At 73.7% G+C, this 115,343-nt stretch carries 85 protein-coding genes (2 of these 85 cut by a window edge); 37 read left to right on the top strand and 48 right to left on the bottom strand.

Annotation, left to right across the window (positions count from 1 at the left end; all coding sequences use genetic code 11):
* Positions 1-1,383, top strand: the 3' portion of a protein-coding gene (locus ACH414_RS02260; protein WP_382534595.1) for a beta-galactosidase. 606 nt of this gene lie to the left of the window's left edge; only the last 1,383 of its 1,989 coding nucleotides appear in the window; its start codon lies beyond the left edge, outside the window; its stop codon occupies positions 1,381-1,383.
* 34 nt (positions 1,384-1,417) lie between these two features.
* Positions 1,418-2,935, top strand: coding sequence for a glycoside hydrolase family 43 protein (locus ACH414_RS02255; RefSeq protein ID WP_398940592.1), 1,518 nt, complete (start codon positions 1,418-1,420; stop codon positions 2,933-2,935).
* A gap of 92 nt (positions 2,936-3,027) precedes the next feature.
* Here ACH414_RS02255 and ACH414_RS02250 read toward each other — a convergent pair whose 3' ends face one another.
* The 6 genes from ACH414_RS02250 to ACH414_RS02225 form a co-directional block, all read right to left on the bottom strand.
* On the bottom strand, positions 3,028-3,744 hold the full coding sequence (locus ACH414_RS02250; RefSeq protein WP_382534592.1) for a hypothetical protein: 717 nt from the start codon (positions 3,742-3,744) through the stop codon (positions 3,028-3,030).
* 34 nt (positions 3,745-3,778) lie between these two features.
* Positions 3,779-5,983, bottom strand: coding sequence for a glycosyl hydrolase family 95 catalytic domain-containing protein (locus ACH414_RS02245; protein ID WP_386562092.1), 2,205 nt, complete (start codon positions 5,981-5,983; stop codon positions 3,779-3,781).
* Positions 5,984-6,242: 259 nt separating this feature from the next.
* Positions 6,243-7,094, bottom strand: coding sequence for a methyltransferase domain-containing protein (locus ACH414_RS02240; protein WP_382534588.1), 852 nt, complete (start codon positions 7,092-7,094; stop codon positions 6,243-6,245).
* A gap of 128 nt (positions 7,095-7,222) precedes the next feature.
* Positions 7,223-7,666 carry a hypothetical protein gene (locus ACH414_RS02235; RefSeq protein WP_386562088.1) on the bottom strand — a complete coding sequence of 148 codons (444 nt, stop codon included), beginning with the start codon at positions 7,664-7,666 and terminating at the stop codon, positions 7,223-7,225.
* Entirely contained in the window at positions 7,659-16,397 is an 8,739-nt protein-coding gene (locus ACH414_RS02230; protein WP_398940591.1) for a SpvB/TcaC N-terminal domain-containing protein, read from the bottom strand. Before ACH414_RS02230 ends, ACH414_RS02235 begins: the two co-directional genes overlap by 8 nt.
* 191 nt (positions 16,398-16,588) lie before the next feature.
* Positions 16,589-18,415 carry a SpoIIE family protein phosphatase gene (locus tag ACH414_RS02225; RefSeq protein ID WP_382534582.1) on the bottom strand — a complete coding sequence of 609 codons (1,827 nt, stop codon included), beginning with the start codon at positions 18,413-18,415 and terminating at the stop codon, positions 16,589-16,591.
* Positions 18,416-18,610: 195 nt separating this feature from the next.
* Here ACH414_RS02225 and ACH414_RS02220 point away from each other — a divergent pair, with 195 nt between their 5' ends.
* Positions 18,611-19,672 carry an NAD-dependent epimerase/dehydratase family protein gene (locus ACH414_RS02220; RefSeq protein WP_391768159.1) on the top strand — a complete coding sequence of 354 codons (1,062 nt, stop codon included), beginning with the start codon at positions 18,611-18,613 and terminating at the stop codon, positions 19,670-19,672.
* Positions 19,673-19,740: 68 nt separating this feature from the next.
* On the opposite strand, the gene ACH414_RS02215 is transcribed toward ACH414_RS02220, so the two are convergent.
* Together ACH414_RS02215 and ACH414_RS02210 are read right to left on the bottom strand one after the other, a co-directional pair.
* Positions 19,741-20,850 carry a sensor histidine kinase gene (locus tag ACH414_RS02215; protein ID WP_382534578.1) on the bottom strand — a complete coding sequence of 370 codons (1,110 nt, stop codon included), beginning with the start codon at positions 20,848-20,850 and terminating at the stop codon, positions 19,741-19,743.
* A 1-nt stretch (position 20,851) separates the two neighbouring features.
* Positions 20,852-21,574, bottom strand: a complete 723-nt coding sequence (locus tag ACH414_RS02210; protein ID WP_382534576.1) for a response regulator transcription factor — start codon at positions 21,572-21,574, stop codon at positions 20,852-20,854.
* Positions 21,575-21,707: 133 nt separating this feature from the next.
* Here ACH414_RS02210 and ACH414_RS02205 point away from each other — a divergent pair, with 133 nt between their 5' ends.
* From ACH414_RS02205 to ACH414_RS02195, 3 genes are read left to right on the top strand one after another with little or no spacing between them, the layout of a single operon-like run.
* On the top strand, positions 21,708-22,385 hold the full coding sequence (locus tag ACH414_RS02205) for a glycosyltransferase family 2 protein (protein WP_382535047.1): 678 nt from the start codon (positions 21,708-21,710) through the stop codon (positions 22,383-22,385).
* Positions 22,382-23,014, top strand: a complete 633-nt coding sequence (locus ACH414_RS02200; protein ID WP_386562080.1) for a DUF2064 domain-containing protein — start codon at positions 22,382-22,384, stop codon at positions 23,012-23,014. The genes ACH414_RS02205 and ACH414_RS02200 overlap by 4 nt, the downstream gene beginning before the upstream one ends.
* The gene (locus tag ACH414_RS02195) at positions 23,011-23,802 is read left to right on the top strand and encodes a class I SAM-dependent methyltransferase (protein WP_382534572.1); all 792 of its coding nucleotides are present in this window, start codon (positions 23,011-23,013) and stop codon (positions 23,800-23,802) included. Before ACH414_RS02200 ends, ACH414_RS02195 begins: the two co-directional genes overlap by 4 nt.
* Here the strand turns inward: ACH414_RS02195 and ACH414_RS02190 are convergent.
* Complete coding sequence (locus tag ACH414_RS02190; RefSeq protein WP_382534570.1) at positions 23,720-24,154, bottom strand: hypothetical protein; 435 nt, start codon at positions 24,152-24,154, stop codon at positions 23,720-23,722. The two genes, ACH414_RS02195 and ACH414_RS02190, sit on opposite strands and share 83 nt — an antisense overlap.
* The gene (locus ACH414_RS02185) at positions 24,151-25,326 is read right to left on the bottom strand and encodes a molybdopterin-dependent oxidoreductase (RefSeq protein WP_382534568.1); all 1,176 of its coding nucleotides are present in this window, start codon (positions 25,324-25,326) and stop codon (positions 24,151-24,153) included. Before ACH414_RS02185 ends, ACH414_RS02190 begins: the two co-directional genes overlap by 4 nt.
* A gap of 113 nt (positions 25,327-25,439) precedes the next feature.
* Here ACH414_RS02185 and ACH414_RS02180 point away from each other — a divergent pair, with 113 nt between their 5' ends.
* Together ACH414_RS02180 and ACH414_RS02175 are read left to right on the top strand one after the other, a co-directional pair.
* A complete protein-coding gene (locus ACH414_RS02180) occupies positions 25,440-26,873 on the top strand; it encodes a glycosyltransferase 87 family protein (protein WP_398940590.1) in 1,434 nt (477 codons plus the stop codon).
* An 83-nt stretch (positions 26,874-26,956) separates the two neighbouring features.
* Positions 26,957-28,468 (top strand): DUF4246 domain-containing protein, encoded by a 1,512-nt coding sequence (locus ACH414_RS02175; RefSeq protein WP_386562073.1) that lies wholly within the window; start codon positions 26,957-26,959, stop codon positions 28,466-28,468.
* A gap of 60 nt (positions 28,469-28,528) precedes the next feature.
* Here ACH414_RS02175 and ACH414_RS02170 read toward each other — a convergent pair whose 3' ends face one another.
* A complete protein-coding gene (locus tag ACH414_RS02170; protein ID WP_398940589.1) occupies positions 28,529-29,365 on the bottom strand; it encodes an alpha/beta fold hydrolase in 837 nt (278 codons plus the stop codon).
* A 250-nt stretch (positions 29,366-29,615) separates the two neighbouring features.
* Here ACH414_RS02170 and ACH414_RS02165 point away from each other — a divergent pair, with 250 nt between their 5' ends.
* The gene (locus tag ACH414_RS02165) at positions 29,616-30,587 is read left to right on the top strand and encodes a helix-turn-helix domain-containing protein (RefSeq protein ID WP_398940588.1); all 972 of its coding nucleotides are present in this window, start codon (positions 29,616-29,618) and stop codon (positions 30,585-30,587) included.
* A 97-nt stretch (positions 30,588-30,684) separates the two neighbouring features.
* On the top strand, positions 30,685-31,671 hold the full coding sequence (locus tag ACH414_RS02160) for an alpha/beta hydrolase (RefSeq protein WP_382534558.1): 987 nt from the start codon (positions 30,685-30,687) through the stop codon (positions 31,669-31,671).
* On the opposite strand, the gene ACH414_RS02155 is transcribed toward ACH414_RS02160, so the two are convergent.
* Both ACH414_RS02155 and ACH414_RS02150 read right to left on the bottom strand, forming a co-directional pair.
* Positions 31,588-33,948: an NB-ARC domain-containing protein gene (locus tag ACH414_RS02155; RefSeq protein WP_398940587.1), complete on the bottom strand. Its 2,361-nt coding sequence runs from the start codon at positions 33,946-33,948 to the stop codon at positions 31,588-31,590. The genes ACH414_RS02160 and ACH414_RS02155 overlap by 84 nt on opposite strands.
* Before the next feature lie 264 nt (positions 33,949-34,212).
* Positions 34,213-35,697: a DHA2 family efflux MFS transporter permease subunit gene (locus tag ACH414_RS02150; RefSeq protein ID WP_398940586.1), complete on the bottom strand. Its 1,485-nt coding sequence runs from the start codon at positions 35,695-35,697 to the stop codon at positions 34,213-34,215.
* Between the two features lie 260 nt (positions 35,698-35,957).
* On the opposite strand from ACH414_RS02150, the gene ACH414_RS02145 reads away from it, so the two are divergent.
* Positions 35,958-38,363 (top strand): polysaccharide lyase 8 family protein, encoded by a 2,406-nt coding sequence (locus ACH414_RS02145; RefSeq protein WP_398940585.1) that lies wholly within the window; start codon positions 35,958-35,960, stop codon positions 38,361-38,363.
* 189 nt (positions 38,364-38,552) lie between these two features.
* Here ACH414_RS02145 and ACH414_RS02140 read toward each other — a convergent pair whose 3' ends face one another.
* The 4 genes from ACH414_RS02140 to ACH414_RS02125 form a co-directional block, all read right to left on the bottom strand.
* The gene (locus tag ACH414_RS02140) at positions 38,553-39,977 is read right to left on the bottom strand and encodes a tetratricopeptide repeat protein (RefSeq protein ID WP_398940584.1); all 1,425 of its coding nucleotides are present in this window, start codon (positions 39,975-39,977) and stop codon (positions 38,553-38,555) included.
* Positions 39,978-40,120: 143 nt separating this feature from the next.
* On the bottom strand, positions 40,121-41,299 hold the full coding sequence (locus ACH414_RS02135) for a low temperature requirement protein A (RefSeq protein ID WP_382534549.1): 1,179 nt from the start codon (positions 41,297-41,299) through the stop codon (positions 40,121-40,123).
* 170 nt (positions 41,300-41,469) lie between these two features.
* Positions 41,470-41,967 carry a PaaI family thioesterase gene (locus ACH414_RS02130; protein WP_382534547.1) on the bottom strand — a complete coding sequence of 166 codons (498 nt, stop codon included), beginning with the start codon at positions 41,965-41,967 and terminating at the stop codon, positions 41,470-41,472.
* Between the two features lie 113 nt (positions 41,968-42,080).
* Positions 42,081-43,190 (bottom strand): GlxA family transcriptional regulator, encoded by a 1,110-nt coding sequence (locus ACH414_RS02125; RefSeq protein WP_398940583.1) that lies wholly within the window; start codon positions 43,188-43,190, stop codon positions 42,081-42,083.
* A 151-nt stretch (positions 43,191-43,341) separates the two neighbouring features.
* Here ACH414_RS02125 and ACH414_RS02120 point away from each other — a divergent pair, with 151 nt between their 5' ends.
* Positions 43,342-44,268, top strand: coding sequence for an NADP-dependent oxidoreductase (locus ACH414_RS02120; RefSeq protein ID WP_398940582.1), 927 nt, complete (start codon positions 43,342-43,344; stop codon positions 44,266-44,268).
* 107 nt (positions 44,269-44,375) lie between these two features.
* Here ACH414_RS02120 and ACH414_RS02115 read toward each other — a convergent pair whose 3' ends face one another.
* Complete coding sequence (locus ACH414_RS02115) at positions 44,376-44,876, bottom strand: carboxymuconolactone decarboxylase family protein (RefSeq protein WP_382534542.1); 501 nt, start codon at positions 44,874-44,876, stop codon at positions 44,376-44,378.
* Positions 44,877-44,972: 96 nt separating this feature from the next.
* Here ACH414_RS02115 and ACH414_RS02110 point away from each other — a divergent pair, with 96 nt between their 5' ends.
* From ACH414_RS02110 to ACH414_RS02100, 3 genes are all read left to right on the top strand, one after another.
* Positions 44,973-45,896 carry a pirin family protein gene (locus ACH414_RS02110; protein WP_382534540.1) on the top strand — a complete coding sequence of 308 codons (924 nt, stop codon included), beginning with the start codon at positions 44,973-44,975 and terminating at the stop codon, positions 45,894-45,896.
* Between the two features lie 26 nt (positions 45,897-45,922).
* Positions 45,923-46,264 (top strand): GNAT family N-acetyltransferase, encoded by a 342-nt coding sequence (locus ACH414_RS02105; protein WP_382534538.1) that lies wholly within the window; start codon positions 45,923-45,925, stop codon positions 46,262-46,264.
* A gap of 114 nt (positions 46,265-46,378) precedes the next feature.
* Positions 46,379-48,079 carry an alpha/beta hydrolase gene (locus tag ACH414_RS02100; protein ID WP_398940581.1) on the top strand — a complete coding sequence of 567 codons (1,701 nt, stop codon included), beginning with the start codon at positions 46,379-46,381 and terminating at the stop codon, positions 48,077-48,079.
* Positions 48,080-48,087: 8 nt separating this feature from the next.
* On the opposite strand, the gene ACH414_RS02095 is transcribed toward ACH414_RS02100, so the two are convergent.
* The gene (locus tag ACH414_RS02095) at positions 48,088-48,801 is read right to left on the bottom strand and encodes a lysostaphin resistance A-like protein (protein WP_398940580.1); all 714 of its coding nucleotides are present in this window, start codon (positions 48,799-48,801) and stop codon (positions 48,088-48,090) included.
* A gap of 112 nt (positions 48,802-48,913) precedes the next feature.
* Positions 48,914-51,133, bottom strand: a complete 2,220-nt coding sequence (locus ACH414_RS02090) for an RICIN domain-containing protein (RefSeq protein ID WP_398940579.1) — start codon at positions 51,131-51,133, stop codon at positions 48,914-48,916.
* Positions 51,134-51,270: 137 nt separating this feature from the next.
* Between ACH414_RS02090 and ACH414_RS02085 the strand changes: the two genes are divergently transcribed.
* Positions 51,271-52,302 carry a LacI family DNA-binding transcriptional regulator gene (locus ACH414_RS02085; RefSeq protein ID WP_382534530.1) on the top strand — a complete coding sequence of 344 codons (1,032 nt, stop codon included), beginning with the start codon at positions 51,271-51,273 and terminating at the stop codon, positions 52,300-52,302.
* A 93-nt stretch (positions 52,303-52,395) separates the two neighbouring features.
* On the opposite strand, the gene ACH414_RS02080 is transcribed toward ACH414_RS02085, so the two are convergent.
* Positions 52,396-54,006: a M4 family metallopeptidase gene (locus ACH414_RS02080; RefSeq protein ID WP_382534528.1), complete on the bottom strand. Its 1,611-nt coding sequence runs from the start codon at positions 54,004-54,006 to the stop codon at positions 52,396-52,398.
* 150 nt (positions 54,007-54,156) lie between these two features.
* Positions 54,157-55,137: a LysR family transcriptional regulator gene (locus ACH414_RS02075; RefSeq protein ID WP_382534526.1), complete on the bottom strand. Its 981-nt coding sequence runs from the start codon at positions 55,135-55,137 to the stop codon at positions 54,157-54,159.
* A gap of 167 nt (positions 55,138-55,304) precedes the next feature.
* On the opposite strand from ACH414_RS02075, the gene ACH414_RS02070 reads away from it, so the two are divergent.
* The 5 genes from ACH414_RS02070 (at position 55,305) to ACH414_RS02050 (ending at position 60,541) form a co-directional block, all read left to right on the top strand.
* Positions 55,305-55,817 (top strand): GNAT family N-acetyltransferase, encoded by a 513-nt coding sequence (locus ACH414_RS02070; protein ID WP_382534524.1) that lies wholly within the window; start codon positions 55,305-55,307, stop codon positions 55,815-55,817.
* Between the two features lie 57 nt (positions 55,818-55,874).
* Positions 55,875-56,972, top strand: a complete 1,098-nt coding sequence (locus ACH414_RS02065; protein ID WP_398940578.1) for an ABC transporter substrate-binding protein — start codon at positions 55,875-55,877, stop codon at positions 56,970-56,972.
* Positions 56,972-57,613: a TetR/AcrR family transcriptional regulator gene (locus tag ACH414_RS02060; RefSeq protein ID WP_382534520.1), complete on the top strand. Its 642-nt coding sequence runs from the start codon at positions 56,972-56,974 to the stop codon at positions 57,611-57,613. Before ACH414_RS02065 ends, ACH414_RS02060 begins: the two co-directional genes overlap by 1 nt.
* Before the next feature lie 100 nt (positions 57,614-57,713).
* Positions 57,714-59,087: a GH1 family beta-glucosidase gene (locus ACH414_RS02055; RefSeq protein WP_398940577.1), complete on the top strand. Its 1,374-nt coding sequence runs from the start codon at positions 57,714-57,716 to the stop codon at positions 59,085-59,087.
* A 14-nt stretch (positions 59,088-59,101) separates the two neighbouring features.
* Entirely contained in the window at positions 59,102-60,541 is a 1,440-nt protein-coding gene (locus ACH414_RS02050) for an MFS transporter (protein ID WP_391768141.1), read from the top strand.
* Positions 60,542-60,553: 12 nt separating this feature from the next.
* Here the strand turns inward: ACH414_RS02050 and ACH414_RS02045 are convergent, their stop codons facing one another.
* The 4 genes from ACH414_RS02045 to ctaD are packed head-to-tail and all read right to left on the bottom strand — an operon-like array spanning position 60,554 to position 63,941.
* Positions 60,554-61,468 carry an FAD-binding oxidoreductase gene (locus ACH414_RS02045; protein WP_398940576.1) on the bottom strand — a complete coding sequence of 305 codons (915 nt, stop codon included), beginning with the start codon at positions 61,466-61,468 and terminating at the stop codon, positions 60,554-60,556.
* Positions 61,465-61,848 (bottom strand): hypothetical protein, encoded by a 384-nt coding sequence (locus ACH414_RS02040; RefSeq protein WP_398940575.1) that lies wholly within the window; start codon positions 61,846-61,848, stop codon positions 61,465-61,467. The genes ACH414_RS02045 and ACH414_RS02040 overlap by 4 nt, the downstream gene beginning before the upstream one ends.
* A 60-nt stretch (positions 61,849-61,908) precedes the next feature.
* On the bottom strand, positions 61,909-62,325 hold the full coding sequence (locus ACH414_RS02035; protein WP_382534512.1) for a hypothetical protein: 417 nt from the start codon (positions 62,323-62,325) through the stop codon (positions 61,909-61,911).
* Complete coding sequence (gene ctaD / locus ACH414_RS02030; protein ID WP_382535044.1) at positions 62,322-63,941, bottom strand: cytochrome c oxidase subunit I; 1,620 nt, start codon at positions 63,939-63,941, stop codon at positions 62,322-62,324. The genes ACH414_RS02035 and ctaD overlap by 4 nt, the downstream gene beginning before the upstream one ends.
* Positions 63,942-64,336: 395 nt before the next feature.
* Between ctaD and ACH414_RS02025 the strand changes: the two genes are divergently transcribed.
* A complete protein-coding gene (locus tag ACH414_RS02025) occupies positions 64,337-65,959 on the top strand; it encodes a GAF domain-containing protein (RefSeq protein WP_382535041.1) in 1,623 nt (540 codons plus the stop codon).
* Between the two features lie 9 nt (positions 65,960-65,968).
* Here ACH414_RS02025 and ACH414_RS02020 read toward each other — a convergent pair whose 3' ends face one another.
* A complete protein-coding gene (locus tag ACH414_RS02020; protein WP_382534511.1) occupies positions 65,969-66,655 on the bottom strand; it encodes a response regulator in 687 nt (228 codons plus the stop codon).
* 507 nt (positions 66,656-67,162) lie between these two features.
* On the opposite strand from ACH414_RS02020, the gene ACH414_RS02015 reads away from it, so the two are divergent.
* Complete coding sequence (locus ACH414_RS02015) at positions 67,163-67,648, top strand: pyridoxamine 5'-phosphate oxidase family protein (protein ID WP_398940574.1); 486 nt, start codon at positions 67,163-67,165, stop codon at positions 67,646-67,648.
* 117 nt (positions 67,649-67,765) lie between these two features.
* Positions 67,766-68,566 (top strand): class I SAM-dependent methyltransferase, encoded by an 801-nt coding sequence (locus tag ACH414_RS02010; protein ID WP_386562038.1) that lies wholly within the window; start codon positions 67,766-67,768, stop codon positions 68,564-68,566.
* Here ACH414_RS02010 and ACH414_RS02005 read toward each other — a convergent pair whose 3' ends face one another.
* The gene (locus tag ACH414_RS02005) at positions 68,567-69,802 is read right to left on the bottom strand and encodes an MFS transporter (protein ID WP_382534506.1); all 1,236 of its coding nucleotides are present in this window, start codon (positions 69,800-69,802) and stop codon (positions 68,567-68,569) included.
* 195 nt (positions 69,803-69,997) lie between these two features.
* Between ACH414_RS02005 and ACH414_RS02000 the strand changes: the two genes are divergently transcribed.
* Entirely contained in the window at positions 69,998-71,017 is a 1,020-nt protein-coding gene (locus ACH414_RS02000; RefSeq protein ID WP_382534504.1) for a BTAD domain-containing putative transcriptional regulator, read from the top strand.
* Between the two features lie 135 nt (positions 71,018-71,152).
* Here the strand turns inward: ACH414_RS02000 and ACH414_RS01995 are convergent, their stop codons facing one another.
* Positions 71,153-72,166, bottom strand: coding sequence for an alpha/beta hydrolase (locus tag ACH414_RS01995; RefSeq protein WP_386562762.1), 1,014 nt, complete (start codon positions 72,164-72,166; stop codon positions 71,153-71,155).
* A 102-nt stretch (positions 72,167-72,268) separates the two neighbouring features.
* Positions 72,269-74,767 carry a penicillin acylase family protein gene (locus ACH414_RS01990; protein WP_398940573.1) on the bottom strand — a complete coding sequence of 833 codons (2,499 nt, stop codon included), beginning with the start codon at positions 74,765-74,767 and terminating at the stop codon, positions 72,269-72,271.
* A gap of 406 nt (positions 74,768-75,173) precedes the next feature.
* Between ACH414_RS01990 and ACH414_RS01985 the strand changes: the two genes are divergently transcribed.
* From ACH414_RS01985 to ACH414_RS01960, 6 genes are all read left to right on the top strand, one after another.
* Positions 75,174-75,710, top strand: a complete 537-nt coding sequence (locus tag ACH414_RS01985) for a hypothetical protein (protein WP_398940572.1) — start codon at positions 75,174-75,176, stop codon at positions 75,708-75,710.
* Between the two features lie 110 nt (positions 75,711-75,820).
* Positions 75,821-76,657, top strand: a complete 837-nt coding sequence (locus ACH414_RS01980; protein ID WP_382534499.1) for a DUF4097 domain-containing protein — start codon at positions 75,821-75,823, stop codon at positions 76,655-76,657.
* Between the two features lie 27 nt (positions 76,658-76,684).
* On the top strand, positions 76,685-77,671 hold the full coding sequence (locus ACH414_RS01975; protein ID WP_386562031.1) for an ATP-binding cassette domain-containing protein: 987 nt from the start codon (positions 76,685-76,687) through the stop codon (positions 77,669-77,671).
* Positions 77,668-78,456: an ABC transporter permease gene (locus ACH414_RS01970; protein ID WP_386562029.1), complete on the top strand. Its 789-nt coding sequence runs from the start codon at positions 77,668-77,670 to the stop codon at positions 78,454-78,456. Before ACH414_RS01975 ends, ACH414_RS01970 begins: the two co-directional genes overlap by 4 nt.
* 87 nt (positions 78,457-78,543) lie before the next feature.
* Positions 78,544-79,341, top strand: coding sequence for a VOC family protein (locus tag ACH414_RS01965; protein ID WP_398940571.1), 798 nt, complete (start codon positions 78,544-78,546; stop codon positions 79,339-79,341).
* A 93-nt stretch (positions 79,342-79,434) separates the two neighbouring features.
* Complete coding sequence (locus ACH414_RS01960; RefSeq protein WP_382534492.1) at positions 79,435-79,932, top strand: SRPBCC family protein; 498 nt, start codon at positions 79,435-79,437, stop codon at positions 79,930-79,932.
* A gap of 45 nt (positions 79,933-79,977) precedes the next feature.
* Here the strand turns inward: ACH414_RS01960 and recQ are convergent, their stop codons facing one another.
* Together recQ and ACH414_RS01950 are read right to left on the bottom strand one after the other, a co-directional pair.
* Positions 79,978-82,017 (bottom strand): DNA helicase RecQ, encoded by a 2,040-nt coding sequence (recQ, locus tag ACH414_RS01955; protein WP_398940570.1) that lies wholly within the window; start codon positions 82,015-82,017, stop codon positions 79,978-79,980.
* 131 nt (positions 82,018-82,148) lie between these two features.
* On the bottom strand, positions 82,149-82,631 hold the full coding sequence (locus ACH414_RS01950) for a PaaI family thioesterase (protein ID WP_382534488.1): 483 nt from the start codon (positions 82,629-82,631) through the stop codon (positions 82,149-82,151).
* A 138-nt stretch (positions 82,632-82,769) separates the two neighbouring features.
* Here ACH414_RS01950 and ACH414_RS01945 point away from each other — a divergent pair, with 138 nt between their 5' ends.
* On the top strand, positions 82,770-84,098 hold the full coding sequence (locus ACH414_RS01945) for a PLP-dependent aminotransferase family protein (RefSeq protein WP_398940569.1): 1,329 nt from the start codon (positions 82,770-82,772) through the stop codon (positions 84,096-84,098).
* Positions 84,099-84,248: 150 nt separating this feature from the next.
* Here ACH414_RS01945 and ACH414_RS01940 read toward each other — a convergent pair whose 3' ends face one another.
* Both ACH414_RS01940 and ACH414_RS01935 read right to left on the bottom strand, forming a co-directional pair.
* Positions 84,249-88,112, bottom strand: a complete 3,864-nt coding sequence (locus ACH414_RS01940; RefSeq protein WP_398940568.1) for a hypothetical protein — start codon at positions 88,110-88,112, stop codon at positions 84,249-84,251.
* A gap of 92 nt (positions 88,113-88,204) precedes the next feature.
* Positions 88,205-88,579, bottom strand: coding sequence for a hypothetical protein (locus tag ACH414_RS01935; RefSeq protein WP_382534482.1), 375 nt, complete (start codon positions 88,577-88,579; stop codon positions 88,205-88,207).
* A 175-nt stretch (positions 88,580-88,754) separates the two neighbouring features.
* On the opposite strand from ACH414_RS01935, the gene ACH414_RS01930 reads away from it, so the two are divergent.
* Positions 88,755-89,006, top strand: a complete 252-nt coding sequence (locus ACH414_RS01930) for an EF-hand domain-containing protein (RefSeq protein ID WP_382534480.1) — start codon at positions 88,755-88,757, stop codon at positions 89,004-89,006.
* 4 nt (positions 89,007-89,010) lie between these two features.
* Here the strand turns inward: ACH414_RS01930 and ACH414_RS01925 are convergent, their stop codons facing one another.
* The 12 genes from ACH414_RS01925 to ACH414_RS01870 all read right to left on the bottom strand — a co-directional run bounded on the left by ACH414_RS01925 (position 89,011) and on the right by ACH414_RS01870 (position 103,852).
* Positions 89,011-89,820, bottom strand: a complete 810-nt coding sequence (locus tag ACH414_RS01925; RefSeq protein ID WP_382534478.1) for a polysaccharide deacetylase family protein — start codon at positions 89,818-89,820, stop codon at positions 89,011-89,013.
* A 103-nt stretch (positions 89,821-89,923) separates the two neighbouring features.
* A complete protein-coding gene (locus ACH414_RS01920) occupies positions 89,924-91,339 on the bottom strand; it encodes a serine/threonine-protein kinase (RefSeq protein ID WP_382534477.1) in 1,416 nt (471 codons plus the stop codon).
* A 12-nt stretch (positions 91,340-91,351) separates the two neighbouring features.
* Complete coding sequence (locus ACH414_RS01915) at positions 91,352-92,149, bottom strand: serine/threonine protein kinase (protein ID WP_398940567.1); 798 nt, start codon at positions 92,147-92,149, stop codon at positions 91,352-91,354.
* Positions 92,150-92,303: 154 nt separating this feature from the next.
* Complete coding sequence (locus ACH414_RS01910; protein WP_398940566.1) at positions 92,304-94,331, bottom strand: family 43 glycosylhydrolase; 2,028 nt, start codon at positions 94,329-94,331, stop codon at positions 92,304-92,306.
* 96 nt (positions 94,332-94,427) lie between these two features.
* Positions 94,428-95,894 carry a hypothetical protein gene (locus ACH414_RS01905; protein ID WP_386562013.1) on the bottom strand — a complete coding sequence of 489 codons (1,467 nt, stop codon included), beginning with the start codon at positions 95,892-95,894 and terminating at the stop codon, positions 94,428-94,430.
* A gap of 11 nt (positions 95,895-95,905) precedes the next feature.
* On the bottom strand, positions 95,906-97,480 hold the full coding sequence (locus ACH414_RS01900) for a peptidoglycan DD-metalloendopeptidase family protein (protein ID WP_398940565.1): 1,575 nt from the start codon (positions 97,478-97,480) through the stop codon (positions 95,906-95,908).
* Between the two features lie 13 nt (positions 97,481-97,493).
* Positions 97,494-98,480 (bottom strand): alpha/beta hydrolase, encoded by a 987-nt coding sequence (locus ACH414_RS01895; RefSeq protein ID WP_398940564.1) that lies wholly within the window; start codon positions 98,478-98,480, stop codon positions 97,494-97,496.
* Positions 98,481-98,645: 165 nt separating this feature from the next.
* Entirely contained in the window at positions 98,646-99,467 is an 822-nt protein-coding gene (locus ACH414_RS01890; RefSeq protein ID WP_382534466.1) for a tetratricopeptide repeat protein, read from the bottom strand.
* A gap of 40 nt (positions 99,468-99,507) precedes the next feature.
* Positions 99,508-100,281 (bottom strand): YqjF family protein, encoded by a 774-nt coding sequence (locus tag ACH414_RS01885; RefSeq protein WP_398940563.1) that lies wholly within the window; start codon positions 100,279-100,281, stop codon positions 99,508-99,510.
* A gap of 280 nt (positions 100,282-100,561) precedes the next feature.
* Positions 100,562-101,095, bottom strand: coding sequence for a chloramphenicol phosphotransferase CPT (gene cpt / locus ACH414_RS01880; RefSeq protein ID WP_382534462.1), 534 nt, complete (start codon positions 101,093-101,095; stop codon positions 100,562-100,564).
* A gap of 66 nt (positions 101,096-101,161) precedes the next feature.
* Positions 101,162-102,496: a carboxylesterase family protein gene (locus ACH414_RS01875; RefSeq protein ID WP_398940562.1), complete on the bottom strand. Its 1,335-nt coding sequence runs from the start codon at positions 102,494-102,496 to the stop codon at positions 101,162-101,164.
* Between the two features lie 27 nt (positions 102,497-102,523).
* On the bottom strand, positions 102,524-103,852 hold the full coding sequence (locus ACH414_RS01870) for a D-arabinono-1,4-lactone oxidase (RefSeq protein WP_398940561.1): 1,329 nt from the start codon (positions 103,850-103,852) through the stop codon (positions 102,524-102,526).
* Between the two features lie 175 nt (positions 103,853-104,027).
* On the opposite strand from ACH414_RS01870, the gene ACH414_RS01865 reads away from it, so the two are divergent.
* From ACH414_RS01865 to ACH414_RS01855, 3 genes are read left to right on the top strand one after another with little or no spacing between them, the layout of a single operon-like run.
* A complete protein-coding gene (locus ACH414_RS01865; protein ID WP_382534456.1) occupies positions 104,028-105,260 on the top strand; it encodes an amino acid deaminase/aldolase in 1,233 nt (410 codons plus the stop codon).
* 52 nt (positions 105,261-105,312) lie between these two features.
* On the top strand, positions 105,313-105,939 hold the full coding sequence (locus tag ACH414_RS01860) for a TetR/AcrR family transcriptional regulator (protein WP_382534454.1): 627 nt from the start codon (positions 105,313-105,315) through the stop codon (positions 105,937-105,939).
* 54 nt (positions 105,940-105,993) lie between these two features.
* Entirely contained in the window at positions 105,994-106,938 is a 945-nt protein-coding gene (locus ACH414_RS01855) for a threonine/serine dehydratase (RefSeq protein ID WP_398940560.1), read from the top strand.
* A 12-nt stretch (positions 106,939-106,950) separates the two neighbouring features.
* Here ACH414_RS01855 and ACH414_RS01850 read toward each other — a convergent pair whose 3' ends face one another.
* Positions 106,951-107,571 carry an L-threonylcarbamoyladenylate synthase gene (locus ACH414_RS01850; protein WP_382534450.1) on the bottom strand — a complete coding sequence of 207 codons (621 nt, stop codon included), beginning with the start codon at positions 107,569-107,571 and terminating at the stop codon, positions 106,951-106,953.
* A gap of 91 nt (positions 107,572-107,662) precedes the next feature.
* Entirely contained in the window at positions 107,663-112,606 is a 4,944-nt protein-coding gene (locus tag ACH414_RS01845) for an FG-GAP-like repeat-containing protein (protein WP_382534449.1), read from the bottom strand.
* 490 nt (positions 112,607-113,096) lie between these two features.
* Between ACH414_RS01845 and ACH414_RS01840 the strand changes: the two genes are divergently transcribed.
* Positions 113,097-115,343: the 5' end (the start) of a restriction endonuclease fold toxin gene (locus ACH414_RS01840; RefSeq protein ID WP_398940559.1), read on the top strand. The gene runs 4,854 nt beyond the window's last position; the window shows 2,247 of its 7,101 coding nt (coding positions 1-2,247); it begins with the start codon at positions 113,097-113,099; its stop codon lies beyond the right edge, outside the window.

Below are 115,343 nucleotides of genomic sequence, written 5' to 3'. Positions count from 1 at the left end.
CCGCCCCGCGCCACCCAGTGGCACGGGAACCCGGGGCAGGCCCTGGACTTCCGCCGCTTCTGGTCCGACGAGACCCTCGCCGCCTACCGCGAGCAGCGCGACGCGATCCGCGCCCACAGCGACCGCCCGGTGACCACCAACCTCATGCTCCCCGGCTACCAGAACCTGGACCTGTGGGCCTTCGGCCGCGAGGTCGACCTGGTCGCCGTCGACCACTACCCGAGCGCGCCCGGCCTCGACGCCGCCGCCGACACCGCCTTCGGCGCCGACCGGGCCCGCTCCCTGGGCGGCGGTGCGCCCTGGCTGCTCATGGAGCAGGGCACCAACACCGTGTACGCGGGCGACCGGACCCTGGGCAAGGAGCCGGGCGAGATCCTGCGGCACTCGCTCGGGCACATCGCCCGGGGCTCGGAGGGCGCGCTGTTCTTCCAGTGGCGCCAGTCCCGGGCGGGCGCCGAGCAGTGGCACTCGGCGCTGGTCCCGCACGCCGGGCCGGACAGCCGCGTCTTCCGCGAGGCCGCGGCCACCGGCGAGGCCGTCGCCCGCCTCGGCGAGCTCGCCGGATCCGCCGTACGGGCCGACGTCGCCGTCCTGCACGACTCCGACGCCTGGTGGGCGCTGGACGTCGACGGCCTCCCGTCCGCCGCACTCGACTACCACTCCGCGCTGCGCCGCGCCCACCGGGCACTGTGGGACGCCGGGGTCACCGTCGACTTCGCCCACCCGGAGCACGACCTGGGCCGCTACCGGCTGCTCGTCGCCCCGGCCCTGTTCCTGCTCTCCGACGCGGGCGCGGAGAACCTGCGCCGGTACGTCGAAGGCGGTGGCACCCTCCTCGTCCAGCACGCCGCCGGCTGCGTCGACGAGCGCCTGCACGCCCGGCTCGGCGGCTACCCGGCCGCCCCCCTGCGCGCGGCGCTCGGCGTCCGCGTCGAGGAGCACCGTCCGCTGGGGCAGGACGAGGAGCTCGTCCTCTCGGACGGCTCGCGGGCCCGTGCCTGGAGCGAGTCGCTGCGGATCGAGGGCGCCGAGGCGGTCGCCGCGTACAGCCACGGCATGCTCGCGGGCGCGCCCGCCCTCACCCGCCACGCCTACGGGGCGGGCCACGGCTGGTACCTCTCCACCGAGTTGGACGCCGCGGGCTCCGCCGCCCTGATCGCCCGGCTGCTCGCGGAGGCCGGGGCGGCACCGGAGCCGCCCGGCCTGCCGCCGGGGGTCGAGACCGTCACCCGCCATGCCCCGGACGGACGCCGCTGGCGGCTGCACCTCAACCACACCACCGAGACCGTGCCGCTGCCGGAGCCGGGCCACGACCTGCTCACCGGCGGCGTCACGCACGAACTGCCGGCCGGAGGCTGCGCGGTGCTGCGCCTGCTGCCCTGACGCCGTTCCCTCGGCCCCGTACGGAAGGACTCCCGTGCCGCCCGTTCCCCCGCGTCCCCTCGACACCGTCGCGAACCCGGTCATCCCCGGCTTCCATCCCGACCCCAGCGTCTGCCGCGTCGGCGACGACTACTACCTGGTGTGCTCCAGCTTCGAGTACTTCCCCGGCATCCCCGTCTTCCACAGCCGCGACCTCGTCCACTGGACCCAGATCGGCAACGTCCTGGACCGACCGGAGCAGGTGCGCCTGCCGGCGGACATGCCGTCCTCCGGCGGGATCTACGCCCCCACCCTGCGCCACCACGACGGCCGCTTCTGGCTGATCGTCACCAACTGCAGCGAGGGCGGCGGCAACTTCCTCGTCACGGCCACCGGCCCCGCGGGACCGTGGTCGGACCCCGTGTGGGCCCCCGGTGTCCCCGGGATCGATCCCGATCTGGCCTGGGAGGAGGACGGCACCTGCTGGTGCACGGTCGCCGGGGTCTCGCAGGTCCGTATCGACCCGTCCACCGGGCGCACGTACGGGACACCGCACCGGCTCTGGTCCGGCGGGCCCGGCGCCAAGGCGCCGGAGGCCCCCCACCTGTACCGGATCGGCGGCTACTGGTACCTGCTCATCGCCGAGGGCGGCACGGAGCGCGGCCACGGCGTCTCGATCGCCCGCGGCAAGAGTCCCGCCGGCCCGTTCGAGCCGTGCCCGGCCAACCCGGTCCTCTCCCACCGCGGCACCGACCACCCCATCCAGAACACCGGGCACGCCGACCTCGTCCAAGGCCCCGACGGCTCCTGGTGGATGGTGTTCCTCGGCGTCCGGCCGGGCGGCGGCACCCCCGGCTGGCACGTGCTCGGCCGCGAGACCTTCCTCGCCCCGGTGACCTGGGTGGACGGCTGGCCGGTCGTCGGCGAGGTCGCCCTCGACCTGCCCGAGCTCCCGTGGCCGCTCTCCCCCGGCCCCGTCGAGGAGCGGCGGGACGACTTCGAGTCGGCCGCACTGCACCCCCGCTGGATCTCGCTGCGCGACCGCACCGCCGAGCACTGCACCACCAGGGAGCGCCCCGGCTGGCTGACCCTCCGCGCGCGGGGAGGCTCCCTGGACGAGCCGGACGCGGTGTTCACCGGCCGGCGCCAGCAACACCTCGCGTGCCGGGCGCGCACGCTGGTCGATCCCTCCGAGGGGACCGGCGGCCTCGCCGTCCGGCTCGACGAGCGGCACCACTACGCGATCGAGGCGTCGGGCACGACGGTACGGGTCATCGCGCGCGTCGGCTCCCTGCGCACGGTCGTCGCCGCGCGGTCCGTACCGGCCGGGCCGGTGGTCCTCTCCGTCACCGTCACGCGGCTGCCGCCCCCGCACGGGCCGCGCTCCGGACCCGACGTCGTCTCCCTCGGCTTCGAGCAGCCGGACGGCACGCACACCGCACTCGCGGCCCTCGACGGCCGCTATCTGTCGACCGAGGTCGCCGGCGGCTTCACGGGGCGGGTCATCGGCATGTACGCGGCGGCCGGCACCGTCCGCTTCGACTGGTTCGACTACGAGCCGCTCGACGCCTGAACGGCGGCGCCGCCGAAGGCCGGGCACACCTGGCCGAGGCCGGTCCGCGTCCCTGTCGTAGGGCGTGGGCCGGCCTCGTCCCCCTCGCCGGATCAGCCGCCGGTGACGGTCAGGTTGTTCGTACGGAAGTCGAGTCCGCCGGCGGACGAGGTGATCTCGTAGCCGAACTGGACGTCACCGATGGTCTCGCTGCCCGGCATCCAGCCCTTGGTGTGGGCGATCCAGTCGAGGATCGCCTTGATGTCCACGGTGCCGGAGGCGGAGTCGGAGGTCCGCAGGAACGAGAAGACCTGGTTCGACCCGTTGGTGCCCTTGTAGACGTTCCAGCTGTGCCCGCCGAGCGTGGCGCCGGCCTGCCAGGTGCCGATCGGTCCGACGGGTCCGTTGTCGTTGACCCAGAGCATGATCTCGTACCGGTGGTCGGTGTCCCAGATGTCGTACGAGGTGTTGTACGCACCGGACGACGGGACGCTGACGTTGTAGCTGCTGGTGAGCCGGGTGAGCGAGTCGATCGGCTTCCTGATCGCCTTCGTGGAGTTGGGGTAGGACTTGATGCCGCCGGTGTTGGGGTGGTCGGCCCAGACGCCCCAGTTCGTACCGGAGTTGGCCCAGATGCACTGGCTGCCCGCGCCGGAGCCCCAGATGTTGTTGTAGAGGGTGTGGCCGTCCAGGGAGGTGCTGCCCCACTGGCCGCAGGAGTTCCAGACCGCTGCCGAAGCGGGTGCGGCGGCGAGGCCGACGGCGGCACCCAGGGCCATCGCCGGTGCCAGTACCGCCATGGTGATCGTGCGGAGCGAGTTCGTGACCATGGTGTCCCTTCCATGGGTGGGGGGATCGTGGGGGCTACCACGCCTCCATTCCGAGGACGTGGTCCTCTCCGGCGACGAGCGCGATCGACCGCGCGTCACCGGAGGGAGTCCTGACTTCGACGCGGACCGTGCGCGTCGGCTTGAGCACCGCCCTCGCCCGGCCGCGCGCCCAGGCCAGTTCGACCTCGGCTCCGCACCGGGTGCGGACGCCCGTGATCCGGCCGGCCGGCAGCGCGGCCGGCAGGGCGGGCAGGAGGACGAGGCGACGGGGAGTCGACTGCACGAGCATCTCGATCAGCACGCCGGGCAGGGTGTGCGCGGCGTCGGCGTTGTAGACGTGGCGGTTCGGGTAGTGGGCGCTCATCAGGGAGGCGTGGAAGAAGTCGCCGTCCAGGACCTGGCCGAGGGCGTGGGCGACGCGTTCGCCGTCGCGGAGCCGGGCGGCGACCAGCGCGTGGTGGAGGTGCCCGTGGGCGGAGTCGTTCTCGGCTCCGCGCAGTTCGAGCGCGCGGTGGGCCGCCGCCGCGAGCTCGGGGGTGTCGTACGGGGTGATCTCGTCGAGCGGCCAGACCCCGTACAGATGGCTGAGGTGGCGGTGCGCGTAGGAGTCCTGAAGGCCGGGCCAGGCCCATTCGGCCAGGGCGCCGTCCTCGTTGATCCGGTGCGGCGGGATCCGGTCGGCGAGGGCGCGCCAGCGGTCGGCGTGCTCCGGGTGGTGGTCGGCGGCCGTGCGCAGCGCGTGCCGGGCCGCCGAGAGGTCCATGGCCGCGTTGATCGTGCCCGCGCTCGCGTTCGCCGGGCGGTTCTCGGGTGAGTACGAGGGGACGACGACCACCTGGCCGTCGTCATCGGTCCGGGTGAGGAAGTCCTCGTAGAAGAGGGCGACTTCGGCGAGGGCGGCGGCGGTGCGCGGGTCTCGGCTGCCGTGGGTCTCGTCGTGGTCGACGAGCGGCTTGAGCAGCCAGTCGGCGCCGGCGGTCCACAGGTGCAGGGGGTATGCGCGGTCGAAGTGGTACGAGTGTCCCGACTCGCCGTCGGTATGAGCGGGGGCGACCACGCCCCGGGCCCCGAAGATCACGCGGGCGTTGTCGCGCCAGTCGGGCAGCTGGCGCTGGACCAGCGCGGCGTGGGCGGCGGTGACCTCGGGGAGTGCGGCAGCCGCGGCCGAGGCGGTCTGGAGGTTGAGGTTGGCGTCGTTCGTGAACGCCCCCGACCAGGCCGTGTTCCACTCTCCGGTCCACAGCCCGGTGAGCCGGGGCGGAAAGAGCCCGCCGGAGGAGAGCAGATGGTAGCGGCCGGCCGCGAACAGGCGTTCCAGGAGGGCGGGGTCGCCGGGGCGCTTGAGCAGCTCGGAGCCGGGCAGGGCCCGTTCGGCCGGGGCGGCGGCGAGGTCGAGGACGACGCGCTCGTAGGCCGTGCGGTGGAGGGCGGCGTGGCGGTCGAGGAGCTCGTCGTACTCCGCCCCGGCCAGCTCGCGCAGGGCGCGGCCCTCCAGGGCCACGTCGAGCTCGCCGGTGTGCCGCCGGACCCGGGTGAGGAGCAGGACGGAGCGGGCGGCCTCGATGCGCGCGCCCGGCGGGGCGAGGGCCGTCGTACCGCCGCTGACGGCGATCAGGGTGACCCCGGTGAAGGCACGGTCGCCCTCGGGGTAGCGGGCGCGCAGGCTCAACAGGGCGCCCCCGCCGGTGAGGACGGCGCCGTGGCCGAGGCCGAGGCCGGCGGGAGCGCCGGACAGGCGCGGGTCGAGGGAGACGTCGAGGGCGGGGCCGGGCGCCGTCACCCGCTGGACGATGACGTCGTCCGCGCGGGAGACGAAGACCTCGCTGGTCCAGTCGGCGCACTCCGCCCGGACGACGCCGGTGGCGAAGTCGACGGACCGACGGTAGCCGCTCTCCTCGCCGGACGGCCGGCGCAGCCGGATCCGGAAGGCGGGGTGGAAGGGCCGCACCCACTGGAGCGGACGGCCGTCGGTGAAGCGCTCCGCGGCGGTGGGGTCCCCGGCCAGGAGGCGGTCCTGGAGAGCGGGGAGTTCGGCGGCGAGCGCCGGGGGCCGGGTGTCACTGCCGTTGTCTCGCACGAGGGTGTGGTGCGTGACGATGACGCGCTCGCTGTCCGGCCCTGCGAACACGAGGGCGCCGTGGTGCCCGTTGCCGCTGAGGAAGCCGTCCTCCCAGCGGGCGGCCGGCCGGGGTTCCCACGTTCCGTGGACCGGCGTTCGCGGAGAACTAGGCGTGCTCATGACATACCTCGGTTCGCGCACGGGAGGGAGCGCGTCGAAGCGCTTCGATGTCCTGCGAGGCTAGGTGACCACATACGAGCGCACAAGAGTCGCTGCCATGATTCTCCTGCGCGCTTCTCATGGAACGAGCTTGCGACTCCGCCTACTTCACGTGCCGAGAGAGCCCCAGACGTCCACCCATGCGATGCAAAGGCGAATCGAATCGCTTCGAATGCATCAGTGGTAAGCGCCCACGAGGGCGCCCCCGAGACCCGATTCCTCAGCCTCCCGGCCGGCGCCCCCAGGCCGAGATCAGCGGCGCGAGCGTCAGGTCGAGTTCGCCCGCGTCGACGGCGGCCAGGTGCGCGTCGATCTCCGCGTCGTCGGCCAGGCCCGCGGCGAGCAGTTCGCCGCGGACGTGCCGGATCGTCGCCGCCTCAAGCCGGTCGCTCGCCGTCCCGCCGACCGGGAAGGAGCCCGCAGCGGCGACATCGACCAGACCGGCCTCGCGCAACGCGCGCGGCAGTGTCCGGCCGTAGCCCAGGTCCGCTCCACGGCGCGCGAGCAGCTCCCTCACCGCGGCGCGCAGCCGGTTGGCCCGCCGCTGCGCGGCGCCGCTGTCGTCCAGGCAGGCCAGGGGTTGCAGAGCGGTGTCGGCGTCCTCGATCAGCAGCCGGCCGCCGGGCCGTAGTGCGCTCACCATGGTGGCCAACGCGCGCGCCCGGTCGGGTACGTGGACGAGCACGAGCCGCGCGTGCACCAGGTCGAACGTGCCCGGCTCCGGGGGCGGGTCGGCGGCGACGTCGTGCCGGCGCACCTCGTACCCGGCGCCCTCGTCCAGCCACGAGGGGTCGATGTCCGTGGCCAGCACGTGCCCGGTCGGACCGACGGCCGCCGCGAGCGCCTCGGGGATGCCGGGGCCGCCGGCCCCCACCTCCCAGCAGCGCCAGCCCGCCCTGAGCCCCAGTCGGTCGAAGTGCCCGCGCGTCACGTCGTCGAACAGCTCGGCCAGCCAGACGAACCGTTCGCCCGCCTCGGCGCGCGCGTTGTCCAGCAGGTACCCGCGCGCGGCGGTCCCGCCCGCAGGATCGGGTCGGCCGGCGGGGTGCGGCGGGCGGGGCGAGGAGGTCATGAGTCCATGCTCGCCCCTGTCCGGGCCCCGTCGCGACGACGACGCGGGAGGGATGCCTCACACGGACGGACCCGGCCTGGGACGCGGCACCCCGTCGACGACCGGCAGGCGGCCGCAGCCCTCATCCTTCAGCCCTGCTCCGCGCCGTACCGTGCCCGCAGCCTGCCCGCGAGACCGGCGAGCGCCTCGGCCTCGTCGCCGACGGTGACCTCCCACGCGCCGCTGTCGACGGCTTCGAGGACCAGGAGGCACGCGCCGAAATCGTCCACGGCCAGCCGCTCCGGCGACAGCCGCCCGCGGTCCTCGACCGCCACCAGCAGCAGGTCGAAGAACTGCCCCACCCCCGCGGCGAACCGGCGCACCTGATTCCACGACATCACGTGGCCGGCGGGCGAGGCGTGCACCGCGGACCTGAACTCCTGGAACTCGAAACCGTCGGGAACACCTCCGATCCCGTCGAAGTCCAGGATGCTCCACACCCAGTCGTTGTCGGGGACAAGGGCGAGCAGCTCGGCCAGTCCGACCACACCGCCCTTGCCGTCATGCATCGGGAATCGCACGAGTTCAGCCATCGTTCCTCAGGGGTTCCGCCTTGCCACGCGTACGCGTGCCTCCGCTCGGATTGTCGGTGTAGGGATGCTGGTGCGGGTTGTCGTGGTCCTTGGGCCGCCCGTGGTCGGTGAAGTCGATGTCCTTGACGGGTTTGCCGTTCTCGTCGAACTCGCGTGCCTGGGCGTAGCTTCCGTTCCGCCCGTTCTTGACACCCAATTGTGAGTGCCGATATCCCGCGGCGTCCGGATCGGGAGCCGGCTCCTGCGTCCGCGGGTCCCTCGGGAGTTCCCGGTCGGGGAACCCACGCGGCGTCGTCGTGCAGTTGTGCACCAGGACCGAGGTGTCCCCGACCGCCACGTGGTACGTGTGGATGCCCGCGACCGTCAGATTGTGCACCCGCCGGTGTTCCGTCCACGCCCTGACCGCCGTGATCTGCGCGTACGAGCCGCTGCCCGTCCGCAGCAGCGTCCCCGGGGTGAGGTCCGCCGCCCGGATCCACGCCCCGAGGGACGGGACCCAGAACGGGTGCCCGTCCGTCGCGACGACCTTCGCGGAGGTGGTGTCGCCGGTCGCGACGGTGATCTCGACCAGGTGCTTCTCGCCCTCGCCGACGATCAGCCGGGTGACCGGCCGCGCCCCCGCCTCGCCCGATTCCGGGTCCGCGGCCATGACCTCGTCGCCCAGTCGGACCTCGGAGATCGGTTTGTAGGTGCCGTCGGCCATCAGGACCGGGGTGTCCGGGGTGAAGCTGTTCGTGTTGCAGGAGGAGGGCGTGGGGACGGGGGCCTCGTCCGCGGCCTTGACCGACTTCGCCGCGTCCGTCGCGTTGCTCGCGTTTTTGGCGGCCTGGCCCATGTCCAGAGCCTTGTTGCCGTACTTCGCCGCGTTCGCCGCGTACCCCGCGCCCGGGATCGCCGAGGCCGCGGAGAGGCCCGCGTTGACGTAGTCGCCCTCGACCGCGTACCAGCCGGCGTTGGCCAGGTCCGCCGCCTCGCCGACGACCGGGACCATGCCGACCACGTCGAGCGTGGTGTGCCCGATGGTCTTCCAGGACGGCATCTTGGGCCATTTGCCGGTGGGGTCGGTGAGCTTCAGCGGGTTGTCGTGGGTGTACGTGTACGCCGCCAGGTTGCGGGGCTCGTCGAGGCCGCCCGCGATGTCCTTGTCGAGGTAGTCGGGCAGGGCGGGGTCGGGGCTCGCCCAGAGCTGGGTCCTGGGGTTGTAGTAGCGGGCACCGTAGTAGTAGAGGCCGGTCTCGGCGTCGAGTTCCTTGCCGGTGAAGCGGTACGGGGTGCCGGGTGCGTCCGGGGCCCCGGTGCGTTCCTCGACCCAGGTCTCCCCGAAGGGGAAGTACTCGAGGTGTTCGGTGACCGCGCCCTGCTTGTCCGTGACGTAGCCGGAGGAGCCGATGTGGTCCGCGTGGAAGAACCACTGGGCGTCCTCGGGCCCGTCGGCCGCGACCGCCTTCGTGGTCAGGCGGGTGTCGCCGACGAAGATGTGCTTGTAGCCGGTGGCGTCGCGTTCGCTGTACGTGCGGTTGGGATAGAGGGACAGCCCGTCGCCGCGCTTGACGACCCGGTCGCCCTTGTCGTCGTAGGTGTAGCCGACGGTCGCGCCGGCGCAGCCGCCCGGGTCCTGGGGGACGGTGGCCGTGGCGGTGTCCTGGTTGCAGGCCAGGCGGTTCTCCTCGTCCCACACGTACTGGCGCCGTTTGCCGCTGACGGCGGTGTTCTCGGTGCCGGTCAGGTTGCCGTTGGCGTCGTACGCGTGGGTGACCGGGCCGACCTTGCCGGGGGCGTGCGGCCGCGCGGTGTCGTAGGTGTACGTGTAGGCGTAGCTGGTCCGGTCCTGGACGTCGGCCGGGTTCGACGGGTCGTCGACCGGCTCGATAGGCCCGGCGGTCCCGGCGGTGACCGGGAACGCCGGGGTGCCGCCGGCGACCTCGTGGTGCTGGGTCTTGTGCGTGGTGTTGTGGATCGAGTCGTAGCCGAGGCTCAGCGTGTAGGTGTTGAGCCGGTTGTTCCTGTCGGTGTAGCGGCCGGACGCCGAGGTGAGCCGGTACTGGTCGTCGTAGCCGAAGGTCTGGCTGCTCGGGCCGCCGATCGGGCCGCCCTGCGGGGCGTTGTTCGCGAGACCGGTGAGGTTGCCGATGTCGTCGTAGGTGTAGCCGAGGTCCTGGAAGGGGGTCCCGCCCGCCGCGGTCGACTTCAGCCCGGCGAGCCTGCGGTCGGCGGCGTCGTAGCTGTAGGTCGTGCGGACGCCGTTGCCGGTCTGCTGGAGGACCTTCTGGCCGAACTTGTCGTAGTCGAGTCGGTCCAGATAGGTGTAGGTGGTGCCGTTCTTGGAGCCGGTGGCCCGGGTGACCTGGCCACCGGAGTCGTAGGCGTAGCTCAGCACCTCGCCGTCGGGGTAGGTCAGCTGGAGGACCCGGTTGAAGGCGTCGTAACGCCAGGCGGTGGTGTAGGTGCGCGGGGCGCCGCCGGTCGCGGTGATGGTGCGGGTCTCCTTGGTCACCTCACCCAGCGCGCCGTAGGACCGGGTCACGGTGCCCGCCGCGTCGTGGACCTCGGTGATCCGGGAGGCCGCGTTGTCGGGGGCGCCGGGGGCGCCGTAGGAGTAGCTGACGTCGTTGCCGGGGAAGGTCGGGTAGCGGATCGCCTTGAGGCGGGAGTAGTCGTACTCGTACGTGATGCTCCGGCTCGCGGCCCGCAGGTTCGGGGTGGTCTTGGCGGTGACGTTCCCGGCCAGGTCGTAGCGGGTCTCGGTGCGTCCCGCGTCGGGGCTGTCGAAGACGGTGCGGCGGCCGAGGCCGTCGTACGCGGCGCGGGTGACGTTGTTCTTGTCGTCGGTGATCGCCGTGACCTGCCGCAGGGGGTCGTTCGTGTAGGCGGTCCAGATCGCGGTCGAGCCGTCGAACTCCTGCACGGCCGTGGTCGCGCCGCGGACGTCGGTGTACGTGCGGCGCCGCTTGCCGTTGCCGTCGGTCACCGTGGTCTCGAACCGGGTGGTCCCGGCCCGGTCGGGGCCGAAGGCGTACCCGGTGCTGGTGGTGACGCCGTCCGGGTGCACGGTCTTCACGGACCGGTCGAGGACGTCGAAGGTCTCCCTGGTGGGGGCGACGGTGTCGAAGGCGGTGTTGAACGTGGTGTTGGTGGCGCCCTTGGGCTCGGTCACCGGGTAGTACTTCTCGACCGCGCGGCCGAGGGCGTCGAACACGAGCCGGCCGGAGACCGTCATCACCTGCGCCGGGGTGGCGCCCGGCGTGGCCGGGACCGAGGCGTCCTTCTTGGTCTGCAGGATGCGCTTGAGGCCGTCGCCGAAGGTGATGGTGTCGATGGTGTCGGTGCGGACGGCGTTCGCGGTGCGGTCCAGGTGCCTGCTGGTGGCGTACGGGACGGGTGCCTCGGGGTGGTACTCGAAGTCGATGGTGGCGGGGCCGCCGCCGGCCTCGTAGGGCCCGGTCACCGAGTCGAGGCGTCCGACGCTGTCGTACGCCATCCGCACCGACTGGTCGTTCTGGTCGGTGTTGCGGTCGGGCAGGCCGTACTTGAGGTTGTGGGTCGAGGTCGAGCGGTAGCCGAAGCTGTCGACGACGGACTCGACGTGGACGCCGACGACCGTGTCGTAGCCGTAGGTCAGGGTGTAGCGCTGCCCGGCGGCGTTGGCCGGTCCTGTGGTCGACCTGAGGTTGCCGTCCGGGTGGTAGGTGAGGTCGGAGACGGCGGCCGTGTCGTCGTCGAGGTACTCGCGGACCTGGCGGACCTCGGCGGTGGCGCAGTCGACGTCGGCTTCGCGGTGCCGCAGCACGGTGCCGGTCGCGGCGGCCTTCTGGCGGACCGAGTTCGCGATGCCGACGACGCCGCGGTCCCGGCAGGCCGGATCGGTGGCGCTGTAGCCGTAGGTGGTCTCCAGGTCGTCCTCGGTGCCCTCGTCGGCGGTGTCGAGGGTGCGGACGACGTTGCCGTGGGCGTCGTAGGAGAGGTCGGTGTATGTGCTCCGGCCCGCGGTGTCCGCGCCTTCGTAGTACTTCTCCTCGACCCGGACCAACTGCGGGAAGACGGCGGCGGCGGGGTCGTCGGGGGTGGCCTCGGCGCCGGTCGCGGTGTCGTGCAGGCGGTAGGTGTTGCGGGTCTCGCGGTACGGGTGGTTCGCGCCGTCCGCGGTCAGGGAGCGGGTGAGCAGGCCGCGGCCGACGTAGCCGTCGGTGCGGTACTCGTCGGTGACCGCGCGGCGGACGGCGTCGCCCGCGGCGGGGTCGCGGTGCTCGGTGACCACCCGGCCGAAGCCGAGGAACTCGCGCTCCCTGCGGTCGTAACGGCCCTGCTCGTAGCGGAAGGTGGTGAGGCGGGTGTCGACGCCGTCGCCGGCCACCCCGTCGTGGACGGTGGTGCGGGAGAGCGACCAGCGGCTCTCCGGGTTGGCGGGGGTGTTGCCGGTGCGGGTGTAGTCGAGGTCGATGCGGGCGCCCAGCGGGCGGTGCACGGAGCGCAGCAGGTTGGTGCGGCCGGTCTGGTTGACCGCGACGAGGAGTTCGTCGTCCCGGGTGGACTTGACGTGGTCGGCGAGGCCGTCGCCGTCGATGTCGCGCAGGCTGGTCTCGGCGCGGCTGATGCCGGTGGTCGCGTTGGCGCCGGGGTTGAAGACGAAGACGCCGACGGGGGTGGGCAGGCCGACGGTGAAGTAGACGCCTCCGCCCAGGCTGGCGTTCTTGTCGACCGCGATGTCGGAGAAGCTGCCGCGGAACGGGGTGGGCGCCGTGAAGCCGGTGCCGGTGTTGACCGCGACCTTGATCGGGTTGGCCCCGTCGGTGAAGACCCGGTCGACGAGTCCGTCGCCGTTGACGTCCGTCATGCTCGCGCTGGTGTAGGAGGTCCCCAGCTCGGCGGACAGGCCGCCGGCGAAGCCGTAGCGGTCGACGTTGAACCCGAGGTTGACGCCGACGTTGCGGGTGGAGGCGTCGTTGATCGGCCCGGCCGACCAGGGTTCGCGGGCGGCGAAGGAGTAGCCGAGGTTCAGCTGGGCGTCGCCGTTGGCGAAGACCTTGTCCGGCAGCCGGTCCCCGTTGATGTCGATCAGGTCGACGCGGACGTCGGACTCGCCGCCGCCGAGGCTGCCGCCGATGCCGAGCGACGGCTGGACCGCGCCGGTGCTGGCGGTGTTGGCGCTGGTGCCCGCGTCGGGGGCGGCCATGCCCTGCGCGCTGGCGAGGGTGGCGGTCTCGCTGCCCGCGGAGAGCGACACGTTGCCGGAGATGTTGTCCGCCTCCCGGACGTTGCCGCCGAGGGTGCCGCGGGTGGCGCCGAGGGCGCCGTTCATGTCGGAGAACTGGATCTCCTTGGCGCCGACGACATCGGGGTAGCCGTCGCCGTTGAGGTCCAGGTAGTCGACCGAACCCGCGGTGATCCCGCCGACCACGGTGCCGCCGAACGGGCCGGCCGCGAGGGTGGCAGACACCTGGCCGGTGACTCCGCGGCGCATCACCGCCCGGTCGCCCTTGACGTCGGCGTCGGTGACGATGTCGATGGTGTCCGCGCCCAGGCGGGAACTGGTCGCCATCGCGGCGGTGACCCACGAGGACTGGTCCTGGGCGGCCCAGCCGCCCTTGGCGGGAACGGGGGCGAACACCGCGAGGCGCGGCATGGTGAGCCGGGGGTTCGCGGCGAAGGGCGCGACGTCCTCTTCCTTGGGTTCCTTGGGGAGGGCGTCCTTGAAGCTCTGGTCCAGGGTGAGTTCGGCCTGCTTGATCGGTTGGGTGGCGCGTTCGCGGTTGCCCTGGTAGCCGATCACGCCCCACCCGCGGTAGGGCTGGGCGAAGGCGCCCTGCCCGACGGAGCCGTGCATGGCGCTGGGTGCCGGGGTGAGGACCGGCCAGCTCGACGTCACGTCGTAGGTGACCGAGGCGGACTGCTCGACGAGCAGGCCGAGCAGTCCGGTCTCCGCCGTGGAGTAGTCGATGTAGAGCTCGTCGCCGGCGGTGACCGGCACGGTCAGGTCCAGGTTCGGGCCGCCGAACGGGGAGGTGTCCTTGGCCTGGAAGATCCGCTTGCCGAGCAGCTGCCCGCCGCGCTTCTTCACCGTGAACGCGATCTTGGCGTCACCGAGGAGATTGAAGTTGAAGGACACCTTCGGCCGCACCTTCAACTGGCCGGTCCTGGTGGCCTTGTAGGTCTGCTGCGGCGCGGTGAGGGTGTCCGCGGGGAACATCGTCATGTCGTACGGCGGGGTGATCACCAGGGTGGGTTCGCCCTTGGCGTCGACGAGCGAGTCGACGCCCTGCGCGGCCGTGTAGTGCGCCTTCGGTGCCCAGCTCACCGCCGAGACGTCGATCGGGGAGTCGGTCTTCAGCCGCCACGACATCTTCTCGAACATGCTGACCGGGATGCTCAGGTCGATCGCGGTGGTGCCGGTCGACGCGGCGGGCAGCACCTTGCGGTACACCTCCGCGGGGGTGTGGACGCCGTTGCCCTTCTCGATCACGACGGTCACGTCGTCCGAGGTCGCCTTGGACTTGACCACGTCGCCGGTCAGCCGCAGCGTGCCGTTCACCGGTACGGTCACCAGGGACGGCCGGCCGCCGAAGGTGAAGTCGTCGGACGCGCGGAACACGGTGTTCGCCAGCCCGTTCGCGTCCGTACCGGCCGGCAGGTCGGTGTAGGTGACCTGGGGGTCCCACGCCACGGTGTCGTACTTGCCGTCCAGAACGGACTGGGTGCGGAAGTAGAGCGCGTCGCCCTTCTTCACCGGGACCGACGCCACGTTGCCCGGGGTGAACTCGGTGTGGTCGTCCGGTCCGATCCGCTGCGCCCAGAGTTCGGTGTCCTTGTGCTGGATGGTGACCCGCACGCCGTCGGCCTTGGTGTAGGCCGCGCGCTGCGGGGAGGGGTCATGGGTCAGCTGTACCCGGCCGTCGACGCGGACGGTGCCGTCGAACGGCGCGACCCAGCGGCGCACCGTGTCGAGCAGCGGCGAGTTGTCCACCTGCCGGTTGAACTGCGCGGTCTGGTCGCCGACGATCTCGCCGGTCACCGCGCCGCCCCCGACCGGCACCGGGGTGCGGCCGGAGTCCGCGCTGTAGGCGGGGTGCCCCTGGGCGTCCAGGTAGCCGAAGAGCACGCCGCCGTTGTTCACCAGGTCGGCCATGCCGTCGCCGTTGACGTCGCTGAAGAACCGGTCCGAGGTGGTCGTGGTGCCCACGAAGTCCAGCTGGGCCGAGGTCGTGAGGACGTACGACTCGATGCCGATGGTGCCGGACAGCGTGCGCTCGGTCGAGATCCCCGGCAGGCCGGTGAGCCTGACCGGCGTGTCACCGAACTTCTGCGCTCCACCCGGTCCGGCCAGGTTGGGCCGGTAGAAGACGTCGTTGTTCTTGCGGAACACCTTGTCCGGCAGGTTGTCGCCGTTCACGTCGGTCAGCGTCGCCAGGCCGTCGGACTGGCCCGCGCTGAAGCCGACCTTCAGGCCGACGGATCCCTCCTTGGTCGGCAGCCCCTGCACGTTGTAGCCCGCGAACAGGTGTGCGCCGAAGCCGGCCGAGGTGTTCGCCGAGATCGCGCTGGCCTCGCCCTCGCGGATGTTCACCCCGAGGTCGTCGTCCGGCACCGACCAGCCCGCCGCGGTGGCGAAGGCGTTGTAGCCGCCGGCCTGGTCCCGTACGTCGTCGAAGTAGTCGAACGTGTGGGTGTGGAAGAGCTTGTCGTCCTCGCCGAACTGGGACACCGACCTGAGCAGCGTCTTGGCGAACGCGCCGGTGCGGTAGTCGAGTTCGTAGGCGCGGATCAGCTGGTCGTCGAGCTTGACCTCGACCCGGCGCAGCAGGTCCGCGGTGACCCGCTTGAAGCCGTAGCGTCCGTCGACCTGGACGTCGCCGCGGCGCGGTTCGCCCCGGTCGCGGTCGCGGATGAAGGTCACGGAGTAGCGGCCCTCGGTGTCGCCGCGTCCGGTGTAGGTGATGCGCTGCGGGTACAGGGCGCGGCCCGGCAGGGTGGCCTTGGCGACACCGCCGTCCTCGACCCGGACGTGGTGGTAGCGCATCAGGTTGTCGTGCGCGTCGCGGACCTCGCGGGCGGCCCACACGGCGATGTTCCCGGCCCCGTCGGCGAGCGTGGCGTCCGCCGCGCCGCCGTACACGGTGCGGGTGCCCTGCTTGTCGGTGACCTCCCACCAGTAGGCCGACGGCTTGTCTCCGTGCCGCACGATGCGGTCGAAGCGGCCTTCGACGCGCGGGTGGAAGACCTTCTCGGCGGTGCGGGCACGGAGTTCGCCGCGGTGGGCGACCGGGGTGAGCTGTTCCCCGTCCAGCAGGTACGACTCGGTCTCCTTGGCCGCGTCGTACCGGGGCACGCCCCAGCGGGTGTCCACGGTGATCGACGGGGTGCTCACGTCCCAGCCGAGCCCGGTCCAGCCGTTGGTCCCGGCCGAGTTGTACGCGACGGCAAGCTCGGGTTGCAGTCCGCCGCGGCCCTTGGGCACTTCGAGGGGGTACGAGAGGCGGGCGTCGCCGGTGCTGTTCGCGGTCGGCGGTTCGATCAGGTTCACCCCGGCACCGGGGTCGGCCGCCTTGATGTCCTTGATCTGGTTGGGGTTGAACGAGGTCCCCTCCGGCCCCTCGGGGCCGGTGACCGCGGTCCCCGCGTCCGGCCCGGCGGCGACGCTGTGGAAGGGCCAGGGCGAGGTGAGCCCGGACATGAGCAGGGCGAGGAGCAGGACGAGCACCACCCCGGCCCGTCGCCGGAACACGCGCAGAACTGGCATCGCCTGGCCCCCACCCCGTAGGACTCCCCTGGAGCACGCGTCCTACGACGACCACGGCCCCCTTCCGCAGTACCGAACGGTAGGCCGCGAGCAGGGCAGTTCGTACGCCATTTCTCGCCAGGATCGGTCGATGGTGGTCACGATCCGACAACGGGCGGTCGCCAAGGGTGAGTTGTCGCGGCGGGCGCCCCTCAGGAGGGCAGGTCGTGCTCCGCCCAGACCACCTTGCCGGTCACGGTGCGGCTGGAGCCCCAGCGGCGGCACAGCATGTTGATGAGCTGGAGACCGCGGCCGCCTTCGTCGCCGAGGTCCGCGTGCTGGATCTGGGGCAGGTCGGGGCCGGTGTCGGAGACCTCCACGACGAGGCGCTCGCCGCGCAGCAGCCGGAGTCTGCCGGGGCCGTTTCCGTAGCGCAGGGCGTTGCCGACGAGTTCGGAGACGACGAGTTCGAAGACGTCGGCCAGCTCCTCCAGGTCCCAAGCGGCGAGCTGGTCCGTGACCAGGCCCCGGGCGACGGACGCCGCACGCCCTTCCCTCGGCAGCTGCCACTCGCGCAGGTCGGCCGGGCTCCCCGAGGCGGCTGTCGCGGTCGCCGTGTCCGCCGCGGTCGTCGCGACGAGGAGCACGACCTCGTCGAAGCGCGCGGCATCGGCGGGAGCGCAGTCGAACAGGCCGCCGCTCGCGAGGGCCTCGGGGGCCAGGCCGCGCGCCGCCGCACGCAGGCCGTCCAGCTGGTGGTCCACGTCCCGGTGCCGGGACTTGACGAGACCGTCCGTGTACATGACCAGATTGCCGCCGGCCGGGACTTCCAGACGGACCGGGTCGTACGGGATCACTCCCGCGCCGAGCGGGGCGCCGACGGGCACGTCCACGAACTCCGCGGAACCCCGTCCGTCGAGGAGGAGCGGTGGCAGGTGGCCGGCGCTGGCCAGCGTGTAGGTGGAGTCGGCCGGGTCGTACACGGCGCACAGGAAGGTGGCGACCTGCTCGTCCTCCAGGTCGCGGGTGGCCAGGTCCAGCCGGGCCAGGACCCGCTCCGGAGCCATGTCCAGGGTCATGAGGGTGCGGGCCACCGCCCGCAGACGCCCCATGGTCGCGGCGGCGGGCAGCCCGTGGCCCATGACGTCGCCCACCATGAGGGCCGTGCGTCCGCCGGGCAGCGCCATGACGTCGTACCAGTCCCCGCCCACCCCGTGGTGGCCCGTCGAGGGCGCGTACTCCGCCTGGACGCGCAGCCCGGGCGTCACCGGCGTCGAGCGCGGCAGCAGCGTCCGCTGCAGGGAGACGACGTGCTCGCGCTCGCGCCCGTACAGGCGCGCGTTGTCGATGGAGACGGCGGCCTGGGACGCCAGCTGCTCCGCCAGGGCGAGGTCGGTGGCGGAGAACGGTCGTGTCCCCCGGCCGCGGACGAAGTCCACGCTGCCGAGCAGCAGCCCGCGGGCGATCAGCGGCACCGCGAGGTAGCTGTGCACCCCGGCGGCCCGCATCTTCTCCGCGGCGCTCGCGTTCGGCGCCACCTTGACGAAGTCGTCGTACCGCATGCGGCTCACCAGCACCGGCCGGCCCTGGCGCAGGCAGTAGCGGTGGAGCAGCGTCTCGTGCGACTCCTCGGCGCGGTCGGAGGTCTCGCCCACCGGCGTGGGTTCGAGGGAGGACAGCGCCTCGACGGCGCTCACCGCCATGGCCCGCATGCGCGGAGCGCCCGATCCCGTCCACCGCGAGCCCTCCTCGCCCCGCAGGACGGTCTCCAGGATGTCGACGGCGGCTCCGTCGGCGAAGCCGGGCACGGTGAACTCGGCCAGCTCCTGGGCGGTGCGCTCCAGATCGAGACTGGTGCCGATCCTGGAGGCGGCCGAATTCAGCCAGGCGAGACGGCCGCGTGTGGTGAGCCGGTCGAGGGGAACCTCGCCGCCGGTCCCTCCCAGCCGCCGGCGGGCGACAGCCGAGCGGTGCGACACGGCACCCCTTCCGGCCGAGGCACGGACTGCCAGGCGTCGTCTCCCCATGCCGCCGTTCACTCTTCCGGCCTCCCGAACAGGAACTCCACCACTGTAGGTGCCCAGCATGCACCTGTTCCCGGCCATTCGGGTCGCTCCCCGCCCCGGCAGTCCACCGGAAGCGCGCCGGGGACGGCGCGGAACGGCCGTGACGGAAGTCTTACGGACCGGCGCGGGTGCCCGCTGAGCCCGGGTCCGGTCCGTAGCGTCGCTGCCATGCGTGTACTCGTCACAGGTGGAGCCGGATTCATCGGCTCGCACATCGTCACCGCCCTCACGAAGGCCGGGCACGAGCCGGTGGTCCTCGACGCCCTGCTGCCCAGCGCACACCGTGTGCCGCCGAGGACCCCGGCCGCGGAGTTCCTCCATGCGGACGTCCGGGACCCCCTGGCCGTCCAGGCCGCGCTGCGCGGTGTCGACGCGGTGTGCCACCAGGCCGCCATGGTCGGTCTCGGCAAGGACTTCGCGGACGCCCCGGCGTACGTGGGCTGCAACGACCTCGGCACCGCCGTCCTGCTCGCCGCCATGGCGGCGGCGGGGGTGCGGCGGCTGGTCCTCGCCGGCTCGATGGTCGTCTACGGGGAGGGGCGGTACGACTGCCCCGCGCACGGCGCCGTACGGCCCGGCGCCCGGCTGCCCCGGGACCTCGCCGCCGGCCGCTTCGAGCCGCGCTGCCCCGACTGCGGCGCCGAACTCGCCCCCGGCCTGGTCGCGGAGGACGCCCCCGTCGACCCCCGCAACGTGTACGCGACGACGAAGCTCGCCCAGGAGCACCTGTCGGCGGCGTGGGCACGGGCGGTGGGCGGCACGGCGGTCTCGCTGCGCTACCACAACGTGTACGGGCCCGGGATGCCCCGCGACACGCCGTACGCCGGTGTGGCCTCCCTCTTCCGCTCGGCCCTGGCCCGGGGCGAGGCGCCCCGCGTGTTCGAGGACGGGGGCCAGCGCCGGGACTTCGTGCACGTGCGGGACGTGGCGGCGGCGAACCTGACCGCCCTGGAGGCCTGCGACGCCCTGGCGGCCGGCGCGCTGCGGACGTACAACGCCGGCAGCGGCGAACCGCACACCGTGGGCGACATGGCCCGCGCGCTCGCCGAAGCCTGCGGGGGCCCTTCGCCCGTGGTCACGGGCGAGTACCGGCTGGGCGACGTCCGACACGTCACCGCCGACTCGTCGCTGCTGCGCGGGGAGCTGGGCTGGCGGCCCCTGGTCGGCTTCGCCGAGGGCATGGCGGAGTTCGCCCGGGCGGAACAACGGGCCTCGGCGGCCCTCGCCTGACCGCCCTCAGCCCGCCGCCGGCAGGGTGCGACCGCGCTCAGCCCGCCGCCGGCAGGGTGCGACCGCCCTCAGCCCGCCGCCGGCAGGGTGACCTCGAAGCGGCAGCCGCCGGGGACGTTGCGGACCTCGGCGCGGCCCGCGTGGGCCTCCACGATGCCGCGCACGATGGCGAGGCCGAGCCCGGCACCGGCCGGCGGCGTGCGGGCCTCGGTCCCGCGCCAGCCGGTGTCGAAGACGCGGGTGAGGTCCTTGTCGGGGATGCCGCCGCAGCCGTCGGTGACCGACAGCACCACGGCGTCCTCGCGGCGTTCGGCCGCGACCGCGACGGTCCCGTCGGCCGGCGTGTGGCGGATCGCGTTGACCAGCAGGTTCGCCAGGACCCGGGTCATCTCCTTGCCGTCCACCTCGACGGGCACGGCCGGGACCTGCTCTCCCACCAGCCGCACCCCGTGCTCGCGGGCGAGCGGGTCGGCGCCGCTCAGGGCGTCGCCGACCAGGTCGTACACCGACATGCGGCTCGGGCTGAGGGTCAGGGCCCCGGCGTGGATGCGGGAGAGTTCGAACAGGTCGGTGACCATGGTGGTCAGCCGCTCGACCTCGGTGCGGATCTGCCGGTGGTAGCGGGCCGGCTCGTCGGCCACGCCGTCCTCCAGGGCCTCCGCCATGGCCCGGAGCCCCGCCAGCGGGGTGCGCAGGTCGTGGGAGATCCAGGCGACGAGCTCGCGGCGCGACGCCTCCAGGGAACGCTCGCGCTTGCGGGACGCGTCGAGCTTGGCGCTGGTCGCCGCCAGTTCACGGCCGAGCGCGGCGAGTTCGGCGGTGGCGGCTCCGTCGGGCGCGGCGAAGCGGCCGCCGTCGCCGAAGTCGCGTGCGGCCCGGGCGAGGGCCCGGCTGCGGGCCACCACCCAGCGGCCCAGGACGAGGGCCGTGCCGAGCGAGACGAGGGCCGCCATCGCCACGACGACGGTCACCACCCACAGGTCGTGCGCGGAGAGGAACATCGCCTGGGCGACGGCGAGCGTCCCGGCGAGCATCGCCGTCACCGTGACGGCCGCGACCACCGTCAGCGACACCGCGACCGAACGGTGTCGTACGAGACGGAGGACGACCGCTCCGGCGAGACCGACGCAGACGGCTCCCGCCAGGGCGAAACCGGCGATCAGCAGGACGTCCTTCATGTCACTCCGCTCCCTTGCGCGGCTCGAAGCGGTATCCGACGCCCCACACGGTCTGGATGAGCCGCGGCCGCGCCGGATCCTCCTCGATCTTGGCGCGCAGCCGCCGCACATGGACGGTGATCGTGGACAGGTCGCCGAAGTCCCAGCCCCACACCCGGCGCATCAGCTCCTCCCTGGTGTGGGCGACGCCGGGCCGCTCCAGGAAGTACGCGAGGAGGTCGAACTCCCGCAGCGTGAGACCGAGTTCGCGGCCGGCTCGGGTGGCCCGGCGGGTCACCGGGTCGACGCTGAGGTCCGCGGCGCGCAGGACCGTCCCGGTGGCCGTCGGGCCGGCCCCGCGGCTGCGGCGCAGCACGGACTCGACGCGCAGCACGAGCTCGCGCGGGCTGAACGGCTTCGTGACGTAGTCGTCCGCGCCCACCTCCAGGCCCGTGATCCGGTCCTCCTCGTCGCCCCGCGCGGTCAGCATGATCACCGGCACCTGTCCGGTCTCCCGCAGCCGCCGACACACCTCCAGACCGTCCAGGCCGGGCAGCATCAGGTCGAGCACGACGAGGTCCGGCCGCCGCTCCCCGGCCCGCAGCAGGGCGTCGGGGCCGTCGGCCGCGTGTTCCACGGTGAACCCGGACCTGCCGAGGTAGCCGGTCACCACCTCGGCCACGGTCGGATCGTCGTCCACCACCAGGATCCGGGCCGGGAGCGGCGGGGCGCTGTGATCGCTCATGCAGCACAGCGTCGCATCCGCCCGCCGGCCGGTCACGGCCACCCGGGGGTACGAGCGTGGACGTTCGCGTTTCGTAAGGAGTGGAGCGGCCCCTGACCGCCCCGCGGTTCCTACGGTGAGGCCTGTGACCTCCATGACCGTAGATGTCGTCCTGCCCTGCCTCGACGAGGCGGCCGCCCTGCCGTGGGTCCTGGCCCGCGTTCCGGCCGGCTGGCGCGCGATCGTCGTCGACAACGGCTCCACCGACGGATCGGCGGCGGTCGCCGCCGCGCTCGGCGCCACCGTCGTGCACGAGCCCCGGCGCGGCTTCGGCGCCGCCTGCCATGCCGGACTGCTCGCCTCCGACGCCGAGTTCGTCTGCTTCTGCGACTGCGACGCCTCGCTGGACCCCGGCCTGCTGCCCGGCCTCGTCGGTGCCGTGGCCGACGGCTCCGCCGACCTGCTGCTGGGCCGCCGGCGGCCCACCGGGCGCGGCGCCTGGCCGGCGCACGCCAGGGCGGGGAACCTGGCCCTCTCCTGGCTGCTGCGTCGACGCACCGGTCTGCGACTGGGCGATCTCGGCCCGATGCGGGCGGCCCGCCGCGAGGCACTGCTCGGCCTCGCTCTCGACGACCGGCGCAGCGGCTACCCGCTGCAGATGGTCGTGCGGGCGGCGGACGCGGGCTGGCGGGTGCGCGAGGTCGACGTCCCGTACCTGCCCCGGACCGGCCGGTCGAAGGTCACCGGCACCTGGAAGGGCACCTGGCAGGCGGTCCACGACATGCGCAAGGTGCTGGACGAGCCGGTGGCGGCGGGCGGTGGATGTCGGTGACCACACTGCTCGTCATCGCCAAGGAGCCCCGGCCCGGCCGGGTGAAGACCCGGCTCACGCCCCCGTTCACCCCGCGGGAAGCCGCCGCGCTCGCCGAGGCATCGCTCGCCGACACGCTCTGCGCCGCCGCGCGCGTCCCCGCGGACCGGCACGTCCTCGTGCTCGACGGGCGGCCCGGCCCGTGGCTGCCCCCGGGGTTCGCGGTCGTCCCCCAGGCGAGGGGTGGACTCGACGTGCGCCTCGCCGCCGCGTTCGCGAGCTGCCGGGGGCCGGCCCTGCTCATCGGCATGGACACTCCGCAGGTCACCCCGGACCTGCTGGCCCCTGCGCTGCGCTGGGTCTCGTACGACGCCTGGTTCGGTCCCGCCGCCGACGGGGGCTTCTGGGCGCTCGGCCTCGCCCGTCCCGCCCCCTCGCTCCTCCTCGGCGTCCCCATGTCCGCTCCCGACACCGGCGCAGTCCAGTACGCCCGGCTGCGGGCGGCCGGACTGCGCGTCGGAGGGCTGCCCGTCCTGCGGGACGTGGACACCGCCCCGGACGCCCGGGAGGTGGCGGCCGCCGCTCCCGGGACCCGTTTCGCGGACCGGTACACCGAACTGACCGGCACGACCACAGGAGCGGGCCGTTGACCACGCCCACCGCCCCGACCACGTCGAGCGCCGCGGCCCCCACGACCGCCGCGACCACCGCCACGGCCGCGGCCTGGCGGGCCGACCCGTACGCCTGGGCCCTGCGCACCGGCAGGGGCCCGCTCTACCTGCGCCGGCACGACGGCTGGCTGCTGCCCCTGGAGATCGAGCGCTGGTGCACGGACCCCGACGGTGCCGACCGCTCCGTACTCGACCGCTGCCGGGGGGCCGTCCTCGACATCGGGTGCGGACCGGGCCGGCTCGTCGCGGCGCTGGCCGTCGAGGGCCGACGCGCCCTGGGGGTCGACGTCAGCCCCGAGGCGGTCGCCCGCACCCTGCGGCTCGGCGGGGCGGCGCTGTGCCGGTCGGTCTTCGAACCGCTGCCCGCCGAGGGGCGCTGGGACACGGCGCTGCTGATCGACGGCAACATGGGGATCGGCGGCGATCCGGCGGCCCTGCTGCGCCGGCTCCGCCAGGTCGTGGCGCCTTCCGGACGCCTCATCGCGGAGTGCGCGCCCGTGGACGTCGACGAGAGCTGCGAGGTACGGGTCGACGACGGCCGCGGCGGCCGCGGCGCGCCGTTCCGCTGGGCGCGGGTCGGCGCGCCCGCCCTGGCCGGGCATGCCCGACGGGCCGGCTGGGACGTCTGCGAACAGTGGACCCTGGAGGGGCGTACGTTCCTTTCGCTCGCCCCTGAGCCGTCCCTCAGCCGTCCGCCGTCGCCCGGCCCTGACGGTGCCCCCTCCCCCGCTCCCGGCCCCGCGCCACGGCGATCGACACGCCGGTGACCACGGCCACGGCCGCCAGGACGATCAGGAGGTTCCGCCCGTACGGCAGGGGCAGCGCCGAGGGGTTGGGCGGCGCTCCCGGCCGGACCAGGAGGGGGAGCGTCACCAGCACCACGCTCCCCGCGACCAGCAACGCCCCCCGCAGCAGGCCCCGTCGGCGGCGTCCGACGAGCAGCAGCCCCACGGCGAGCACGAGGGGGGCGAGGATCCCGTCGTGCAGGACGAGCGCACCCACCAGCCAGGCGAGCACCCCGAGCGGGTCGGGCTCGGCCGCCACCAGCCACGCGCCGAGCCCGACGAGGGCGACGCCCAGCGCTCCCAGTGCGTGGCGCAGCACGGTCACCGTCCTCACAGCACCTCCAGCCGGTGCACCCACTTGGTCTGCAGGACCCCTGGCCGGCCGGGGGCGATGATCCGCGCCGGAAAGCCGTGGTCGAGCGTGAGCGGCTGCCCGTTGAGGGTGAGGGCGAGGAGGGTGAGCGGATCGTCCGCGTACTCCGCGCCCATCTCCATCACCCGGTAGGCGCCGCTCGCCTCCAGCGACGTCACCCGCAGGCCGTCCCGGCCCGGCCGGCCGCCGGCCCGCGCCACCAGGTCCCGGAGGCGTACCCCGCCCCAGTCGGCGTCGACGCTCCAGCCCTCGACGCAGGCGATCGGCAGCCGGGCTCCGGCCTGGGGCAGTGCCCTCAGGGCGCCGAGGGTCAGGCCGTAGGGGCGGGGCCCGGCGACCTGCAGCCGCCAGCCCGCCAGGCCGCGCGCCGTCACGCCGGCCGCGGCGGCGGTCCGGTTCACGGGCAGTCCCTGGGGGCCGTGGTCGGGGTGCCGGGGCGCGAGCAGGTCGAGTGCCTTCAGGGGCGTGAAGGACTGGCCGACGGTCGTCAGGGTCACCACGCCGACGGCGCCGCCGGTGGCGAGGAGCAGCGAGCGGCGGTCGACCGCGTCCTGGGCCGGCAGGGCGCGGGTCCCCGCCGATCGGCGACTCCAATGGTCCCTGATCTCAGGGGTCTTGACGGCGATGTGCAGCAGGATCGAGCCGGTCGCCACCCAGGCGACGGCGAAGTGGACGGGGACGAAGGCGAAGGGCCACGGGTACCACTCGACGATGTTGAGCAGCCCCGTGAACACCTCGAAGACGGCCGAGGCCACGAGGACGGCGACGGACAGGCGCTCCAGGGCGTGACGCCCGGACCGCAGCGGAGGCCACACGAACAACCGCGGGTACACCGCCCACAGTTTGACGAGGAGCAGCACGATCGCCGCGAGGCCCGTGGCGACGTGGAGGCCCTGGGTGAACGCGTAGCCCCACACCGGCCGGACGGGCAGATGGTCGGCCAGCAGGTCCGGCGGGTGCTGGAGGTAGTGGCTGACGAGCCCGGTGACGAGGCAGACGGCGAAGGCCGCGCCGAGCCACCGGCCGACGGAGGTCGCGGTTCTTGCGTCGTGGAGGCGCCCGTCGAACGCCGGTGGCCGGACGGGCGGAGGCCGGAACGCGGGGCGCGGCAGCCGGGGGATGCGGAACGTCATGCCGTCCATGACACCGCCGCGGGCGGCGGCGTGGGCGGTCCGACACCTTACGAAACCCGAACGCCCCGCCGGGTCTCCTCCGCCGCCGCCGTGCCCGCTGCCAGTCTGCGCCCATGACCCGCGACCGCCGTCCCCCGCTCCCCGTCGTCGTCACCGCGCTCCTGCTGGCGCTCCTGGCCGCCTCGCTGACCCTCCTGCTCCGCGCGGCCGCGCCGGGGGCCGGCTTCCTGGCCGGGTACGCGGGGACGTGGGCGGTGTTCGCGGCGGCCGTGGTGGCGCTGCGTCACGTCCCGCGCCGGTTCGTCGTCCCGCTCGTCCTGGCCGGGGCGGTCGCGGTGACGGCGGCGGGCCTGGTGGCGGCCCCGCGGACGAGCACGGACTCGTACCGTTACGCGTGGGACGGCCGGGTCCAGGCGTCCGGCGTCTCCCCGTACGACCACGCGCCCGCGGACCCGGCGCTCGCCGGGCTGAGGGACGACTGGCTCTTCCCCCGCGCCGCGGTCTGCGAGCGGGACGGCACCGCCCTCGCGCCGCTCGGCGACGGCGGCTGCACCCGCATCAACAGGCCGGCCGTACACACGATCTACCCTCCGGTGGCCGAGGGCTGGTTCCTCCTCGTGCACGCCCTTTCCCCGGACGGCGTCCGCCACAAGGGGCTCCAGGCGGGCTCGGCCGTCCTCGCCCTGGCCGTCACGGGCCTCCTGCTCGGCGTGCTGCGCCGGCGAGGGGATCCGCGCCGGGCCGCCCTCTGGGCGTGGTGCCCCGCGGTCCCCGTCGAGGCGGTCGACAACGCCCACGTCGACGTCCTGGCCGTGCTCCTGTCGGTCGGCGCGCTCGCCCTGGTGGCGCGCCGCCGCCACGTCGCGGGCGGGGTGCTGCTCGGTCTGGCCGTCGCCGCGAAGCTGCTGCCCGCCGTGCTCCTGCCCGGCGCGCTGTCCGGGATCCGGCGCCCCCGTACGGTCGCGGCCGTCGCGCTGACGGCAGCGGGGACGGTGGCGCTGACGTACCTGCCGTACGTCCTGCTCTCCGACGGCTCGGTCCTGGGCTATCTGAGCGGGTACGCCCGGGAGGAGGGCTACGACGACGCGGCCGCGGGCGGCCGTTACGCCCTGCTGCGCCTCGTGCTGCCGGACGCGTGGGCGCCGCCAGTGGCGCTGCTCGCCCTCGCGGCGGTGTCGGCGGCGGTGTGGTGGCGCGGCGACCCCGAACGCCCCTGGCACGGCGCCCTGTCGACCACGGGCACGGCCTTCCTGCTGCTGACGCCCGGCTACTCCTGGTACGCGCTGCTGCTCATCGCGCTCGTCGCCCTGGACGGGCGCTGGGAGTGGCTCGGCGTGGCCCTGGCCGGCGCGGTGGCCTACCTCGCCGGCCCGGTCACCGGCACCGCCGGGGTGACCGCCGCGTACGGGGCGGCGGGGGGCCTGGTGTGCGCGACCTGGTGGGTGGTCGGACGCGGGCGGCACGTCGCGGGGACCGGTGCGTGGCCCGCGGCGCGGTGGTGCCGTCCCCCGGCGTGGGGCAGGCGGCGGCGCGGCTGCTCGGAGTGAGTGCGGGACCCTGCGCCGTCGGTGCTGTCAGTGGGCTCGCATATTCTTCCGGGCACCGACACCGACTGTGAGGACCAAGAGAATTGACCGGCCTGGCTGCTTTCCCGCTCCCCTTTCAATCGTCCCGTTCCCTCTCGTACGCGACGCCCCGGACGCTGCGGGAGCTGGAGATGATGGAGTGCAGCGCCCACATACGGGCGAAGCCGGGATGGTTCGACAAGATGCACGACACCGGGATCGTCGCCCGGTGGACCCAGGAGGCGCTCGCCCAGGGTCTCACCGAGGCGCAGGTGCGGTACGTCCTTGACGAACTCGCCCACTACGCCGCGCTGCGGGACGCCCGGACCGGCGTCGAGGTGTCCGCGGTCGACGGGGTGTGGCAGTCGGACACCCTCGTCGACGAGAAGCTGAGGACCCGGCTGCGCGAGGCGGTCCGGGTCCTGGAGGAGGTTCCCGACGAGGAGAAGGACTGGCACCCCGGTTCCGACGGGCAGGTCCTCGATCTGGTGCATCCCTCGCTGTTCTGCCTGGTGAGAGACGTCAGCGGAGCGCCCGAGAGCGCGTGGCGGAACCCGACGGACCGCTACTCGAAGCACGAGTTCTCGGAGAGGTTCCAGTGGCTGCCCACGGACGTCGAGATCGGTGAGGACGGCGAGGTCGCCCTCCGTTCGTACGTCAACAACGTGCATCCGGAGACCCATCACGAGCTGACCGCGGTCCTCCCTGACCTGATCGCCCGTATGCGCCCGCTCTGGGAGAACGTGCTCACCGATCTGCGCCATCCCCGGCCGCTGCGGATCGAGGCCGATCCCTTCGGGTGGTACGAGGCCACGGAGCCGCGGTATCCGGACAGGTCCGACTACAGCGACGACGCGGCCTTCCACGAGGCCCGCGACGCGTGGTCGGAGGCCCACGACGCCTGGTGGGAGAACCGCTCCCCGGTCGTCCCGGACGCCCCGGCCTTCACCCGGCCCGAGCTGCCCGACGCCGCCTCCCGCGTCGATCTGCGCGGTCGCCGCCTCCAGGTCATCGTGAAGCTGGCCACCATCCACCTCACCCCCGAGAAGCCCGAGTACGCCGGCGGTTCCTGGCATGTCGAGGGGATGGTGAACGAGCGGATCGTCTCGACCGGCATCTACTACTGGGACAGCGAGAACATCACCGAGAGCCGGCTGAGCTTCCGCACCGCCCTCGACGACCCGGAGTACGAGCAGAGCGACGACGACGGGATGCGCGAGGTCTACGGCCTGGAGAACGAGGACGCGCTGAACCAGGTGCTGGGATCGGCTTCGACCCCGGCGGGCCGCTGCCTGGCGTTTCCGAACATACTCCAGCACCGCGTCGGTTCGTTCCGCCTCGCGGACCCGACCCGGCCGGGCCATCGCAAGATCCTGGCGTTCTTCCTGGTCGACCCGTCGGAGCCCATCGTCTCGACCTCCGACGTGCCCCCGCAGCAGCCCTGGTCCGCGACCTCGACCATGACGCTCGACCAGGCCAAGGAGTACCGCGAGCAGCTCATGCAGGAGCGCAAGTTCTTCGTCGACGAGCACAACGAGCAGCTCTACGAGCGGGAGTTCTCCCTCTGCGAGCACTGACGCCCGCCGGAGGGCGAAGGACGGGCCGCCCCGCGCGCGGGGCGGCCCCTGCCCGGTGGGCTACTTCGCCAGGAAGGCGAGGAGGGCGGTGTTGACCTCCTCGGCGTGCGTCCACAGCAGGCCGTGCGGAGCGCCCTCGATCTCGACGTACTCGGCCGAGGGGAGCGCCTTGCGGAAGGGGCGCGCGGTGCCGTCGGCGGGCAGGATGCGGTCGGCGGTGCCGTGCAGGATCAGGGCGGGGACGTCGACGGCGGGGATGTCGGCACGGAAGTCGGTGTACCAGGTCGACGGCGCGGCGGACGCGGCGAAGGAGCCGCCGCGGGCGGCGGTGTTACAGCTGCTGCGGACCGCCTCCTCGCTGATCCGGCTGCCCAGGTTCTCGTCGAGGTTGTAGAAGTCGTTGAAGAAGGCGGTGTAGTAGGCGTAGCGGTCGGCCTTCACGTCGGCCACGATCCCGTCGAAGAACTCCTTGGGGGCGACGCCGTCCGGGTTGTCGTCGCTCTTGAGCAGGCACGGCTCCAGCGAGGCCAGGAAGGCCACCTTGGCGATGCGCTCGGAGCCGTACCGGGAGACGTAGCGGGCGACCTCGCCGGTGCCCATCGAGAAGCCGACGAGAACGGCGTCCCTCAGGTCCAGGGTCTCCAGGACCGTGTTCAGATCGGCCGCGAAGGTGTCGTAGTCATAGCCGGTCGTCGGCTGCGAGGACTGCCCGAAACCGCGGCGGTCGTACGTGACCACGCGGTAGCCCGCGTCGAGCAGCGCGGCGCTCTGACGCTCCCAGGAGTGCCCGTCGAGCGGGAAGCCGTGGATGAGGACGACCGGCTGCCCGGCCCCCTGGTCCTCGTAGTAGAGGTCGATGGCGGTGGTGTTCTCCTGGCCCACGGTGATGTACGGCACGGTGCTTCTCCTCGGTGCGAAGGGGCTGTCCCGGGCCTCGGTGCGGCGACGGAACACCGTCACGCTACGGCGGGGCCGCGGCCGTCTGTTGTCACGCCACGCACCACGCCTTGCCCCTCAGTGCAGTGTCCGGCGCCGGCCTCGGACCGCCGGCGCTGCTGCGTTCCTGCCTGTGGTTCTGCCTGGTGACCGGTGCCCCGCGCTGCTTGGCTTCTGGATGCGGAGCCACTTCCCCTGAGCGGAGAGCAGATTGAGCCTGGTGTTGACGACCGCCTCCGTTCCGGACCGGGACAAGGTCGCGTACTGGAACGACGCGGTGAGCAGGGCGCTGGTGCCGATGACGGTCGCCCCTCGGGAGGACGGGCCCTTCGACGGCCGGATCTCCAGCGCCCGCCTCGGATATCTCCAGGTCTCCACCGTCGAGGCCGACGCGGAGCGGGCCAGCCGCACACCGGCGCTGATCGCCAGGTCGTCCGAGCCGCTGGTGGCGGTCGGGGTCCAGGTGTCCGGCACGGCCACCTTCGTCCAGGAGGGCAGGCGGGCCGAGGTGGGTGCGGGCGACCTGGTGGTGTACGACACGAACCGGCCGTACACCTTCGACTATCCGCGGCGGTTCGCCACGCACGTCTTCCAGCTGCCGCGGCGCGCCCTGGGCGTGCCGGACGGCGACATCCGGCGGGTCGCCGGCGACGCCATCGGCACCGGCGACGGCTTCGGCGCGATGCTGTCGCCGTTCCTGACCGCGCTGGCCTCCTCGCCGACCGGCGCCTATCCGCCGGCCGTCGCGAACCGGCTGGCCGGCCATGTCGTCGACCTGCTCGCCACCCTGATCACGGAACGGGCCCACGCGGGCGGCACGGAGGCGGACGCGCGGAGCCATCTGATGCGGCGCGTGCTCGACCACATCAACCGGAACCTGGGCGACCCCGAGATGTCCCCGGAGGGCATCGCCCGGGAGCACCGGATCTCGGTCCGGTACCTCCACCGTCTGTTCGAGGGCGAGGGGACCACCGTCGGCAGGTTCATCCGGCAGCGGCGGCTGGAGGAGTGCGGCCGCGAGCTGGCCCGCCGGGGCCGCACCGCCCCCACGGTGTCCGCCGTGGCCCAGCGGTGGGGCTTCGTCAGTCCCGCCCACTTCAGCCGGACGTTCCGCGCGGCGTACGGCGTCTCTCCTCGGGAGTGGCGTGATCTGCGCACCTCGCAGGACGGGCCGAGGGGCTGACCCCCGGCCGTACCTCGGGTAAGGTCCCCGCTCGGCCGGGAATCCGGCGCACCGACCCGTTTTTCGCTTCAGGCCCTCTCCCGGCAGGAGACCGTGAGTGACCGACCTCGCTCCTTCGTCCGCCGGCCAGCCGGTCCTGGACCATCCCACCCGGGCTTTCGTGGCCCGGCACAGCTGCCCGCCCTCGGCTCAGGACCCGGATCTGCGACGCGCGCGACTGTCCCTCGCGCGGCTGCAGGGCGAGGACTCCGCCGACGAGGAGGCCACCACCACGGAGTGGTTGGCCCTTCCGGGCGGCCCGACCGGCCATGTGCGGGTGCAGGTGGTCAGGCCCGCCGACAGCGTCGGCGAGCTGCCCGTGGTGCTGTTCCTGCACGGTCTCGGCTGGGCGCTGGGCGACGCCGGAACCCATCGGCGCCTGGTGCGCGCCTTCGCCCTCGGCGCCGACGCCGCCGTGGTCTTCGTGGAGTACGAGCGGGCCCCCGAGGCCCGCTACCCGGTCGCCGTCGAGCAGTGCTACGCGGTCGCGCGGTGGATCTGCGAGCGGGGCTCCGACATCGGTCTGGACGGCAGCCGGATGGCCGCCGTGGGCGATTCGGCGGGCGGCAACCTGGTGGCGGCGCTGACCCTCCTCGCGAAGGAGCGCGGAGGGGTGCGGCTGCTGCAGCAGGTGCTGCTGTGCCCGGTCACCGACGCCGGCTGCGACACACCGTCCTACCGGGAGTTCGCCAGCGGCTACTTCCTCGACGGCGCGACCATGCGCTGGTTCTGGGACCAGTACCTGCCGGACGTACGGCAGCGGCGGCAGGCCACCGCGTCACCGCTGCGCGCCTCGCTGGCTCAGCTCGCCGGCCTCCCCCCGGCGCTGGTGGTGACGAGCGAGGCCGACGTGGTGCGCGACGAGGGCGAGGCGTACGCCACGAAGCTCCGGGCGGCCGGGGTGCCGGTGGTGTCCATGCGCTATCACGGCACCGTCCACGGCTTCATGGTGCTCGATCCGCTACGCGACACCGACTCCGCCCGCGCCGCGCTCGTCCAGGCCCTCGACACCGTGCACGTCGCCCTGCACCGGCACCGTGGCTGAGTCCTCCGCGGCCGGCGCCGCCCCCTTGGCGAGCGTGTCCAGGAGTTGCCGCGCGGTCTTCAGGTCCCTGTCGTCGGCCGCGTCGCCGAGGGCGAGGACCTGCTGAAGGCAGTAGCGGGCCTCCTCCGTCTCGCCCAGTTCGACGAGGGCCTCTCCCAGGTGCCGTAGCTGTTCGGCCTCCCGGTGGACGATGCCGATGCGGCTCGACCGGACCTGGGCGTCGCGGAAGTGGTCGGCGGCCTCGCGCCACCGGCCCAGGTCGGCGTAGGCGTGGCCGAGCCCCTGGATCGTGTGGGTGCGGAAGATGTCGGCGACGTGACCGCTCACCGGGCAGCCCGGCGAGTCGAGGAAGGCGATGACGCGCTGGTACTGGGTCAGGGCGTCGTCGGCGCGGCCGAGCATCCGCAGGGAGCTGCCGAAGAGGCGCATGGCCTGGGGCCAGACCTCGTAGTAGGCGGCGTCCTCGGACAGGTCGATGGCGGCCCGGGTCCGCTTCGCGACCTGCCGGGCGTCGCCGAGTTCCCAGTACGCGCTGGCTCCGAGCACCAGCGCCGAGACCTGCTGGTGGATGTCGCCCGCGCGACGGGCCTGTTCGAGGCCTTCGTCGGCCCGCACGACGGCCTCCTGGTGCCGTTTCTCGCAGTTGACCAGGGCCCAGGAGAGACAGTTGAGGTGGAACGCCCGGAGGTAGGGGTCGCCGAGCGCGGCGGCGGCCTCGGCCGCGAGCCCGAAGACCTCGGGCCAGTGCCCCCAGTGGACCGACAGGTCGCAGAACCATTCCATGGCGTGGGCGGTCTCCACGACCTGGGTGTGCTGCCCGCGCTGCGCGGCGCCGCGCAGCGCGGCGAGCCAGGAGGGGGCTTCGCTCTCGAGCCAGGCGCGTGCCTGGTCGGCGGTCTCCAGCGGGACCAGGCCCTTCCAGGAGGGCGGTGGCGCGCCGTACTTCGGCTGGTACCAGCGGCCGGCGACCCTGGCGGTCTCCAGCAGCCAGGCGCGCAGCCGCTCGTCGGCCGCCTCCCGCTCGGCGGGCTCCTCCTCCTCGAACAGCCGGGAGCGGGCGAACAGGCGGATGAGGTCGTGGAGTTGGTAGCGGCCGGTGAAGGTGGCCTGCAGGAGTCCGGCCTCGACGAGTTCCTTGACCACGTCCTCGGCGTCGAAGACTCCGGTGGCGGTGAGGGCGGCGCCGTAGGCGGCGGTCATGTCCGGTCCCGGGACCAGGCTCAGCAGCCGCAGCATCCGCGCGGCCTGGGTGGTGAGTTGGCGGTAGGACAGCTCGAAGGCCGCCTCGACCCGCACGTCGCCGGCGGTGAGCGCGCCGAGCCGGCGCTCCTCGTCGGCCAGCCGCCGGACCAGGTGCCCGACGCTCCACCCGGAGCGGACCGTCAGCCAGTTTCCCGCCACCCGCAGGGCCAGCGGCAGCCGTCCGCACAGCTCGGCGACCCGCGCCACGGCCTCGGCCTCCGCGTCCGCCCGTTCCTCGCCCAGGATCCGCCGCAGCAGATCGACCGCCTCGTCCTGTGCCATCGCGCAGAGCACCAGGCGGCTGACGTCCTCGAGACCGGTCAGGGGCCGGCGGCTGGTGACCAGCACCAGACTGCGCCCGCCCTCGGGCAGCAGCGTCCGGACCTGCCCCTCGTCGCGGGCGTTGTCCAGCACGACCAGGCACCGGCGCTCGGCGAGCAGCGCCCGCAGCAGACCCGCCCGGCCGGAGGCGTCCTCCTGCGCCAGCCTGCGGTCCGACACCCTGAGGGCCCTCAGCAGCTTGACCAGTGCGTCGCCGGTGTCCACGGGCCCGTCCACGCCGTGGAGGTCGACCACGAAGGACCCGTCGGGGAACTCCCCCGCCAGATCCGCCGCCGCCTTCAGCGCCAGCGTCGTCTTCCCGCACCCCGGCGGGCCCGAGACGACCCAGACCGGAGCCGCACCGCCGGCCGCGACCCCTTCGGCGGCCGCCCGCAGGAGCGTCAGTTCCCGTTCGCGGCCCGTGAAGTCGCCCACCGTACGCGGCGGGACGACCGTCCCCGCGACCGCGACCGCGCGCGTCGGACGCGCCGTCCCGGCCACGGCGAGCAGCGCCTCGCGCTCCGCGTCCCCGAGCCGGAGTCCCTCGGCCAGGGCCACCACCGTGCGCCGCTGCGGAACCCGGCTCCGTCCGCGCTCCATGTCGCCGATGGCCCGGACGCTCACCCCGGACGCCTCGGACAGCTCCTCCATCGTCAATCGGACGCGCCGGCGCAGACCACGCAGAACGACACCGAACGACTGCTCCCCGAACACAACCCCTCTTTCCTCCCCGCCCCAGGAAAGGATACGGCGTGCATGTCCCTGCAAAGTCGCTGGTGAGAAGCCTGATCGCCGTTTCGGGGAGGGCAGGCGGCGGGGTGGCGGGCGCCCTCGCCGCTCGCCGGAAAGGGCACCGACGGCATCACCGTGACCGGCGACCGCACGCTCCCGTCGCGGCTGCTCGCGGTGCTCGAACCCCTGGAGCCGGAGTTCCCGATCGTGACCCCGTGAGCACCGCCGGGCCGAGGTACCGGGGCGTCAGGAGGGTGCGTGGGCGGCCTCGTCCGTCGGGGCGCCCTCCTCGCCCTTCGCCTCCGGCGGAGCGGGCGGGGTGCGGACCAGCAGCGCGAGCCCGACGGCCAGGACGCCCAGCACGGCGCTGATCCCGAATCCCCATCGCACGCCGGTGGCCAGGGCCCCGGTGGCGTCGTGGCCCTCGGCAGCCGCCGTGGCCGCGCGGCCCGACATGACGCTGATGACCAGGGCGGTGCCGACGGCGGCCGAGACCTGCTGGAGCGAGCCGAGGATGGCGGAGCCGTGCGCGTAGAGGTGCGGCGGCAGTACGGACAGGCCCGAGGTGAAGACCGGAGTGAAGACGAAGGCCATGCCCGCGCTCAGCGCCACGTGGAGGGCGAGCACCAGCCACGGCGAGGTCTGTTCGCCGGCGAGGGCGAACAGCGCGAGGCAGAGCGCGGTGAGCACGGCTCCGGGCACGACCAGGCGCGGCGCGCCGAACCTGTCGTAGAGCTTGCCGACCTGCGGACCGAGCAGGCCCATGGTGAGGCCGCCGGGGATGAGGAGCAGGCCGGTCTGCAGGGAGCTCAGGCCGCACACCTCCTGCAGATAGATCGGCAGCAGGATGAAGGCGCCCATCAGGCCCATGAAGGACACGCACATCAGGCCCAGCGCCACGGCGAAGTGACGGAAGGTCAGGGCCCGCAGGTCGAGGAGCGGGGTGGAGGAACGCTGGAGCGCCAGCTGCCGCCAGACGAACAGGCCGACCAGGACGGCGCCGACCAGCGCCGTGGCCGCCGGGGGAACGGGCGCGTGGGAGGCCTTGCCCGCGCCGAGTTCGCTCAGGCCGTAGACCAGGGCGCCGAAGCCCGCCGCCGCCAGGGGAACGGAGAGCCAGTCGATCGGGCCGGCCACCGGCTCGCCGGTGTCGACCAGCTTGCGCCGGCCGAACAGGGCCATGGCCACGCCGATGGGCAGCACGGCCAGGAACAGCAGGCGCCACGTCCCCAGTTGCAGCAGCACGCCGGAGACCGCGGGGCCGAGGGCGGGTGCGACGGAGATGACGAGGGTGACGTTGCCCATGACCCGGCCGCGGTCCTGCGGGGGGACGAGCGTCATCAGGGTGGTCATGAGCAGCGGCATCATGACGGCCGTGCCGCCGGCCTGGATGACCCGGGCGGCCAGCAGGACGGGGAAGGCGGGCGCGGCCGCGGCCAGCGCCGTGCCGGCCAGGAACAGCGACATGGCCAGGCCGAAGGCGGTCCGTGTCGTCACGCGCTGGAGGAACCAGCCCGTCACCGGGATGACGACGGCCATGGTGAGCATGAAGGACGTGGACAGCCACCCGGCGGCTGCCGCGCTGACCTCGAACTCGCGCATCAGACGCGGGATCGCGTTGACCATGATCGTCTCGTTGAGGAGGACCACGAAGGTGGACAGCACGAGGATCCGCAGCACGACGGTGACGCGTGCGGGGGAAAGGGGCGGTGTTGCGTGGGGAGCGAGCATGGTGCCTTCCGTCAGGTGAGTGTCCTCCGCACGGGGGCGGGTCACTCTGACAGACCGCGGTGCCGGGAAGAACTCATCGGTTCGTCCGATCCTGCCGGTCCCGCCGCCCGGACTCAAACGATTTTGCGGATCGGGCGCACGCTTCTTGACGGGGTGTTTCCGGCCATGGGAGAAAGCGCTTGCTCCCCGGTCGTCCCCAGCGGTCCCTCTCCCCCGCTCCGCCCCGCACGCCGTCTTCCCCTCCCCTGAGAGGTGGTCACATGCCTTCAGTGTCCCGACGCGGTCTGCTGCGCGCGGCCGTCGCCGCCGCGGCCCTCACCCCCGTCGCCGCGGCGGGCACCGCGGCCGCCGCCGACGCCTACGGCACCCTGCGCCTCGCGTGGCGGGACCTGATCCTCGGCAGCGGCTTCTCCCCCACCGCCGAACCGTTCGCGAGCAAGCTCGCCGCCCTGGGCAGCTCCGCCGCGAACCTGCGCTCCACCATGTCACCGGCGGCCGGCTCCCTCTGGCCCGACCTGCCCTACGCCGACCCGGAGCCCGACACGGACGCCGAGTCGTACACGTACTCCGGCAATCTCCACAGCAGCTTCAACCGGCTGCGCACCCTGGCCGAGGCGTACAGTCAGCCCGGCACCGGACTGACCGGGAACCCGGCGCTGCGCGACGAGATCCTCGCCGGCCTCGACCACCTGCACGACCAGGCGTACAACCAGGCACAGGCCCGGTACGGCAACTGGTACAGCTGGCAGATAGGCGCTCCGCAGGCCCTGCTCGACATCGACGTGATGCTGTACGAGCACCTCGGCGCCGCCCGGATCGCCGACCACTGCGCCGCGGTCGACCATTTCGTGCCCGACAGCGCCGTCGCCGCGTACAGCGGCACGTCCACCGGCGCCAACCGCGTCGACCTGTGCCGCGTCCTCGCCCTGCGGGGTGCGCTGGGCGGGACCGCCGCGAAGCTGGCCCTCGCCCGTGACGCCCTCTCGCCCGTCTTCCCGTACGTGACCACCGGCGACGGGCTGTACCAGGACGGCGGCTTCGTCCAGCACCTCTACGTCCCCTACGCGGGGTCCTACGGCTCCGTCATGCTCGGCGGGCTCTCGTTGCTGTTCGCCCTGCTGAAGGGGAGCGCGTGGGAGGTCACCGACCCGGGCCGGCAGGTCGTCCTGGACTCCGTGGAGAAGGCGTACGCGCCGTTCGTCTTCAACGGCCTCGCCATGGACGCGGTGTCGGGGCGCGCGGTCAGCCGGGGCGTGCAGAAGAGCGACCCGGCCGGCATCCACCAGGACGCCCATCTGCGCGGACACGGGATCATCGCCTGCATCGCACTGCTCGGCGCCGGCGCGTCCACGGCGGAGAAGAGCCGCTGGGACCGGATGATCAAGGGCTGGATCACGCGGGACTACTACCGTCCCGTCCTGTCCGACAGCGCGCTCGGCGTCGCCCAACTGGCCCGGCTCAAGGCCGTCGACGACGCCGTCGCGACCGGCACGGCGGAGCCGACCGGGCACCGGCTCTTCCCCTCGATGGACCGGGCGGTGCACCGCGGGCCCGGCTGGGCGGCCTCCCTGGCCATGGCGTCCAACCGGATCACGTACTACGAGAACGGCAACGGCGAGAACCTCCGGGCCTGGCACAGCGGCTCCGGGATGCTCTACTGGTGGGGCGACACGTTCGCCAACGGGCAGTACTGCGACGACTTCTGGCCGACCGTCGACCCCTACCGGCTGCCCGGCACCACCGCCTCCCGCAAGCCCCTCGCGGACGGCGCGGGCGGAACGTGGGGCGCGGCCCGCCCGGACGTGCGCTGGGTAGGCGGGGCACACGACGGCACCTACGCGGCCGTCGGCCAGTACCTCAAGGGCCTCTCCTCGACCCTGCTGGCGAAGAAGTCCTGGTTCTTCCTGGACGACGCGGTGGTCTGTCTGGGCGCCGGCATCCACGGCCGGGACGGCACGGGCGTCGAGTCCGTCGTCGAGAACCGCAACCTGGGCGCGTCCGGCACGCACGCCTTCACCGTCGACGGCACCGCCCAGTCCACCGCGCTGGGCTGGAGCGCCACGCTGACCGGGGCGCGCTGGGCGCATCTGGCCGGTCACGCGGGGTACGTCTTCCCCGGCGGCGCCACCGTCAGGGCGTTGCGCGAGGCCCGTACCGGGACCTGGTCCGCCATCAACCTCTCGGCCGTCACGGATCCGGTCACCCGCCGCTATCTGACGCTGTGGTTCGACCACGGCACGGATCCGACCTGGGCGACCTACGCCTATGTCCTCATGCCCGGCGCGACGGCCCAGCAGACCTCGGCCCGGGCCGCCGACGCCTCCTGGCTCACGGTCCTGGCCAACAGCAACGAGCAGCAGGGCGTCCGGGTCCCCTCGCTCGGCCTCACCGCGGTCAACTTCTGGCTCGCCGGCACGGTGGGTCCGCTGACCGCCTCGCAGCCGGCGAGCGCCCTGGTCCGCGAGACGGGCGGGACCGCCACGGTCTGCGTCTCCGGCCCCCTGCGCACGGGCGACGCCATCGACCTCACCTGGGACCGTCCCGTGGCCGCGGTGACCTCCCACGACCCGTCCGTGGAGGTCGTCTCGACGGGCTCCGCACTGAGACTGCGGGTCACCCCGGGGACGCTGGGGGCGGTGCACAGGGCGACGGTGTCACTGGGCTGACGGGGGCGCCGCCGGGTCGCGGGGCGGGGGCTGGGGGCGGGTGACGGCCGGGGCCGGGGGCGAAACCCGTGGGCGAAACCCGGGGCTCGCGGGCGACGGCCGGGAGCCGGTATCCACAGGCCCTGGACCGCTGCGCATGCCGCAGGCCAGGAGCGGGGGCTCCTGGCCTGCGTAGCCGAGGGGCGGCCGTCAGAAGTGGTCGGTCGTCAAGTCCCCTGCTCTGCCCAGTCTGTGGGCTCGCGCGCGGGCGGTCGCGGCCCGGGTCGCGTCGCCCAGGGCGTCGGCCAGCCTGGCCCGGCTCAGCCAGTTGTACGGGCTGTCCGGGCGCAGCGCGGTGCGCTCGCTGAGCAGCAGGCGGGCCGTGTCGTGGCGGCCGGAGCGCAGGGCCGCTTCGAGCAGGGTCCGCTGGAGGGCGTCGCGCTGGGCGTGGCTGCCGCCGAACTCGTGCAGGCGCCGCCGCAGGGGCCAGAGCAGTTCCATGACGGTGTCGTGGTCCCCCGCCGCGTGCGCGACGAGCGCCTCGCACACGGGCAGGCCGATGGTCGCGGTCATCGCGTGGTTGCTGCCGGTGCCCGCGCCCGGCTCCGCAAGCCAGCGGCGGCGGTCGGCGATCAGGTCGCGCGCCTGTCCGACCCGGCCGGCGCCGACGTACGCCATGACGGCGTGCACGTCGTTGAAGGCGTAGAACGGCGGATCGGCCCGCGCCGCCCATGCGTCGGCCAGCGCCTCCCAGCGGCGGGTCTGGTCGGATCCCGCGAGATGCAGCCGCCACAACAGGGCTGCGGCGTCGAGGAGTTCCATCGCGAGGCCCCGCGACCCCGCGTGGTGCAGGACGGCGTCGTAGATGTCGAGGGCCGTGTCGGCGCGGCCCGCCTCCAGGGCGTAGAGGGCGTAGTGCCACCAGTTGTGGACCGTCAGGAAGTTGCCCGCCGACCAGTCGTCGGTGCGTGCGTCGAGATAGGCGAGGCCCTCGGCGAAGCGGCCCTGCATCTCGTAGGTGTGCACGACGGCGTGGATGGCCCACACGTCCCGGCCGTTCAGCTCGACGGCGGCCGCTCCGGTCTCGCGGGCGTGGGTGTAGTGCCCGCACTCCTCCAGGCCGAAGGCGTACATGCCGAGGAGCGGGCCGCGGTGGGGGTCGTCCTCCTCCCAGGCCGACAGGGCGCCGCCGATCCGGTCCCGCAGGCGCAGGGCGTCCCCGGTGAGGAAGTCGAGCTGGTGTCCCACGAAGAGCGCGAGCGCGTCCCGCGGATATCTCTCCGTCAGCTCTTCGAGGAGCGCGCTGCCGCCGCGCAGGTCGCCCGCGAGGAGCCTGGCGGCGGCGGCCGTGTGCAGGCGCTCCCTCGGCGGCAGGGCGGTCGTGTCGAGTCCGGCGGCGAAGGCGTCGAAGCGGCGACGCGCCGCCGCGGCGTCGGCGGGCTCCGTGCCCAGCACCCCGAGATAGGCGCCGAAGGCGTGCGCGACCGGTGCGGCGGGCGCGGCGGCGAGCAGTTCCTCGACCGCGTCGGCCACCGCGGGGCGGAAGAAGAGCAGGTCCTCGACGGCACGGTCCAGGTGCCCGGCCGCCTCCGTCGTGCCGTTGTGGAAGTCGTGACCGTACCGGTCGGTCGCCACCGCTCATCACCCCATCGCCGATGCCCTGCCCCGCCGCTCCCCATTGAGCCAGTCCCGGGCTCCGGGGCACAGTCCCCGAACAGGTGATCCGGCCGGGAGCCCGCGCCGCGATCCACCGCCAGGCGACCGGGGTTGACAGCCCGTCAGGAGGACGCCGCCGCACGGCGGGACAGCACGGCCTTGGCGTACAGCAGGTGGGCGATGGCCTCGGCCGCGAGGATCAGGACGACCAGCCAGGGCGCGAGGACCCGCGTGCCGAGGACGACCAGGAGCGGTACGGCGATGCCGGGCAGCGCCCAGACGGCCACCTGGGGCAGCGGGCGCCCGAAACGCAGCGCGATCAGCGCGTGCGCCGCGTGGTAGGCGGCCAGCCCGCCCGCGAGGGCCCAGACCGCGCCCCGGGCCAGGTGCGGGTCTCCTGACTGCTCGACGGCGGTGGCCAGGCCCGCGGCCATCGAGATGACGGCGGCGGTGACGAAGAAGTGCAGGAAGCCGCCGACGTCCCGGGCGAGGAGGTAGGCCTCGCGGGTGCCGGCGGCGCCGATGACGTGCTCGGCCGCCGTCGAGGCGAAGTCGAAGTACGACCACCACAACGCGGCCAGCAGGACGAATCCGAGCACCGCCACGACCCCGGCGCGGGCGGTCCAGGTGTGGTCGGTGGAGGTGATGAGGGCCAGCACCGACTCGCCGAGGACGATGATGACGAACAGCCCGACCCGTTCGACGAGATGGCCGGTGTGGACCCGTCCGGGGATGGCTCGCCCGCGTGCGGTCAGCAGCAGGGCCATCTCCGCCACGAGCAGGACGGCCCACACGCCGTAGCGCCAGGGAGACGGGACCGCGGCGGAGCCGGCCCAGAGCAGTCCGGAGAGCAGGCAGTAGGTCAACGGCCGCCAGCGGGGCACGGTGTGGGGCGCGGGCAGGCGGGTGGCGGGCCACCACAGGGCGAGCAGGACGAGGCGGGTGCCCGCGTAGCCGAGGGCGTAGGCGGGTGCCCGGTCGCCGTCGGCCTCGGGCACCGCGGCGGCCATCACGGCGAGGCACAGCATCGCGGCCAGCAGGGTGACGCGGCGACGGGCGCTGTCGTCCTGGAAGAGGTTGGCCGAGACGGTGAGGTTCGCCCACAGCCACCACGGCGGGAAGTAGAGGGCGAGGAAGACGCCGAACTCGTGCCGGCCGGGATCGCCCTGGAGCCCGTGCGAGAGCTGGGCGACGACGGCGACGAAGACCAGGTCGAAGAAGAGTTCCAGCCATCCGGCGTGCCGGGGCTCCGGCTCCGCCGTGGACAGCGCCGGGGGCGCCGGGGGGTGCGGGGTGCTCATCGGGCCATCCGAGGGGGATCACAGCGGCACGGTCTGCCTGCATCAGACCACGGATCGGGCCGCGGACCCGGATCCCGGGCGGGGACGCGCGGCCGCGCCGCGGGCCGCCGTCGGGCGTCGGGTGTCCGCGGGCACGGTCGCGCGCCCCTGGCGAGGGGCCGTCGGCGGGGTCAGCTCGCCGAGGCGCTGTGGGCGTTCTCGGCGAGCTTCGCGGTGTCGACGCGCACGAAGACGGAGTCCCCGGTGGCGACCAGCGTCTTTCCGGCGCGGACCTTGCAGATCACGCGGCTGCGGCGGCCGAGCTCGCCCTCGACGCGGGCGCTGAGGGTCAGCTCCGTGCCCATGGGCGTCGGGCGCAGGAACTTGATGCCCAGCTCTCCCGTCACGCACTCGATGCGCGGCAGACTGCCGGGCTCTCGGCCCTCGGCGCGGTAGTGGTACGCCATCGCCGTCCAGTTCGAGTGGCAGTCGACGAGCATCGCGAGGAAGCCGCCGTAGACCAGTCCCGGCCAGCCCGTGTACTGCGGGTCGGGCAGGTGGGTGCTGACCACGTGGACGCCGTCCGGGTCCCAGTGGCTGTGGATCCGCAGGCCGGTCGGGTGCGCGCTTCCGCACCCGAAGCACACGCCGTCGGGTGCTGCCAGGTCCTGCAGGGGTGTCGCGTCCAAGGTGCGGTTTCCCTCCCGGTTCGGGGTGCCGTGGTCGGGGCGGGCGAGCCCTGTCGGCACCGCGGACGATCACATCACGAAGGCCGGGAACGGCGCACCCCCGAACGGGGGGCCTATCGGGCCGGCTCCACCGCGCCCGCCACGCCGCCTGTGCCCGCCACGCCGCCTGTGCCCGCCGCGCCGGCCGCGCCCGCCAGGCCGGCCGTACCCGCGGTGTCGGAGGCGCCGAACGCGCGGCGGTAGGCGGCCGGCGAGACCCCGAAGGCGGTCCGCATGTGCGCGCGCAGGGAGTTGCCGGAGCCGATGCCGGCCCGGTGCGCCACGAGGTCGATGGGGAGGTCGGTGGTCTCCAGGAGCTGTTTGGCCAGATCGAGGCGCTGCGCGGTGAGCCACTGCCCCGGGGTCATGCCGACCTCGTCGCGGAAGCGCCGGGTGAACGACCGCAGGCTCATCCGGGCGTGCTCGGCGAGCCGGCCGAGGGTGAGCGGCTCGCCGAGGTGTTCGAGGGCCCAGGCCCGGGTCGCGGTGGTGCTGGCGAGGGTCGGCTCGGGCACGGGCCGGTCGATGAACTGGGCCTGCCCGCCGTCCCGCCACGGCGGTACGACGCACAGCCGGGCGGCCCGGTTGGCGACGGCCGCGCCGTGGTCGCGGCGGACGATGTGCAGGCAGAGGTCGACCCCGGCGGCCACCCCGGCCGAGGTGAGGACGTCGCCGTCGTCGACGAAGAGCACCTCGTCGTCGACCTTGACCTCGGGATACGCCTGCCGGAACTCCGGTGCGAGGTTCCAGTGGGTGGTGGCCGGCCGCCCGTCGAGCAGACCGGCTGCCGCGAGGACGTACGAGCCGGAGCAGATGGACACCAGGCGGGTGCCGGGCCGGATCCGGGCGATGGCCGCGGCGACCTCGGGCGGGAGCGGGCCGCCGTGGGCCAGTTCCGGCATGGCGTGCGTCGGCGGTACGACCACGGTGTCGGCCGCGTCGAGCGCCTCGGGCCCCGCCGCCGGCTGCACGACGAAGCCGGCGTCGGTCATGACGGCTGCGCCGTCGGCGGTGCAGACGGTGACCTCGTACAGCGGCCGGCCCCCGGCGTCCTCGGCGCTGCCGAAGACGCGCGGGGGGATGCCCAGTTCGAAGGGCGGGACCCCGGGCAGGGCCAGCACCGCGACGCGGTGGACCAGCGGAACGGGCGTTTCCCGGTGGGTCTCGTCCATGGCCAGGTTCATGGCCAAATCCTGACACATAGTGGCCGTACGGCCAATACCCGCGGGGGCCGACAGCCGGGATCGTGGACGTGTCGCCGCCGGAGGGGTTCCGGCGGACACCGGTCGGAGGAGACACCGGCCGGCCGAGCCGAGCAAGGAACGAGGCGGAAGCATGCGTGCGGTGGTCGTGGAGCGGTGGGGCGGTCCCGAGCAGCTCGTCGAGCGCGAGACGGAGCGTCCGGAGCCGGGCCTGAACGAGGTCCTGGTGCGGGTGCACGCCGCCGGGGTGAACCCGGTGGACTGGAAGACCCGGGCGACCGGCGTGGTCATCGAGTGGGGCGCGCCGCCGATCGTCGGCTGGGATGTGTCGGGCACGGTCGAGGCGGTCGGGCCCGGCGTCGGGATCTTCCGGCCGGGCGACGAGGTCTTCGGCATGCCCCTGTTCCCGCGCCAGGCGGGCGGATACGCGGAGTACGTGGTGGCGCCGGCCCGGCACCTCGCGCCGAAGCCTGCGTCCCTCAGCCACGTGGAGGCCGCGGCTCTGCCGCTCGCGGCCCTGACCGCCTGGCAGACCCTGGTGGACGCGGCGCGGGTACGGCCGGGCGAGCGGGTGCTGGTGCACGCCGCGGCCGGTGGCGTGGGCCACTTCGCCGTCCAGATCGCCAAGGCCCGCGGCGCGTACGTGATCGGGACCGCGAGCGCCGCCAAGCACGAGCTGGTCCGGGAACTCGGCGCGGACGAGGTGATCGACTACCGGGAGGTGCGCTTCGAGGACGCGGTCCTGGATGTCGACGTCGTGATCGACGCCCTCGGCGGGGAGACGGCGGAGCGTTCCCTGAAGGTGCTGCGCCCCGGCGGCAGGCTCATCACGCTGCCCAGCGGCGACGACGTGCCGGCCGTCGTTCCCGACGGCGTGCGGGCGTCGTTCGTCCTGGTCGAGCCCGACCACCTCGGTCTGCGCGAGATCACGGCCCTGGTCGAGAGCGGTGCGCTGCGCCCGGTCGTCGACACCGTCCTGCCGCTCTCCGAGGCCGCCAAGGCGCACGAGCTCGGCGAGCGGGGCCGGACGACCGGCAAGATCGTCCTGTCGGTGGTCTGAGCCGGGAGCCCGGCGGGCCGGGGCGGGTCACCGCCCCGGCGCGAAGGGCCCGAGGAGGGCGGCCGACCGCGGCAGCAGGACGGTCGTGCCGCCGGTGATGCGCCCGTTCAGCGGGCGGGCGCCTCGCGCACCGGGTGCTTGCTCAGGATCGAGACGCGGTTGAAGGCGTTGATGGTGATGGCCACCCAGATGACGGCGGACAGCTCGTCGTCGGTGAGCACCTCGCCCGCCTCCGCGTAGGCCCGCTCCTGGGCGAGGGCGTCGGCGGGGTGGGTGGTGGCCTCGGCGAGGCCGAGCGCGGCGCGCTCGCGGGCGGTGAAGAGTTCGGTGTCCCGCCAGGCGGCGAGCACGCCCAGGCGCCGGGTGGTCTCGCCGGCGCGCAGCGCGGCCCTGGTGTGCACGTCGAGGCAGGAGGCGCAGCCGTTGAGCTGGGACACGCGCAGGTTGACCAGTTCGACCAGGATCCGGTCGAGGCCCGCCTCGGCGGCGGTCGCGCGGACGGCGTCGGCGGTGCCGACCAGTGCCCGGTACGCGGCGGGGCTCTGCTTGTCGAGGTAGATCCGGCCGTTCGCCCTGCGGGCGGCCGCGGTGGGTACCGTCTCGCTCACCGTGTGCTCCTTCACCTTGTTGTCGCGGGTAGCCTTCACGACTATGATCACCCATAATTGTTGAAAGCGAAACTACCTGGGAAAGAGGGCCGCGCGATGGAGCAGACGAAGGTGGAGGTCCTCACCGCCCGGGACGTGCCGCTCGGCGGGCCGCGGGCGATGACCGTGCGGCGCACCCTGCCGCAGCGGGCCCGGACGCTCATCGGCGCCTGGTGCTTCGCCGACCACTACGGCCCCGACCGGGTCGCCGACTCCGGCGGCATGGACGTGGCCCCGCACCCCCACACCGGGCTGCAGACGGTCAGCTGGCTCTTCAGCGGCGAGATCGAGCACCGCGACAGCCTCGGCACCCACGCCCCCGTACGTCCCGGCGAGATCAACCTCATGACCGGCGGCCACGGCATCGCCCACACCGAGGTCTCCACCCCCGACACCACCGTCCTGCACGGCGTGCAGCTCTGGGTCGCCCTCCCGGACGCGCACCGGCACGCCCCGCGCGACTTCCAGCACCACGCGCCGCGGCCGTTGCGCGTCGACGGCGCCGAAGTCCGGGTGTTCCTCGGGACGCTGGCCGGCGACACCTCCCCCGTCCGCACCTTCACCCCGCTCCTCGGGGCCGAGATCCTGATCGACCCCGGAGCCACCGTCGTCCTCGACGTCGACCCGGACTTCGAGCACGGTCTGCTCGTCGACGACGGCGCCGTACGCTTCGAGGACACCCCGCTGGACCGCGCGGAACTCGGCTACGCCGCCCCCGGCCGCACCTCCCTCACCCTCGCCAACGCCTCCGCCCACCCGGCCCGCACGGTCCTCATCGGCGGCACGCCCTTCGACGAGGAGATCGTGATGTGGTGGAACTTCATCGGCCGCAGCCACCAGGACATCGTCGAGGCACGGGAGGACTGGGAGCGGGCCTCCGACCGCTTCGGCAGCGTCGAGGGCTACCCCGGCGCCCGACTCCCGGCCCCCGCCCTGCCGAACGCCGTCATCACGCCCCGCAAGAACCCCGCCCGCGCCTGAACCCCGAACCGACCCGAAGGACCCTCATGAGCGAGCAGACCACCACCCCCGTCGTCCGTCGCGTCGACGCCCGCCACCGCTACGAGATCCTCGTCGACGACCAGCGGGCCGGCCTGACGGCCTACCGCGACCGCGAGGACCGCCGGGTGTTCTTCCACACCGAGATCGACGACGCCTACGCGGGCCAGGGCCTCGCCTCGATCCTCGTCGAGCAGGCCCTGACCGACGTCCGCGCCGCCGGCCTGCGGATCGTGCCGGTCTGCCCGTACGTCGCCAAGTTCCTCAAGAAGCACGAGGAGTTCGCCGACATCACCGACCCCGTGACGCCGGAGGTCCTCACCTGGCTGGACGCACAGCTGAAGCGCTGACGCGGGCGCCGTGCCGGTGCGGCGCGGCGGCCGGCCGGCGGAGCGGGGGCGGCCCCGTCCCGTCCCGGTGGCAGGGGTGGCGCGCGCTTGCGACCATGGCGGCGGAGGACCGCCATGACTCCGGATCAGCCCGTTCCGCAGGCCGCCGCCCCCGCCGAGGAGGCGCCGGCGGACTCCCGCCCGCGCCGCCGTCGGTGGCCGCGCCTCACCCTGCCCGGCTCCTGGGGCGCGCTCCTGCTCGCCTGTCTGTCCTTCACCCCGTCGCTGCTCCCCCGCGGTGGCGTCCTGCAGGGTCTGATCTGCGGCATCAGCGCGGCCATCGGGTACGGACTCGGGGTGGTCGGGGCCGTGGTGTGGCGCGCCTTCGCCGACCGGGAGGCACGACCGGCCTCCCGCAGGTCGTGGCAGGTCCTGCTGGTCACCGCGGGCGTGCTGTTCGGCGTCTCGTTCGGGCTCGGACAGTACTGGCAGCACGAGATCCGCGCCCTGATGGACGTCACCGACTACAGCGTCCCCGGCGCCGTCGCCTGCCCGTTCATCGCGGTCCTCGTCTTCCTCCTGCTCCTGCTCACCGGGCGCGGCCTGCGCCGGCTCTACCACGGGGCCGCCCGGCTCCTCTCCCGCTGGATCGGCCGGCGGGCGGCCAAGGCGGTCGGCTGGATCGTGGTCGCCGGGCTCGCCTGGTCCGTGTTCAGCGGGGTGCTCCTGGGCGGCATCGTGAGCGCGGCGAACGAGGCCTTCTCGCTGCGGGACACGACGACGCCGGAAGGCGTCCACCAGCCCACCTCCGCCCTGCGCTCGGGCGGGCCCGGTTCGCTGGTGCCGTGGGACTCGCTGGGCTACCAGGGCCGGGCCTTCGCGGGCGGCGGGCCGACGGCCGCGCAGATCGGCGCGTTCACCCACCGCGCGGCGCAGGAGCCCGTACGGGCCTACGCGGGTCTGGCGACGGCCGACAGCGCGGAGGCGCGGGCCGGGCGCGCCGTCGCGGACCTGCGGCGGGCCGGCGGCTTCGACCGGGAGAACCTGCTGGTCGTGACCACCACCGGCAGCGGCTGGGTCGACCCCGCCGCCGTGGACTCCTTCGAGTACCTGGGGAACGGCGACACCGCCACCGTGGCGCTGCAGTACTCGTACCTGCCGTCGTGGCTGTCGTACCTCGTCGACCAGTCCAAGGCCCGCGAGGCCGGCCGGGAGCTCTTCGACGCGGTCTACGACGTCTGGTCCCAGCTGCCGCAGGACCGGCGCCCGCGGCTGTTCGTGGCGGGCGAGAGCCTGGGCTCGTTCGGCGGTGAGGCCGCCTTCAGCGGCGAGTACGACCTGCGCAACCGCACCGCGGGCACGCTGTTCGCCGGGCCGCCCGCCTTCAACACCCTCTTCCGGGAGTTCAGCGATCACCGCGAGCCGGGGAGCCCCGAGATCGAGCCCGTCTACAAGGACGGGCGGACCGTCCGGTTCACCGACGACCCGACCGCCGGGATCCCGCCGACGGACGCCCCGTGGAACGACACCAGGGTGCTGTACCTCATGCACCCCTCCGACCCGATCGTCTGGTGGAGCCCCGATCTGGTCCTCTCCGAACCCGACTGGATCGGCGAGGCGCCGGGGTCCGACGTGCTCGGCTCGATGGTCTGGATACCGTTCGTGACGTTCTGGCAGGTCACCGCCGATCTGCCGTTCTCCACGGGAGTGCCCGACGGCCACGGACACACCTACAAGGCCGCGTACGTCGACGGCTGGAACGCGGTCCTGCGGCCCACCGGATTCACACCCCGGGACCTGGACCGGCTCAGGGACGTCATCCATCCCGCGGGCTGAGCCGCCGCTCAGCGCAGCAGGAAGCCGAAGACGTAGCCGAGCGCGTTGACCGCCCAGTGCAGGCCCATCGGCGCGAGCAGGCTGCCGCTGCGCCGGCGCAGCTCGCAGAAGAGGGCGCCCGCGGCCGCCGTGAAGAGCACGGCGGCCGCCACCGCGAGGACGGCGCCGGGCGCCGAGTCGCCGAAGACCGTGGTCAGCGCCGGTTTCGCGGTCGAAAGGCCCAGCGAGGGCAGGACGTGCCACAGCCCGAACAGCAGGCTCGAGACGGCCGTCGCCCATCCGGTGCCCCGGGCCCGGGCCACCAGGCCGTAGAGCACCCCGCGGAAGGCGACCTCCTCCAGCAGGACGGTGCCGACGGGCACGAGCACCCACACCCGCAACGCCAGCTCGGCCCCGTCCATCCCCTCGTGACGCCGGTCCTCGAACAGCGTCCTGGTGACCGGCAGCAGCGCCCCGGCCAGGTAGACGACGCCGACCAGGCCGATCAGGGCCAGCGCCCAGCGGGCACCGCGGCGCAGGGTGCCGGGGGCCAGGCCCGCGTCCGCCCAGGTGCCGCCGGCCCACCGGAGCAGGCCGAGCAGCAGTCCGCAGACCACGCCGGACGTCACCAGGGCCGCCGCTCCGGACCAGCGGTGCAGGAGCAGGTTGGCGACGGCGAGCACGCCGACGGTGAGGCAGACGGCGGGCCAGGTGCGGGGGGTGTCGGTATCGCGGGAGGGCACCAGGGGAAGTCCGCCCTTCGATTGCGCCGACGGTTCGTCTCGTCCCTCCCCTGGCCGCCCACGCTACCGGCCGCCCCCGGGCCCCGCCGCCGCGGTCGGCCCGGGCGGGGTGTCAGCCGATCGACCAGCGCTGCAGGGCACCGCCCGTGTCCGGCTGCTGGGTCACCGCAGCGCCGTCGGTCGTGGACGCCGTGGTCATCAGCAGGCCGCCGGCGACGGACGCGACCGTGTACGAGCCGTCGGTCTGCCGGGTGACGGTCCAGCGCTGGTTCGGCCCGCCGTGGCAGGTCCACTGGATGATCCTGGCGCCGGCGCTGGTGGAGCCGCTCTCGACGTCGGCGCACTTGCCGGAGTGGACGTTCCTGAGCTCGTAACCGCCGTCCGCCTGCCGGCTGAAGGTCCACTTCTGGTTGTTGCCGGAGTTCGGCGTCCAGGTGATGAGCCGGGTGCCGTCCGCCGTGCTGCTGTCGGGGTCGTCGAGGGCCTTGCCGGAGGCGGTGAGGGTGTGGACGCCGTCGAGCGAGCCCGTGGAGCCGGTCGCGGTCAGGGTGAGGGTCTGCTCGCCGGCCGTGCGGGCGCCGCCGACCGGGTTCCCGGTGGTGTCGGTCCAGCTGCGGGCGGGTGTGGTCTCGGCGAGCCGGGCGGAGTCGCCGGAGAGGCCGATGACCAGGCCGCTGTAACGGTTGACCAGTTTGTAGCCGCCGGTCGGGGCGTTGTCGGCGGCGGACGCGCCGCGGATGACGAACCACTCCTGGCCGATGCCCCCGCCGGCCGCGGTGACCGTCGGCTTGGTGCCCCAGGCACGGGTGCCGGCGTTCGTGGAGGCGACGCCGAGGAGGCCCCCGGTGGCGGCGTTCGCGATCCGGTAGGAGCCGTCGCCCTTGGCGCTGAAGGTCCACGACTCCAGCGCCGAGCCGGTCGCGGCGGCGAGGGAGGTGGTGGCCTGACCGCCGGAGACCTGGGCGAGGACGCGGCCGCCCGCGCTGGTGATCCGGTACGCCTTCGTGGTGTCGACCGGCGCGGCCGGTGCGCTGGTGCCCACGGAGAGGTTGACGTACTCGCTGCTCGCGCCGCCGGAGCAGCCGAAGGAGCAGTACGCGCGGAAGTCCTTGCCCACGATGCCGGAGCCCGTCCGGTTGCCGCCGTCGAGGAACCAGCGGTACCAGGAGGCGGTGCGGTAGCTGCCGGTGTCGCCCAGCCTGAACCACTTCTGGGTGGTCAGGTCGTCGGTGGCGTACAGCTCCTGCGGGGCGTTGCCGCTCTGGTCGACGGCCTGCGGCTCGCCGATGTAGAGCCCGAGGTAGGCGTTGTACGTGACGTCCATGACGAACAGCGGGGAGGTCGGCGGGGCCAGTCCTGCCGCGACCTGCTGGCTCACCGTGCCGCTGTTGGCCGGGTCGTACTCCTTGCCGGTCGGCACGTAACCGGTCGTGCTCGTCGCGCCGACCGGGACCATGGTGCTCTCGCGGCCCCCGACGCCCGGCTGGGTCCAGGCACCGCCGTACCACTTCTGCCAGGAGCCGCGGGCCATCTTGGCGGAGATCGGCGCACGGGCGACATGCCCGTAGAAGGTGCGCCAGCTGCCGTTCTTGTCGACGATCCGGGATCCGTAGAAGACGTAGAAGTAGCCGGAGGCGGTGTCGACGAAGAGCCTCGGGTCGCCCGTGCCGTAGTGGTACGTCTGCTGCGGGAAGGCGCTCGTGTCGCCCCGCCGGGTGCTGTACGGCGAGGTGATGACGTGGTCCTTGACGGTCCAGGTCCTGCCCTGGTCCGTGGAGACGGCGTAGTCGATGCCGTCGTAGTGGATGCCGTCGCCGAAGGGCTGCGGGGTGAACTCGTTGTGCACCAGCCCGTACCAGTGGCCGGTGTCGGGGTCGACCCACATGCCGGTGAGGTCGCAGTAGTTGCGGTGGGCGTAGCCGCTGCCCGCGGGCGCCTGGGTGGACTCGACTCCGGTGGGGCTGTTGTTGCAGCGCCAGGTGGTGTCGTTGTTGCGGTCGAGGGAGTTCGCCGGGTTCACGGCGTCGCTGAGGGCGCCGGAGCGGGTGGCGGTGTCGAAGGTGGTCCCGCTGTAGAAGGTCCACTTGCGGGAGTCCGCGGCCCCGTACAGGGCGTGCGCCTGCTGGAAGTAGAAGGTTCCGTCCTTGTCGATGTACGGGCTGGCCGGGGTGTCGTCCGGCTGGCTCCAGGAGCCCTTCGCGCCGACGGTGACGGTGTACGTGGCGGTGGGGGACGCGGCCGAGGCGGGTGGGGCGGCGAGTGCGCCGCCGCCCGTGACGGCAAGGGCCGCGGCGGCGAGTGCGCCCGCGAGTCTGCTGCGCGGAGTGTTCACAGTACTCCTTGAATGCAGGGATGTTATCGATACCTTCGCGACGGTGGCCGAAACTATGGCAGAGAATGTTATCGATGCCAACGGGTCGGACGAGACCGTGACCGCGCTAGCATCGGCGAGGAGCGACAGGAGGCACGATGGGCAGGCGCAAGGCGGACGACGGGCCGCGCAGGGCGGGGATGGCGGATGTCGCCCGGGTCGCCGGGGTCTCGGCACAGACCGTCTCCCGCGCCCTGGCGGGGCACCCCAACGTGCAGGAGAAGACCCGGGCGAAGGTCCTGGCCGCCGTCGAGCAGCTCGGCTACCGGCGCAACAACGCCGCGCGCATGCTCTCCTCGGGCCGCAGCCGCACCCTCGGCGTCGTCACCCTGCAGACCAACTTCTACTCCAGGGCCGCCGTCATCACGGGCATCGAGAACGCGGCCCACGAGGCCGGATTCGCCGTCAGCACGGCCACCACCACCTCGCTCGACACCTCCGCCATCGAGCACGCGCTGTCACGGCTGGCCGAGCAGGGCGTCGAGGGGATCATCCTGTCGGTGCCGCTGATCCGCACCAGCCCCCGGATCGAACAGCTCACCCGCGCCACGCCCACCATCACCACCGACGGCTCGCGCACCGACGCCGCCGCCGTCGTCGCCCTCGACCAGGCACAGGCCGCCCGCATGGCCACCGAGCACCTCCTGGAGCTCGGGCACGAGACGGTCTGGCACATCGCGGGGCCGGCCGCGTGGCTGGAGGCGGGGCTGCGCCGCGACGGCTGGCGCTCGGCCCTGGAGGCCGCCGGAAGTTCCGTACCGCCTCCGCTCGAAGGCGACTGGACCCCCGCGTCCGGCTATCGCAACGGGCTCGTCCTCGCCCGGATCCCGGACGTCACGGCCGTCTTCGTGGCCAGCGACGAGATGGCCTTCGGAGTGATCAGGGCGCTCCACGAGGCCGGCCGGCGGGTGCCCGAGGACGTGTCCGTGATCGGCTTCGACGACATCGAGCTCGCCGAGTACTGCTCGCCGTCCCTGACCACCATCGCCCAGCCCTTCGAGCTGATCGGCGCCCAGGCGGTGGCCCGTCTGCTGCGCGGCCTGGCCGACCCGGACTCGCTGCCCCAGCCGCGCCCGATCGAGCCGCGTCTCGTCGTGCGGGCGAGCACGGGACCGGCGCCGGGACGCTGAGCCGCGCCGTCGACGGCCGGCGCCCGACCGGCAACCGGCTCGGGCCCCGCCGGTGCCGGCGGGGCCCGAGCCCTGTTCAGGTGTCTCTGCGCGTCAGCTGACGTTGACCCCGGTCCAGGCGGCCGCCACGGTCGCGTACTCGGGGCTGGTGGCGCCGTACAGGTCCTTCGCGGCGCTCAGGGTCGCGACGCGGGCGCCCTTGTAGTCCGTGGTGGAGGTCATGTAGACGGTCAGCGCCCGGTACCAGATGGCGGCGGCCTTCTGGTTGCCGATGCCGGTGACGGCGGCGCCGTTGTACGTCGGGCTGTTGTAGGTCACGCCGTTGATGGTCTTGCTGCCGCTGCCCTCGCTGGCGAGGTAGAACCAGTGGTTGCCGACGCCGGAGGAGTTGTGCACGTCGAGCCGGCCGACGGACTTCGACCAGTAGTCGGCCGAGCGGCCGTCGAGCGAGGGCTTGTCCATGCGGCGCAGCCACGGCGGGGTGGACTGGTCGCTGAAGAGGTAGTCGGGGGTGTCGACCGCGTTGTTGGCGTACCACTCGACCATCGTGCCGAAGATGTCGCTGGTGGCCTCGTTGAGGCCGCCGGACTCGCCGCTGTAGCGCAGGTTGGCGGTGGCCGAGGTGACGCCGTGGGTCATCTCGTGGCCCATGGTGTCGAGGTCGACCTGCTCGGGGTCGACGGTGCCGTTGCCGTCGCCGGTCATCATGCAGAAGCAGGCGTCCGACCACTGGGCGTTGTCCCAGTTGGTGCCGACGTGGACGAAGACGGTGGCGCCGCGGCCGTCGTTCTTGATGCCGTTGCGGCCGAAGGTCGCCTTGTAGTAGTCGAAGGTCTTCGCGGTGTTGGCGTGCGCGTCGACGGCGGCGGTGGCGCGGTCGGTGGAGAACTTCCGGCCGTCGCCCCAGACGTTGTCGGCGTCGGTGAACAGGGTGCCCGAGGAGCTGTTCAGGGACGAGGACGAGACGTTGCGCGCGTCCTTGGTGATGTGCTTGCGGACCGGGTCGATCAGGGCGAAGGTGCCGTCGGCCTGCTGGGTGGTGTCGAGGGTGATGTCACCGGTGTACTCGGAGTGGCCGGTGCCGGTCGCCTCGCGCTCGGTGTCGTAGTTCTCGATCGCGGCGCCGGTGGTGGCGTCGGTGACGAAGACCTCGCCGTGCGGCTGGCCCTTGTCGCCCAGGCCCTGCACGGTGGTGCGCCAGGCCAGCCGCGGGGTGCCGTCGGCGGCCCAGACGATCAGCTCGGGGGTGGACTTGGCGCCGCGCACCAGGCCGGCCGAGCGCTTCAGGGCGCCGGCCGCGGTGCCCTTGGCGCCGGTGACGGGGGTGACGCTCTTGAGGGCCACCTTGTGGGCCTTGGCGTGGGTGGATCCCTTGAGCGAGCCGTCGGCCTTCTGGTGGACGACGAAGTCGCCGCCGACGACGGGGAGGCCGTGGTAGGTCCGCTCGAAGCGGACGTGCTGGGTGCCGTCGGCGTCGATCACGACGTCCTTGACCTGGAGCGCCTGGCCCGCGCCGAAACCGAAGGTGTCGGCGTGCCGGGTCACGTTCGCCTCGGCCCGGGATATCGCCGTGTCACGCACGGAGGCGACGGAGGTGCCGTCCTGCGACGCGTGGGGCTGCGAGTAGGCCGGAACGGCCATCGCGCTCGTCGCGATGACGCCGGCGGCGACCATCGTGGAAAGGGCAAGAAGGTGACGGGGCATGACGCGGTGTTCCTTCGCTCGTCGTGGGGGGTGACGACGTCCTGGGACGTTGACGCGAAGTGTTCACCAGGTGACATGTTCCTGACGTGATCCCATATGGGATATAGCCCCGGAGCTATAGGGGCCGCCCCTGCGACCCGGACCGGCGGGTCAGCCGTCCGCGCCGAGGACGAACTCCTCGCCGCCCGCCTCCCACCACGCCAGGTACGCCGGCCGCCGGCGCACCAGGGACAGATAGGCGTCGACGAGTCGATCGCCCACGGCGGCGGCGAGCTCCGGGGCCACCGATTCGGCGTTCCACGCCAGCCGCAGCCGCCGGTGGAACGGGACGTCCACGAGCGGGCGCTGGACGGTGCCCCCGGCGGGGACGTCGGCGGTCGGCCAGACCCCGCACACGGCCCGCTTGCCGGACACCAGGATCCGCGCCACGGACAGGTCCGAGGTCACGTGCGCGATGCGCGGGGTGAACCCGGCCGACTGGCAGGTGAGATGCAGGTACGCGTGCACCCCGCTCTCGTCGGCCTCCGGCATCACCCACTCCTCGTCGCTCAGCTCGTGCAGGGCGACCGACTCCTGGCGCGCCAGCGGATGGTCCTCGGCCAGCAGGACGAAGACCGGCTCACGGGCCAGCGTGCGCGTCGCGACCGCCTCCCCCACGGGCAGCGGGAAGCCGGGGAACTCGCCGTACACCGCGATGTCGCACTTCCCCTGGGTCAGCGCCTTCGTCAGGGTGTGCACGGAACGCCGGGAATCGATGGTGAGCCGGCGTTCCGGGAGGAGCTCGAAGAGGGTGGAGATCAGCAGGGTGTTCAGGGGTCCCGCGACCCCGCCCGCCCGCAGGGGCGCGACCGTCTCCCGCTCCACCTGGGCGGCCGACCGCGCGTGCTCGCGCAGCCGGTCGAAGCCCACCACGAGATCCCGGGCACAGCGCAGAACGTATTGTCCGTTCTCGTTCGGTTTCACCCCGTCCGCGCCGCGGATGAAGAGCGGACCGCCCAACTCGTGCTCGATGCGCTTCAGCTGGGCGCTGGTGGCCGGCTGGGAGAGCTGGAGGCGTGCCGCCGCCTTGCGGATGCTGCCGGCCTCGGCGACGGTGAGCAGGACGCGGAGGTGCCGGAACTCGAGGTGCATAGAACTTTCCCCGCTCAGGGCGGAGGCGCCCTTGCACCCCCCGTGAACAGCAGTACCAGTCGCCCGAGGGCGTGGTGACCCACACTCCGACGACACCGCCGAAGCGGCAACCACAGGACGGCAAAATCTGCGCCGGATCCCGTCCCGACCTGCGTAAAGTCCCTGCCATGACCGAGCTGCACGGTGAATCCGTCACCCTTCGCACCGCCGTCGCCGAGGACGTGCCCGCCCTGGCCGCCATCCGGTCCACGCCGCAGGTGCGGGCGCGGTGGCGGGGCGGGGACGCGATGGCCGAGGAGGTCGCGTCCGATCTGTCCGATCCGGACACCCACTGCCTGACGGTCCTTCACGACGGGCGGATCGTCGGCATGATCCAGTGGTACGCCGAGGACGAGCCGGACTACCGGCACGCCGGGATCGACGTCTTCCTCGACCCGTCGGTGCACGGCATCGGCCTGGGCACCGACGCCGTCCGCACCCTGGCGCGCCATCTCGTCGACGCCCTCGGCTACCACCGGCTGGTCATCGATCCGGCGGCCGACAACGCGGCGGCGATCCGGGCCTACGCCAAGGTGGGGTTCCGGCCCGTGGGCGTGATGCGCCAGTACGAGCGCGGCGCGGACGGAACCTGGCACGACGGCCTGCTGATGGACCTGCTGGCGGCCGAGCTGGAGCGCTGACCTGCGAGGGCGCCGCATAGGATGCACGCGAACCGTCGGCCAGGGGAGAAGCCAGCGATGAACACGCCGTCACCCGTCCGCCTGGGCGCCCTCGTCCCGCTGACCCCGCCCGGCTGGGTCGAGGCGGGCCGGCACCTGCTCGCGGGGCTCGATCTGGCCGTACGCGAGGTCAACGCCGCCGGCGGGATCGACGGCAGACCCCTGGAGCTGCTCGTCCGGGACACCGCGGCGGACCCGGAGCGGGCCGCGGCCGCGGTGACGGAGCTGGCCGGTCTGGGCGTGGCCGCCGTGGTGGGCGAGTACCACAGCGTCGTCGCCCGCGCGGCCGCCGCGCGCGCCGACGCCCTCGGCGTGCCGTTCCTCTGCTCGTCCGCCGTGCTGGACGCGCTGACGGAGCGGCCGACCGAGTGGGTCGCCCGGCTGGCGCCGGCCCAGTCGCACGGCTGGCGGATCTACGCGGACTTCCTCCTCGCCGCGGGCCGGCGCAGGATCGCCGTGGCGACCCAGCCGAGCGTCTACTGGGCGTCCGGGACCCGGCTGCTGCGCGAGCACCTCGCCCCCCACGGCGGCACCGTCCTCGAACTCGACGCCGGCGCGCTCTCCCCCGACGCCGTGTGCGACACGCTCGTCGACCACGGCGCGCAGGCCCTCCTGCTGCTGGTCGGCCAGCCGGAGCCGGCGGTGGGGCTGGTGCGGGCCGTCCGCGGCGACCGACGGCTCGGCGACCTCCTGCTCGGCGCCCCGGCCGGACAGCCGGAGCTTCCCGCCTGGGTGGCCGGGCTCGGCGCGGACGGCGCCGGGATCCCGTTCCTGCGCTATCTGCCCGAGCGCCTCGGCCCGCTCGGCGAGCGGGTCGGGGAGGAGCTGCGTGAACGGCTGGGTGAGACGCCCTCCTTCGTCGCCTTCGAGGGCTGGGACACCGTCACCGTCCTCGCCGAGGCCCTGCGCTCCCGCGGCACGGACCGGGCGGCCGTCGCCGGTGCCTGGTCCCGGGTGGCGGTCGAGGGCACCCGGGGGCCGATCCGCTTCTCCCGGGTGCCGGGCATCGGCGTCCGGCAGTGGGCGTGGCCGCCGGTCCAGGTCGTCGACCGGGACCCGGCCGAGCCCCGGCGCTTCCGGGTCCTGCACACGGGCGAAGCGGGCGGGAGCGCGTAGTGGCGGCGGAGGCGTCCGGGGCGCCGCTGCGCAGGCAGCCGCGGCAGGCCCGCAGCCGGGCCCGGGTCGAGGCGATCCTCGCGGCGGCCGACCGGATCCTGACCGAGGAGGGGTACGAGGCCCTCACGATGCGGCGGATCGCCGAGGAGGCGGGGGCTCCGGTCGGCAGCATCTACCAGTTCTACGCCGACAAGGGCGCCGTCGTGGACGCGCTCGGGCGGGGGTATCTGGAGGCGTTCAAGACCGCGATCGACGAGCTGGTCGAGCGGGCGCTCGCGGGGGAACTGACCGACCTGGTGGGCACGATGGTCGACGTGTACGCCGAGGTCTTCCGCGCGCAGCCGGGCGGCCGGGCGCTCTGGGCGGGGCGCCATCTCAGCCCCGAGCTCGCCCGGGCCGACGAGGCGAGCAACGCGCTCGTCGCCGACGGGCTGCGGCGCATCGTCGAGCACCTGACCGGCGGCCCCGGCGGCGAGCCGGTGGAGCGCGCGGCACGGATGGTGGTGTGGGCGGCCAACGCCGTGCTGCACGAGGTGTTCAAGGGCGACGGCGAGCCGGATCCCGAGGCCGTGGACGAGCTCAAGCGGATGCTGCGCGCCTACTGGGAGGACCTGCGCGGACGGCTGACGCCCGGGCACTGAGCCTGGGGCGCCGGGCCACGGGAACCCGTCCCGTCCATAGAACATGAACATGGGTTCATGTTATGTTGCGGCCCGCCCGGCGACGACGCGACGAAGGCAGGTGCCCGTGACCACCCGCTCCACCGATCCCAGCCGACTCCCCCGGTTCCCGGCCGACTTCCGCTGGGGCGCGTCCACCGCCGCGTACCAGATCGAGGGCGCGGCCGACGAGGACGGGAAGGGCCCGTCGATCTGGGACACCTTCGTCCGGCGCCCCGGCGCCGTGCGCGACGGCCACACCGGCGACACGGCCTGCGACCACTACCACCGCTTCGAGGAGGACGTGGCGCTGATGCGCCGCCTCGGGCTCGACGCGTACCGCTTCTCGCTCTCCTGGCCGCGGATCGTCCCGACCGGCGCGGGGAAGGTCGAGCCGCGCGGTCTCGACTTCTACGACCGGCTGGTCGACGCACTGCTCGACGCCGGGATCGAGCCCACCCCGACCCTGTTCCACTGGGACCTGCCCCAGGCCCTGGAGGACGGGGGAGGCTGGCTCGACCGCGACACCGCGTACCGGTTCGGCGAGTACGCGGCCGTGGCCGCGGAGCGGCTCGGTGACCGGGTCAAGCGGTGGATCACCCTCAACGAGCCCTTCGTGCACATGTCCTTCGGCTACGGCTTCGGTGTGCACGCCCCCGGCCGCGCGCTCCTCCTCGACGCCCTGCCCGTCGCCCACCACCAGCTCCTCGGCCACGGCCTCGCGACGGCGGCGGTGCGGGCGGCGGTCCCGGACGCCCAGGTGCTGATCGCCAACAACTGCACCCCCGTCCGGCTGCGCTCCGACGCCCGCACGGACAAGGACATCGCGGCGGCGTCGGCGTACGACATCCTGCACAACCGGCTCTTCAACGACCCGCTCCTGCAGGGCCGTTACCCGGACCTTTCGGCCTACGGGATGAGCGACCCGAGCTGGGGCGGGGTGGTGCGCGACGGCGACCTCGCCACGATCGCCGCCCCGCTGGACGGTCTCGGCATCAACTACTACAACCCGACCTGGGTGACCGCACCGGCGGACCCCGCTGCGGGGCTCCCCTTCGACCTGGCCGAGCCCGAGGAGCCGTACGAGCGGACCGCCTTCGGCTGGCCGGTGGTCCCGGACGGCCTCACCGAGCTGCTCACCGGGCTCGAGGAGCGCTACGGCGCGGCCCTGCCGCCGGTGTGGATCACGGAGAACGGCTGCTCGCAGCCGGCCGGCCTCGACGACCCCGCCCGCATCGACTACCTGGCCGGACACCTCGGGGCGATCGCCGGTGCCATGGACCGCGGGGTCGACGTACGCGGCTACTTCACCTGGTCCCTGCTCGACAACTTCGAGTGGGCCGAGGGCTACCACCAGCGCTTCGGCCTGGTCGAGGTCGACTTCGCCACCGGGCTGCGCACGCCGCGCGCGAGCTTCGAGTGGTACCGCGACCTGATCGCCTCCCAGCGGTCCTGAACGAAGGAGCCGTCATGGCCCAGGCATCGGCGGGGGACGCGGGAGACGCGACGGGGGCGACAGGCACGACGGGGGCGACAGGCGCGGCGGGAGCCGCGGGCGCGGCGGCCGACACGACGTCCGCTGCGGCGGTGGGCACGGCGTCGGAGGCGGCGGTGGGCACGGCATCCGGGGTGGCGGGCGCGGTGACGGAGAGGGCCGGGGCGGCGGTCTCGGTGGACGGGGCCGCCGTCCTCGCCGAGCCCGCCCGGCCGGTCACCGCCGGCTGGACGGCGGGGCTCTCGCTGGCCACCCTCGCCGTCTTCATGGCCTTCATGACCCCCATCCAGATCCTGCTGCCGCTCCAGCTGGAGCGGATCGACCCGCATGACAAGAACACGGCGCTCTCCCTGGTCACCGGCCTCGGCGCACTCGTCGCGGTGCTCGCCAACCCGCTCGCCGGCGCCTGGTCGGACCGGACGACGAGCCGGTTCGGCCGGCGCCGCCCCTGGATCCTGGGCGGCGCCGTCGCCGGGGCGGCGGGCCTGGCGTTCACCGCCGCCCAGCACACCGTCGCCGGGGTGGCCGTCGGCTGGTGCCTCGCGCAGGCGGGCCTGAACGCGATGCTGGCCGGCGTCACCACCCCGATCGCCGACGACGTGCCGCTCGGGCAGCGCGCCCAGGTGTCCGGCTGGACCGGGCTCATGCAGTCCTTCGGCCTCGTGCTCGGCGCACTGATCACCACGTCGCTGGTCACCGGGGTCCGGTCCGGCTACGGAGTCCTCGCCGTGCTGACCGTGGCGCTCGCCGTCCCCTTCGTCTTGCGCCACCACGAGCGGCCCCTGCCCAGGGCGCTGCGGCCCGCCTTCGACGCGCGTGCCTTCGCGCGGACGCTCTGGGTCAGCCCCCGGCGCCATCCGGACTTCGGCTGGGCCTGGTTCACCCGGTTCCTGATCAACCTCGGGAACGCCCTCGGCACCCTCTATCTCTTCTACTTCCTCGCCGACGCGGTGCACCACGCGGACCCGGGCACCGGCGTGCTCGTCCTCACCGTGGTCTACACGCTCAGCGCCGCCGCCACGGCCATCCCCGTCGGCGTGCTGTCCGACCGGCTCGGACGCCGCAAGGTCTTCGTCGTCGTGTGCTCGGTGGTGATGGCGGGGGCGGCACTGCTGCTCGCCCTGCTCCACACCTGGCCGTCCGCCCTCGTCGCCGCCGCCGTGCTCGGCGCCGGCTACGGGATCTACCTCGCCGTCGACCAGGCCCTGGTCACCCAGGTGCTGCCCGAGGCGGCCGACCGCGCGAAGGACCTGGGCGTGATCAACATCGCCAACTCCGGCCCCCAGGTGCTCGCCCCGGCGCTCGCCTCGCCGGTCATCGCCCACCTCGGCGGCTACACCGGCCTGTACGCCGCCGCGGCCCTGGTCATCCTGGCCGGCGGCCTGCTCGTGGGCCGGATCCGCGGCGTGGCCTGAGGGCGGGCGCCGTCACCGCAGCCCGTGGCCCGGGTCGTACCGCACCCGGTCCGGGGGCAGGTTCGCCTCGGTCAGCCGCCGCACCACCGCGGCGACCATGCCCGGCGGACCGCTCACATAGGCGAGGTGCCGCGACCAGTCGCCGTACCGGGCCACCGCCGCGTCCACCGACCCCTCCTCGGAGGCCCCGCGGCCCGCGCCGATCACGGGCACGACGCGCAGCCAGGGGTGGTGCCGGTGCTCCAGGGCGGCGAGGGTGGCCGTGTCGTAGAGATCGGCCGTCGTACGGGCGCCGAGGAAGAGGTGCGTGGTGGGGCGCGGCGCCCGGCTCTGGGCCAGCCCGTCGATCAGGGCCTTCGCCGTGGCCCAGCCCGTACCGCCCGCCACGATCAGCAGGTCCCGGTCCCGGGCCTCGTCCAGGGTCGTCGAGCCCTGCGCGGGCCCGAGCCGCAGCACGTCGCCGACGCGGGTGTGCGCGACCAGGGCCTCGCTCACGCCGCCCGGCCCCGTCATGCGGACGTGGAACTCCAGCTCCCCGTCCGGCCGGGGCGCGCAGGCGACGGTGTACGGGCGCCAGGCACCCGGCAGCAGCGGGGACTGCACCCGGGCGAACTGTCCGGCCCGGTACGGGAAGGGCTCGGCGGTGCGCACCCGCAGGACGGCGACGTCGGGCCCCCGGACCTGGTGGTCGGTCACCGTCGCGTTCCAGTAGGCGGGCTCGGTGAGGGACCCGTTCGCCCCGTCCACCATCGCCGCGACGGCGAACCGCACCATCCGCAGCCAGGCCCGCTCCAGCGCCTCGACCCACCGCTCCCCCGCGCTGCGGCGCAGGGCCTCGGCGAGCGCCGCCTCGAACACCTCGAAGTGCACGGGCCGCACACCCAGTTTGCGGTGGTCGCGGCCGAGCCGGGAGCAGAAGGCGGTCACCTCCTCGGGGCGGTCCAGGTGCTCGATGAGATAGCGAAGGCCTGTCCCAGATGCGCTCGCTGGAAGTCCATCGACTCGGGGAACAGCCCGCGCAGATACGGGTGCTGTTCGAACATCGCCCGGTAGAGGTGGTCGATGAGCTCGTCGAAGGGGGTGACCAGGGGCAGCAGCCGCCGGATGGTCTCCTGGTCGGAGCTCCCGCCGTAGGAGCTGCCGTCGGGGGAGCTCACGTCGAGGGCGCGCCCGGCCGCCTTCGGGCCGGTGCCGGGGCCCGGGCCGGCGACCGCGGGGGTGAGCAGCCTCCGGCGCAGCCGCATGGCGTCCTGCCGTGCGAGGAGCGCGTGGTACTCGTCGTACGTACCGTTCGGGATGGTGCTCACGTTCCGGGCTCTCCCCTGCTGTGTCCACGGTCCTGACCCTGCCGCCCGCCTGAGGGCACGTCAGTTTCGCACCGCTCCCCCGCCGCCGTCCGGCCCCTGTCGGGGAGGGTCGGACGGCCCTGTCCGAGAGGGCCGTTCGGCCCTGGCGGCCGGGGGTGCGGTGCCTCCCAGGGCCGCCCAGCAGGCGGCGGCCTCCCGCGCCTCGCGTCGGCGCCGTACCGCGGCCACCGTCCACAGCGCCGCCACCGCCGCGGCGCCCGACACCGTGGCGGCGAGGAGGAGCAGGGCCGGGACCCCCGCCAGGAGCAGCGGCGCGGTCAGCCCCGCCGTGGCCCAGCCGGTGACGCAGGCCGCCGCCGCGAGGCGCCGGGAGGCGGGGCGGTCGGCGCCGGCGCGCAGGTCGAGGAGGGCGGGGACGTACCAGACGCAGCCGGAGGCGGTCACGGCGCCGACGCCCAGGGCGAGTACGGCCGTCATCGGGTCTCCACCGCCTCGTGGGGCCGGTTCTCCAGCCGGTCGAGGGCGGCGAGCTCCGGGTGGTGCAGGTCGAAGGCCGGGGACTCGGAGCGGATCCGCGGCAGGGTGCGGAAGTTGTGCCGCGGCGGCGGGCAGGACGTGGCCCACTCCAGGGAGCGGCCGTAGCCCCACGGGTCGTCGGTCTCGGCCTTCGTGCCGTGACGGGCGGTCTTCCAGACGTTGTAGAAGAACGGCAGGAACGACAGGCCGAGGAGGAAGGAGCCGATCGTGGAGAGGGTGTTGAGGGCCGTGAACCCGTCGGCGTCGAGGTAGTCGGCGTAGCGGCGCGGCATGCCCTCGGCCCCCAGCCAGTGCTGCACGAGGAAGGTGGTGTGGAAGCCGGCGGTGAGGGTCCAGAAGGTCATCTTGCCGAGCCGCTCGTCGAGCATCCGGCCGGTGAACTTCGGCCACCAGAAGTGGAAGCCGGCGAACATGGCGTACACGACCGTGCCGAACAGCGTGTAGTGGAAGTGCGCGACGACGAAGTACGAGTCGGAGACGTGGAAGTCCATCGGCGGCGAGGCCAGGATGACCCCGGTCAGACCGCCGAAGGTGAAGGTCATCAGGAAGCCGGTGGCCCAGAGCATCGGCGTCTCGAAGGACAGCGAGCCCTTCCACATCGTCCCGATCCAGTTGAAGAACTTCACGCCGGTCGGCACGGCGATGAGGAAGGTCATGAAGGAGAAGAACGGCAGGAGCACCCCGCCGGTCACGTACATGTGGTGGGCCCACACGGTCACGGACAGACCGGCGATCGCGATGGTCGCGGCCACCAGGCCGATGTAGCCGAACATCGGCTTGCGGCTGAAGACCGGGACGACCTCGGAGATGATCCCGAAGAACGGCAGCGCCAGGATGTACACCTCCGGATGGCCGAAGAACCAGAAGAGGTGTTGCCAGAGCAAGGCACCGCCGTTGGCCGCGTCGAAGACGTGCGAGCCGAACTTCCGGTCGCATTCGAGGGCGAAGAGCGCCGCCGCGAGGACCGGGAAGACGAGCAGCACCAGCAGGGACGTGAGCAGCACGTTCCAGGTGAAGATCGACATCCGGAACATGGTCATGCCGGGGGCCCGCATGCAGAGGATCGTGGTGATGAAGTTGACCGCGCCCGCGATCGATCCGAAGCCGGAGAGCGCGACCCCCATGATCCACAGGTCGGCTCCGAGGCCGGGCGAGTGGACGGCGTCGGAGAGCGGGGCGTAGAGGAACCAGCCGAAGTCCGCGGCCCCGCCCGGGGTGAGGAAGCCGCCCGCGGCGATCAGCGAACCGAAGAGGTAGAGCCAGTAGGCCAGCATGTTCAGGCGGGGGAAGGCGACGTCGGGCGCGCCGATCTGCAGCGGCATGATCCAGTTGGCGAAGCCGGTGAACAGCGGCATCGCGAAGAGCAGCAGCATGATCGAGCCGTGCATCGTGAAGGCCTGGTTGAACTGCTCGTTCGACATGATCTGCGTGCCGGGGCGGGCCAGTTCCGCCCGCATCACCAGCGCCATGACGCCGCCGACGCAGAAGAAGAACAGCGCCGAGACCAGGTACATCGTGCCGATGCGCTTGTGGTCGGTGGTGGTCAGCCAGTCCACCCATGCGGCGCGGGCCGGCCGTGTCCCGCGCCGGTCGTCCGCCGGGGCCGGGGCCTCCGGCTGCCGGGTCTGCCTCGTCGTGCTGCTTGCCTCGTCCACCGGACGACGACCTCCATGTCCGCATCGGTGCCCAGAGGCCGGGAGGTGTCCGCGTACGGGGGATGTTCCGCGGCACCTCCCGGCCGCGCCACATGCTCGTCGTCGCGCTCGTGCGCCCGACAGGGTCGAACAGTCCCTGCGCGCGGCCCGGCCCAGGGCCGAACGGCCCCTGCGGTCCTGCCGCGCCCGTGACATACGCTGCGAGCGGAAGAAACCCACGGCAGAGCAGGCGGGCAGTGTCCGGAACAGCAGATCCCACGGGCGCGCCCATGCCGCGGCTCGCCGTTCCCGAGCGGATGCACGCGCTCCTCGCCGCGGTCATGGACCTCGGCCGCGACCTCGAACTGCCCCAGGTACTGCGGGGCATCGTGGAGGCGGCCGTGACCCTCACCGACGCGGAGTACGGCGCGCTCGGGGTGATCGGCGACGGCGAGCGGCTGTCGCGCTTCCTGCCGGTGGGCATGGCCGACGAGCTGGTGGCACGGATCGGTCCCGCCCCCTGTGGGCACGGCATCCTCGGCGAACTCATCCGGAACCCGGAGCCCTTGCGCCTGGACGACCTCGGCCGGCACCCGAGCAGCTTCGGCTTCCCCCCGCACCATCCGCCGATGCGCACGTTCCTGGGGGCGCCGATCCGGGTCAGGGACGAGGTCTTCGGCAACATCTACCTGACCGAGAAGCGGGGTCCCGGCGGCTTCGACGCCGACGACGAGGCGGTCCTGACGACCCTGTCGACCGCGGCCGGCGTCGCCATCGACAACGCCCGTCTCTACCACGACAGCAGGCGCCGCGAGCACCGCGTCGAAGCCCTCGCGGAGATCACCCGCGCGCTGCTCGCCGGCACGGACCCGGACCGGGTGCTGCGGCTCATCGCACGGCGGGCGCGGGAGGTGGCCGACGCCGATCTCGCGGCCATCCTGCTGCCCACCGGCCGCGGTGGCGACCTCGCGGTCCAGGTCGCCGACGGGGACACGGCCGACGCGGTGCTCGGCGCGCGCCTGCCGGCGGGCGGCTCGCTGGCGGGCCTCGCCGCGTGCACCCGCCGTCCCGCCGTCACCGTGGACGTCCGCACCGACGCCCGGGCGCGGCTGCTCGGCGCGGACGACGGCCCTGGGCCGGACCACGGCCCGGTCGTCGCCGTGCCGCTGCCCGTCGACGACGCGGTGTGCGGGGCGCTGCGGCTCGCCCGGCGGGCTGGCCGGCCCGGCTTCGACGCCACGGAGGTCGAGCTGCTCAGCGGTTTCGCCGACCAGGCCGCGATCGCCCTCGAACTCGCCCGCAGAAGGGCCGAGTCCGAGGAACTGGCCGTGCTGCACGACCGCGACCGGATCGCCCGCGACCTGCACGACCTGGCGATCCAGCGGCTCTTCGCCACCGGGATGACCCTGCAGAGCGCGACCCGGCTCATCGAGGAGCCGAGCGCGGTCGAGCGGGTGTCGCGGGCGGTGGACGACCTCGACGCGACCATTCAGATCATCCGGTCCACCATCCTGCAGCTCCGCACGACGGCCGAGGACCGCGGCGGCCCGGCGCTGCGCCGCCGCATGGCGGAGACCGTCCAGCTGGCCGGCCAGTCGCTGGGCTTCCCGCCCGCGCTGCGGATCACCGGGGCCGTCGACTCCGCCGTCCCCGAAGACCTCGCCGAGCACGTCCTCGCGGTGACCGTCGAAGCCCTGAGCAACAGCGCCCGCCATGCCCGCGCGACCCGCGCCGACGTCGTCCTCACGGTCGCGGAGCCGGCCGACCGGCTCGTCCTGACGATCAGCGACGACGGCATCGGCCTGGGCGCCGCCGCGCCGACGGGCGGACTGCGGAACATGCGGTCACGGGCCGAGCAGTACGACGGCACGCTGGAGCTCCGCTCCCCGGACGCCGGCGGCACCGAGGTCGTGTGGACGGTGCCCCTGCACCAGGGGTGACGGGACGGGTCAGTGGTCGCGCAGGCGCTCGACGATCATCGCCGCCTGGATGCGTCGGCCCACGCCCAGTTTGCCGAGGATCGCGGAGACCCGGTTCTTCACCGTCTTCTCGGCGAGGAAGAGGCGCTCCGCGATCTGGCGGTTCGTCAGGCCGAGGCCGATGAGGTCGAGGATCTCGCGCTCCCGGGGCGAGAGCCGGTCCAGCTCGGGCACTGTGGCGGTCTGCGGCGCGGGCTCGGGGCCGCGGATCCGGGCCATCACCCGGCTCGTCATCCGGGGGTCGAGCAGGGACCTGCCGGTGGCCACCGTGCGCACCGCGTCGACCAGGTCGGAGCCGCCGATCTGCTTGAGGACGTAGCCGGCCGCACCGGCCATGATCGCGTCGAACAGCGCCTCGTCGTCGTCGAAGGACGTCAGCATCAGACAGGCCAGGTCCGGCATCGCCGCCCGCAGCTCCCGGCAGACCTCGACGCCCTCGTGGTCGCCGCCCGTCGCGCTGCCGAGCCGCACGTCGAGCACGGCGACGTCCGGCCGGGCCGCGGGCACCCGGGCGAGCACCTCGCGGGCGGTCGCGGCCTCGCCGACCACCTCGATGTCGGGCTCGGCCTCCAGGAGGTCGCGCACGCCGCGCCGGACGACCTCGTGGTCGTCGAGGAGGAACACCCGGACGGGCCCGGGGCGCGGGTCGGTCAGCACGCCGGGCTCGCTGACGCGCGGTCGGGAACGGCGGGGCAAAACGGTTTCACAGCTGTCTCCTGGGCAGGGCGAGGCGCGGAAACCTCGCAGGTGGGACGGCCTCGTCGCCGGACGGGACCGCCGGCCGGGGGTGAAGGCGGCGTCAGTATGGCACCGGGCCGCGAGGGCCCTTCGGCCCCGGTACGACAAGGCCGAACGGCCCTGTCCCGCACCCCCCTTCGCATGATCCACTCTCTCTCGCGCCCCGGACGTGCCGTCCCCGGCGGGCCCGGCCGTCCCCCGGGCTCCCAGGAGCCGGCACGTCCGGGCCGCACCGGCTCGCGGCCCGTCCCACCGCCACGGTCCGCAGTCCGTGCGGTCCGAGACGGTGCCGGGCAGGGGCCCCACGGCCCCGTGGCGGCCCAGTGAACCGGGCCCGCCGCGGACGGCGGCAGGGGCCGAACGGCCCTTTCCCCGCCACGGGCCGGGGTCTGTACTGCGGGGAGACCCCCTCCCCTGGAAGGCACCGTGAACGACGACGCCACTCCCGCCCCCGCCCCGGTCCCGTCCTCTCCCGGCGGCCCCGCCGAAGCCGCGGGTGCGCGGCGCACCGTCCGGCTGGGCGCCGACGAGGCGCTGCGGCTGCTCGCCTCCGTACCGCTGGGCCGGATCGTCTTCACCCGGCGGGCGCTGCCGACGGTCCGCCCGGTCAACCACGTCGTGGACGGCGGCGACATCATCGTCCGCACGCACGACGCCGCCGCCCTCGCCCGGTGCGTCCGGGGCGCCGGATCGCAGGGGGTCGTCGTCGCGTACGAGACGGACTCCATCGACGTCGACGCCCGGCTCGGCTGGAGCGTCGTCGTCACCGGTTTCTGCCATCTGGTGACCGACCCCGCCGAGGCCTCCCGCTACCGGGCCGCGATCCGCCCGTGGACGGACCGGCCCCTGGACGAGGTGGTCCGCATCCGCCCGGACCTCGTCACCGGTGTCCGTCAGGTCGCCACCGGGTGACGGGTCGCACCGGTGGGCCGATCGGCCCAGGCCCGGCGCGCCTCGGGCGGGCGGGCGGGCGCCGGGTCGGAGGATCGGTGCCGCCGCACCACCCCACCACGTGAAGAGGTCCCGCCCGTGCCACGTTCCCGCTACGGCGAGCACGTCTTCCGACCCGAGCAGGCCGGCGAGGGCGCCCGGATCGACTTCGGCGCCCTCGCTTACGACGACGTCACCATGGCCCGGCTGCGCGACCTCGGGGTCGGACCGGGGTGGCGCTGTCTCGACGTGGGGGCCGGTACGGGCACGGTGTCGCGCCGGCTGCTCGACGAGGCCGGGGTGGAGAGCGTGCTCGCCGTCGACCGCGACGTGCGCTTCCTGCGGGAGCGGCCGGCTCCGGGGCTCTCCGTGCTCGAGGCCGACGTCACCGCACCGGACTTCGCGCCCGGCGGCTTCCGGCTGGTCCACGCGCGGTTCGTGCTGATGCACCTGCCCGAACGGGAACGCCTGATCGGCGCGCTGGCCGAACTCCTCGCCCCCGGCGGGGTGCTGGTCCTCAGCGACGCGGTCGACCTGACGAGCGACCGGGCGCCCGGCACCCCGTACACGGCGGCGATGCGGGCCATGTGGCAGGGGCTGCGGGCCACGATCGGCACCGATGTCTCCTGGGTGCCGTCCTACCCGCGGCTGCTGCGCGGGGCGGGGCTCCACCGCGTCGCCGCCGGGATCCATGTGCCGCCACTGGTCCCGGGCAGTCCGATCAGCCGCTTCTGGGCGGACACCTGGCAGCGGAGCAGGGAGGCGATGCTCGCCACCGGTCTGCTCGACGACGCCGCACTGGACGGCGCGGTGCGGTACCTGGAATCCGAGGAGTGCGCGGCGCTGTCGGCCGGCATGCTGACGGCGTGGGGGTGGCGGCCCGGCGAGGCGCGGAGCTGATCAGCGCGCGGCCGACGCCGCCCGCCGCAGCAGATAGACGCCGGCCCCGGCGACCAGCACCAGCATGCAGGCCAGGAAGACCAGGCCCGCCCCCTCCAGGCCCAGCGGCTCCGCGAGCAGTCCGACGCCGATCACCGGGATCGAGATGCCCGTGTACGCGACCACGAACAGGGCCGAGATGACCGCCGCGCGCCGGTCGGCCGGTGAGGCCGCCGCGACGGCGGACAGCGCCGCGCGGAACGAGAGGCCCTGTCCGACACCGCCGACGAGGGCGGACAGGACGACGAAGACCAGCAGATCGGTGGAGAGCGCGCAGGCCAGCAGGAGCAGGCCGGCGAAGAGCACGGCGCAGCCGAGCGGCAGCGAGCGCGTGGGGCCGACGCGGCCGGCGGCGACCTGTCCGGCGGTGGAGGCGAAGAAGGCCAGGGCGACGACCAGTCCGCTCACGGCGTGGTTGTCCACGTGCAGATAGCGGGCGAGGAAGGCCGGGCTCACCGAGGTGAAGAGGCCGAACAGGGCGAAGCCCGCGAAGGAGGCGACCGCCGCCGGGACGAACACCGCCCGCACCTGGGGCGGCAGCGCGGGCTTGCGCGGCCGTACGGCGGACAGGGGCAGCCGCTCCGACACCGTCTCGGGCAGCCGGAGCAGGACGAGGGCCGAGACCGCGACCAGGGCGAGGTGCACGGCGAACGGCAGCAGCAGGGGCTCGGGGGCGTACTCGGCGAGCAGGCCCGCGAGGAGCGGGCCGCAGCCGAGTCCGCCCATGTTGGCGGCGGTCGCCACGAGCGTCGCGCGCGAGGCGCCGCCGGGCGGGGCGAGCTCCATCACGTACGCGGTGGCGGCGCCGGTGAAGAGGCCGGCGGAGAGGCCCGAGCAGAGCCGCCCGGCGTAGAGCCAGCCCAGGGCGTCGGCGACCAGGAAGCAGACGGCGCTCGCGGCGGCGAAACCCAGGCCCCACCAGAGCGTCGGGCGCCTGCCGATGGTGTCGGAGGCGTTGCCGGCGAGGAGCAGGACGCCGATGACCCCGAAGGCGTAGACGGCGAACACGACGGTGACGGTGAGCTCGGAGAAGCCGAACTTCTCCTGGTAGAGCGGGTAGAGCGGGGTCGGCAGCGTGGTCCCGGCCATGCAGACGACGAAGACCGCGCCGGCGAGCAGGCACGGCAGCCAGCCCCGCCGGGCCCGCGTCCCGGTGCTCCGGTCGTCCGTCGTGCCGGTCCGCCGATCATCCGCCATGCCGGCGACCGTAACCCGGCCGTCCGCCTTCGCCGTGGCAGCGCGACGCGCCCGGCCGGGTGATCCGCCGGGGCGCCGTCCGGGCGGGGCGCGTTCTGTCACTCCGGATGGTTCCGGATGCCTCGCCCCGCACCTCCGCCACTAGCCTCGCGACGACGTGCGCCAGACCGACCGATCCGGAGCCCGGGAGCATCGATGCCGACGACCGACACCACTCTCGGGCGGCAGGAGCGCGCGCTGCTCGCCGCGGTGGGCTGCGGACTGCGGGACGACGAGATAGCCGCCGCCCTCGCCCTTCCCGAGCACTCCGTGGCCGAACAGCTCGCACGCGTCCTGGTGAAGCTCGGCCTGCGCGACCGGGCCGCGGCCATCGTGCACGCCTTCGACTGCGGTCTGGTCGTGCCCGGCCGTGGCCCCCGGACGCGTCCGGCGGGCCCGGTGCCGCGGAGCGCCGTGGACCGGGCGGCGGGAGCGCGGATCCGTATCTCGGTGCTCGGCCCGTTGCGGGCCTGGCAGGACGGCCGGCCGCTGCGCCTGGGCCATCTGCGCCAGCAGGCCGTCCTGGCGGCGCTGGCGCTCGGCGCGGGGCGGCCGCTCGGGCGGCGGGAACTGCTCGACGGGGTGTGGGGCGTGGAACCGCCGGAGGCGAACGTGGTGCCGGTGTACGTGTACCGGTTGCGCAAGGTCCTGGGCGCCGGGAGCGGCCCGGACTCCGTCCTCGCGTACGAGGGGGGCGGCTACCGGCTGGTCCCCGGCGCGGTCGACGTGGACGCCGAGCGCCTGGACGGGCTGGTCGCCGGCATCGGGGCGGCGGACCGGGCCGGCGACGCGGGCGAGGCGGTCCGCCTGTGCACCCGGGCGCTCGGCCTGTTCCACGGGGAGCCGCTGGCCGGCCTGCCCGGCCCGCTCGCGGACGCCGAACGGCTGCGCCTGACGGAGCGCCGGATCTCCCTCGTCCAACGGAAGTCGGAGTTCCAGTTGCGCCTCGGGCGGTCCGCCGAGGCGGTCGGCGAGCTGTTCGACCTGTTCGCGGCGCATCCGTTGAACGAGTCGGTGGCCGCCCTGCTGATGCGGGCGCTGTGCCGGAGCGGCAGGCAGGCCGACGCACTGTCCGTGTTCGACCGTGCCCGCCGCCGTCTCGCCGACGATCTCGGGGTGCCGCCGAGCCGGATGCTGCGGCGGACGCGGGAACTGGTCCTGCACGGGACCCCGTGAACGCCCGGGGGGTCAGAGGGTCCTGCGCGGGACGCCGTGACGCCCGGGGAGGGTCAGGAGGTCCTGCGCGGGGCCCCGTGACGCCCGGAGAGGGTCAGGAGGTCCTGCGCGGGGCCCCGTGACGCCCGGGGAGGGTCAGGAGGCGAACGACCGCTCCAGGCGCGGGATCAGGTCGCGGAGGTCCTCCTCCCAGCAGCCGGCGTTGTGGCCGCCGTTGCACAGGGTGCCCCAGCCGGAGCCGTCGCCGTAGTCGACGTAGTAGTAGGGCATGCCCAGCCGGTCCAGGCTGTCCTTGGCGTGCTTGGCCGCGCCTTCGAGCCAGAACTCCAGCTCGGTGGGCGAGCCGCCGCCGTTGCCCACGTAGATCGAGATCCCGACGCCCTTGAGCCTGTCCATGTGCCCGGCCGGGTCGACCTCGTTCCACCGCCGGTCGGCGTTGAACACCGGGTACGGCGAGCCGAAGAGGGCGTCGCTGTCCACGCCGGGCTTGTACGGCGAGTCGTTCGGGTCGCAGGATCCGGAGGCCGAGGCGCAGATGGCGCCCGTGGCGTCGATGACGGAGGCGACGACGGCCAGCCGCAGGTCCATGGACATGGCCGACATGTCGATGTCCCCGGACAGGGACGCGGTCTCGCCGAACAGGTCGGGCCGGACCTGGGCGTAGTGGAGGGCTCCGAAGCCGCCCATGGAGATGCCCGCGACGGCCCTGGCCTTCTTGGTGGGGATGGTCCGCAGGTTGGCGTCGATGAACGGGATCACCTGCCCCAGGTGGAAGTTCTCCCAGTTCTGGGCGCCGAGCACGGTCTTCTGGTTGAGCCAGTTGGCGTACCAGCCCCGCGCTCCGCCGTCGGGTATGACGGTGATCATCCGGTCGGACATGGTCAGCGCCGGGTAGTTCTGGCGGACCGGGTCGTCCGGGGAGCCGTGCAGGAAGTACAGCACCGGGTAGCGCCGTTGGGGGTCGTCGTCGTACCCGCTCGGCAGGATGATCTTGATGTGGTGCTTGCCGGTGACCTCGGGCGTGGTCACCGTCAGGTAGAAGTTCGTCGGACCGCCGCTCGCCGGCTCGACCTGGGTCAGGCCGAAGCCGTCCTTCATCGGCGGCGGCGCGGTGCCGTCGGCGGCCCGCGCCGGACCGGCCGCCGGCATGACGGTGGCGACGGCGGCGACCGCCCAGGCCACGACGAGCAGGCGCCAGCCGCGGGATGTGCTCCGCACGGTTCTCTTCACGGGGTTCCCCCTCCTTGCTTGTCAGTCGAGGACCTTGACTTCCAGGACCGGCGAGGCCGCGATCTGCTCCTCGGTGAACCGTTCGGTCACCCAGCGGCCGGCCGAGAAGAGCTTGGTCTGGTCCGCGTAGTGCGGGGAGTTCGGGTTCGCCGACTGGGAGTAGGCGAGGACGGACGAGGCCTGCGGCGGCCCGTCGGCGGTGAAGCGGACCAGCTGGACGAAGCTGGATCCGAAGGTGATGTCGAGCTTTCCGTCGACCTGGCCGGGGGTCATGACGTTCAGGACGCCGAGCTCGCCGATCATGCCGTGGACGGGGATCCGCTCACCGTTGCGGGTGATCCTCATGGTGTCGCCCAGCGGGGCGTCGAGCGCCACGCCGCCCTTGCGCATCGCGACCATGGCCCGGGCGAGCGCGTCGCGGACGGCGGAGCTGCCGGTGTCCAGCGAGTTGGGCGTGTGCACGGGGTCGTTGGGGTCGAAGGGGACCCGCCAGGGCAGCTTCTCGACGCCCTGCCCGTTGAGCAGCAGGCTCCAGTAGTTCGCGAAGAGCAGGGATCCGCGGCTGTCCGCCGTGTAGTCGTGGCTCTTCCAGCCGGCCAGGATCGGGCAGGCCTCGCTCACGTCGACCAGGTTGCCGTCGACGAGGACGAGCCCGAAGGGGACGTTCCGGCAGGCCGTGACCGTGGCGTTGAGGGCGAGGTCCGCGGCCCTGCTGTTGTCGGCGAAGAGCAGCTGCCCCATGTTCTCCGGCGTGAAGCCCCGGCCGGGCAGGCCGTCGGTGCCGGCGAGGCGCTTCTGCGCGGTGAGGATCAGCTCCTGGGTGCGCAGCGACCGGGGAGCGGCGCTGTCGCCCATCACCCGCGGATAGCCGAGCGGCTGGTCGGGGTTGGCCAGCCAGGGGCTGTCGTTGGCGTTGCCCACGAAGTCGGAGCGGATCAGCCGGGGCTGCTTGTGCGGGTCGAGCAGGCCCGGGGCGACGGCGTTCGGGTCGTCGGGCCAGTCGCAGGCGCTGCGCTTGCCGTCGAAGACGGAGATCGGCGGGATGTTCGGCAGGCGCAGCGGCTGGTCGAAGAGCAGCTTGCCGGTCTCGGTGAGGCAGGACCGGGCGTGCGCGTCGGTGATGTTCGGGACGGCCTGGATGTCCGCGTACAGGGCGTTGCCCTCGCGGTCGGTGGCGAGGGTGTTGAAGAAGGGCACGCCCTGGGTGGTCTCCAGGGTGTTCACCACCTCGTGGACGTCCTTGGCCTGGTCGAGGTGGAACCAGGTGTTGAGCGCCCGCAGGTTGTTCATGTTCACGTCGCGTACGGCGTGGGCGCTGACCACCCACGGCAGCGCGATCCCCTGGATGGACGTGGTGACGGGGCCGTACCGGGTGGACCACAGGGTCCTGGTGACCCTGCCGACGGTCCCGTCGGCGTTGCGCACGTCGACGCCGACCTGCTGGGAGGTCATCCGCTCCCAGGCGCCGTCGACGAGGTAGTACGTCGGGTTCAGCGGGTCCACCTGGACGTCGAAGAGCCCGAACGGCGCGACCGTGGCGACGGTGTGGCTCCAGGCGACGTCGTCGTTGTGCCCGATGTTGACCGCGGGCAGTCCGAGCAGGCTGGCGCCGGAGACGTTGAGCTTGCCGGGGATCGTCAGGTGGCTCTGCCACATCCGGTTCTTGCCCTGCCAGGGGAAGTGCGGGTTCGCCAGCAGCATGCCGGTGCCGCCGGACACGCCCTGGGCGCCGACGGCCAGCGCGTTGCTGCCCATGTTCTGCCGGCGGCCCGCCGCCAGCGCCTCGCGTATCTTCCTGGCGGTCTCCGCGGGCTTCTCGCGCTTCACGGGCTGCGCGGGATTCGCGGGCTGTACGGGATTCCCGGGATTCGCCGTCGCCGCCGCGGAGGCGCCGGGGGGCGTGGCGTTGACCAGGCCGTCGAGCAGGGCGTCCGCGCTGCCCATGATGATCTCGGCGTGCGCGTGCCGGTAGACGTCCAGCTCCGTGATCGGCCGCACCCAGGCGGCGCCCCGGCAGGCCGGGTCGGAGATGTCGGCCGCGCCCGTCTCGCTCAGATAGCGGTTATACCCCTGGACATAGCCGCGGATCGCCTCCTTGACCTCCGGCTCCGGCCCGTCGGGAGCGGGCCGTTCGAGCAGCCGCTCGACCACCCGGTCGTCCTTGAGCCGCTGGAAGTACAGATCGCTGTTGAGGTTCGTGGTGGTGTTCTGGTTCTGGCCGGGGCTCGTCCGGCCGTCGGGCCCGAGGTAGCGGGACCGCTGGGCGTCGACCATCAGATAGGTGTCGGCCAGGGTGCAGATGTTGTCCTTGGCCGCCGCGTATCCGTATCCGGTCCCCAGGCCTTCCCACGTCGAGGCGGTGATGTGCGGGATGCCGTACTCGGTGTAACGGATCGTCGGCTTGTCCGGGCCCGGCCCGGCGGCGGGTGCACCCGTGGCCGAGGCGGTGGTCGTGCCCATCACCGCCACCGCGGCCATGACCGCCAGCGGCAGCCTCGCCCTGAACCTCCTGCGCGCCATCGAGCCGTCCTTCCCTGGTCAGCGGTCCTCGTCCGGACGCGGCCAGGCTAGGGAGGGGCGATGAAATCCTGGTGACGCCGGGCGCGCCGGCCGACCGGCCCGGCGCGTACGACGGGGCCCTGGCCTCGGCCCGGGGCGCCGGGCCGGCCGCGTACGGGAGGACGGCGGCGGCATCCGCTGTTCCACCACGAACCCGCCGGGACGACCCGCCGGGACGGCCCGCCCCCGGCGCGTCAGGGCGTGGCGCGCGCGTGGCACCAATGGCGCCAGGTGGTGCCACGCAACGCCACGTGCGGACCGCGCGGCGCCCCACGTGCCCCCAGGCGAGCACCGTTGCGCGCCACACGGAGCCAGGTGGCGCCACCATGGCTTGCCATGGCGCCATCATGGTGCCACTATGGTTCGCATGGACCTGACCCCCTTCGTCGATCACCTCCGCCGGGAGCTCGCGGTCGCCGCGAGCGCCGGCGGGGACGAGGCCCGCGCCCTGGCCGAACGGCTCACCGCCCCGTTGGAGTCGGCCGCACGGCTGACCCTGCTGAACGCGCTCTCCGCGGCCTCGGACGAGATCACCCGCGATCTCGCCCCCGGCTCGGTGGACGTGCGGCTGCGGGGGCTCGACCCCGAGTTCGTCGTGACGGCGCCACCGACCGACGAGGGGACCGGCATCGCCTCGGCCGGCGTGGCGGCACCGATGGCACCGTCGGTGGCACCGCCTGTGGTGCCGGTGGACGGGGAGGACGGGACCACGGCCCGGATCAACTTCCGGCTTCCCGCGCCCCTCAAGGCCCGCGTCGAGGAGGCGGCCGCACGGGACGGCCTGTCCGTCAACGCCTGGCTCGTACGAGCGGTGGGCACCGCCCTGGAGCCGGGCGGCGCGGCGGCCCGGCCCGCCGCCCGCCCCGCCGGGCAGGGCCAGTCCTACCAGGGCTGGGTCCGCTAGCCGGCGCCCGCGCCACCCCCACGCACATCCGCGGACGTTCACGCCCCCTCGCACACGCACACCGCCCCACCTGCGGAAACACCCTTCAGAGTCAAGAGGACGGGACAGCCATGCCTTCTTACGAAACCTCCGGCCCCCTCACCGCGGTCCTCGAGTTCGTGGTCGCCCATGTGCGGATCACCGCCGGCAAGCGCACGGACGCGGTCGTGGACGTGCTGCCGAGCAACCCCGCCGACGACAACGACGTGCGGGCCGCGCAGCAGACCACCGTCACGTACGCCGACGGCACCCTCACCGTGAAGGGGCCCAAGAAGCGCGGCCTCTTCGGCAGGCAGGGGTCCATCGACCTGATCGTGGGGCTCCCCGCCGGCTCGGACCTGCGCGGCACCTCGGCCATGGGCGAGTACACCGCCGAAGGACCGCTCGGCGAGTGCCGCGTCAAGAACTCCTTCGGCAACATCCGCATCGAGGAGGCGACCGTCGTGGACCTGCGCACCGGCCACGGCGACATCCGTGTGGACCGGGCCGTCGGCGCGGCCGAGATCCACGGCGCGGGCCGCGTCGACATCGGCGAGATCGACGGAGCCGTGACCGTCAGGAACGGCAACGGCGAGACCGTGATCGGCGAGGTCACCGGCCCCCTCAAGGCCAACTCGTCCAACGGGCGCATCACCGTCGGCGTCGCCCACTCCTCCGTCGAGGCCAAGTCCGCCAACGGCCCCATCGGCGTCAAGCAGGTGGCCCGCGGCGTCGTCGACCTCCAGACCTCCGTCGGCGACGTGGAGATCGGCATCCCCCGGTCCACCGCCGCCTGGCTCGACGTCCACGCCAAGTTCGGCACCCTCCGCAACCAGCTCGACGCCGCCGACAACCCCGGCGACGCCGAGGAGACCGTCCAGATCCACGCCCGCACCAGCGTCGGCGACATCGTGATCCGCCGCGCCTGATCCTCCCCGGAAGGGAGAGCGCAGCCCATGACCGCGACCACCACGGGCAGGGCCCCCACCACGGCCCCGCCCGCCATCACCGCCCACGGCCTGCACAAGTCGTACGGCGACAAGGTCGTCCTCGACGGCATCGACCTCACCATCCCCGAGGGCACCGTCTTCGCCCTCCTCGGCCCCAACGGGGCCGGCAAGACCACCACCGTCGAGATCCTCTCCACGCTCGTCGCACCCGACTCCGGCCAGGCTCTGATCGCCGGCCACGACCTCGCCGAGCGGCCCGACCAGGTCCGCGCCGCCATCGGCGTCACCGGCCAGTTCGCCGCCGTCGACGGCCTCCTGACCGCCGAGGAGAACCTGCGCCTGATGGCGGACCTCCGCCACCTGCCCCGGCCCGAGGGCCGCCGCCGGGTCGCCGGGCTCCTGGCACGCTTCGAACTCTCCGAAGCCGCCCGCAAGCCGGTCTCGACCCTCTCCGGTGGCATGCGCCGCAAACTCGACCTGGCCATGACCCTGGTCGGCGAGCCCCGGATCATCTTCCTGGACGAGCCGACCACGGGGCTCGACCCCCGCAGCCGGCGCACCATGTGGGAGATCATCCGCGGACTCGTCGCCGACGGCGTCACCATCTTCCTGACCACGCAGTACCTGGAGGAGGCCGACCAGCTCGCCGACCGCATCGCCGTCCTCGACCGGGGCCGGCTGGTCGCCGAGGGCACCCCCGAGGAGCTCAAGCGGATCGTCCCCGGCGGACACATCGAGCTGCGCTTCGCGGACCTCTCCGCACTCGACACCGCGGCGCGCCACTTCGGCGCCGCCGCCCGCGACCCCGAGGAGCTCACGCTCCGCGTCCCCAGCGACGGCGGCATCCCGACCCTGCGGGCCGTGCTCGACATCCTCGACGGCGCGGCCGTGCCGGCCGAGTCGCTCACCGTCCACACCCCCGACCTCGACGACGTGTTCCTGACCCTGACCGGTCACGGCACGCCCGGATCCACGACGGAGATGGCCCGATGAGCACCCTCTCGTACGCCGTCAGCGACTCGCTGACGATGCTTCGGCGCAACCTCAGGCACGCCCAGCGCTATCCGTCGATGACGATGTCCACCGTCATCATGCCGGTGATGATGCTGCTGCTCTTCAACTACGCCTTCGGCGGTGCCATCGGCGCCGGGATCGGCGGCCCCGGCGAGGACGGCGCGTACATCGACTACGTGGCGCCCGGCATCATCCTGATGGCCGCGACCGCCGGCGCGGTCGCCACGGCGGTGAGCGTCTGCGTCGACATGACCGAGGGGATCGTCAACCGCTTCCGTACGATGTCGATCTCCCGCGCCGCGTTTCTGACCGGGCACGTCGTCGGCAGCGTCCTCCAGACCCTGGCCGCCGTCGCCCTGGTGATCGGCGTCGCGCTCGCCATCGGATTCCGCCCCGACGCCTCGCCCGTCGAGTGGCTCGCCGCCATCGGCCTCCTGACGCTGCTCATCCTCGCCCTGACCTGGCTCTCCGCCGCGATGGGCCTGGTGGCGAAGACCCCCGAGTCCGCGAGCAACGCCCCGCTGCCGCTGACGTTCCTGCCCTTCCTCGGCAGCGCGATCGTCCCCACCGACTCCATGCCCACCGGGTTGCGCTGGTTCGCCGAGTACCAGCCCTTCACCCCGGTCATCGAGACCCTGCGCGGACTGCTCATGGGCACCGAGATCGGCACCAGCGGCTGTCTCGCCCTCGCCTGGTGCCTCGGCCTCGGCCTCGTCGGCTACCTCTGGGCGCGTTCCTCCTTCGGCCGCACCGTCAGGCGCTGACCGCCCGGGCGCGTACGAAGGGCGCGCGGGTGCCCGGGATGCCAGGCTGAGGGCGGGGGGCTACCGAACGTGCGAAGGGAACACCCCGTGATCACCACCGACTTCTCCCCCGGCTCCCCCTGCTGGCTCGACCTCGGCGCGCCCGACGTCCCGGCCGCCGCGGCCTTCTACGGGGCCGTGCTCGGCTGGGAGTACGAGTCCATGGGCGAGGCGGAGGACTTCGAGGGCGGCATGTTCCGCAAGGACGGCAAGATCGTCGCCGGGCTCGGCAGGCTCACCGAGGAGGGCGCGCGCTCGGCGTGGATGATCTACTACAGCGTCCCGGACGCCGATGCCACGACCCGGGCGGTCGAACAGGCCGGGGGCACGGTGCGGGTCGCGCCGATGGACCTGGACGAGTGGGGCCGGATGGCGCAGTACAGCGACCCCCTGGGGGGCCAGTTCGCCGTCTGGCAGCCGGGCACGAACAAGGGTGTGGAGCTGGTCGACGAGCCGGGCTCGCTGTCCTGGACCGAGCTGTACACGCCCGATGCCGCGGCGGCCAAAGAGTTCTACGGCTCCGTCCTCGGGTGGTGGTTCAGCGACATGGAGCTGCCGGGCGGCGGCGGCACGTACAGCCTCATCACGCCGGCGGGGCTGCCCGCGGAGCGCATGCACGGCGGCCTCATGGAGATGGCCGCGGAGAACCTCACCCTGGCGGGCGGGCGTCCCTACTGGCATCCGGTCTTCGCGGTCGACGACTGCGACGCCGCGGTCGCCGCGGTGCGGGCGAACGGCGGCTCGGTGCAGATGGGGCCGGAGGACGCGCCGGGGGTGGGCAGGCTGGCCGTCTGTCTCGACCCGGCGAACGCGGACTTCGTCGTCCTGAAGCCCGAGGAGGAATAGGCCCCCGTACCGCCCCGGACCCCGTCCCGACCCGCTACCGTACCGGCGAGTAGGGGGCGGGGTCCGCCGTCCCCGTGGCGAGGGGTGTGGGCGATGGAGCGGCAGTGGAGCCTCGAGGAGAGCACGGTCGTGGACGCGCCCCCGGCGGCCGTCTACCGGCTCGTCTCGGAGCTCGGGAACATGGGGCGCTGGAGCCCGGAGTGCCGGTCCGTGGTGGTGCTCTCCCGGTCGGGGGCGCGGACGGGGACCCGGTTCGTCGGCTTCAACCGGCGCGGGCCGTTCGTCTGGTTCACCGTGGGCCGGGTGGTCCAGGCCCGCCAGGCACGCGAGTTCACCTTCGACGTGGGCGTCTTCGGCCTGCCGATCGCCCGCTGGGGCTACCGCTTCGAGCCCGAGGGCTCGGGGACCCGGCTCACCGAGTTCTGGCAGGACCTGCGGTCCGGCGGTCGGCGCGGCAGGATCGCCGACCTGCTCGGCACGGTCTTCGCCGGCACGAACCCGGCCCGCAGGATCGCCCTCAACCGGGCCGGGATGCGCGCCACCCTGACCGCGATCGCGGCGACCGCGACGCTCGGCCGCACCGGGTCCTGAGGGCCGTAGGGGCCACGGGGCCCTTTCCGGGCCCCGCTCCTCTCCCTACTGCCAGTCGTCCCAGGGCGCGTCGCCCTCGTCCAGGTCGAAGGGCGGCTCCTCGTCCGGGTCGAAAGCCGGCCCGTCGTCCCGCTGTGCCGGGCGGCCCGCCCGCGCGCCGGCGGCCGGTGCGGGAGCAGCGGCCGGGGCCGGGACGGCGGGCGGGGCGGCGGGCGACGGGCCGGGCTCGCCGCCGGTGTGCTCCGCGAGCGCGTCGAGGACGCCCTGGCCGTACTTGGTGAGCTTCGCCTCGCCGACGCCGCCGACGCCCGACAGGGCCTCGATCGAGGTGGGGAGCTGGGTCGCGATCTCCCGCAGCGTGGCGTCGTGGAAGACGACGTACGCCGGGACGCCCTGCTCCCGGGCGGTCGCGGCCCGCCAGGCGCGGAGGGCCTCGAAGACGGGCACGGCGGCGGCCGGCAGGTCGACCGGAACGCGGGCGCCCTTCGCGGAGCGCGACCCGGATTCCTTGCGGGACGGGGCGGCCGGGGCCTTCTCCTTGCGCATCGGGACGCTGCGGCGCCCGCCGAGCACCTCGCCGCTGCCGTCCGTGAGGACGAGCGTCCCGTAGTCGCCCTCGACCGCGAGGAGACCCTGCGCGAGCAGCTGGCGCACGACGCCCCGCCACTCCGCGGTGCTCAGGTCCGCGCCGACGCCGAACACGGACAACGCGTCGTGGTCGAACTGGATGACCTTGGCCGTCTTCTTGCCCTGCAGGATGTCGATGATCTGTCCGGCGCCGAACTTCTGGCGCCGTTCCTTCGCCAGCCGCCACACGGTGGACAGCAGCTTCTGCGCGGCGACCGTCCCGTCCCAGGACTCGGCGGGTGTGAGGCACGTGTCGCAGTTGCCGCAGGGCTCGGCGGCCTGGCCGAAGTAGGCGAGCAGCCGCACACGGCGGCAGTCGACGGTCTCGCACAGCGCGAGCATGGCGTCCAGGTGCGCGGCGAGGGAGCGGCGGTGCGCCTCGTCGCCCTCGGAGCCGTCGATCAGCTTGCGCTGCTGGACGACGTCCTGGAGTCCGTACGCGAGCCAGGCCGTCGCCGGTGCGCCGTCGCGGCCGGCGCGGCCGGTCTCCTGGTAGTAGCCCTCGACCGACTTCGGCAGGTCGAGGTGGGCCACGAACCGCACGTCGGGCTTGTCGATGCCCATGCCGAAGGCGATGGTGGCGACGACCACGACCCCGTCCTCCCGGAGGAAGCGCGCCTGGTTCGCGGCGCGGGCCGCCGCGTCCATGCCCGCGTGGTACGGCACGGCGTCGATGCCGTTCTCCACCAGGAAGGCGGCGGTCTTCTCCACGGAGGCCCGGGACAGGCAGTAGACGACTCCGGCGTCGCCGTCGTGCTCGGTCCTGATCAGGTCGAGGACCTGCTTGAGCGCGTTGTTCTTGGGGACGATGCGGTACTGGATGTTGGGCCGGTCGAAGCTGGCGACGAAGTGCCGGGCGTCCTGGAGGCCGAGGCGACTCGCGATCTCGGCGTGGGTGGCCTCGGTGGCGGTCGCCGTCAGCGCGATCCGCGGCACCTTGGGCCAGCGCTCGTGGAGCATCGACAGAGCGAGGTAGTCGGGCCGGAAGTCGTGGCCCCACTGGGCGACGCAGTGCGCCTCGTCGATCGCGAAGAGCGAGATCCTGCCCCGGTCGAGCAGCCGCTGCATGCCCTCGGTGCGCAGCCGCTCGGGAGCCAGGTAGAGAATGTCGAGCTCGTCGGCGAGGAAGGCCTGCTCGACGGCCTGCCGCTGGTAGGGGTCCTGGGTGGAGTTGAGGAAGCCGGCCCGCACGCCGAGCGCCGTCAGCGCGTCCACCTGGTCCTGCATGAGCGCGATGAGCGGCGAGATCACCACGCCGGTGCCCTCTCTGACCAGCGCCGGGATCTGGTAGCAGAGCGACTTGCCGCCGCCGGTCGGCATCAGCACGAGGGCGTCGCCGCCTGCGACGACCTGCTCGATGATCTCTTCCTGCTCGCCGCGGAAGGAGCCGTAACCGAAGACGCGGTGCAGCACCTGCAGGGCGTCGGAGGTCTCGGGGGAAGCGTCGGTGAGGGCCATTCGAAAAGCCTATCCGCCCGGGAGGACACCCCCGCCCCGGCGACCGGAACCTGTGGACAACTCCCTTCGGGGCCGGGTGACCGGCGCGGGCGGCGCGTTCCGGTCACCTGACGGGGCGGCCAGGGCCGGTGTCACCGCCCGGCCGCGCGGTCGCCGCGCAGGGTGGTCACCGTGCTCGTGACGGTGGCGACGCACTTGCCGTCGTCGCGGACGACCTCGCACACGTAGTGGCTGATGGTGCGCCCGGAGTGCACCGGCCGGGCGGTCGCCAGGAGGGTGCCGTGCCACACCGGGCGCAGGAACGCGGCCCGGATGTCGATGCTCGTGAACGTCTCGCCCTCCCGCATCAGGGTCGAGTGGGCCGTCCCGATCGCCGCGTCGGCGAGCTCGACGAGGAACCCGCCGTGCACCGTGCCCTGTTGGTTGCCGTGCCGCCGGTCCGCGTCCGCCTCGGCCCGCACCGCGGCGGTCCCCTCTCCGACGTCGACGATCTCGAAGCCGAGGAAGCCGGAGATGGCGGTCGGATAGCGCAGGTGCGTGCGGTCCCCCGGCCGCGCCGTCCCCGCGAGCCGACGTCGCAGATAGGCGAGGACGGGCAGGGCGGTGTCGGTCATACGCGGCCTCCTGGACGCTCGGGGGGCCGGAGCCGGCCCCACGACGGACGCTACGGACCGTAGAGTGATGCAATCAAGGAATTGTCCTAGCTACAGGTCCGGGGCTCGTCACGGCCGCCACCGGACGAGGGGGCCGCCGTGCGGGTCGAGCGCTTCCGGGCCGTCGCCGACGAGCTCGCCGCCGCCATCCGCGCGGGCGCCCTCCCCGCGGGCACCCGCCTGCCCACCCACCGCGAACTCGCGCGGGACCGCGGCCTCGCGCTCGCCACGGCCACCAAGGTCTACCGCGAGCTCGCCGCCGCCGGTCTCGTGACGGGCGAGCCGGGCCGAGGCACCTTTGTGCGCGACCTCAGCGGCTTCGGCGGCACCGATGCCCGCCGGCTGCCGGCCGGGGCCCGGCTCGCGGACCTGTCGTTCAACCAGCCGCTCGCGCCGGGGCAGGGCGACGAGCTCCGGCACGCCCTGCGCTCCCTGGCGGGCGAGGGCGACCTGGGTGCGCTGCTCGTCCAGCAGCCGCCGGGCGGGCGCGGCCCCGACCGGGCGGCCGTGGCCACGTACCTCCTGGACCGCGGGATCGACGTCCCCCCGGCCCGGGTGCTCCTCACGGCAGGCGCCCAGCACGCCCTCGACACCGTGCTGAGCGGCGTCGCCGCGCCCGGGGCGGTCGTGGCCGCCGACGCGTTGACGTACCCGGGCATCAAGCTCGTCGCCGCCGCCCGCCGCGTCGACCTCGCGCCCCTGCGCCGCGGCCCCGCTGGCACCGACCCCGACGCACTCGAAGCGCTCTGCCGTGAGCGTCCGGTCGCGGCGGTCTATCTGATGCCCGCCCTGCACAACCCCCTCGGGTTCGCGCTCGACGCGGCGGCCCGCGAGCGGATCGTCGAGGTCGCCCGCCGGTACGACTGCCTCCTCGTCGAGGACGACACCTACGGCTTCCTCGTACCCGACGGGCCGCCGCCCCTCCAGGTCCTGGCCCCGGAACGTACCTTCCACATCGGCAGCCTGTCGAAGAACCTCTCCACCGGGCTGCGCGTCGGGCACGTCGTCGCCCCGCCGCGGCACGTCTCCGCGCTGACCCGCGCGCTGCGGGCGTCCAGCTGGGGCGTCTCCAGTGTCACCACCGCGCTGGCGACCCGTTGGCTGGCCCACGGGACGGTCGCCCGCCTGGAGAAGACCCGGCGGGCCGACGCCCGGCTGCGCCAGGACATCGCCCGCGACGCGCTCGCGGACCTCGGCTACGACGCCCATCCCGCCGCGTACTGGGGCTGGCTGCCGCTGCCCGAGGAGCTGCGCGGCGACATCGTCGCCCACCGCCTCGCCGAGCAGGGCGTCCTCGTCTCCACGGCCGAGGCCTTCGCGACCACCCGGCACGCCCCGGCCGCCCTGCGCCTCGCCCTGGCCACGCCCGACCTCGACGTCCTCACCGAGGCACTGGGCCGCGTGCGGGACGCGGTGCGGCTCGTCTGAGAGGGAGCGGGGCCGGCCAGGGGACGGGCGCCCGGGCAGGACGCCGTCACGTCGCGACACACCAGTCAGGCAGCCCCGTCACGACGACGGCCCGGCACGAGACCCCCGTCACGACGACGGCCCGGCACGAAGTCCCCTCGCCTAGTCCCGTCAGGCCGTCCCCTCCAGATACGTGTCGGCCATCGCCCGCGCCGCCGCCGGCCACGGCCCGCCCAGGGCGTCCGCAGCCTCGCGCCAGTCGCCCTCGCGCAGGGCGCGTGCCAACAGCGGTCGGGCCCGGTCCGGTTCGAGGGCGCGGGCGAGAGCGACACGGACCCTGGTGGCCTCACCGGGAGTGGGCACCCTCTCGGCGAGGGCCTCGGCCTCCTCGAACTCCCCGGCGGCCACCAGGGCCCCCACGACCGGGCCGACAAGCCCTTCCCACTCCCCGAGAACCACACCTTGCGCCCATGCCAGCCCCAGGAACTCCCGCACCCCGGCGGTGTCTCCGGCGCCCGCCGCCTCGACGGCGAGCGAGGTCATCGTGCGCAACGTCCCGCCCCGCGACCGCATCGTGCCCGCCAGCCGGTCGATCTCCGCCCAGTCCCGGCGGGCCGCGGCGGCGCGCATGCGGACGCTCGTGGCGATGTCGGGGGCGTACGGGTGGATCAGCGGGCGCGCGACCGCCTCGGCCCTCTCGTGCGCTCCCGCCTCGACGAGCGCTTCGGCGAGTCCGAGCAGCGCCTGGTCAAGGGCGTTGGAGGGCGGCACGCCGAAAGCGGCGGCCTCCGCGAGGTCCGCGAGTCGCGTCACGCGCGTCCGGTCCTCGGGCGCGGTCGTCGTCACCAGGCCCGCCCAGCCGTAAATGCGGGCGACGGGGTCCGCCACCGTGCCCAGCAGGGCCTCGGCCCGGTCCGCCGCGCCGGCCTCGTCCAGCGCGCGGGCGAGCCGGCTCAGCAGGTGGGGCACGCTCTCCGGGTCCACCCCGTCGGAACGGACCGCGGCGAGGGCCGCGTCCGCGAACAGGCCGACGTGACCGGGACGCTCGGCGCGACCGGGACGACTGGTTTGCTCGATGTACCCGGGCGGCCTGGCGCTCCCGCTGCGTCCGCCCTGTCCGGCCGCGCGCACCAGGGCCGTGAAGGCAACGGCCCTCGTCCCCGGGAGGGCGCTGCGCAGCGCCCTGGCCGTGGCCGCGTGCTCTCCGGCCAGGTAGAGGGCCACCACCAGCTCGGACAGCACCTCGCCGCGCGGGCGTTCCTCGGCGAGCCGGGCGGCCACGGCCTCCGTGCGCCGCGCGAGGAGCCGGATGCGGGGCCGGTCGCGGGCGTCGGCAGGGGCGGCGGTGAGCGCGCGGATCAGCGCGGCGAGCGACCGGCCCTCGTCCTCGCCGTCCGGGGAGGACCGGGCGGTCCGCTCGGCCTCGGCGGCCAGCTCCGCGGCGGTCTGCCGCTCGCCCGCCTCGCCTGCCGCCAGCGCGAGCTCGGCCAGGACCTCCGCCCGCAGGCGCGGTGAGCGCAGGGTGCGGGCGGCTGCCGTGGCCCGGTCCCGCCGGCCTTGTTCGCGCAGTGCCCGCACCAGGGTGTGCAGCAGCAGGTCCCGTTCGCCGGCGGTCTCGCCGGACCGGACGAGCGTCTCCGCCCACGCGTGGTGTCCGCAGCGGACGGCGGCCTCGACCATGCGGCGCGCCGTCTCCTGGGCGTTGTAGCCGGAGAGGGTGCCCAGCACGGCCTCGGCGCGGGCGTGCGCGCCCGCGTGGACGAGCGCCACCGCCAGGGTGCCCAGCGCGTGCGCCGTCCGGTAGGGGCCCTTGAGCGTACGGGCCAGTGCCTCGGCCCGGTCGGCGAGCCGCAGGGCCTGCGCGGGTTCCGCGGCGGCGTTCCGCACCAGTCCGGTCCAGACCCGTACGCGGCTCTCGGCGGTCCGCTCCGTGTCGGCGAGCCCGCACGCGGCGGCCCACTGCCGCGCGGCCCGCGCCCGGAGGGCGCCTGCCACTCCCCCGTCCTCGCCCTCGGCCGCCGTCGCCGAGATCTCCGCGAGCTGCTCGAGACCGTGTGTCCGCAGCATCGGTTCGGTCAGCCGGTCCACGAGTGCCTCCGCGCGGTCGTGGAAGCCGGCCTCGGCCAGGTGGCAGGCCACGGTCTTCAGGGCGCGCTGCGCCACGAACGGGTCGTCGGCAGCGAGCGCGGTCGCCTCTGCCTCCGCATGGCGCCCCGCCCCGGCCTGTGCGTCGGCGAGGGACTCCAGGGCGAAGGCGCGGGCCCGGGTGGTGAGGGAGGCGGCGAGCCGCTCCGTCTCCGTGAGGCGTCCCTGCCGGGCCCAGACCTGTGCCACCCGCTGCCAGGCGTCCTCGCGCGCCTCGAGCTCGGGGGAGGACGCGATCAGGCGGCGTAGCTGCGCGTCCCGGCCGGCGTGGGCGAGGGCCTCCGCCATCTTCAGGAGCGCCGCGTGGGGCTGCCCGGCTCCGGCGAGGGTGGCCGCCACGGCGGTCGCCCGGTCCACGTGACCGGCTCCGGCGAGCACGGCGGCGAGCCGGATCAGCGCCTGCTCCCGCAGCCAGGGGTTCTCGATGCCGCGGGCCGTCGCGGTGACGCGTTCCGCGATCCCGACGGCCGTCTCCGGCTGTCCGGCGCCGGCCGCCCGCTCCACGAGGTCCGTCAGGAGCTCGGCCCGTGTGCCGGCCTCGGGCGCCGATCCGGCCAGGGCCTGCGCGCGGGGGAGGTCGCCGAGCACCGCCCACGCGGCCGGCAGCGCCGGCGGCAGGGCGAGGTTCCGGGCGGAGAGCAGGCCGTGGTGGACTGCCAGCACGCCCAGTCCGGCGAGGTCCGGCACCTCCCGTGCGAGCACCGCGTCCTGCGCCGCGCCGATCTCGGCCAGCGCGGCGGCGTCCCCGCCGGTCCTGGACAGCAGCAGGGCGTGCCGGGCCCGGTCGGTCGCGCAGGCGAAGAGTTCGGCGGCCTCACCGGAGTCGGCGAGCATCGCCGCGTACCCGCGCAGCAGGTAGTCGGGGGTGTCGGGCGGCCAGCCGCGGCCGCGGTAGGCGTCCGCCCAGGTGCGCAGCCGCTCCCGGTAGGCGCCGAGGCGCGGCGCGAGGAACCGGACGGCCGCGGCCTGGAGTTCCTCGTGGGCGAGGAGGTAGGCGTCCGCCGGTGCGGCGGCACCGTGGCCGCCGCGCCGGGTGAACGTACGGGCCGTCACCGCCTCCAGGTGCTCGTCGACCTGCCACCGGTCGAGGCCGGTCAGCTCGGCGAGGTCGGCGGCGCGCAGGCCGCCGCCGGAGGCCGTGACCAGGCCGAGGAGGTCCTGCTCGGCCGCGGAGCCGTGCAGCAGCCGCTTGAGCTCTCGCTCGGCGTCCCGGCGCACCACCTGGGCGTGCGGCGACATGCCGAGCACCCGGACGACGCCTTCGGCCCGCAGCGGGTGCCCCTCGGGCACGTCGGAGGGCAGCGGCGGGTCCGGGCGGCCCGCGACGACGACCCGCAGGCCGTGCGGCGGCCGGACCGGCAGGAGCGCGGCGATGCTGTGCGCGTCCGGTCCGGCGACCACTCCGCGGTCCTCGTCGAGGCCGTCGACTAGGAGGACGAGCCGCTCGCCGCGCTCCCGGCACAGGGCGGCGGCGTCGGTGAGGAGGGCGGTGAGGTGGGGGCCGCGGGTGGCCTCGGACAGCTGCGCCGGCAGGGGCCGGTCGAGCAGCTCGGCCAGCTGCTCCAGGACGACGTCGGTGAAGCCGGTCCGGTCGCCGTGGCCGGCGAAGCGGCCGGTGACGAAGAAGGGGACCACGCGGACGCCGGGCGGCGGGTGCAGGGCGAACCACGCCAGCAGCGCGGACTTGCCCGCCCACGCGGGCGCCCGCCACCACAGGTATCCGCCGTCGCCCGGCGCGGTGCAGAACGCGGCGAGTGCCGCGAGCTCCGGCTGTCGGTCGAGGAGTTCGGGCGGTGCGATGGCCCGTACCTGGTGCGGATAGGCGGAGCGGACGGCGGGCGCGGCCGTGACGAAGACGTTCGTCTGGGTGTTGTGGTGGCCGATCTGCACCCCTCGCGCATGCGAGGCGTCGATCACCACGGGTTCGGCGGGCGCAGGGGCGCCGGATCCTGGCCCGGATTCCGCTTCCGCGTCGGGGCGGGTCAAGAGAAGTGGTTCGTCTGGGTGTTGTGGTCGCCGATCTGCACGCCCTTGGCCTGCTCGGCGTTGACCTCGGGGCGGGCCCGTGGTCCGTCCGCCCGCTCCAGCAGGAGCCGTGCCGCGGCGAGGACCTCCTCGTCCCGGTCCGCGCCGGTCTCCTCGAGACGCCCGCGCATCCGGGCCTCCCAGAGGCCCGGCTCGACCTCCTCGGCTTCGAGGAGCTCCCGCGTCGCGGGGTCGGCCGCGCCGCCGGCGCGGCGCCGCAGGGCGTCCCTGAGCCCCGCGTACGCGTCGCGGACGGCGGTCCCCGCCGTTTCCGACACCCCCGCGGCCGCTCCGGTCGCCAACGCCGCCAGGATGAGCTCGACGCCTGTCATGTGCACTCCGTTCCCGAGTGGTGGTCCCCATGCCCCCGCGGTCCCGCACAGCCAACGAGACCGCCCCGCCGCGGGGCACGGCCGCAGCGGCGGGGCAGGCAACTGATCAGGCGTCCGCGGCGTCCTACCAGCCGGCAGCACAGCCGCGTACCCGCCTCACGGAACAGGACACACGATGAGCGACAAGGCCCGGACCCTCTTCGACGCGCTCGACCTCGACCGGGACGGCACCCTGACGCGCACCGAGGTCATCGCCGCCCTCCGGGGCAAGGGCCCGACGCTCGCCGCGCAGGGGATCATCCCGGCCTGGGGAGTGGGGGACGACGACGCCTCTTCCGCGCTGTTCGACGAGGCGGACCTCAACGGCGACCGGGTGCTCAGCTTCGAGGAGTTCGCCGCCTGGGCCGACCGCCGGTTCGGCTGGTGACCGGTCAGGGGGCCGTGCGGACCGGGAAGCTGAAGGTGTGCCCCTGCCCCTTGAGCCACGGCAGGACCTGCTCCAGGGCCGCGACCGTCTGACTGCGGTCGCCGCCGCCGTCGTGGAAGAGGATCGTCGGCCCGTTGGACAGCTCGCTCTTGACCGTGTGGACGATCGAGGCGGTGCCCGGCTGCTCGAAGTCCTTGGTGTCGACGTTCCAGCCCAGCGGCCGCATGCCGGCCGCGGCGGCGATGCGCCTGCTGTCCGGGGTGAAGGCGCCGCCCGGCGCCCGGTAGTACTCGACCACGGCTCCCCCGGCCGCGTCCTCGATCATCTTCTTCGCGTCCAGGATCTGCCGCTTCTGGTACGCGACCGACTTCTTGTCCATCGAGGTGTCGTGGTCGATGGTGTGGTCGCAGAGCTTGTGGCCTTCGGCGACCACCCGCTTGACGAGTTCGGGGTGCTGCTTCGCGTTCGGGCCGACCATGCAGAACACGGCCTTGACGCCGTTCTCCTTGAGTATGTCGAGCATCCGGGGCGTCCAGCGCGGGTCGGGACCGTCGTCGATGGTGATGTTCACCGCGGAGCCGCCGGCCTCCGCGGCGTGCGCGATGCTCTCGGGCACCTTCGCCGGCCGCACCTGGGCCGGGCCCTTGCCCGGCAGCCCGTCCCGCCCCTCGGGCGCCTGTGCGCTCGGCCCGGCGCCCAGGCCGGCGGCGGCCTCCGGGTCCGCGAGCGCGGTGGCGCCCCATGCCGCCAGGCTCAGCCCTATCGCCGACGCCACCACGGCTATGTGCGTGGTGTACTTGCGCTTCTCTCCCATGGAATGCCCACTCCCCGTAGGTTCCTGACCGTATCCCAGAAGGGAGGACGGACGATACGGCAGGAAGGTTTCACGCATTTCGGACGCGAATGTCACACCTCTGTCATGACGGACGCGCTTTCACCGGCGCCGACGCCGTGGGACGGGGACACCTCGGCAGCTGCGGGCGGTCCTTGGTGCGGACGGCGGGGAGCCACGCCGTGGCCGGAACGCCCGCCCCCGGAAGGCGGATCCGGAACCACACCGTGGACTGCCGGTCCTCCTCGTCGATGATGGGCTGACCGTCCGGCAGCCGGCACTCCACTTCGAGGACGTCGCCGTGCCACACCCGGGTCGGCACGACGTTCTCCGCCGTATAGGGGCTGCGCGGGTCGATCGCCAGGCCGAGACTGCACTGGCGGTCGCGGTCCGTACGGCCCTGGCAGCCGCGCTCGGCGTTGAACACCCTGATCCGCGCCGGGCCTTCGTCCTCCGCTCCCCCCGTGCCGGTGTACGACCAGAGCACGGCGCCCGCCGCGGCGCACACGCCCATCGCCACGGCGAGCAGCGGAGCGAGCGACCGGCGCCGCCGGCGCGCCCCGCCGCCCCCGCCCCCGGCGCCGGTGCCGGGCCGGCTCCGGATCCGGTCGAGCAGGGCCTCGGCCGTGTGCCCGGCGCGGGCGGCGTGGCTGGGGGCGAGGCAGTCGGCGGCGAGCTCGCGCCAGAACTCGGGGACGGCGTGGTCCATCCGCAGCGGGGCGCGCCCTTCCGCGTACTCCCGTACGGCGGCGGTGCGGGCCGCCGGGGTGGCTCCGGGGAAGGGGGAGGCGCCCGAGGCGAAGACCTCGTGGATGACGATGCCCAGGGCCCAGATGTCCGCGCTCTGCCGGACCCGGACGCCCTGCTCGCCGAGGGGTTCCTCGCCCCGTTCGGGCGGGAGGTAGTCCAGGGTGCCCATCGGGGGCGTGTAACCGTGGGTGCCGGTCAGTTCGACGGCGAAGCCGAAGTCCGACAGCTTCACCGAGCCGTCCCGGCCGATGAGGATGTTCTCGGGTTTGAGGTCGGTGTGCACCCAGCCCGCGCGGTGCAGATGGGCGAGGCCCTCGCAGATCCCGGCGATCAGCGCGGCCCCCTCGGTCTCGGCCACCCCGGCGTCGATCAGCTCGCGCAGACTGCCCGCGGCCCGCTCCATGACGAGGACGATCGCCCCGTCGAGCAAGGGGTCCGGAGCGGCACCGAGCACGAAGGAGTCGAGGAGCCGGATGAGCCGGGGGTGTGCCGCCCCGCGGCCGAGTCCGACCTCGCGCGCGGCCGCCTCCGCCACGTCCCGGGCCTGGCGCGGGGCGAGCCCGGCGGTCGGCATGACCTTGAGCGCGACCTCCTCGTCCTCGGCCGCGGCGGGGTCCGCGGGCCGGGCCGCGTACACCGTCGCCCAGCCTCCCGACCCGATGGGCTCGGTGACGATCCAGTCGCCCACCCGGCAGCCCTCGGGCAGCGGTTCGGGCCGGCCGCTCCCCCACGAGACGGTCCGCTCGTCCACGCGCACCCCGCCCTACCGTCCCCGCTCGGCGGACTCGGCCGCCGGCGGTAAGAGCGCCAGGTGCTCCTCGCGGACGATGCCGAACTTCAGCGCCACGCCGACGACCGCCTCGCGCTTGCCGTTCCTGCGTTCCGTCCGGCCGGTGTCGGCCGAGGCCGGGAGGCCGATCCGCAGCTTCTCGTCGGCGAGGTAGTCGATGTGCGAACTGACCGCGCGGGCCGTCAGCCTCGCACGGGCGGCATGGCCCCGGAGCCGCTCGACGACCTCGGGCGTGGTGGGCACCGCCACCGGTGAACGGTCGCGCAGCCACGGCTCGCAGAGCGCGACCAGCACGAGGAAGTACGTGGCGGTCTCGTCGAGGGAGTACGCCGTGAGCGTGCGGCTCTCGCCGGGACCGCCCGTGCCCCGCGGGTCCAGATAGACGTGGTCGGGCGCGAACACCTGGAAGAAGACGGTGGTGTCGCGGCGCGTGGGCAGCACCACCCGGGAGAACTCGAAGGGGATGGGCGCCCCGGCGCGGCGCGGCGGGACCCTCAGGTACTCGCCCGCGCCCTCCGGGTTCTCCACGAGATAGCTGTGGCTGGTGCTGTGGTTGCTCAGCTGCCAGTGGTCCTCGGTCGCCCGGATCTCCCCGGCGAGCCGGGAGATGGCCGCGTCGGCGAGGCGGAGCTCCACGGGGGTGCTCGACGAGCCGCGGCCGAACCGGGCCCGCTGCCCGGGTCCGAGTCTCAGGGTCACCGCGTCCCCGCACGGCTCCCCGTCCACGCCTCCGCCACTGCCCTGCGGCAGGTGGATGACAATCCCGCTCACCGCTCCCCCGTCCCGCGTGCCGACCGTTGCCCGACACACCGAACGTTACCGGTTGCACACGGTCATGCACCGCGTGGCATCGGCCACTTCGCGGGCCGTCCGCGCGGTTCGAAGGGGAGGGTTCGCCCCGCCTGTCCGGGTTCCGTTCCGGTGGTCAGGAGGCGGGTGCGCCCGATCGGAGGGGTGCGACGGCGCGGTGGCCGAACGCGGTCCACGGCTGCCAGCCGCCGCTGGGCCTCTCCTGTGCGCGAGTGCGGATGCGACCGTCGGTGGTGACGGCGAAGAGGTGGACGCGGCCGGTGGCGTCGGCCGCGGCGGAGGGGGTGGCGGCGAGCGTCACGCCGGGCTCGCCGAACTCCTCGCCGGGGTCCCAGCTCCCGCCCGGCGCGAGCTGCCAGCGGTGGTCGAGGCGCTCGCCGCCGGGCGCGAGCGCGAACGCTTCGAGGCGTCCGTCGGCGCTGGGGACGAGCAGCGGCGCAGCGGCCGACCAGCCGAACAGCGGTTGCCACGCGTCCCATCCGCCGCTGGGCAGCGACTGGCGCCGGTGGAAGGAACCCACCCCGGACGGGGCGAGGGCGGCGACGGTGAGCCGGCCGCCGCCGTCGCGGGTCACCCGGGGCGCGCCCGCCGCGGCGGTGCCGAAGGCGCCCCAGGCCGACCAGGCGCCGCCGGGCGCCAGCTGCCAGCGGTGGGTGAGCGCGGCGCCGCCGGGCGCGAGGGAGAACACTTCGAGGCGGCCGTCCGCGTTGGCCGCGACGACCGGCGGGGCGCCCGCGGGGCCGCCGAATCCGGCGTCCCAGGGGTCCCAACCCCGTGCCCCGGGGGCCGTCTGGCGTCGGCGGGCGACGACGGCGCCGTCGGGGCTCAGGGCGAAGACCTCGAGACGGCCGTCGGCGTCGCGGGCCACGGCGGGGGCGGCCGCGGCCGGGCCGCCGAACTCCTCCCAGTCGTACCAGCCGCCGTCCGGGCGCTGCACCCTGTGGTGCAGGTTGACGCCGCCGGGGGCGAGCGAGAAGACCTCAAGGCGACCGTCGGCGTCGCGGCCGAGGGTGGGGACCGCCCCGGCCGGGCCGCCGAACCGCTCCCACTCCGACCAGGTGCCGTCCTCCGGGTCGAGCTGGACGCGCCGCAGCACGGAGCGGTCGTCCGCGTCGAGCGCGAAGACGTTGAGCCTGCCGTCGACGTCCAGGGAGACGACCGGGTTGTCGGGGCTCTGCCACCGGGGCGGGGTGTCCCGCCACTCCAGCGGGGCCATGGACAGGCCCTTGCCGAACCAGCCGGCGGCGCTCGCGTACCAGTCCTGCCCGTCGGTGACGGCCTCGACCGCGTGACCGGGCACATGGCCGGCCCAGCCGTCGAGGGTGAAGCGGAAGGGGTCCAGGGAGGCGAGGACGTCGGTGCCGTCGTAGCCGTTGCGGGGCCCGATGAACAGGTAGTACCAGCCGTCGCGTTCGACGACGAAGGGCGACTCGGTGACCGAGACGCCGGTCGCCTCGGTGGTGGCGTCGGCGTAGGCGGTGCCGGGCTCGCTCCAGTGCAGCAGGTCGTCGGAGCGGCGGGTGCAGACGAGGTGCCGCCCGTCGGAGGCCGAGACCTCCGTGTAGTACATGACCCATTCCGCGCCGACCCGCAGCACCATGGGGTCGCGGGCGGCGCGTCCGCGGAACAGCGGGCCGCTCGGAATGCGGGTCCAGGTGAACAGGTCGGTGGAGGTGGCGAGGTTGATCGCGGCCCCCTCGGCGCCGCCGGCCGCGTAGAACATCCGGTACGTGCCGTCCGCCTCGACGACGTGCGGAGCCCACAGGTGCTCCTCGCCGTGGTATCCGGGGTCGACGGTCAGCGCGTCGGCGTGGCCGGTCCAGGGGCCGTACGGGGAGGGGGCGGAGGCGTGGGCGAAGGAGACCTCCTTCGCGCTGTCCGGGGAGCGGCCTGGCGGGGCGCTGTCGCCGACGATGCCGAACAGGTGCCAGCGTCCGCCGGCCCGCAGCAGGGTGTGGTCGTTGAGATAGCGCCGCCGCTCGCGGGTGGACGGGTCGTACACGGGGGTGGGCGGACCGGCGCCGATCCACCGGTGCGGCGGAAGGGTGCCGGCCGTGGCCGGGGGCGCCCCGAGGCCCGGGAGGGCGAGGGCGCCGGCGCCGGCGGTCGCCCGCAGCAGCTGCCGTCTGCTGATGGGGTGCATGGCTCTTCTCCTGGTGGGCCCGCGGCCGGCCGGTCCCGACGGGGGCGGGGCTCGGCCGGCCGCGGGGGCCGGTTCGGGCGGTGGCGGCGGGCCCGGTCAGTCGACGGCGGGGCCCGCGGTGCCGTTGAGCCAGGACCACTCGGACCAGCTGGAGAAGCCGGTCTGCCACTTGTGGTAGACCCCGGCGTGGCTGGTTCCGAACACCTCGATGCGGCCGTCGGCGTTGGCGGCCGCGGTGATCTCCGTACCGCCGCCGCCGTAGTTCTCCCACTGGCCGTAGGGGGCGTTGACCCCGGTCTGCCACAGGTGCTGGGCGACGCTGCCGTTGATGGCGAAGACCTCGACGCGGCCGTCCGGCGAGCGTTCGCTGGTGAGCTGGGAGTCGGCGGGGCCGCCGGTGGGCTCCCACTCGGACCAGCTCGTGGGACTGGTCATGTACTTGTGGAAGACGCCGACCGGCCCGGAGGCGAAGACCTCGATCCGCCCGTCCTGGTTGTGGTCGACGGTCAGGTCGCGCCCGCCGCCGCCGAAGTCCTCCCACGCGGACCAGCCGCCGTTGACGGCCGTCTGGTACTGGTGCTGGAAGGCGTTCCCGTTGAGGGCGAAGACCTCAAGGCGCCCGTCGGGCGACTTCTCCACTTCGAGGCGTCCGTCGGCGGGGCCGCCGCCGGTGGGCTCCCACTCCGACCAGCCGCTGTTGGGCGCGGTCTGGTACTTGTGGAAGACGCCCACGGGACCGGAGGCGAAGACCTCCAGGCGCCCGTCGCCGTTGGCGCCGACGGCGATGTCACGCCCGCCGCCGCCGAAGGCCTCCCAGCCGGACCAGCCGCCCGAGGGCGCGAGCTGGTAGCGGTGCTGGAAGGTGTTGCCGTTGATCGCGAACATCTCCAGCCGTCCGTCGGCGTTCGGGGCGATCGCCAGCTCGGCGCCGCCCGGCCCGCCGAGGAACTCCCAGTCGGACCAGGCGCCGTTCACCCCCACCTGCCAGGCGTGGTGCACGCCGTCGGCACCGGCCGCGAACACTTCGAGCCGTCCGTCGGAGGAGCGGGCGGAGACCACGCGGCCGGATTCCGCCGGGTAGACCAGCGGGGCGGGACCGGGGCCGGGGTGGCCGAGGCGGTCGACCGCGGCGCGCGCCTCGTCCATGTGGCGCCGGTGCGCGCCCGCGTTGTAGGTGGACCAGGGCTGCCAGTTGGTGCCGCCGTTGGAGATGGTGAAGGCGGCGTTGGCGTTGCACTGGGCGTCGTAGGCGCAGGCGTCGTCGACCTCGGGGTGCCAGTAGTCGTTGATCTGCCACAGGCCGCGGTCGCGCGAGGGGGGCGTGTTGTTCGTGACGTTGGTCGCCGACGGGTCGCAGCTGGACTCCGCGAGGGCGACGGCGACGGCGGTGACCAGGCCGTCGCCGCGGAATCCGGCGTTGTAGCCGACCTGGGCGCACAGGTCGCTCGACGCGGCCTGCGCCGGAGAGGCGCCCGCGAGGATGCCCGCGGCGAGGAGCAGCGAGGCGAACGCCGACAGGACGGCGCGATGGGGCGCTCTCGGGGAGCGCTGTCCGGTTGTCACCTGTTGTCTCCTCAGTTGACCGCGGGACCCGCGGTGTTGTTGACCCACGCCCACTCGGACCAGCTCGCGTGGCCGGTCTGCCACTTGTGGTAGACCCCGGCGCTGCTGGTGCCGAACACCTCGATGCGGCCGTCGGCGTTGCTGGTGGCGGTGATCTCCGTACCGCCGCCGCCGAAGCCCTCCCAGGCGCTGTAGGGGGCGTTGACGCCGTTCTGCCAGATGTGCTGGGCGACGCCGCCGTTGATGGCGAACACCTCGACCCGTCCGTCGGCGGTCCGCTCGCTGGTGAGCTGGGAGTCGGCGGGGCCGCCCGTGGGCTCCCACTCGGACCAGCTCGTGGGGCTCGTCTGGTACTTGTGGAAGACGCCGACCGGCCCGGAGGCGAAGACCTCGATCCGCCCGTCCTGGTTGTGGTCGACGGTCAGGTCGCGCCCGCCGCCGCCGAAGTCCTCCCACGCGGACCAGCCGCCGTTGACGGCCGTCTGGTACTGGTGCTGGAAGGCGTTCCCGTTGAGGGCGAAGACCTCAAGGCGCCCGTCCGGGGCCTTCTCCATCTCCACCCGGGCGTCGGCGGGGCCGCCGCCGGTCGGTTCCCACTCCGCCCAGCCGCCGCTGGGGGCGGTCTGGTACTTGTGGAAGAGCCCGACCGGGCCCGAGGCGTAGACCTCGATCCGGCCGTCGGCGTTCACGCCGGCGGCGATGTCGCGCCCGCCGCCGCCGAAGGCCTCCCAGCCGGACCAGCCGCCCGCGGGCTGGAGCTGGTAGCGGTGCTGGAAGGTGTTGCCGTTGATCGCGAACATCTCCAGCCGCCCGTCGGCGTTCGGGGCGATCGCCAGCTCGGCGCCGCCCGGCCCGCCGAGGAACTCCCAGGCGGACCATGCGCCGTTCGACGCGAGCTGCCAGGCGTGGTGCACGCCGTCGGCACCGGCCGCGAACACCTCGAGCCGTCCGTCGGAGGAGCGGGCCGAGACCACCCGGCCCGACTCCGCCGGGTAGACCAGCGGCCGGGGCTGCGGGACGCCGCCGGGGACACAGGGCAGGGTCACGCCGTGCTCGGCGAGGTAGACCTCGGGGTCGATGCCGTACGAGGTGGAGGGGTCGCCCCAGATCCGCAGATGGAGGTGGACGCCTTGGACGTCGCTGCCCTCCTGCCCCATCAGGGCGATCTCCTGGCCGGCGGTGACGTGCTCGCCGACGGAGACGAACCGCTGGTACATGTGCCCGTACTCGGAGATGCGCCCGTCGGGGTGCTGGATGCGGATCCACTGGCCGTAGCCGTCGGCGTATCCCGAGTGGGTCACCTCGCCGTCGCCGATGGCGAAGATCGGGGTGCCGAGGACGTTGCCGATGTCCACGCCGTTGTGGCCGGAGTGGTAGGGCTGGGTGACCGGCCCCTCGGCGGGGCAGGCAGCGGTGAAGTCCGCGGCCCGGGCGGTCGACTGGGTGGTCGACTGGGTGGTGGACTGGGTTGCGGCGGTGGCGACGGCCTGGGCCGTGGCCGGGCCGGTCACCAGCAGGCCGGGCGCGAGGGCCGCGGCCGTGGCGACGAGGACGCGCAGCGCGCGTCGGGGAAGACCGAGCGACACGTGTGGCCCCCCGTCAGGCCTTGCGGAGGCGCTGGATGATGCCGTCGATGTCGCGCTGCATCATGTCGTGCCGGATGAAGTGGCCGCCGGGCAGCTCGTACGACTCGTGCCCGATCCCCGCGCGGTCGAGGGCGGCGCGGAACTCGCGCTGCCCGGCGAGGACCTGGGTCTCGTTGACGGTGTCGAACCAGTTGACCGGATCCGGGCTGGTGCCGGCGACGAGGAAGACCCGCTTGTTGCGGTAGCTCTCGATGCGCTGCACGGGGTTGTCGGCGCTGACCCGGCCCTCGTCCCAGAACGGGGCGCCGTAGACGGTGCCGCCGCCGAGGTCGGTCGCGGACGAGACGTTGGCCCAGTGGACCACGAGGCCGTTGTCCCGGCGCAGGCTGGCGGGGCCGGAGTGGGCGCTGACCGAGGCGAAGTGGCCGTAGTACTTGGCCGCGTACTTGAGCGCGCCGAAGCCGCCCATGGAGAAGCCGGCGACGGCCCGGCCGTCGTACTCGGCGAAGGTGCGGAAGCTCGCCTCGACCCAGGGCAGCAGCTGGTTGATGTGGAAGTGCTCCCAGTTGCGGGGGCCGACGTTGGAGCTCACCGGGTTCGAGTACCAGCCGGCCCGCCCGCCGTCGGGCATGACCACGATGATCGGCCGACCGGCCGTCCACTCGCGGATGCCCTCGCGGTCGAAGGTGATGAAGTCCTGGCCGTCCCCGCCGCCGTGGAAGAGGTAGAGGACGGGGTAGGTGCGGCCGCTGTAGTGGTAGTCGTCCGGCAGGAGCACGTTGACGCCGGGGTTCCAGCCGATCGCGTCGGTCGCGAAGCGGTAATACCACATGCGGTGGTCGCTCTCGTTGCGGTCCACGATGCGCAGGCCGAAGCCGTCACCGGCCGCGGCGGCCGTGGAGGCGGACGCGAGGACGCCTCCGGCGCCGAGGGCCGCGGCGGCGGTGAGCCCGCCGACGGACTTGAGGATGCTCCTGCGGGTGGGGTGGTGCGCGGTCAACGTGACCTCCTGGGGCACGACGGGGCCGGTCGAGGGGCGGTTCGGAAGGTAGCGGCGCTTCCCCGGCCGGTGAATCCGGAACCTTCCGGACTGACAGCTGCGCCCGGTTGGGCTAGGGGCCGTCCCCGTGCCCTTGCCGCGTCGTGTTCCCGGCCGCGCCCGGCCCTAGAGGTCGTCCGATCCCACGTGTCGCCGCAGGGCCTCGTAACCGCGGCGGTGGTGGGGGTCGCGCAGGTCGACGAAGACGGTGTGGTGGGCGCCGTCGTGGGTGTACACGTCGAGGTGGCCGCCGGAGTACCCCGGCCGGCCCATCGCCCATTCCGCGGACTCGATGTCGGCCGGGTCGAGTCGGAGGGAGCCGAGCGTGATCGGCTCTCCCGGCAGCAGGTACCCGGGGTCGAGGTCGTACAGGAGGGCGCGGGCCTGGGCGGCCGTCGGCTCGTCGGCGTCCGCGAGGGCCCGGAGGTAGACCTCGCGCCCCTCGGCGAGCCGGCCCGGGTCGACCTCGACCAGCCGTCGGTGCGCCCGGTGGGCGGTGTCGCCGAGGAACGGCGGTTCCATGGCCCGCAGATACAGTCCGCAGGCCTCGTCGGTGCGGCCCTCCTCGGCGCTGAGGTTGGCGAGGTTGAGCAGGGCCTTGCGGGCGTGTTCGGGATGCCCGCTGTCGACGGCGCGCCGGTAGAGCTCCCGTGCGTGCGCCGGCTCGCCGTCGCGCTGCCGGAAGAGGGCGTAATTGAACAGGGACTGCGGCGCGTGGTCCGGGTGCCCGGTGGCGATGGCCCGCTCGAACGCGGCGCGGGCCTGCGCGGTCCGGCCCGCCTGGGCTTCGAGGACGGCCAGGTTCGCCAGGGCCTTCGGGCCGATGTCGGGATGGCCGGTTTCCGCCGCGCGCGCGAACGCGGCGCGGGCGGCTTCCACGTTGCCCTCCGCGCGCTCGCGGGCCCCGAGGTCGAACGCCTCCTGAGCCGCCTGCTCCGTGGCCGTCACCGCGCTCCGCCTCTCGTGCGTCCGTCGTACGTCTTCGCCGTCAGGGGGTGGGGATGCCGGCCGGCCTGCGGGGCGGGCGCCCGAAGCGGACCGGGACGCCCGGGGAGTAGAGCACGCTCACGGATGCGCCGGCCGGTGCGGGCAGGCCGGCCGCGGCCACCAGGTCCTCGTCGCAGCAAAGGAGCTCCGCGCGGTGGAGGGGCCAGCGGGGGTGGGTGTTCGGCAGGTAGAGCGACCGGCCGAAGAAGGCGCCGTGCATGCCCCAGCGGGCGGTCAGGAAGTGTTCGAGCCCGGTCGGCTCGGCGACCCGCTCGCCGATCCGTATCGCGAGCCGGCTGTGCGCACCGCGCGGGCCCGGCCACCGTCGGCGGCTGGTGTACGTCACGACGTCGGCGTCCCTGCGGATCTCCATCCGCGACCAGACGTAGGGCAGCCGGAAGGCGGCCCGTCCGACGGCGACGGGTATCAGCCGGGACGCGTCGAGGGAGCGGAAGACGACCCCGCGGCGCCCGTGGGCGTCCACGGAGTACAGGCGCACGTTGGTCTCGGGGAAGGTGCCGAGGTACGGGATGCCGGGCAGCCGGAACCAGCCGACGCGGTGCATCCGGAAGGCGACGAGCCCGATGTACGTGACCCCGTCCAGGGTGTCGGGCCGGGTGCCGGGCGGCAGCAGCGGGGCGACGTCGGCCGGGTCGGCCGCCCAGTGCAGGAAGGCCAGGTCGAGCCAGGACTGCGTGAGCAGCGGCCGGTCCGCGGCGTGGGGCGGATCGGCCGTGATGGGCTCGGGCTCCACGGCGAGCGGTACGTACGGCACCGCGCCAGTATCCCGAACCCCGCCGCGGCCGGGAACACCGCGGCACCGGATCCCGACGGACCCCACGGCTCCGCCCGCGGCGGCGCGCCCCGGCGACGCACCTCGGCGGCCCGCTCGACGCCACCCCGGGCGACCCCGCACCGACGGACCTTGACGATCCACCGGCCGGCGACGCGCGCCCCCGCGGACACCACGGGCTCCACGCCTGGCGACACCCCCTGGCCCGGGCCCCGCCCACGCGCCTCCCCCGCCCACGCGCCGCCCCCGCCCCGCCCCCCGCTCAGCGCACGTGCGCCGCGATGGCCCGTGCGCAGTCCAGGGACTCGGTGTGGGTGGTGTCCACCTCCACGTCGTACGTCACGCCCTCGTGCACCAGGTCCGCCTGCAGGGCGGCCATGCCGAGGGCGCGGTCCCCGCGGGCGATCTCCCGTCCCGAGGCGACCGTGCCGTCGCAGCGGACGCCGACCCAGAGCACGTCCACCCCGTCGAGGCGCTTGAGCCAGCGCTGCTGTGAGGCGGCCCCGCCGAGGAAGACCTCGTCGAGGACGATCCTCGCCCCGGCGCGGGCCATCGCGACGATGCCCTCCGCCCAGGCCTCCTCCAGCCGTCGGAACTCGGCGCCGACCCGCACCTCGCCGTCCGCGCCGATGTCGATGCCCTCGTCGGAGAGCTGCATCCGGGCCGGCAGGGTCTCGACGAACGAGTCGACGCCGAACGCGAGCCAGGGGTCGGGCAGCACGGCCTGGAGGCAGCGCACGATCCCGGACTTGCCGGCGCTGGAACCGCCGTTGAGGATGATCATCTGAGTCGTCACGGCGCCAGGGTAGGTGCGCTCCCGCCGGGCGGGAAACGGATTTCGGCGCCGGTGGCGCGCCGGGCCTCAGTCCCTCGTGAACGTCTCCACGTGCGGGGCGCCGCCGGGCCGGTGGGCGGGCCAGCCGGGGTCGCCGGTGGCGGTGAACGCGGCGAGTGCCCCGCTGAAGGCGCGGGCGAGGGCCCGGTCCCCGGCGTCGACCGGGCCGAGCATCGGAGCCGTCGCGTACGCGTCGAGGTGGTCGAAGGCGAAGGGGAGCTCGGCGCAGTGCGGTGCGCCGAGTCCCGGTACGGCGGTCGACGCGCGGGCGAAGCGGTAGACGTGGGCGGGCGTCCCGTGGGCGGCGCACGCGGCGGCGAGGGTGTCGACCCCCGCCCCGAACGCGGCCTGGGTGACGGCGGCGACCAGGTCGGCGGGGGCGTCGGGGCCGAGGAAGGCGGTCGCCTCGTGCTCGGTGCGGCCGATGAGGACCCGCTTTCCCGCGAGCGCCCCGTCGGCGACGGCGTCCGGCCAGGGCCGGGGGTATCCGGCGCCGCCGAGGACGGGGTAGAGGGGCGGTGCGGCGTCGCCCGGGCGGGCGAGCTCGGCCGCGAGCCGCGCGAACGCGTCGAGCAGGTCCACGGCGGGCACGTCCCGCAGGGACTTGGCGAGGTGCTCGTCGCGCTCGATCCCGAGGAGGCCGAGGTAGCGGTTCGCCGCGTGGGCGGCGTCCTCGGGCGCCTGCGGGAGGAGGCTCCAGGGGCCGCTCTGCAGGATCAGCTGATGGATCAGGGGCCCGGTCGCCGGGTCGAGCGCGAGGGCGAGCGCGGAGTAGGCGCCGGCGGACTGGCCGCCGACGGTGATGCGTGCGGGGTCGCCGCCGAAGGCGCCGGCGTTCTCCCGTACCCAGTGCAGGGCCGCGGCCTGGTCCCGGGCGCCGAGGTTGTCGGCCCCGGTCTCCGGCAGGTGCAGATGGCCCAGGGGGCCGATCCGGTAGTTGGCGGTGACCACGACGATGTCGCCGGCGGCGGCCAGGCGGCTGCCGTCGTACCAGTCCCAGCCGCCGGAGCCGCTGGTGAAGCCGCCGCCGTGGAACCAGAGGAGCACGGGGCGGGGCCGCTGTCCTTCGGCCGCGTCGGCGGGTGTCCAGACGTTGAGGTTGAGGCAGCCGTCCTCGTCCCAGTCCGGTGTCCGCCCGCCCATGACCGGTGCGAGCCGCCCGGGCCCCTGGGGTACGGAGGGGCCGGGCGCCGTGGCGTCGCGGACGCCCGGCCATCCGGGGTGCTCCGCCGGTGGGCGGAAGCGGAGCCGGCCCACCGGCGGGGCCGCGTAGGGGATGCCGCGGTAGGCGTTCACCCCGCCGTCCGTCACTCCGCGCAGGTTCCCCTGCCGGATCCCCACGACCGTCGTCCTGCCACTCATGCTGTCCCTCGTCACCCGCCCAGTGTGCTACCTCGCGGACTCGGGGGCCGGACCGAGGACCCGGTCGAGGTAGGCGTTGGCGAAGACGCCGGTCGGGTCGTGCTCGTCCCGCACGGCGGTGAAGTCGTCGAAGCGCGGGTAGCGGGGGCGCAGTGCGGCGGCGTCGAGCTGGTGCATCTTGCCCCAGTGGGGGCGTCCGCCGAAGGAGCCGAGGATCTCCTCGCAGGCCCTGAAGTACCTCTCGTGGGGCATCCGGTGGTACTGGTGGAAGGCGATGTAGCAGCTTTCCCGGCCGTACGCGGTGGACAGCCAGATGTCGTCCGGGGCGGCGAAGCGGACCTCCAGCGGGAACGACACCCGCTCGTCGTTGCGGTCGATCCAGCGTTTGATCTCCCGCAGCGCGTCCACGGCGTGCTCGCGGGGGACGGCGAACTCGCCCTCGTGGAAGCGCACGTCGCGGACCGAGGCGAAGACCTTGTACGAGAGGTCGGTCCACTCGCGGGCGGACATGGCGCGGGCCGCGAAGCGCGCGATGGGCCGGACGAGCGCGGGGACGCGGGTGCCGAGGCGGTTGAGCAGGTCGAAGCCGGGGCCGCTGACGGTCTCGTCCAGGCGCCGGGAGAACTCCCCGATCGGGGCGAGCGGGGCGTCGCCGGGCAGTCGGCTGAAGCTCCGGGTGAGCGTGGTGGTGCTGTGCGGGAACCAGAAGAACTCGAAGTGGGCGTTGGCGTCGGCGAGTTCGTGGAGGCGGGCCAGGGTCTCCTCGACCGGCTTCGCCTCGTCCCTGGCGTGCAGGGCGAAGAGCGGGACGCACTGGAGGGTGACCCGGGTGAGGACGCCGAGGGCGCCGATTCCCACGCGGGCGGCGGCGAAGAGCTCGGGCCGCTCGTCGGCCGAGCAGCTGACGGGGGTGCCGTCGGCGAGGACCAGTTCGAGCGCGCGCACCTGGGTCGCGATGCCGCCGAAGCGGGTGCCGCTGCCGTGGGTGCCGGTCGAGATGGCTCCGGAGACGGTCTGCCGGTCGATGTCGCCGAGGATCTCCAGGGCCAGTCCGTGCTCGGCGAGGAGCGGGTTGAGCCGCCACAGCGGCATGCCCGCGCCCACCGTGACCAGGCCCGTCGCCCGGTCGACGGACTCCAGTCCGGCGAGCCGGTCCAGCCGCAGCTGGACGTCGGGGGCGACGGCCACGGGGCTGAAGGAGTGGCCGGCGCCGACGGCCTTGACGCGCTTGCCCTCGCGGACGGCAGAGGTCACCGCGGCCGCCACCTCGTCGGTGTTCGCGGGGCGCAACACCCTTGCCGGGGTGGCGTGTTCGCTGCCCGACCAGTTGCGCCACGTGCCCGCCACGTTCGTCATGCCCGGAGTCCTCTCGAGGGGATCGGCGGTCCGCGCCGTAGGGGGCGCGGTCGACGGAAGACTGAACTCGGTCAGTTGTCCAAGTCAAGCGTCCTGAAGCATTGACTTGGCCCGGCGGCCGAGAGAGGGTGGCGCCCCCGAGCAGGACCGAGCACATCCCAGGAGGGGAGCAGCCTTGCCGGCCACCACCGCCGTCCGTGCCGCCGTCGCACCGATGTCCTTCGAGGAGCTCCGCCGGGCCACGGCCGAGCTCAGCCCGCCGTTCGCGGTCGTCGACCTCGGCGCCCTGCGCGCCAACGCCGGCGGCATGGCCCGGCGCGCCGGTGGCAAGCCGATCCGGCTGGCCAGCAAGTCGTTGCGGTGCCGGCCGCTGATCGAGCAGGTCCTGCGCATGCCCGGCTTCTCCGGCGTGCTCGCGTTCACGCTGCCCGAGGCGCTGTGGCTGGCGCGGACGGCCGACGAGGCCGTGGGCGACATCCTGGTCGGCTATCCGTGTGCCGATCCGGCCCCGCTGCGCGAACTGGCCGCCGACGAGCGGGCCGCCGCCCGGGTCACGATCATGATCGACTCCCTGGAACACCTCGACCTGCTGGACTCCGTGCTCGGCGCGGACGGCCCGGCGGTGCGGGTCTGTCTCGACCTGGACGCCTCGCTGCGGCTGCTCGGCGGCCGCGTCCACCTCGGGATGCGCCGCTCCCCGCTGCACAGTCCCGGCGCCGCCGCCGCGCTGGCCCGCGCCGTGGTGGCGCGGCCCCGGCTGCGGCTCGTCGGCGTGCTCTCCTACGAGGGCCAGATCGCCGGTGTCGCCGACGACCGGCCGGGTTCCCCGCTCGCCCGCTCGGCGCTGCGGCTCGTCCAGCGCGCCTCGGCACGGGAGCTGAGGCGACGGCGGGCCGAGGCCGTGCGGTCCGTGCTCGACGTCTCGCCGCTGGAGTTCGTCAACGGCGGCGGCACGGGCAGTCTGGAGGCCACCTCGGCCGAGGACGCGGTCACCGAGCTGGGGGCCGGCTCCGGGCTCTACTCCCCCGCGCTCTTCGACCACTACCGCGCCTTCCGGCCGCTGCCCGCCGCGTACTTCGCCCTCGACGTGGTCCGCCGGCCCGCGCCGCGGCACGTCACGGTCCTCGGCGGCGGCTGGACCGCCTCGGGTCCGGCGGGCGCCGACCGGCTGCCCGTGCCGGTGTGGCCGGCCGGGCTCCGGATGCTGGCCCAGGAGGGCGCGGGCGAGGTGCAGACGCCGCTGGTCGGCGACGCGGCCGACGGGCTCCGGCTCGGCGACCGGGTCTGGTTCCGCCACGCGAAGGCCGGCGAGCTGTGCGAGCGGGTGGACCGGCTCCATCTCGTCGAGGCGGGCGAGATCGTGGACGTCGTCCCCACCTACCGCGGCGAGGGGCACGCCTTCCTCTGATCCGCCCCGGGGTAGCGTGCCCCGGACACCCCTCTCACCTCCGGGAGTTCCCATGAGCCGCCGCTCCGCCGACGAGCGCCGCGAGCAGCTGATCGACGCGGCGATCCGGGTCATGATCCGCGACGGCGTGGCGAAGGCGACCACACGGGCCGTCGTCGCCGAGGCGGGGCTGCCGCTGGGCGCCTTCCACTACTGCTTCCGCTCCAAGGAGCAGCTGCTGCACAGCGTCATCGAGCGGATCATGCTGCGCGCCCTCGACCCGCCGGCCCCGGCGGACCCCGCCGCGCCCGGGGGCGTGTCCGTCGACGAGGTGGTGCGGGGCACTCTGCGGGCCTACTGGGACCGGGTACGCCAGAGTCCGGACGAGCACCTCCTGACGTACGAGCTGACCCAGTACGCGCTGCGCAAGCCGGGGCTCGCCGATGTGGCCCGCGGGCAGTACCGGCACTACACGGAGGTCAGTCTGCGGCAGTTGGAGACCATCGCGGTGCGGGCCGCCGCCGAGTGGACCATGCCGCTGCCCGTCCTGGCCCGCTACGGGCTGAGCGTGCTGGACGGGCTGACGCTCAACTGGCTGATCGACCGGGACGACGAGGCGGCCTCGGCGGCCCTGGACGCCTACGCGGACCACCTGGTCACCCTGGCCAGACCCGCCAAGGAACCGGCCGCGCGGGTCTGAGCGGTATGGCAGGGTCGGAGGCGTCCGCGCACCCACCCGAGTCCGGAGCCGCACGTGCACCCGTTGAGCCACGCCGATGTCAGGACAGCCGCCGACCGGATCGCCGGACACGTCCGCCCCGTGACGATCGCCCCCGGCGACCACGGCGGGGTGTCCCTCGCGCTCGAACTGATGCAGCACACCGGTTCCTTCAAGGCCCGGGGCGCGCTGAACTTCCTGCTCGCCCACCGCGAGGCGGGGACGCTCCCCTCGGCCGGCGTCACCATCGCCTCCGGCGGCAACGCGGGACTCGCCTGCGCCTGGGCGGCGCGCGGGCAGGACGTGCGCGCGACGGTCTTCCTGCCCGCCACGGCCCCGAAGGTGAAGGTCGACCGGCTGCTCGACTACGGCGCCGACGTGCGCCTGACCGGCACCGAGTACGCGGAGGCGCTGGCCGCCTGCGAGGAGTTCGCCGCCGAGACCGGCGCGCTCGCCTCGCACGCGTACGACCACCCGCTGATCGCCGCCGGAGCCGGCACCCTCTTCGAGGAGATCCACGACCGCATGCCCGGTCTGGACACGATCGTGGTCTCGGTCGGCGGGGGCGGGCTGTTCGCCGGGATCGCCACCGCCGCCCGGGCGCAGGGGGTCCGGGTGGTCGCGGTCGAGCCGGAGAACTGCCGGGCGCTCCACGCCGCCCTGGAGGCGGGCCGGCCCGTCGACGTCACCGTGGACTCGGTCGCCGCCGACTCGCTCGGCGCCCGCCGGGCCTCCGCGGCGGCCCTGCACGCGGCCGGCCAGGACCACGTCCGGTCGGTCCTGGTCCCGGACGCCGCCATCGTGCGCGCCCGCCTGGCCCTGTGGGCCGACCGCCGCCTGGCCGTGGAGCACGCCGCCGCCACGGCGTACGCCGCCGTGGGCGAGGCCTACCGCCCGGAGCCGGGCGAGCGGGTCTGTGTCGTCCTCTGCGGCTCGAACACGGACCCGTCGGACCTCGTCCAGGGCCTCACCCGGACGTAGGGACCCCGGCCGTCACTCGAACCGTGACGGGTCCCCCGCCCCGCGCCGTACGATCTCGGCCTCGCCGCTGGAGAAGTCGACGACCGTCGTCGGCTCCGTCCCGCAGTCGCCGGAGTCGACGACGGCGTCCAGGACGTGGTCGAGCCGCTCCTTGATCTCCCAGCCCTGGGTCATCGGCTCGGCCTCGTCGGGCAGCAGCAGGGTGCTGGAGACCAGCGGCTCGCCGAGTTCGGCGAGCAGCGCGCGGGTCACGGTGTGGTCGGGGATGCGGACGCCGACGGTCTTCTTCTTGGGGTGCTGCAGGCGGCGCGGGACCTCCCGGGTGGCCGGCAGGATGAAGGTGTAGCTGCCCGGGGTGGCCGCCTTGACGGCGCGGAAGACGTCGTTGTCGACGTGCACGAACTGGCCGAGCTGCGCGAAGTTCTCGCACACCAGGGTGAAGTGGTGGCGGTCGTCGAGCTGCCGGATCGTCTTGATCCGTTCGAGGCCGTCGTGGTTGTCCAGCCGGCATCCGAGCGCGTAGCAGGAGTCGGTGGGGTACGCGATGAGGGCACCGGACCTGAGGCTGTCGACCAGGGTGCCGATGGTGCGGGTCTGCGGGGTCTGCGGATGAACGTCGAAGTACTTCGCCATCGTCCGACCCTACGGGAAAACGCCATCGCCCTCCGGGACCGCTCGGGTCCCGGAGGGCGATGTCCCGTCTCAGGCGGGGGTCAGGCCGGGATCACCAGGTGCCCGGCGTCGACTGCCAGCTCTTCAGGGGGTTGTCGAATCCGCCGTCGGTGCGGGCCTTGAAGGTGTGGGCCGCGGTGGTGCCGGCATCGTCGTTGTACATGATCGCGATGTCCTCGCGGCCGTCGTGGTCGGTGTCGCCGGAGACCGGGAAGGACGCGTTCTGGACGTGCCAGGTGCCGGCGGGCGCCTGCCAGCTGCGGAAGTCCTCGTTGATCGTGCCGTCCGTCTTGCCGGTCAGGGTGAACAGCGAGGAGTTGCCGTAGCCGTAGTCGTACATGATGCCGAGGTCGGCACGGCCGTCGCCGTTGTAGTCACCCGCGGTGATCTTGCTGCGCCACCACTCCCACTGGCCGGGGGTACGGGTCCAGGACTTCACGCCCGGCCAGACACCGCCGTCGGGCTTGCCCAGGAAGGTGAACGCGGAGACCGAGCCGTCGGCGTAGCCGTACACGCCGACCACGTCGTCCTTGCCGTCGCCGTTGAAGTCGCCGGCAACGTACTTGGCGCTGCTCTGGTTCCAGTTGCCCGCGCCGGACCACCAGCTGACGAAGATGTTCTTGAACGAGCCGTCCGCGTTCGCCAGGAAGGTGTAGGCACCCGTCGTGGCGTTGCCGTGGTCGAACATCATCAGGACGTCGTCGCGGCCGTCGCCGTTGAAGTCGCCGGCGACGAGCTTGCCCTTGCTCGGCTCCCAGTTGCCGGGACCGGTGTACGCGCTGCGCGGCACCGTGGTGAACGTCCCGTCGGTCTGCCCCAGGAAGGTGAACATCCCGCTGGAGCCGTCGCCGTAGTCGTACAGGGCGGCCAGGTCGTCGCGGCCGTCGCCGTTGAAGTCACCCGACACCCACTGGGACTGGGAGACCCGCCAGGTCCAGGCCGGGTTGGTGGAGGCGACCTTCGGGGCGGCGAAACCGCCGTCCGCCTTCGCGAGGTGGGTGAACACCTGCATGGCGTCGGCACCGTAGTCGTAGACGGTGGCCAGGTCGGAGCGCCCGTCGCCGTTGAAGTCGCCCGCCAGCTCCCTGCGGAGGCTGTCCGTGCGGTCGCCCCAGTGGTGCTCGTCGGTGGCGCCGGTGTAGCGGTTGTGCCGGATGTAGCCGTTCTGGAAGTCGGTCCGGGGACCGCCCGCCACGTCGTACTCCTCCGACTGCGGGTATCCGAGCCAGCTCTTGCCGGCGCCCAGCGCGAGCCACTTGTTGCGGATGCTGCCCCACACGCCCCAGGCCTGGCCCGTGGTGGTGGTCCAGTAGATGGAACGGGAGTCGGAGGTCTCGCCGCGGCGCCGGAAGTGGTTGTAGCGGCCGATGTTGTCGTCGACGTTGGTCTCGTCGGTGGTCGGGTAGCCGAAGCCGGCCGGGCCGCCGAGCGCCAGGTACTTCTTGTAGATCGTGCCGTGGATGGAGCGTCCGCCGAAGTCGTACGTCCAGTAGATCGCGCCGTCGCCGCCGGAGCCGCGGAAGGTGGTGACCCAGGCGTCGCTCTCGAAGGTGGTCGACTCGTCGGAGGTCGGGTAGCCGAGGAAGCTCTTCTCGGCGCCCAGCGAGAACCAGTAGGCGCGGATGGCGTTGAAGACCATCCAGGCGCCGGTGGTCGGGTGCCAGTAGACCGAGACGTTCTCCTCGTTGGCCCCGTTCTGGCGGAAGTGCGCGTACCGGCCCTCGCCGTCCGGCGGGACCATGACGTCCGTGGTCGGGTAGCCGAAGGACGTGCCGCCCTTGGCCAGGTACTTGGCGAGGATCGGGCCGCACAGGGTGTGCGTGCCGGTCGCGCCGGAGGTGAAGCTCTGGCACTGGGACCAGGGGGTGCCGCCGAGCACGAGACGGCGGCCGGTGCCGAAGGCCGAACCGGCGCTCGTGGCGCGGCCCGGGTACTCGGTGATCTCGCCGCTGGCGTCGCGCGACCACAGGTCGGCGTAGCCGTCGGTCTCGAAGTCGCCGTCGCTGGTCAGGTTCGGCTGCGCGGTGCCGGTGAACCCGGTCGCGATGGAGGTGGCACGGACCGTGGTGTCGCCGTAGACCGCGAGGTCGGCGACGGTGGTCGCGGCCGCGTCGGTCGTGACCCGGCTGGTGTACTGGTGGATCTTGCCGCTCACCTTGTCCCGGGCCCAGATCTCCGGCAGCTTGTCGCCGTTGAGGTCACCGGGGGCGATGAGGGTCATGTTCTGCCAGTCGGCGTTGCCGAGCAGGACCGGCGGGCGCAGGCCGGTGGAGCCCACGTCGAGGTAGCCGGTCGTGTTCCCGAAGTAGAGGTAGAGCTCGCCGCCCGTCTTGACCAGCAGGTCGGGCTGGTCGGCGTTGTCGACCTTGGTGTCGCCGTTGTCGTCGTCGACGCTGCCGATGACGAGGATCTGGTCGGCCTGTCCCCAGTGGTCGTTGTCGGTCGACACGGTGGCCATCGGGACGCGGTTGGCGTCGATCGGCTGCAGGTCGCCGTTGCCGTTGCCGGGGTAGACGTACAGGTCCTTGCGGCTGCCGTCGGGCGAGGGGCGCAGGGCGACGAGGTCCTCGTAGTAGTCCTCGTTCCAGCTGCCGCGGTGGGACAGCGACACGGCGTCGGCGAAGGAGCCGCGGTCGAGCCTGCGGGACAGGTCGAAGGCGCCGTCGCCCTTGCCCGGGTGCATCCACAGCTGGCCGGAGCCCGGGTCGACGCTCCAGATGTCGACGGTCCCGTCGCCGTTGAGGTCACCGGGCTTGTCGCGGGTCGGCTTGCGCTTGGCGTAGAAGAGGTACGCCTTCAGGTCGGAGCGGTTGCCTGCCCCGTCGAGGCTGCGCACGAACAGGGTCTGCGGGCCGGTCGTGGAGGGGGTGTACTCCACCGAGGCGTCGCCGCCGGCCGCGGCCGGCGCGGCCTCGCGCACCTTCGGGTCGGACTCGGTCCACCACTGGTACTTCACGACGTCACCCTCGCCGTTGGCGTTGAAGGTGAAGACGCCCTTCGTACGCGCCTCGGCGGTCTTGTCCGGCTCGTTCTCGGGGAACTGCGCCGAGCTCACCTCGGGCGGGTGGCCCGGCCGGGTCGCGTCGATGCTGAACACGCACTGGCCCGCCCAGGGGCCGGCCGCGTAGTCGTCGAGGCCGCGGACGTCCCAGCGGTAGGTGCCGGTGGGCAGCTCGGACGCGGGGATGCGCACCTGGGCGACGTTGCCGTTGGTGACCCACACCTGGGGCCGCTTGATGGTGCCCCAGTAGTCCTTGTCGTTCCAGTAGTTGAACTCGGCCCGCAGCGCGTTGTCCTCGGCGTCCGAGACACGGGCGCGGAGCACGACCTCGTCGGTGGTGCCGATCATGCCGCCGCCGCAGGACACCGAGGGGTCGGAGCCGCGCTCCCAGATGGAGTTCGGGACGGTGTTGTACTGGGTGGATATCCGGGCGCTGTCCGGGTTCATCTTGCGCCAGGACACGTCGACGGTGTCGGTGGCCGACTTCAGGCCCATGGTCCAGGCCGGCCAGTGCCAGCGCGCCGCGTCGGCGACCGCCGAGGTGACGTTGAGCTCGATGGTGTCGCCGTCGCCGGGGCAGTTGCGGCCGCCGAAGGACTGGCCGGAGGAGTCGACGAGACGCTTCCACTTGGGCTGGTTGTTCCAGGTCACCCAGGTGCCGATGCCGTCGGTGTCCCAGATCTGGACGTCACCGGACTGGCAGCTCCAGGAGCCGGCGTACTTCTGCTGGATGCGGAAGGTGGAGGACAGGATCTGCTTGTCCCACAGGCTGCCCATGCCGACCTGGAAGAAGGTCTTGGCGCAGACGACCGCGTAGTTGTTGGCGGAGTCCTTGGCGCAGCCGACGCGGGCTTCCTTGCTGAGCGTGCCACCGTTCCAGTAGTTGGTGTTCGCCGAGTTCGAGAAGGAGTTGTGCTTGTAGGCGAGCGTCCACGCCGACTTCCAGTCGTCGCGCCACACCGGGTCGATGACGACGGGGTACTTGGTGCCGGGAGCGGTCAGCAGCTTCCGGTCGGGGGTCAGGGTGAGGGTGGAGCCCTTCAGCGCGACGCCGAGGTCCGCCTGGCGGGTGCCGAGGGAGATGCCGTCCACGGCCTCCACCGGGTCGGCCACCGCGGCGGCACGCTTCGCGGCGGCCGTCCGCGGGGCGGTGGCCTGCACGGCCGGCTGGTCGGCGCCGGAGTCCCACATCTGCGGCTTGCCCGAGCTGAACAGCGCCTTGCCCGCCGGGTCGAGCGCCCGCAGCTCGCCGTTGGCCTCCTTGCGGACGGTCAGGCCCTTGCCCTTGAGGCCGAAGCTGAGGGAGGCGAGGGCCGGGTCGTCGGCGGCCTTGCGGTTCTTGACGACCAGCTGGTGCGAGAAGCCGGTGACGTCGGCCGTCACCCGCAGGTCGACGCCGCGCAGCACCTCGGGGTAGACGGCGCTGTCGCCCTCGATGCGCGGGGCGGGCAGCGGCTTCGGCCAGCTCAGGGAGATGTCCCGGCCGTCCTTGCGCATGGTGACGAGGGGGGCGCTGCCGCCGCCGGAGAAGGTGAGCCCGACGCGGGTGGCGCGGGGGGCGATCCGTCCGTCGCTCTGCCGGCTCAGACCGGTGTCCACGCTCACGAGCCTGCCGCCGCGCAGGACGCGGATCGGGACCAGGGCGTGGTTCTGGGTGAACGTGCCGTCCGGGTTGGCCCAGACGTCGTCGGTCTCGGTGCGCTTGGAGGGGAGCTCGACCGGCTTGCCGGTGCGCTTGGCCTCCTTGGTCGCCTTGGCGTGGACGGCGGCGTCCGCCGCGGTCTTGGCGGCGTCGGCCTTGCGCGCTCCGGCGTCCGCGGCGGCGCGGCCCGCGGGCGCCCCGCCCGGAGCGGTCGGGGCGGTGGCGGCGGTCGCCTCGACGACGGGCAGCGTGCCGAGCAGCAGCGCGGCGAGGACCGTGCCGGCGGCGGCGCGGAGCGTACCGCGGCGGCGTGGCGGATCGTCGACGCGGGCACGCGTCGGGTTGGGTCTCACGAAGTGGTTCCTCGGGGTCGGGTCGACCACCACGCGGGAGCGGGTGGCCGAAACGGCTGGTTCCGGCCGCTCGCCGATGACCGCTTCCCGGCCACCTCGACGATCGGCCGTTGGCGTTCGATTATTTGTAGCAGCAGCGGGGGCTCTCGCGTGACGCGTTCCCGTCACCGGGCCGGTCGCACCGCCCCTGGGTTAACCCGAGATTGACGGCAGCTCAAATCCTCACCTCCGACTGCGCTTTTTTCCAATACGACCAGCACGTTCCTCCCTGACACTGCCTCAAGCACCGCTCCCTGCGCCGCCTCGACGCCCGGGGGATCCACTGTTAGGTTCAGCGCCGACCCTAGAAGCGCGATCATGACAGCCTCACGCTTCTCTCATATCGATCTCACGGAGTGTTCGAATCTTGAGAAGATCCAAGGCGCACGCCTGGCGTGCGCCTCTCAGGCGTCCCTGGCGGTGGCCGATACCGCTGCTGGCGCTGAGTCTGATGACCACCGGCCTCACGGCCGTGGACGCGACCGCAGCCCCCTCCGACCTGCGTCTCCTGGAGACGCAGAAGCTCACCAAGGTCGGCGGCGCGCCCGTCACCGGAAAGCCGGCGCCCGGCCCCGCCGAGTCCCAGAAGAAGGCCTGGAAGAAGGCACCGGCCATCGCCTGGCCGAAGGCCGGCTCCGCCGAAGTCACCCTCCCCGCACCCGAGTCCGCCTCCGCCGGGCAGCTGAACACCCGGGGCGCCCTCGGCAGCGGAGCCGCACGGTCCGCCAAGGCGGGCACACCGGTCCGGGCCGGCACCCTGCCGGTGAAGGTCGCCGCGCTCCCGGCACGCGCCGCCGGCGGACCCGCCGCACGCGCCGTCAAGCAGCCGGCCGCGGCGGCGAACACCGCCCCGGTCAAGGTGAAGGTCGGCCTGCTCGACCAGGCCGCGGCCCGCCGCGCCGGGCTCGCCAACAGCCTGCTCCTGTCGGTCCAGCGCACCGACACGGGCAGCTCCTCGGCCCCCGTCTCGGTCGAACTCGACTACAACGCCTTCAAGAACGCGTACGGCGGCGGCTGGGGCTCCCGGCTGCGCTTCACCGCGCTCCCGGCCTGCGCCCTGACCACGCCGAAGCAGCCCGGCTGCCGGAACGGCACCCCGGTCACCACGGTCAACGACCCGAAGACCGGCAAGCTCGTCGCCACGTTCGACGCCCCGGCCCAGCGGACCACGGCCACCGCCTCCGGCGCCCTGCGCTCGCGGGCCACCGCCGGCACGCAGTCGGTCACGCTGGCCGCCACCGCGGGCGCGGACGGCGCCAACGGCACGTACAAGGCGACCTCGCTGAACCCCTCCGGCTCCTGGCAGGCCGGCGGTTCCGCGGGTGACTTCTCCTGGTCGTACCCGCTGGACATCCCCGCCTCGCTCGGCGGCCCGAGCCCCTCGCTGACGCTCGGCTACTCCAGCTCGACCATCGACGGCCGCACCTCGGCCTCCGCGCAGCAGACCTCCTGGGTCGGCGACGGCTGGGACCTGGCCTCGAACTACATCGAGCGGTCCTATGTGCCGTGCAGCCAGGACAAGCGCCCGAACTCCGGGTACAACAACCCGAAGGACGACACCGGCGACCTCTGCCACGGCGCCCCGATGGTCACCCTGTCGCTCAACGGCGGCTCCACCCAGCTCGTCCTGGACGACGCCACCAAGAAGTGGCGTCCGGCCAAGGACGACGGCTCCCGGGTCGAGCTGCTCCAGGGCGCCCAGAACGGGGACAAGGAGGGCGACCACTGGCGGTTCACCAACCCGCAGGGCATCCAGTTCTACTTCGGTCTGAACAGGGTCCCCGGCTGGACCTCGGGCAAGCCCGTCACCAACTCCGCCTGGACGGTGCCGGTCTACGGCAACCACCCGGGTGAGCCCTGCTACACGGCCACCTTCGCCGACTCCGTGTGCGACCAGGTGTACCGCTGGAACCTCGACTACGTCGTGGACCCGCGCGGCAACGCCATGACGTACTGGTACGAGAAGGAGACCAACTACTACGGCTCCAACTACCAGATCGCCGGCGGCTCGACCGCCCGGCCCTACGACCGTTCCGGCTGGCTCGACCACATCGCGTACGGCCTGCGCAGCGACGCACTCTTCGCCGAGCCCCCGGCCCAGGTGGACTTCGAGGTCGCCGAGCGCTGCCTGGCGACGGCCGACTTCGACTGCGACCCGGCCAAGCTGAAGCCGGAGGTCGACTGGAGCATCGCCAAGCAGTGGCCGGACACCCCCGGCGACCAGCTGTGCGCCTCGGGCGAGGAGTGCAAGGGGCGGTTCACCCCGACCTTCTTCACCCGCAAGCGCCTGACCGAGGTCACCACCACGGTCTGGAACGGCACCACGCGCAAGCCCGTCGACACCTGGAAGCTCACGCAGGACTTCCCGATGACGGGTGACGGCACGGACTACCCGCTGTGGCTGTCCGAGATCCGGCACACCGGCCGCAACGGCGGCGACCTGCCGCTGCCGCCCGTGAAGTTCCGCGGCAAGCAGCTCGACAACCGGGTCGACGGCGCCTCGGACGGCAAGCCGCCGTACAAGCGCTACCGCGTCGAGGCGATCGACACGGAGACCGGCTCGACGATCCTGGCGCACTACGCCGACACCCAGTGCACCGCCACCGCGCTGCCCTCGTCCCCCGAGACGAACAAGATGCGGTGCTACCCGGTCATCTCGGAGATCCCGGACCCGGCCGACCCGAAGCGCGAGAAGAAG

This window comes from Streptomyces sp. NPDC020422, from assembly GCF_044386705.1.
GTDB lineage: Bacteria > Actinomycetota > Actinomycetes > Streptomycetales > Streptomycetaceae > Streptomyces.
This window is presented reverse-complemented; position numbering and strand designations above follow the sequence as displayed.

Coding starts and splice junctions, on each gene's coding strand:
- ACH414_RS02230 (WP_398940591.1), bottom strand. CDS start 16,397: ATGCCAGTTCTGCGCGTGTTCCGGCGACGGGCCGGGGTGGTGCTCGTC.
- ACH414_RS01910 (WP_398940566.1), bottom strand. CDS start 94,331: ATGCACCCCATCAGCAGACGGCAGCTGCTGCGGGCGACCGCCGGCGCC.
- ACH414_RS02125 (WP_398940583.1), bottom strand. CDS start 43,190: ATGAACCTGGCCATGGACGAGACCCACCGGGAAACGCCCGTTCCGCTG.
- ACH414_RS02180 (WP_398940590.1), top strand. CDS start 25,440: ATGACCCGCGACCGCCGTCCCCCGCTCCCCGTCGTCGTCACCGCGCTC.
- ACH414_RS02215 (WP_382534578.1), bottom strand. CDS start 20,850: ATGAAGGACGTCCTGCTGATCGCCGGTTTCGCCCTGGCGGGAGCCGTC.
- ACH414_RS01980 (WP_382534499.1), top strand. CDS start 75,821: ATGCCTTCTTACGAAACCTCCGGCCCCCTCACCGCGGTCCTCGAGTTC.
- recQ (WP_398940570.1), bottom strand. CDS start 82,017: ATGGCCCTCACCGACGCTTCCCCCGAGACCTCCGACGCCCTGCAGGTG.
- ACH414_RS02035 (WP_382534512.1), bottom strand. CDS start 62,325: ATGACGGCCGTACTCGCCCTGGGCGTCGGCGCCGTGACCGCCTCCGGC.
- ACH414_RS02065 (WP_398940578.1), top strand. CDS start 55,875: ATGAACACGCCGTCACCCGTCCGCCTGGGCGCCCTCGTCCCGCTGACC.
- ACH414_RS01995 (WP_386562762.1), bottom strand. CDS start 72,166: ATGCCGGCGGCCGGTCCGGCGCGGGCCGCCGACGGCACCGCGCCGCCG.
- ACH414_RS01990 (WP_398940573.1), bottom strand. CDS start 74,767: ATGGCGCGCAGGAGGTTCAGGGCGAGGCTGCCGCTGGCGGTCATGGCC.
- ACH414_RS02070 (WP_382534524.1), top strand. CDS start 55,305: ATGACCGAGCTGCACGGTGAATCCGTCACCCTTCGCACCGCCGTCGCC.
- ACH414_RS02110 (WP_382534540.1), top strand. CDS start 44,973: ATGGAGCAGACGAAGGTGGAGGTCCTCACCGCCCGGGACGTGCCGCTC.
- ACH414_RS02005 (WP_382534506.1), bottom strand. CDS start 69,802: ATGGCGGATGATCGGCGGACCGGCACGACGGACGACCGGAGCACCGGG.
- ACH414_RS01875 (WP_398940562.1), bottom strand. CDS start 102,496: ATGAGTGGCAGGACGACGGTCGTGGGGATCCGGCAGGGGAACCTGCGC.
- ACH414_RS02135 (WP_382534549.1), bottom strand. CDS start 41,299: ATGAGCACCCCGCACCCCCCGGCGCCCCCGGCGCTGTCCACGGCGGAG.
- ACH414_RS02080 (WP_382534528.1), bottom strand. CDS start 54,006: ATGCCCCGTCACCTTCTTGCCCTTTCCACGATGGTCGCCGCCGGCGTC.
- ACH414_RS02150 (WP_398940586.1), bottom strand. CDS start 35,697: ATGCTCGCTCCCCACGCAACACCGCCCCTTTCCCCCGCACGCGTCACC.
- ACH414_RS02000 (WP_382534504.1), top strand. CDS start 69,998: ATGCCGACGACCGACACCACTCTCGGGCGGCAGGAGCGCGCGCTGCTC.
- ACH414_RS02025 (WP_382535041.1), top strand. CDS start 64,337: ATGCACGCGCTCCTCGCCGCGGTCATGGACCTCGGCCGCGACCTCGAA.
- ACH414_RS02085 (WP_382534530.1), top strand. CDS start 51,271: ATGGGCAGGCGCAAGGCGGACGACGGGCCGCGCAGGGCGGGGATGGCG.
- ACH414_RS01985 (WP_398940572.1), top strand. CDS start 75,174: ATGGACCTGACCCCCTTCGTCGATCACCTCCGCCGGGAGCTCGCGGTC.
- ACH414_RS02235 (WP_386562088.1), bottom strand. CDS start 7,666: ATGGCTGAACTCGTGCGATTCCCGATGCATGACGGCAAGGGCGGTGTG.
- ACH414_RS02120 (WP_398940582.1), top strand. CDS start 43,342: ATGCGTGCGGTGGTCGTGGAGCGGTGGGGCGGTCCCGAGCAGCTCGTC.
- ACH414_RS01870 (WP_398940561.1), bottom strand. CDS start 103,852: ATGACGAACGTGGCGGGCACGTGGCGCAACTGGTCGGGCAGCGAACAC.
- ACH414_RS01975 (WP_386562031.1), top strand. CDS start 76,685: ATGACCGCGACCACCACGGGCAGGGCCCCCACCACGGCCCCGCCCGCC.
- ACH414_RS02240 (WP_382534588.1), bottom strand. CDS start 7,094: ATGACCTCCTCGCCCCGCCCGCCGCACCCCGCCGGCCGACCCGATCCT.
- ACH414_RS01930 (WP_382534480.1), top strand. CDS start 88,755: ATGAGCGACAAGGCCCGGACCCTCTTCGACGCGCTCGACCTCGACCGG.
- ACH414_RS01850 (WP_382534450.1), bottom strand. CDS start 107,571: ATGGCGAAGTACTTCGACGTTCATCCGCAGACCCCGCAGACCCGCACC.
- ACH414_RS02205 (WP_382535047.1), top strand. CDS start 21,708: ATGACCGTAGATGTCGTCCTGCCCTGCCTCGACGAGGCGGCCGCCCTG.
- ACH414_RS02075 (WP_382534526.1), bottom strand. CDS start 55,137: ATGCACCTCGAGTTCCGGCACCTCCGCGTCCTGCTCACCGTCGCCGAG.
- ACH414_RS01935 (WP_382534482.1), bottom strand. CDS start 88,579: ATGACAGGCGTCGAGCTCATCCTGGCGGCGTTGGCGACCGGAGCGGCC.
- ACH414_RS01950 (WP_382534488.1), bottom strand. CDS start 82,631: ATGACCGACACCGCCCTGCCCGTCCTCGCCTATCTGCGACGTCGGCTC.
- ACH414_RS02100 (WP_398940581.1), top strand. CDS start 46,379: ATGACTCCGGATCAGCCCGTTCCGCAGGCCGCCGCCCCCGCCGAGGAG.
- ACH414_RS01925 (WP_382534478.1), bottom strand. CDS start 89,820: ATGGGAGAGAAGCGCAAGTACACCACGCACATAGCCGTGGTGGCGTCG.
- ACH414_RS01960 (WP_382534492.1), top strand. CDS start 79,435: ATGGAGCGGCAGTGGAGCCTCGAGGAGAGCACGGTCGTGGACGCGCCC.
- ACH414_RS02050 (WP_391768141.1), top strand. CDS start 59,102: ATGGCCCAGGCATCGGCGGGGGACGCGGGAGACGCGACGGGGGCGACA.
- ACH414_RS02105 (WP_382534538.1), top strand. CDS start 45,923: ATGAGCGAGCAGACCACCACCCCCGTCGTCCGTCGCGTCGACGCCCGC.
- ACH414_RS02220 (WP_391768159.1), top strand. CDS start 18,611: ATGCGTGTACTCGTCACAGGTGGAGCCGGATTCATCGGCTCGCACATC.
- ACH414_RS01860 (WP_382534454.1), top strand. CDS start 105,313: ATGAGCCGCCGCTCCGCCGACGAGCGCCGCGAGCAGCTGATCGACGCG.
- ACH414_RS02210 (WP_382534576.1), bottom strand. CDS start 21,574: ATGAGCGATCACAGCGCCCCGCCGCTCCCGGCCCGGATCCTGGTGGTG.
- ACH414_RS02250 (WP_382534592.1), bottom strand. CDS start 3,744: ATGGTCACGAACTCGCTCCGCACGATCACCATGGCGGTACTGGCACCG.
- ACH414_RS02245 (WP_386562092.1), bottom strand. CDS start 5,983: ATGAGCACGCCTAGTTCTCCGCGAACGCCGGTCCACGGAACGTGGGAA.
- ACH414_RS01970 (WP_386562029.1), top strand. CDS start 77,668: ATGAGCACCCTCTCGTACGCCGTCAGCGACTCGCTGACGATGCTTCGG.
- ACH414_RS02145 (WP_398940585.1), top strand. CDS start 35,958: ATGCCTTCAGTGTCCCGACGCGGTCTGCTGCGCGCGGCCGTCGCCGCC.
- ACH414_RS02185 (WP_382534568.1), bottom strand. CDS start 25,326: ATGACGTTCCGCATCCCCCGGCTGCCGCGCCCCGCGTTCCGGCCTCCG.